This window comes from Roseateles sp. DAIF2 (genome assembly GCF_015624425.1).
GTDB lineage: Bacteria > Pseudomonadota > Gammaproteobacteria > Burkholderiales > Burkholderiaceae_C > Kinneretia.
Genome location: NZ_CP049919.1, coordinates 5,808,758 through 5,917,677, shown reverse-complemented (window position 1 = coordinate 5,917,677; position 108,920 = coordinate 5,808,758). Strand labels below are relative to the sequence as shown.

Annotated in this window: 108 protein-coding genes (2 of these 108 running past the window's edge); 50 read left to right on the top strand and 58 right to left on the bottom strand. The window is 69.8% G+C overall.

Features of this window, described 5'->3' with window-relative positions; genetic code table 11:
- Positions 1–203, bottom strand: the 5' portion of a protein-coding gene (locus tag G8A07_RS27255) for a hypothetical protein (protein ID WP_195795030.1). Its footprint begins 727 nt before the window's first position; 203 of the gene's 930 nt are visible here — the first part of the coding sequence; the start codon lies at positions 201–203; its stop codon lies beyond the left edge, outside the window.
- 441 nt (positions 204–644) lie between these two features.
- On the opposite strand from G8A07_RS27255, the gene G8A07_RS27250 reads away from it, so the two are divergent.
- Together G8A07_RS27250 and G8A07_RS27245 are read left to right on the top strand one after the other, a co-directional pair.
- Complete coding sequence (locus tag G8A07_RS27250; RefSeq protein ID WP_195795029.1) at positions 645–1,406, top strand: TSUP family transporter; 762 nt, start codon at positions 645–647, stop codon at positions 1,404–1,406.
- Positions 1,407–1,447: 41 nt separating this feature from the next.
- Positions 1,448–2,266, top strand: coding sequence for an HDOD domain-containing protein (locus G8A07_RS27245; protein WP_195795028.1), 819 nt, complete (start codon positions 1,448–1,450; stop codon positions 2,264–2,266).
- 97 nt (positions 2,267–2,363) lie between these two features.
- Here the strand turns inward: G8A07_RS27245 and G8A07_RS27240 are convergent, their stop codons facing one another.
- On the bottom strand, positions 2,364–3,386 hold the full coding sequence (locus G8A07_RS27240; RefSeq protein WP_195795027.1) for a GGDEF domain-containing protein: 1,023 nt from the start codon (positions 3,384–3,386) through the stop codon (positions 2,364–2,366).
- A 137-nt stretch (positions 3,387–3,523) separates the two neighbouring features.
- On the opposite strand from G8A07_RS27240, the gene G8A07_RS27235 reads away from it, so the two are divergent.
- From G8A07_RS27235 to soxB, 8 genes are all read left to right on the top strand, one after another.
- The gene (locus G8A07_RS27235) at positions 3,524–3,904 is read left to right on the top strand and encodes a metalloregulator ArsR/SmtB family transcription factor (RefSeq protein ID WP_195795026.1); all 381 of its coding nucleotides are present in this window, start codon (positions 3,524–3,526) and stop codon (positions 3,902–3,904) included.
- A gap of 13 nt (positions 3,905–3,917) precedes the next feature.
- Positions 3,918–5,279: a sulfite dehydrogenase gene (gene soxC, locus G8A07_RS27230; protein ID WP_195795025.1), complete on the top strand. Its 1,362-nt coding sequence runs from the start codon at positions 3,918–3,920 to the stop codon at positions 5,277–5,279.
- A complete protein-coding gene (locus G8A07_RS27225) occupies positions 5,263–6,312 on the top strand; it encodes a c-type cytochrome (RefSeq protein WP_195795024.1) in 1,050 nt (349 codons plus the stop codon). The genes soxC and G8A07_RS27225 overlap by 17 nt, the downstream gene beginning before the upstream one ends.
- Before the next feature lie 89 nt (positions 6,313–6,401).
- Positions 6,402–6,869: a thiosulfate oxidation carrier protein SoxY gene (gene soxY, locus G8A07_RS27220; RefSeq protein ID WP_195795023.1), complete on the top strand. Its 468-nt coding sequence runs from the start codon at positions 6,402–6,404 to the stop codon at positions 6,867–6,869.
- A gap of 21 nt (positions 6,870–6,890) precedes the next feature.
- Positions 6,891–7,202, top strand: coding sequence for a thiosulfate oxidation carrier complex protein SoxZ (soxZ, locus tag G8A07_RS27215; protein WP_195795022.1), 312 nt, complete (start codon positions 6,891–6,893; stop codon positions 7,200–7,202).
- A gap of 130 nt (positions 7,203–7,332) precedes the next feature.
- Positions 7,333–8,145, top strand: coding sequence for a sulfur oxidation c-type cytochrome SoxA (soxA, locus tag G8A07_RS27210; RefSeq protein ID WP_195795021.1), 813 nt, complete (start codon positions 7,333–7,335; stop codon positions 8,143–8,145).
- Between the two features lie 25 nt (positions 8,146–8,170).
- The gene (gene soxX, locus G8A07_RS27205) at positions 8,171–8,836 is read left to right on the top strand and encodes a sulfur oxidation c-type cytochrome SoxX (protein ID WP_195795020.1); all 666 of its coding nucleotides are present in this window, start codon (positions 8,171–8,173) and stop codon (positions 8,834–8,836) included.
- Positions 8,837–8,887: 51 nt separating this feature from the next.
- Entirely contained in the window at positions 8,888–10,627 is a 1,740-nt protein-coding gene (soxB, locus tag G8A07_RS27200; RefSeq protein ID WP_195795019.1) for a thiosulfohydrolase SoxB, read from the top strand.
- Positions 10,628–10,633: 6 nt separating this feature from the next.
- Here soxB and G8A07_RS27195 read toward each other — a convergent pair whose 3' ends face one another.
- The 5 genes from G8A07_RS27195 to G8A07_RS27175 are packed head-to-tail and all read right to left on the bottom strand — an operon-like array spanning position 10,634 to position 17,816.
- Entirely contained in the window at positions 10,634–13,699 is a 3,066-nt protein-coding gene (locus G8A07_RS27195) for a ligand-binding sensor domain-containing diguanylate cyclase (protein ID WP_195795018.1), read from the bottom strand.
- Between the two features lie 23 nt (positions 13,700–13,722).
- Positions 13,723–14,664: a pseudouridine synthase gene (locus G8A07_RS27190; protein ID WP_195795017.1), complete on the bottom strand. Its 942-nt coding sequence runs from the start codon at positions 14,662–14,664 to the stop codon at positions 13,723–13,725.
- Complete coding sequence (locus tag G8A07_RS27185) at positions 14,661–15,554, bottom strand: TIGR02285 family protein (RefSeq protein ID WP_195795016.1); 894 nt, start codon at positions 15,552–15,554, stop codon at positions 14,661–14,663. The genes G8A07_RS27190 and G8A07_RS27185 overlap by 4 nt, the downstream gene beginning before the upstream one ends.
- Positions 15,555–15,568: 14 nt before the next feature.
- Positions 15,569–16,489, bottom strand: coding sequence for a hypothetical protein (locus tag G8A07_RS27180; RefSeq protein WP_195795015.1), 921 nt, complete (start codon positions 16,487–16,489; stop codon positions 15,569–15,571).
- Between the two features lie 16 nt (positions 16,490–16,505).
- On the bottom strand, positions 16,506–17,816 hold the full coding sequence (locus tag G8A07_RS27175) for a UDP-N-acetylglucosamine 1-carboxyvinyltransferase (RefSeq protein ID WP_195795014.1): 1,311 nt from the start codon (positions 17,814–17,816) through the stop codon (positions 16,506–16,508).
- Between the two features lie 106 nt (positions 17,817–17,922).
- On the opposite strand from G8A07_RS27175, the gene G8A07_RS27170 reads away from it, so the two are divergent.
- Positions 17,923–18,933, top strand: coding sequence for a LysR family transcriptional regulator (locus tag G8A07_RS27170; RefSeq protein ID WP_195795013.1), 1,011 nt, complete (start codon positions 17,923–17,925; stop codon positions 18,931–18,933).
- On the opposite strand, the gene G8A07_RS27165 is transcribed toward G8A07_RS27170, so the two are convergent.
- A complete protein-coding gene (locus G8A07_RS27165) occupies positions 18,920–19,984 on the bottom strand; it encodes an aminoglycoside phosphotransferase family protein (RefSeq protein WP_195795012.1) in 1,065 nt (354 codons plus the stop codon). The two genes, G8A07_RS27170 and G8A07_RS27165, sit on opposite strands and share 14 nt — an antisense overlap.
- Positions 19,985–20,107: 123 nt before the next feature.
- Here G8A07_RS27165 and G8A07_RS27160 point away from each other — a divergent pair, with 123 nt between their 5' ends.
- From G8A07_RS27160 to rsmA, 3 genes are read left to right on the top strand one after another with little or no spacing between them, the layout of a single operon-like run.
- On the top strand, positions 20,108–22,567 hold the full coding sequence (locus tag G8A07_RS27160; protein ID WP_195795011.1) for an LPS-assembly protein LptD: 2,460 nt from the start codon (positions 20,108–20,110) through the stop codon (positions 22,565–22,567).
- Positions 22,560–23,882 carry a peptidylprolyl isomerase gene (locus G8A07_RS27155; RefSeq protein WP_195795010.1) on the top strand — a complete coding sequence of 441 codons (1,323 nt, stop codon included), beginning with the start codon at positions 22,560–22,562 and terminating at the stop codon, positions 23,880–23,882. The genes G8A07_RS27160 and G8A07_RS27155 overlap by 8 nt, the downstream gene beginning before the upstream one ends.
- A gap of 13 nt (positions 23,883–23,895) precedes the next feature.
- A complete protein-coding gene (rsmA, locus tag G8A07_RS27150) occupies positions 23,896–24,669 on the top strand; it encodes a 16S rRNA (adenine(1518)-N(6)/adenine(1519)-N(6))-dimethyltransferase RsmA (RefSeq protein WP_195795009.1) in 774 nt (257 codons plus the stop codon).
- Between the two features lie 16 nt (positions 24,670–24,685).
- Here rsmA and G8A07_RS27145 read toward each other — a convergent pair whose 3' ends face one another.
- The 5 genes from G8A07_RS27145 to G8A07_RS27130 form a co-directional block, all read right to left on the bottom strand.
- Positions 24,686–25,972 carry a solute carrier family 23 protein gene (locus tag G8A07_RS27145; RefSeq protein WP_195795008.1) on the bottom strand — a complete coding sequence of 429 codons (1,287 nt, stop codon included), beginning with the start codon at positions 25,970–25,972 and terminating at the stop codon, positions 24,686–24,688.
- 140 nt (positions 25,973–26,112) lie between these two features.
- Positions 26,113–26,238, bottom strand: a complete 126-nt coding sequence (locus G8A07_RS28140; RefSeq protein WP_256441088.1) for a hypothetical protein — start codon at positions 26,236–26,238, stop codon at positions 26,113–26,115.
- 41 nt (positions 26,239–26,279) lie between these two features.
- Complete coding sequence (locus G8A07_RS27140; RefSeq protein ID WP_195795007.1) at positions 26,280–26,675, bottom strand: barstar family protein; 396 nt, start codon at positions 26,673–26,675, stop codon at positions 26,280–26,282.
- Positions 26,676–26,731: 56 nt separating this feature from the next.
- Positions 26,732–27,085 carry a ribonuclease domain-containing protein gene (locus tag G8A07_RS27135; protein WP_195795006.1) on the bottom strand — a complete coding sequence of 118 codons (354 nt, stop codon included), beginning with the start codon at positions 27,083–27,085 and terminating at the stop codon, positions 26,732–26,734.
- 350 nt (positions 27,086–27,435) lie between these two features.
- Positions 27,436–29,730 carry an NADP-dependent malic enzyme gene (locus tag G8A07_RS27130; RefSeq protein ID WP_195795005.1) on the bottom strand — a complete coding sequence of 765 codons (2,295 nt, stop codon included), beginning with the start codon at positions 29,728–29,730 and terminating at the stop codon, positions 27,436–27,438.
- 156 nt (positions 29,731–29,886) lie between these two features.
- Between G8A07_RS27130 and G8A07_RS27125 the strand changes: the two genes are divergently transcribed.
- The 3 genes from G8A07_RS27125 to G8A07_RS27115 all read left to right on the top strand — a co-directional run bounded on the left by G8A07_RS27125 (position 29,887) and on the right by G8A07_RS27115 (position 33,754).
- Positions 29,887–32,049 (top strand): sensor histidine kinase, encoded by a 2,163-nt coding sequence (locus tag G8A07_RS27125; RefSeq protein ID WP_195795004.1) that lies wholly within the window; start codon positions 29,887–29,889, stop codon positions 32,047–32,049.
- Complete coding sequence (locus G8A07_RS27120; RefSeq protein ID WP_249937165.1) at positions 32,003–32,647, top strand: response regulator transcription factor; 645 nt, start codon at positions 32,003–32,005, stop codon at positions 32,645–32,647. Before G8A07_RS27125 ends, G8A07_RS27120 begins: the two co-directional genes overlap by 47 nt.
- 114 nt (positions 32,648–32,761) lie before the next feature.
- Entirely contained in the window at positions 32,762–33,754 is a 993-nt protein-coding gene (locus tag G8A07_RS27115) for a galactose oxidase (protein WP_195795003.1), read from the top strand.
- A gap of 88 nt (positions 33,755–33,842) precedes the next feature.
- Here the strand turns inward: G8A07_RS27115 and G8A07_RS27110 are convergent, their stop codons facing one another.
- The gene (locus G8A07_RS27110; protein WP_195795002.1) at positions 33,843–34,421 is read right to left on the bottom strand and encodes an ABC transporter; all 579 of its coding nucleotides are present in this window, start codon (positions 34,419–34,421) and stop codon (positions 33,843–33,845) included.
- A complete protein-coding gene (locus G8A07_RS27105; RefSeq protein ID WP_249937164.1) occupies positions 34,418–35,770 on the bottom strand; it encodes a pitrilysin family protein in 1,353 nt (450 codons plus the stop codon). Before G8A07_RS27105 ends, G8A07_RS27110 begins: the two co-directional genes overlap by 4 nt.
- 154 nt (positions 35,771–35,924) lie before the next feature.
- Here G8A07_RS27105 and G8A07_RS27100 point away from each other — a divergent pair, with 154 nt between their 5' ends.
- The 3 genes from G8A07_RS27100 (at position 35,925) to G8A07_RS27090 (ending at position 37,291) form a co-directional block, all read left to right on the top strand.
- On the top strand, positions 35,925–36,368 hold the full coding sequence (locus G8A07_RS27100; RefSeq protein ID WP_195795001.1) for a GNAT family N-acetyltransferase: 444 nt from the start codon (positions 35,925–35,927) through the stop codon (positions 36,366–36,368).
- A 92-nt stretch (positions 36,369–36,460) separates the two neighbouring features.
- On the top strand, positions 36,461–36,976 hold the full coding sequence (locus G8A07_RS27095) for a DUF1697 domain-containing protein (RefSeq protein ID WP_195795000.1): 516 nt from the start codon (positions 36,461–36,463) through the stop codon (positions 36,974–36,976).
- Between the two features lie 39 nt (positions 36,977–37,015).
- Positions 37,016–37,291 carry a hypothetical protein gene (locus G8A07_RS27090; RefSeq protein ID WP_195794999.1) on the top strand — a complete coding sequence of 92 codons (276 nt, stop codon included), beginning with the start codon at positions 37,016–37,018 and terminating at the stop codon, positions 37,289–37,291.
- A 392-nt stretch (positions 37,292–37,683) separates the two neighbouring features.
- On the opposite strand, the gene G8A07_RS27085 is transcribed toward G8A07_RS27090, so the two are convergent.
- Complete coding sequence (locus tag G8A07_RS27085; protein WP_195794998.1) at positions 37,684–39,063, bottom strand: nuclear transport factor 2 family protein; 1,380 nt, start codon at positions 39,061–39,063, stop codon at positions 37,684–37,686.
- A 237-nt stretch (positions 39,064–39,300) separates the two neighbouring features.
- Between G8A07_RS27085 and G8A07_RS27080 the strand changes: the two genes are divergently transcribed.
- A complete protein-coding gene (locus G8A07_RS27080) occupies positions 39,301–39,657 on the top strand; it encodes a carboxymuconolactone decarboxylase family protein (protein WP_195794997.1) in 357 nt (118 codons plus the stop codon).
- 18 nt (positions 39,658–39,675) lie between these two features.
- On the opposite strand, the gene G8A07_RS27075 is transcribed toward G8A07_RS27080, so the two are convergent.
- Positions 39,676–40,074, bottom strand: coding sequence for a GNAT family N-acetyltransferase (locus tag G8A07_RS27075; RefSeq protein WP_195794996.1), 399 nt, complete (start codon positions 40,072–40,074; stop codon positions 39,676–39,678).
- Between the two features lie 111 nt (positions 40,075–40,185).
- The gene (locus tag G8A07_RS27070) at positions 40,186–40,725 is read right to left on the bottom strand and encodes a hypothetical protein (RefSeq protein ID WP_195794995.1); all 540 of its coding nucleotides are present in this window, start codon (positions 40,723–40,725) and stop codon (positions 40,186–40,188) included.
- Between the two features lie 123 nt (positions 40,726–40,848).
- Between G8A07_RS27070 and thiL the strand changes: the two genes are divergently transcribed.
- The 4 genes from thiL (at position 40,849) to G8A07_RS27050 (ending at position 43,927) form a co-directional block, all read left to right on the top strand.
- On the top strand, positions 40,849–41,820 hold the full coding sequence (gene thiL / locus G8A07_RS27065) for a thiamine-phosphate kinase (protein ID WP_195794994.1): 972 nt from the start codon (positions 40,849–40,851) through the stop codon (positions 41,818–41,820).
- Positions 41,821–41,918: 98 nt separating this feature from the next.
- Entirely contained in the window at positions 41,919–42,410 is a 492-nt protein-coding gene (locus G8A07_RS27060) for a phosphatidylglycerophosphatase A (RefSeq protein ID WP_249937393.1), read from the top strand.
- A 4-nt stretch (positions 42,411–42,414) separates the two neighbouring features.
- Positions 42,415–42,915: a CinA family protein gene (locus G8A07_RS27055; RefSeq protein WP_195794992.1), complete on the top strand. Its 501-nt coding sequence runs from the start codon at positions 42,415–42,417 to the stop codon at positions 42,913–42,915.
- A gap of 88 nt (positions 42,916–43,003) precedes the next feature.
- Complete coding sequence (locus G8A07_RS27050) at positions 43,004–43,927, top strand: glyoxylate/hydroxypyruvate reductase A (RefSeq protein ID WP_195794991.1); 924 nt, start codon at positions 43,004–43,006, stop codon at positions 43,925–43,927.
- A gap of 13 nt (positions 43,928–43,940) precedes the next feature.
- Here the strand turns inward: G8A07_RS27050 and G8A07_RS27045 are convergent, their stop codons facing one another.
- Positions 43,941–44,924, bottom strand: coding sequence for a hypothetical protein (locus tag G8A07_RS27045; protein WP_195794990.1), 984 nt, complete (start codon positions 44,922–44,924; stop codon positions 43,941–43,943).
- 251 nt (positions 44,925–45,175) lie between these two features.
- On the opposite strand from G8A07_RS27045, the gene G8A07_RS27040 reads away from it, so the two are divergent.
- Entirely contained in the window at positions 45,176–45,559 is a 384-nt protein-coding gene (locus G8A07_RS27040; protein ID WP_195794989.1) for a hypothetical protein, read from the top strand.
- 39 nt (positions 45,560–45,598) lie between these two features.
- On the opposite strand, the gene G8A07_RS27035 is transcribed toward G8A07_RS27040, so the two are convergent.
- From G8A07_RS27035 to G8A07_RS27025, 3 genes are all read right to left on the bottom strand, one after another.
- Entirely contained in the window at positions 45,599–45,997 is a 399-nt protein-coding gene (locus G8A07_RS27035) for a VOC family protein (protein ID WP_195794988.1), read from the bottom strand.
- Positions 45,998–46,061: 64 nt separating this feature from the next.
- Positions 46,062–48,491: a bifunctional diguanylate cyclase/phosphodiesterase gene (locus tag G8A07_RS27030; RefSeq protein WP_249937162.1), complete on the bottom strand. Its 2,430-nt coding sequence runs from the start codon at positions 48,489–48,491 to the stop codon at positions 46,062–46,064.
- A 7-nt stretch (positions 48,492–48,498) separates the two neighbouring features.
- Positions 48,499–49,104 carry a methylamine utilization protein gene (locus tag G8A07_RS27025; protein ID WP_195794987.1) on the bottom strand — a complete coding sequence of 202 codons (606 nt, stop codon included), beginning with the start codon at positions 49,102–49,104 and terminating at the stop codon, positions 48,499–48,501.
- Positions 49,105–49,380: 276 nt separating this feature from the next.
- Here G8A07_RS27025 and G8A07_RS27020 point away from each other — a divergent pair, with 276 nt between their 5' ends.
- Positions 49,381–50,238: a GNAT family N-acetyltransferase gene (locus tag G8A07_RS27020; protein WP_195794986.1), complete on the top strand. Its 858-nt coding sequence runs from the start codon at positions 49,381–49,383 to the stop codon at positions 50,236–50,238.
- On the opposite strand, the gene holA is transcribed toward G8A07_RS27020, so the two are convergent.
- From holA to G8A07_RS26985, 7 genes are all read right to left on the bottom strand, one after another.
- A complete protein-coding gene (gene holA / locus G8A07_RS27015; RefSeq protein ID WP_195794985.1) occupies positions 50,235–51,308 on the bottom strand; it encodes a DNA polymerase III subunit delta in 1,074 nt (357 codons plus the stop codon). The two genes, G8A07_RS27020 and holA, sit on opposite strands and share 4 nt — an antisense overlap.
- Positions 51,309–51,312: 4 nt before the next feature.
- A complete protein-coding gene (gene lptE, locus G8A07_RS27010) occupies positions 51,313–51,807 on the bottom strand; it encodes an LPS assembly lipoprotein LptE (RefSeq protein WP_249937161.1) in 495 nt (164 codons plus the stop codon).
- Positions 51,808–51,812: 5 nt separating this feature from the next.
- Positions 51,813–54,446 (bottom strand): leucine--tRNA ligase, encoded by a 2,634-nt coding sequence (leuS, locus tag G8A07_RS27005; protein ID WP_195794984.1) that lies wholly within the window; start codon positions 54,444–54,446, stop codon positions 51,813–51,815.
- 66 nt (positions 54,447–54,512) lie between these two features.
- Complete coding sequence (locus G8A07_RS27000; protein WP_195794983.1) at positions 54,513–54,938, bottom strand: biopolymer transporter ExbD; 426 nt, start codon at positions 54,936–54,938, stop codon at positions 54,513–54,515.
- 18 nt (positions 54,939–54,956) lie between these two features.
- Positions 54,957–55,607 carry a MotA/TolQ/ExbB proton channel family protein gene (locus G8A07_RS26995; RefSeq protein WP_195794982.1) on the bottom strand — a complete coding sequence of 217 codons (651 nt, stop codon included), beginning with the start codon at positions 55,605–55,607 and terminating at the stop codon, positions 54,957–54,959.
- A gap of 4 nt (positions 55,608–55,611) precedes the next feature.
- Positions 55,612–56,427: a 4-hydroxy-tetrahydrodipicolinate reductase gene (dapB, locus tag G8A07_RS26990; RefSeq protein ID WP_256441087.1), complete on the bottom strand. Its 816-nt coding sequence runs from the start codon at positions 56,425–56,427 to the stop codon at positions 55,612–55,614.
- On the bottom strand, positions 56,424–56,975 hold the full coding sequence (locus G8A07_RS26985; protein ID WP_195794981.1) for an outer membrane protein assembly factor BamE: 552 nt from the start codon (positions 56,973–56,975) through the stop codon (positions 56,424–56,426). Before G8A07_RS26985 ends, dapB begins: the two co-directional genes overlap by 4 nt.
- Before the next feature lie 93 nt (positions 56,976–57,068).
- On the opposite strand from G8A07_RS26985, the gene fur reads away from it, so the two are divergent.
- Positions 57,069–57,494, top strand: a complete 426-nt coding sequence (gene fur, locus G8A07_RS26980; protein ID WP_195794980.1) for a ferric iron uptake transcriptional regulator — start codon at positions 57,069–57,071, stop codon at positions 57,492–57,494.
- 23 nt (positions 57,495–57,517) lie between these two features.
- On the opposite strand, the gene hprK is transcribed toward fur, so the two are convergent.
- The 3 genes from hprK to hpf form a co-directional block, all read right to left on the bottom strand.
- Positions 57,518–58,480: an HPr(Ser) kinase/phosphatase gene (gene hprK, locus G8A07_RS26975; RefSeq protein ID WP_195794979.1), complete on the bottom strand. Its 963-nt coding sequence runs from the start codon at positions 58,478–58,480 to the stop codon at positions 57,518–57,520.
- Between the two features lie 31 nt (positions 58,481–58,511).
- Positions 58,512–58,982: a PTS IIA-like nitrogen regulatory protein PtsN gene (gene ptsN / locus G8A07_RS26970; protein WP_195794978.1), complete on the bottom strand. Its 471-nt coding sequence runs from the start codon at positions 58,980–58,982 to the stop codon at positions 58,512–58,514.
- A 244-nt stretch (positions 58,983–59,226) separates the two neighbouring features.
- Positions 59,227–59,568, bottom strand: a complete 342-nt coding sequence (gene hpf, locus G8A07_RS26965; protein WP_195794977.1) for a ribosome hibernation-promoting factor, HPF/YfiA family — start codon at positions 59,566–59,568, stop codon at positions 59,227–59,229.
- A 452-nt stretch (positions 59,569–60,020) separates the two neighbouring features.
- Between hpf and corA the strand changes: the two genes are divergently transcribed.
- Positions 60,021–60,995: a magnesium/cobalt transporter CorA gene (corA, locus tag G8A07_RS26960; protein WP_195794976.1), complete on the top strand. Its 975-nt coding sequence runs from the start codon at positions 60,021–60,023 to the stop codon at positions 60,993–60,995.
- An 8-nt stretch (positions 60,996–61,003) separates the two neighbouring features.
- Here corA and G8A07_RS26955 read toward each other — a convergent pair whose 3' ends face one another.
- Positions 61,004–61,609, bottom strand: a complete 606-nt coding sequence (locus G8A07_RS26955) for a TetR/AcrR family transcriptional regulator (protein WP_195794975.1) — start codon at positions 61,607–61,609, stop codon at positions 61,004–61,006.
- 99 nt (positions 61,610–61,708) lie between these two features.
- On the opposite strand from G8A07_RS26955, the gene G8A07_RS26950 reads away from it, so the two are divergent.
- Complete coding sequence (locus G8A07_RS26950) at positions 61,709–62,131, top strand: VOC family protein (RefSeq protein ID WP_195794974.1); 423 nt, start codon at positions 61,709–61,711, stop codon at positions 62,129–62,131.
- A gap of 456 nt (positions 62,132–62,587) precedes the next feature.
- Positions 62,588–63,457 carry a ferritin-like domain-containing protein gene (locus G8A07_RS26945; RefSeq protein WP_195794973.1) on the top strand — a complete coding sequence of 290 codons (870 nt, stop codon included), beginning with the start codon at positions 62,588–62,590 and terminating at the stop codon, positions 63,455–63,457.
- Positions 63,458–63,529: 72 nt separating this feature from the next.
- Here G8A07_RS26945 and G8A07_RS26940 read toward each other — a convergent pair whose 3' ends face one another.
- The 3 genes from G8A07_RS26940 to G8A07_RS26930 are packed head-to-tail and all read right to left on the bottom strand — an operon-like array spanning position 63,530 to position 65,687.
- Positions 63,530–64,420, bottom strand: coding sequence for a hypothetical protein (locus G8A07_RS26940; RefSeq protein WP_195794972.1), 891 nt, complete (start codon positions 64,418–64,420; stop codon positions 63,530–63,532).
- A 20-nt stretch (positions 64,421–64,440) separates the two neighbouring features.
- Positions 64,441–65,328 carry an ABC transporter ATP-binding protein gene (locus G8A07_RS26935; RefSeq protein WP_195794971.1) on the bottom strand — a complete coding sequence of 296 codons (888 nt, stop codon included), beginning with the start codon at positions 65,326–65,328 and terminating at the stop codon, positions 64,441–64,443.
- A 2-nt stretch (positions 65,329–65,330) separates the two neighbouring features.
- Positions 65,331–65,687: a GntR family transcriptional regulator gene (locus G8A07_RS26930; RefSeq protein WP_195794970.1), complete on the bottom strand. Its 357-nt coding sequence runs from the start codon at positions 65,685–65,687 to the stop codon at positions 65,331–65,333.
- 128 nt (positions 65,688–65,815) lie between these two features.
- Here G8A07_RS26930 and G8A07_RS26925 point away from each other — a divergent pair, with 128 nt between their 5' ends.
- Entirely contained in the window at positions 65,816–66,718 is a 903-nt protein-coding gene (locus G8A07_RS26925; RefSeq protein WP_249937160.1) for a LysR family transcriptional regulator, read from the top strand.
- Here G8A07_RS26925 and G8A07_RS26920 read toward each other — a convergent pair.
- The gene (locus G8A07_RS26920; protein ID WP_195794968.1) at positions 66,704–67,399 is read right to left on the bottom strand and encodes a glutathione S-transferase family protein; all 696 of its coding nucleotides are present in this window, start codon (positions 67,397–67,399) and stop codon (positions 66,704–66,706) included. The genes G8A07_RS26925 and G8A07_RS26920 overlap by 15 nt on opposite strands.
- Before the next feature lie 496 nt (positions 67,400–67,895).
- On the opposite strand from G8A07_RS26920, the gene G8A07_RS26915 reads away from it, so the two are divergent.
- Positions 67,896–69,074, top strand: coding sequence for a M23 family metallopeptidase (locus tag G8A07_RS26915; RefSeq protein ID WP_195794967.1), 1,179 nt, complete (start codon positions 67,896–67,898; stop codon positions 69,072–69,074).
- 95 nt (positions 69,075–69,169) lie between these two features.
- Here G8A07_RS26915 and G8A07_RS26910 read toward each other — a convergent pair whose 3' ends face one another.
- The 6 genes from G8A07_RS26910 to G8A07_RS26885 all read right to left on the bottom strand — a co-directional run bounded on the left by G8A07_RS26910 (position 69,170) and on the right by G8A07_RS26885 (position 75,607).
- Positions 69,170–70,078 carry an alpha/beta fold hydrolase gene (locus G8A07_RS26910; RefSeq protein WP_195794966.1) on the bottom strand — a complete coding sequence of 303 codons (909 nt, stop codon included), beginning with the start codon at positions 70,076–70,078 and terminating at the stop codon, positions 69,170–69,172.
- Between the two features lie 144 nt (positions 70,079–70,222).
- On the bottom strand, positions 70,223–71,002 hold the full coding sequence (locus tag G8A07_RS26905; RefSeq protein WP_195794965.1) for a PEP-CTERM sorting domain-containing protein: 780 nt from the start codon (positions 71,000–71,002) through the stop codon (positions 70,223–70,225).
- A gap of 138 nt (positions 71,003–71,140) precedes the next feature.
- Entirely contained in the window at positions 71,141–71,920 is a 780-nt protein-coding gene (locus G8A07_RS26900; RefSeq protein ID WP_195794964.1) for a PEP-CTERM sorting domain-containing protein, read from the bottom strand.
- 151 nt (positions 71,921–72,071) lie between these two features.
- Complete coding sequence (locus G8A07_RS26895; RefSeq protein WP_195794963.1) at positions 72,072–72,752, bottom strand: glutathione S-transferase; 681 nt, start codon at positions 72,750–72,752, stop codon at positions 72,072–72,074.
- Positions 72,753–72,786: 34 nt separating this feature from the next.
- Positions 72,787–73,614 carry a rhodanese-like domain-containing protein gene (locus tag G8A07_RS26890; protein ID WP_195794962.1) on the bottom strand — a complete coding sequence of 276 codons (828 nt, stop codon included), beginning with the start codon at positions 73,612–73,614 and terminating at the stop codon, positions 72,787–72,789.
- A complete protein-coding gene (locus G8A07_RS26885) occupies positions 73,607–75,607 on the bottom strand; it encodes an aminotransferase class V-fold PLP-dependent enzyme (RefSeq protein WP_195794961.1) in 2,001 nt (666 codons plus the stop codon). The genes G8A07_RS26890 and G8A07_RS26885 overlap by 8 nt, the downstream gene beginning before the upstream one ends.
- Positions 75,608–75,716: 109 nt before the next feature.
- On the opposite strand from G8A07_RS26885, the gene asd reads away from it, so the two are divergent.
- Entirely contained in the window at positions 75,717–76,664 is a 948-nt protein-coding gene (gene asd / locus G8A07_RS26880) for an archaetidylserine decarboxylase (RefSeq protein WP_195794960.1), read from the top strand.
- On the opposite strand, the gene G8A07_RS26875 is transcribed toward asd, so the two are convergent.
- On the bottom strand, positions 76,624–78,906 hold the full coding sequence (locus G8A07_RS26875; RefSeq protein ID WP_195794959.1) for a bifunctional diguanylate cyclase/phosphodiesterase: 2,283 nt from the start codon (positions 78,904–78,906) through the stop codon (positions 76,624–76,626). The two genes, asd and G8A07_RS26875, sit on opposite strands and share 41 nt — an antisense overlap.
- Before the next feature lie 81 nt (positions 78,907–78,987).
- Between G8A07_RS26875 and G8A07_RS26870 the strand changes: the two genes are divergently transcribed.
- From G8A07_RS26870 to G8A07_RS26855, 4 genes are all read left to right on the top strand, one after another.
- Positions 78,988–80,295, top strand: a complete 1,308-nt coding sequence (locus G8A07_RS26870; RefSeq protein WP_195794958.1) for a tryptophan--tRNA ligase — start codon at positions 78,988–78,990, stop codon at positions 80,293–80,295.
- A 23-nt stretch (positions 80,296–80,318) separates the two neighbouring features.
- Positions 80,319–82,907 (top strand): serine/threonine-protein kinase, encoded by a 2,589-nt coding sequence (locus tag G8A07_RS26865; protein ID WP_195794957.1) that lies wholly within the window; start codon positions 80,319–80,321, stop codon positions 82,905–82,907.
- 143 nt (positions 82,908–83,050) lie between these two features.
- Complete coding sequence (locus G8A07_RS26860) at positions 83,051–84,769, top strand: AMP-binding protein (protein ID WP_195794956.1); 1,719 nt, start codon at positions 83,051–83,053, stop codon at positions 84,767–84,769.
- On the top strand, positions 84,769–85,176 hold the full coding sequence (locus tag G8A07_RS26855) for a YkvA family protein (RefSeq protein ID WP_195794955.1): 408 nt from the start codon (positions 84,769–84,771) through the stop codon (positions 85,174–85,176). The genes G8A07_RS26860 and G8A07_RS26855 overlap by 1 nt, the downstream gene beginning before the upstream one ends.
- Here G8A07_RS26855 and G8A07_RS26850 read toward each other — a convergent pair.
- Complete coding sequence (locus G8A07_RS26850) at positions 85,139–85,483, bottom strand: 2TM domain-containing protein (protein WP_249937159.1); 345 nt, start codon at positions 85,481–85,483, stop codon at positions 85,139–85,141. The two genes, G8A07_RS26855 and G8A07_RS26850, sit on opposite strands and share 38 nt — an antisense overlap.
- 161 nt (positions 85,484–85,644) lie before the next feature.
- Here G8A07_RS26850 and G8A07_RS26845 point away from each other — a divergent pair, with 161 nt between their 5' ends.
- Genes G8A07_RS26845 through G8A07_RS27750 form a run of 4 tightly spaced genes read left to right on the top strand, consistent with a single transcriptional unit; the run spans position 85,645 to position 87,950 of the window.
- A complete protein-coding gene (locus tag G8A07_RS26845) occupies positions 85,645–87,093 on the top strand; it encodes a M20/M25/M40 family metallo-hydrolase (RefSeq protein WP_195794954.1) in 1,449 nt (482 codons plus the stop codon).
- Positions 87,093–87,329 carry a hypothetical protein gene (locus tag G8A07_RS26840; protein WP_195794953.1) on the top strand — a complete coding sequence of 79 codons (237 nt, stop codon included), beginning with the start codon at positions 87,093–87,095 and terminating at the stop codon, positions 87,327–87,329. Before G8A07_RS26845 ends, G8A07_RS26840 begins: the two co-directional genes overlap by 1 nt.
- Positions 87,326–87,574 (top strand): hypothetical protein, encoded by a 249-nt coding sequence (locus G8A07_RS27755; protein ID WP_213086207.1) that lies wholly within the window; start codon positions 87,326–87,328, stop codon positions 87,572–87,574. The genes G8A07_RS26840 and G8A07_RS27755 overlap by 4 nt, the downstream gene beginning before the upstream one ends.
- On the top strand, positions 87,552–87,950 hold the full coding sequence (locus G8A07_RS27750; protein ID WP_213086206.1) for an NUDIX domain-containing protein: 399 nt from the start codon (positions 87,552–87,554) through the stop codon (positions 87,948–87,950). The genes G8A07_RS27755 and G8A07_RS27750 overlap by 23 nt, the downstream gene beginning before the upstream one ends.
- A 193-nt stretch (positions 87,951–88,143) precedes the next feature.
- On the opposite strand, the gene G8A07_RS26830 is transcribed toward G8A07_RS27750, so the two are convergent.
- The 6 genes from G8A07_RS26830 to G8A07_RS26805 form a co-directional block, all read right to left on the bottom strand.
- Positions 88,144–89,118, bottom strand: coding sequence for a DUF4238 domain-containing protein (locus tag G8A07_RS26830; protein WP_195794952.1), 975 nt, complete (start codon positions 89,116–89,118; stop codon positions 88,144–88,146).
- A gap of 202 nt (positions 89,119–89,320) precedes the next feature.
- Entirely contained in the window at positions 89,321–90,343 is a 1,023-nt protein-coding gene (locus tag G8A07_RS26825; RefSeq protein ID WP_195794951.1) for a hypothetical protein, read from the bottom strand.
- 21 nt (positions 90,344–90,364) lie between these two features.
- Complete coding sequence (locus G8A07_RS26820) at positions 90,365–92,761, bottom strand: hypothetical protein (protein ID WP_195794950.1); 2,397 nt, start codon at positions 92,759–92,761, stop codon at positions 90,365–90,367.
- Positions 92,762–93,129: 368 nt separating this feature from the next.
- Positions 93,130–93,804: a hypothetical protein gene (locus G8A07_RS26815; protein ID WP_195794949.1), complete on the bottom strand. Its 675-nt coding sequence runs from the start codon at positions 93,802–93,804 to the stop codon at positions 93,130–93,132.
- Positions 93,801–94,793, bottom strand: coding sequence for an MlaD family protein (locus G8A07_RS26810; protein ID WP_195794948.1), 993 nt, complete (start codon positions 94,791–94,793; stop codon positions 93,801–93,803). The genes G8A07_RS26815 and G8A07_RS26810 overlap by 4 nt, the downstream gene beginning before the upstream one ends.
- Positions 94,794–94,822: 29 nt before the next feature.
- Complete coding sequence (locus G8A07_RS26805; protein ID WP_195794947.1) at positions 94,823–95,620, bottom strand: ABC transporter permease; 798 nt, start codon at positions 95,618–95,620, stop codon at positions 94,823–94,825.
- Positions 95,621–95,664: 44 nt separating this feature from the next.
- On the opposite strand from G8A07_RS26805, the gene G8A07_RS26800 reads away from it, so the two are divergent.
- Genes G8A07_RS26800 through G8A07_RS26780 form a run of 5 tightly spaced genes read left to right on the top strand, consistent with a single transcriptional unit; the run spans position 95,665 to position 98,052 of the window.
- Positions 95,665–95,958, top strand: a complete 294-nt coding sequence (locus G8A07_RS26800) for a putative signal transducing protein (RefSeq protein WP_195794946.1) — start codon at positions 95,665–95,667, stop codon at positions 95,956–95,958.
- Between the two features lie 55 nt (positions 95,959–96,013).
- Positions 96,014–96,670, top strand: coding sequence for a LysE family translocator (locus G8A07_RS26795; protein WP_195794945.1), 657 nt, complete (start codon positions 96,014–96,016; stop codon positions 96,668–96,670).
- A 10-nt stretch (positions 96,671–96,680) separates the two neighbouring features.
- Positions 96,681–97,013, top strand: coding sequence for a DUF1992 domain-containing protein (locus G8A07_RS26790; RefSeq protein ID WP_195794944.1), 333 nt, complete (start codon positions 96,681–96,683; stop codon positions 97,011–97,013).
- 9 nt (positions 97,014–97,022) lie between these two features.
- A complete protein-coding gene (locus G8A07_RS26785; RefSeq protein WP_195794943.1) occupies positions 97,023–97,547 on the top strand; it encodes a DUF2939 domain-containing protein in 525 nt (174 codons plus the stop codon).
- 46 nt (positions 97,548–97,593) lie between these two features.
- Entirely contained in the window at positions 97,594–98,052 is a 459-nt protein-coding gene (locus tag G8A07_RS26780) for a DsrE family protein (protein ID WP_249937157.1), read from the top strand.
- A 150-nt stretch (positions 98,053–98,202) separates the two neighbouring features.
- Here G8A07_RS26780 and G8A07_RS26775 read toward each other — a convergent pair whose 3' ends face one another.
- Positions 98,203–99,129 (bottom strand): LysR family transcriptional regulator, encoded by a 927-nt coding sequence (locus tag G8A07_RS26775; RefSeq protein ID WP_195794942.1) that lies wholly within the window; start codon positions 99,127–99,129, stop codon positions 98,203–98,205.
- Positions 99,130–99,256: 127 nt separating this feature from the next.
- On the opposite strand from G8A07_RS26775, the gene G8A07_RS26770 reads away from it, so the two are divergent.
- A complete protein-coding gene (locus G8A07_RS26770) occupies positions 99,257–100,033 on the top strand; it encodes an SDR family oxidoreductase (protein ID WP_195794941.1) in 777 nt (258 codons plus the stop codon).
- A 118-nt stretch (positions 100,034–100,151) separates the two neighbouring features.
- Here the strand turns inward: G8A07_RS26770 and G8A07_RS26765 are convergent, their stop codons facing one another.
- From G8A07_RS26765 to G8A07_RS26750, 4 genes are all read right to left on the bottom strand, one after another.
- Positions 100,152–101,057, bottom strand: coding sequence for an SDR family oxidoreductase (locus tag G8A07_RS26765; protein WP_195794940.1), 906 nt, complete (start codon positions 101,055–101,057; stop codon positions 100,152–100,154).
- A gap of 64 nt (positions 101,058–101,121) precedes the next feature.
- Positions 101,122–101,892: an SDR family oxidoreductase gene (locus G8A07_RS26760; protein ID WP_195794939.1), complete on the bottom strand. Its 771-nt coding sequence runs from the start codon at positions 101,890–101,892 to the stop codon at positions 101,122–101,124.
- Between the two features lie 98 nt (positions 101,893–101,990).
- The gene (locus G8A07_RS26755) at positions 101,991–103,001 is read right to left on the bottom strand and encodes an AraC family transcriptional regulator (RefSeq protein ID WP_195794938.1); all 1,011 of its coding nucleotides are present in this window, start codon (positions 102,999–103,001) and stop codon (positions 101,991–101,993) included.
- Positions 102,994–103,926: a diguanylate cyclase domain-containing protein gene (locus G8A07_RS26750; protein ID WP_195794937.1), complete on the bottom strand. Its 933-nt coding sequence runs from the start codon at positions 103,924–103,926 to the stop codon at positions 102,994–102,996. Before G8A07_RS26750 ends, G8A07_RS26755 begins: the two co-directional genes overlap by 8 nt.
- A gap of 198 nt (positions 103,927–104,124) precedes the next feature.
- On the opposite strand from G8A07_RS26750, the gene G8A07_RS26745 reads away from it, so the two are divergent.
- Entirely contained in the window at positions 104,125–106,629 is a 2,505-nt protein-coding gene (locus tag G8A07_RS26745) for a TonB-dependent receptor (protein WP_195794936.1), read from the top strand.
- Between the two features lie 15 nt (positions 106,630–106,644).
- On the top strand, positions 106,645–108,234 hold the full coding sequence (locus G8A07_RS26740) for a phytase (RefSeq protein WP_195794935.1): 1,590 nt from the start codon (positions 106,645–106,647) through the stop codon (positions 108,232–108,234).
- Here the strand turns inward: G8A07_RS26740 and G8A07_RS26735 are convergent.
- Positions 108,231–108,620, bottom strand: a complete 390-nt coding sequence (locus G8A07_RS26735; RefSeq protein ID WP_195794934.1) for a VOC family protein — start codon at positions 108,618–108,620, stop codon at positions 108,231–108,233. The genes G8A07_RS26740 and G8A07_RS26735 overlap by 4 nt on opposite strands.
- Positions 108,617–108,920 carry the 3' portion of a Fur family transcriptional regulator gene (locus G8A07_RS26730; RefSeq protein WP_195794933.1) on the bottom strand. Its footprint extends 98 nt past the window's final position, so the window shows 304 of its 402 coding nt (coding positions 99–402); the start codon falls outside the window, past its right edge — the gene reads right to left on this strand; its stop codon occupies positions 108,617–108,619. Before G8A07_RS26730 ends, G8A07_RS26735 begins: the two co-directional genes overlap by 4 nt.

Below are 108,920 nucleotides of genomic sequence, written 5' to 3'. Positions count from 1 at the left end.
GCGCCCAGATAGTCCAGCAACGGCCCGACCATGGTCTTGTGGCTCAGCGCCGCGCCGCTGCCGAGCGAGAAGTCGGGCGTGATCCAGGTGATGCCGGCGGCCGGCGCGGGCGCCACCGGCTCCTGCGCGCGCAGCGGCGCGGCGATCAGCAGCGCCGCGAGTGCGAGCGCGCCCAGCGGCGAGCCTGTCGAGCGAATCACCATTGCGGCCTCCCATACATCCGGCACGACGCCGGACAGCATAGGCCGCCAGGCGCACGCTGATAAGCCTCTTTCTGGGGACGCCCGGCGGCCCCGCCGGTGTGGCGGGCGGGCGCCCTTTGCGCGCACAGCGCATAGCTTTCCAACAACAGTGCGTTGGCGTCGCGAACGCAAGTCATTGATTCATAAGGAGTGAAGGCCTATTTGCGCACCGGATTGGTGCCGTCACACAAGTGAAAACCCCAAGTGCGTGCATGGTCATGAGTCCCTACATTGCGAAGCACTCGATGCAGTCCTTGTGCGAACAGCGGCTGCCAGGCGGGGCTGAGGAGACAAACAAAGCTAAGCATCCAGAACCAATACGAACGAACACAGTGACACTGTCACAATTCGCGGGCACCTTGACGGTGCCCGTTTTTATTGGTGCTGCCGGAACCTGCCTGAATGCTTGAACTCGTGACCGTGGCCCTGGCCTCCCTGCTGGCCGGATTCGTTGATGCCGTTGTTGGTGGAGGGGGGCTGGTGCTGGTGCCGGCGCTGTTCAGCGTGTTCCCGAGTGCCGCCCCGGCGACCCTGTTCGGCACCAACAAGGGCGGTGCGATCTGGGGCACGGCCTGGGCCACGGTGCAGTTCGCGCGCCGTGTCACCCTGCCCTGGCATGCGCTGGCGCCGGCCGCCGGCGCGGCCCTGGCCGGCAGCTTCATCGGCGCCTGGACCGTCACCCTGATCGACCCCTCGGGCCTGCGCAAGGCCCTGCCGGTGATCCTGCTGGCGGTGCTGCTCTACACCCTGGCCAAGAAGGACCTGGGCCGCACCCATGCGCCGCGCCATCGGGGCGCGACGGAGGCCCTGCTGGCCAGCGCGATCGGCCTGGTGATCGGCTTCTACGACGGCTTCTTCGGCCCCGGCACCGGCAGCTTCTTCGTGTTCCTGTTCGTGCGCCTGCTGGGCTTCGACTTCCTGCATGCCTCGGCCAGCGCCAAGCTGCTGAACACCGCCACCAATGCGGCCGCGCTGCTGCTGTTCGCGATGAAGGGCCATGTCTGGTGGCATATCGCCGCGGTGATGGCGGTCACCAATGTGATCGGCAGCCTCTTGGGCACCCGGCTGGCGCTGAAGCATGGCGCCGGCTTCGTGCGCGGCATGTTTGTGTTGGTTGTTAGCGCCTTGATCCTCAAAACAGGCTGGGATGCCTTCGTCCGCTAGCGCTACCATTCGGCCTAAATCCAAAAACCGTTAAAAAAGTCATGCCCGTCGATCCTCAATTGCGCTCGCTCGACATCGAGATCCCCACCCAACCCGAGGTGCTGGTCAAGCTGTCCCTGCTGATGGCCGCCGAGGACGTGGACCTGCCGGCGATCTCGGCCCTGGTCGAATCGGACATGGCGCTGGCCGCGGCGGTGCTGAAGGCGGTCAACTCCTCGCTCTACGGCCTGCAGGGCCGGGTGCAGACGGTGCACCAGGCGCTGACCTATCTGGGCATGCGCGAGGTCGCCGCGATCACCTTCGAGATGGGCCTGCGCGCCGCCTTCCCGCCGGCCGCCGAGCTGGAGCCGGTCTGGGCGCGAGCCTCGCAGCGCGGCCTGCTGATGGGCCGCATGGGCCAGATGCTGGGCGTCGACCCCTGGGCCGCGCATTCGGCCGGCCTGTTCGAGGAATGCGGCAAGGCGGTGCTGTACCGCCATGCCTCGGCCCATTACCCCGCGATGCTGCGCGCCGCAACCAAGGACGCGGAGCTGGTGCAGCTGGAGCACACGGCCTTCGGCGTCAGCCATGACGCGCTGGGCGCGGCCCTGTGCGAGAGCTGGGGCCTGGCGCCGGCCGCGGTAGCCAGCGTGCGCCACCATGTGCATCTGCAGGACACCCTGATCATCCCGGACGTGGTGCAGCGCCGCAGCATCTGCGCGATCTCGGTGATGGCCTGGTCGTTGATGAACCAGCCCGAGGAGCTGGAGGAGATCGCCCGCACGATCGCGCCCCAGGCCCAGCTGGACGAGACCCTGGTGCTGCGCGCCGCGCGCCGCGTCAGCGAGCAGCTGCAGGAAGCCCAGGCCCGCGGCCGATAAGGCCCACCCCCTACGCGCTTCGCGCGCCCCCTCAAGGGGGCGGCGCCGGCTGCCCGGCAGAGCCGGATCAGCGGCGCCCGCTGGGTAATACAGCGTTTCAAGCGGCCATGCTTAAACGATCGCGGCCGGCATGCTTGGCCATATATAGCGCTTCGTCGGCCGCCTGCAGCAGGGCCTGCGAGCTCAGATAGGTCTGGCCCGGGCGGTAGGCCGCCAGGCCGATGCTGACGGTCAGCAGCGGCTCGGCCGTCGCGCTGGCCGGATGCGTGAGGCCCAGCGCGCGCAGTTCCTCGCGCAGCTGCTCCATCAGGCCCTGCGCCATGTCGCGGTCGCAGCCCGGCAGCAGCGCGCCGAACTCCTCGCCGCCCAGGCGCGCGACCAGGTCGGTGTCGCGCTTGAAGCGCTCGCCCAGCAGGCGCGCGAAGGCCTGCAGCGCCGCGTCGCCGGCCGCGCGGCCCAGCGCCTCGTTGTAGGCGCGAAAACCATCCAGATCCATCACCGCCAGCGCCAGCCGGCCATGCTGGCGCTGCGCCCGCTTGAACTCGCGGCGCAGCGCATCGTCGAACTCGCGCCGGTTCGCCAGCCCGGTCAGCGCATCGTGCCGGCTCAGGCTGGCCAGCTCGCGCTGCGCGGCCTCCAGCGCCAGCCGCGCCTGGTCCAGCGCGGCCTCGCGCTGCTCGACCTCGGCATGCAGCCGCTCGGCGCGGCTGTGCTCGCGCTGCAGCTGTGCGCCCAGGCTCTGCTGCACGCGCTCGAAGGCCTGGTTGATCTGCTGCAGCTCGCGCGGGCCCTGCTCGGCATCCTCCAGCCAGCGCTGCGGCGGCTGGGTCGGGTCGAAGGCGTGGGCCTGCTCGGCCAGGCGGCGCAGCGGCCGCAGCAGCGCGCGCTCCAGCATCAGCACGAACACCAGGCCCAGCGCCAGCACCAGCAGCAGGTCCTGCAGCGCCATGCCCAGCACATGCTCGGTCGCCAGGCGCGCCTCATGCTGCGAGCGCAGCAGGCTGGCCAGCGCGACGCCGGCCAGGCCCACCCCCAGCATCACCAGCATCGCGCGCGTCTTCAGCGACGCGCCCGCGGGCGTGGACAGGGCTTTGCGCAGCAGCTTGGGGCTCAGCTTCACGGCGTGCGGGCGAAGTTTGCACAAATTGTGCCCCGGGGCGCCTGGCGCGCAGCGGGCCGCGATCACAGGGTATGCCCGGGGCCGCGAGCCGGGGTCATGCCTTAAATTAGTATTTGCTTATATTTTGATAAGAAGCAATGGAGACAGTCCAACAAGACGCTAGGCCGGCGGCGGCCGGCGAGGCCGACCGGGTCTACGAGATCGCCGCCGAGCTGTTCGGCTTGATGTCCACGCCGCTGCGGCTGAAGATCATCAGCGCCCTGTGCCAGGGCGAGAAGACCGTCGGTCAGCTGGTGATCGAGCTGGCGACCACCCAGCCGAACATGTCGCAGCACCTGGCCCAGCTCTACCGCTCCGGCATCCTGGCCAAGCGCCGCGAGGGCGTGCAGATCTATTACCGGGTGCAGAACGAACGCGCGGTGGCCCTGTGCCGCGCGGTCTGCACCCAGATCGCGATCGAGATGGACGATCCCGGCGCGCTGGCGCCCACCGAGCGCCTGCTGGCGCCGCGCGGCTGAGGGAGCGACCACGATGAGCGATCACGACTCCCTTCATCCGGGCCGCCTGCAGCGCGCGCCCGAGAACTTCATCGACACCCGCGCGCTGGCCGAGCAGCGCTCGCCCGACGCGCGCCGGCGCTTCCTGCGCGGCGCCTTCGCGACGGCGGCCGGCGCGGCGCTGGCCGGTGGCGCGGCGCGCGCCGAGGTCGGCGCGGGCGAGAGCCAGATCCTGAGCCTGCCGCCGCATTCGCTGAGCCTCGGTCAGCCGGTGGCGCTGGAGGGCTACGGCAAGCCGTCCAAGTTCGAGGCCAATCTGCAGCGCCGCCAGAGCCCGGGCCTGACGCAGACGCGCCAGGCCTCGGTGTCCTTCGCGCCGCTGCAAGGCCTGTTCGGCATCGTCACGCCCAGCGGCCTGCATTTCGAGCGCCATCACCAGGGCTGGTGGGACATCGATCCCAGCCAGCATCGGCTGATGGTCAATGGCTCGGACGAAAAGATGCTGAAGCGGCCGATGGTGTTCACGATGGACGAGCTGATGCGCCTGCCCAGCGTCTCGCGCTTTCACTTCATCGAATGCGGCGCCAACACCGGCATGGAATGGGGCAATGTGGCGGTGCCGACCGTGCAGTACACGCATGGCATGCTGAGCTGCAGCGAGTTCACCGGCGTGCGCCTGATCGATGTGCTCGAGATGTGCGGCGTCGACCTGAAGCGCGCCCGCTTCGTGCTGGCCGAGGGCGCCGACGGCTCCTCGATGACCCGCACCCTCCCGATGGAGCTGGTGCAGCGCGGCGAGGTGCTGCTGGCCTATGGCCAGAACGGCGAGATGCTGCGGCCCGAGAACGGCTACCCGCTGCGCCTGGTGGTGCCCGGCGTGCAGGGCGTCAGCTGGGTCAAGTACCTGCGCCGCATCGAAGTGGGCGACCAGCCCTGGGCGGCCAAGGACGAGAACATCCACTACATCGACCTGATGCCCGACGGCCAGCACCGCGAGTACACCTCGACCCAGGAGGTCAAGAGCGTGGTGACGACGCCCAGCGGGGGCCAGGTTTTGCTGGACAAGGGCTTCTACAACATCAGCGGCCTGGCCTGGTCGGGCCGCGGCAAGATCGCCAAGGTCGACGTCTCGGTCGACGGCGGCCGCAACTGGCGGCCCGCGCGGCTGCAAGGGCCGGTGATGGACAAATGCCTGACCCGCTTCAACCTCGACTGGCGCTGGGACGGCAAGCCGGCCCTGGTGCTGAGCCGTGCCACCGACGAGAGCGGCCATGTGCAGCCCAACTACGGCCAGCTGCGCGCGGTGCGCGGCCGGCGCTCGATCTATCACAACAACGCGGTGCAGACCTGGCTGGTGCAGGAGAGCGGCGAGGTGAAAAATGTCCAGCTCTCCTAAGTTCCTGCTTGTCGCCGCGCTGCTGCTGGGCGCCGGCGCGGCCGCGGCCCAGGGGCAGAAGTTCGAGGGCATCGGCCGCACGGCCACGCCCGCCGAGCTGAAGGCCTGGGACATCGATGTGCGCCCCGACTTCAAGGGCCTGCCGCCCGGGCGCGGCACCGTGGCCCAGGGCCAGGATGTCTGGGAGGCCAAATGCGCCGGCTGCCATGGCGTGTTCGGCGAGTCCAACGAGGTGTTCAGCCCGCTGGTCGGCGGCACGACCAAGGAGGACATCCGGACCGGCCGCGTCGCCAGCCTGCGCGACAACAGCTTCCCGGGCCGCAGCACGATGATGAAGGTCTCGGAGATCTCCACCCTCTGGGACTACATCAACCGCGCGATGCCCTGGACCGCGCCGAAGAGCCTGCAGCCCGACGAGGTCTATGCGGTGACGGCCTATCTGCTGTCGCTGGCCGATGTGCTGCCCGGCGACGGCGAGCTGTCCGACAAGAACATCGCCCAGGTGCAGCAGCGCCTGCCGAACCGCCTGGGCAAGACCCGCAGCCATGCGATGTGGCCCGATGGCTCGCGGGTGCAGAAAAAGCCCGACGCGCAGGGGTCCTCCTGCATGACGAACTGCCAGACCGAACCGAAGATCGCCTCCTACCTGCCGGACTTCGCGCGCAATGCCCATGGCAACCTGGCCCAGCAGCAGCGCCTGGTCGGCCCGCAGCGCGGCCAGGACACCAGCGGCAAGGCCGCTCCTGTCGCCGCCGCGGTGGCCAAGCCGGCCGTGGCGGTCTCGACCCTGCTGCAGCAGCATGCCTGCCTGGCCTGCCACCAGGTGGACAGCAAGGTGGTCGGCCCCTCGCTGCGCGAGGTGGCGGCCAAGTACAAGGACCGCGCCGATGCGCGCGACTACCTGACGGGCCGGCTGAAGAACGGCAGCACCGGCGTCTGGGGCCCGATCCCGATGCCGCCCCAGGCCCACCTGCCGGAGGCCGACCTGAAGGCCATCGTGGACTGGCTGGCCGAGGGCGCCGCCAAACCATGATGCGCACAAGCCGCCGGCCGGAGATGATCCCCCGATCGACAATAGCCAGTCAGACGACGACGATGATGATGATGAAGGAGACGCTAGCCATGCAAAACCGCCGAGAGATGATTCAACACAGCGCCGTGGTGGCGGGCCTGCTGGCCGGCGCCGGGCTGCTACCCGCCGCCGCGCAGGCGCAACAGGCCGTCAACCGTGGCGCCTTTGACGCCAAGACCATGGACGAGCTGCTGAAGGCCCTGGGCCTTTCCAGCAAGCCGGTGGAGAGCAAGGAGGTCACGCTGACCGGCCCGGACATCGCCGAGAACGGCGCCGTCGTGCCGCTGGGCGTGGCGAGCAGCGCCGCGGGCGTCAAGCGCCTGCTGCTGCTGGTCGAGAAGAACCCCAACATCCTGGCCGGCGTGTTCGAGGTCAGCGATGCGGTGGAGCCGAACATGAGCACCCGCGTGAAGATGGGCCAGACCTCGAATGTCTATGCGGTGGCGATCACCGGCGACAACAAGGTGCTGTTCGCCCAGAAGGAAGTCAAGGTCACGCTTGGCGGTTGTGGCGGCTGATAAGGAAACTAGGAGATAGCAATGGCAGATCCGATGCGTATTCGCGCCCAGGCGCAAGGTGGCAACGCGGTGGTGCGCGTGCTGATGAGCCACGAGATGGAAACCGGCCAGCGCAAGGACGCGGCCGGCAAGACCATCCCGGCCTGGCATATCACCGAGGTGAACGCGGCCCTGAACGGCAAGCCGGTGCTGAGCGCCCAATGGGGCCCGGCGATCTCGAAGAACCCCTTCCTGCAGTTCACCGTCAAGGGCGCCAAGGCCGGCGACAAGATCAGCGTGACCTGGGTCGACAACAAGGGCGACAAGCGGACCGACGAAGCCACCGTGGCCTGAGGGACGGACCACCCCCTACGCGCTTCGCGCGCCCCCTCAAGGGGGCAAGCCCGTAGGCCCGGCAAAGCCGGATCCTCGGGCTTCTGCTCGGAAAAGCGGAAGAGACCCGCTGCATAAGAAGGAGACAAGCATGCTGATGAACAAGTTTGCGATCGCCTGTGCGCTGGGAAGCCTGTGCACCCTGCAGGTCCAGGCGCAGCAGAGTTCATCGTCGTCGGCCGACGCGATCGCGCAGTACCGCGCGATGCTGGCCGACGGCAATCCGGCCGAGTTGTTCGAGGCCAAGGGCGAGGAGCTGTGGAAGACCAGGCGCGGCCCGAAGAACGCCTCGCTGGAGCGCTGCGATCTCGGCAAGGGGCCGGGCGTGGTCAAGGGCGTGTTCGTCGAGCTGCCGCGCTACTTCGCCGACACCGGCCGGGTGCAGGACCTCGAATCCCGCCTGCTGAGCTGTATGGAGACCCTGCAGGGTCTGGATGCCAAGCAGATCGCCGCCACGGCCTTCGGCCGCGACGAGCAGAAGAACCTGGAAGGCCTGGTGGCCTGGATCTCGGCCGAGTCGCGCGGCCTGAAGTTCAACCTGCCGCAGTCGCACCCGCAGGAGCAGAAGATGTACGCGGTCGGCAAGCGCCTGTTCTTCTTCCGTGGCGGCCCCTACGACTTCGCCTGCGCCTCCTGCCACAGCGAGGAGGGCAAGCGCATCCGCCTGCAGGACCTGCCCAACCTGACCAAGAACCCGGGCGACGGCGTCGGCTTCGCGGCCTGGCCGGCCTACCGCGTCTCCAGCGGCGAGCTCTGGGGCATGCAGCGGCGCCTGAACGACTGCTTCCGCCAGCAGCGTTTCCCCTTCCCGGGCTATGCCTCGGACGTGACGGTGGCGCTGGCCACCTATATGGGTGTCAACAGCAAGGGCTCGGTCTCGATCGCGCCCTCCATCAAGCGTTGAGCGGGAGGCCGTGATGAAGAAGACGATGACGACGAAGCAGTCATTCAATCGCAAGAGCCTGGCCCTGATCGGCGGCTTCGGCACCCTGGCCGCGGTGCTGGTGGGCTGCGCCAGCCTGCCCAGCGACGCCGAGCTCGACGCCGAGGCCCGCGCGATGGTCAGGGCCTCGTTCCGCGAGCAGGGCATCGCCAAGCTGGACCGCATCGAGCAGGACCTGGCGCAGCAGGCCTGCTCCAGCGAGCAGCAGCCCGACGAGGCCACGACCAAGCGCATCGAGTCCGAGCAGCTGGCCACGGTCAAATGGCCGGCCAACGGCCAGTACCTGGGCGACTGGCGCGAGGGCGAGAAGCTGGCGCAGAACGGCCGCGGCATGACCTGGACCGATGCAGCGGGCAGCCCCAGCGGCGGCAACTGCTACAACTGCCACCAGATCAGCAAGGCCGAGATCAGCTTCGGCACCATCGGCCCCAGCCTCTACCAGTACGGCAAGCTGCGCGGTGTCAGCAACCCGGCCGCGCCGGAGAGCGCCGCGATCGTGCAGTACACCTGGGGCAAGATCTGGAACGCCAAGGCCTACAACGCCTGCTCCGGCATGCCGCGCTTCGGCCATGCCGGGGTGCTGAACGAGGCCCAGGTGCGCGACATCATGGCCTTGCTGCTCGATCCCAAGTCCCCCGTCAACGCTCAGTAGACCGAGCCCGAATCACCAGCGGCCCCGCGGGGCCGGCGGAGCCTTGCCCTCATGAATCTCAGCAAACGCGAATTCGTCCAGCTGCTGGGCGCCGCCTCGGTGGCCGGTTTCGGCCTCGGGCGCCAGGCCCATGCGGCCGCGGCCTCGCCCTACGAGCTGCCCGCCCCGTTCAAGGGGCCCGGCGCGGTGTCGCTGCTGCACATGACCGATTGCCATGCGCAGCTGCTGCCCATCCATTTCCGCGAGCCCAGCGTCAACCTGGGCTTCGGTGAACAGAAGGGCCAGTTGCCGCATCTGGTCGGCGAGCATTTGCTGAAGGCGGCCGGCATCCGCCCCGGCACGGCCGAGGCCCATGCCTTCAGCTATCTGGACTTCGAGCGCGCCGCGCGCCGCTACGGCAAGGTCGGCGGCTTTGCGCACCTGGCTACCCTGGTCAAGCGCCTGAAGGCCAGCCGCCCGGGCGCGCTGCTGCTGGACGGCGGCGACACCTGGCAGGGCTCGGCCACCGCGCTGTGGACCAACGCGCAGGACATGGTCGAGGCCTGCAAGCTGCTGGGCGTCGACGTGATGACCGGCCACTGGGAGTTCACCTATGGCCAGCAGCGCGTGCAGGAGATTCTCGCGGGTGACTTCAAGGGCCGGCTCGACTTCGTCGCCCACAACGTCAAGACCCAGGACTTCGGCGACGATGTGTTCGCGCCCTACAGTTTGCGCGAAATCAACGGCGTGCCGGTCGCGATCATCGGCCAGGCCTTTCCCTACACGCCGATCGCCAACCCGCGCTACATGGTGCCGGACTGGAGCTTCGGCATCCGCGAGCAGGAGCTGCAGCAGCAGATCGACGCGGTGCGGGCCAAGGGCGCGCAACTGGTCGTGCTGCTGAGCCACAACGGCATGGACGTGGACCTGAAGCTGGCCTCCAAGGTCAGCGGCCTGGACGCGATCCTCGGCGGCCACACCCATGACGGCGTGCCAGTGCCGGTGGCGGTGAAGAACCGCGGCGGCCAGACCCTGGTGACCAACGCCGGCAGCAACGGCAAGTTCCTCGGCGTGCTGGATGTGCGGGTGTTGAACGGCCGTGCGGCCGAGTTCAAGTACCGCCTGCTGCCGGTGTTTGCCAACCTGCTGCCGGCCGACGCCGAGATGCAGGCGCTGATCACCCAGCTGCGCGCACCTTATGCCGCCAAGCTGGCCGAGCCGCTGGCCGTCACCGAGGGCCTGCTGTACCGCCGCGGCAATTTCAACGGCTCCTGGGACCAGCTGCTGTGCGACGCGCTGATGCAGGTGCAGGGCGCGGAGGTCGCCTTCTCGCCCGGTTTCCGCTGGGGCACGACCCTGCTGCCGGGCCAGACCATCACGCGCGAGTTCCTGATGGACCAGACCGCGATCACCTACCCGCACACCACGCTCACCGACATGAGCGGCGAGATGATCAAAACGGTGCTGGAGGACGTGGCGGACAACCTCTTCAACCCCGACCCCTACTACCAGCAGGGCGGCGACATGGTGCGTGTCGGCGGCCTGAGCTACCGCTGCACGCCCGAGGCGAAGATGGGCGCGCGCATCGACCAGATGCGCCTGCCGAATGGCAAGCCGATCGAGGCCGGCAAGACCTATAAGGTGGCCGGCTGGGCGCCGGTCTCGGAAGAAGCCGCCAAGGCCGGCAGCAAGCCGGTCTGGGAGCTGGTCGAGAGCTGGCTGACGGCCAGCCCGGGCGGCAAGGTTGCGCCGCGCCGGCTCAACAACCCGGCGCTGGTGGGCGCGGCGGGGAATCCGGGCGCCGCGGCCTGAGGCGCGTCAGGCCGCGCTGCGCTGCAGGGTCAGGCGCGGCTCGTCCTGCCAGAGGCTCCAGTCGCGCGACAGCGCCTGCGGCGCCAGGCCGTCCACCCGCACGGCGCCCAGATAGCCGTCGCGGCCACGCGCCTTGACGGCATACATGGCCGCATCGGCCAGGCCCAGGCAGGCGGCCCAGTCCCAGGCGCGCGGCCGCTGTGGATCCAGCGGGAAGGCGACGAAGCCGATCGAGACCGTGACCTCCAGCAGCGGTCGATCCGGACTGATCTCGAAGGGCTGCTCGCGCACCGCGGCGCAGACCCGCTCGGCCAGTTCGGCGGCGCCGTCGCGGCTGGTGTCGCGCACCAGCACCAGCACCTCCTCGCCGCCCCAGCGCACCAGCGAGTCGGTCTCGCGGAACACGCGGCGCAGCCGGGCGGCCAGCTGCACCAGCACCGCGTCGCCGGCGGCATGGCCATGCGCGTCGTTGATGCGCTTGAAATGGTCCAGGTCCAGCAGCATCAGCACCAGGTCGCTGTCGGGGCCGGGCAGGCCCGGTTCCTCGGGGGTCTCGAAGCGGCGCAGGCACAGGCGCAGGTCGTCCTCCAGGCGCAGCTCCAGGTAGCGGCGGTTGCGCAGCCCGGTCAGCGCATCGGTCAGGCTGGCCTCGCGCAGCTCGGCGGTGCGCGCGTCCACCAGGGCCTGCAGCTCGGTCTCGCGCCGGCGCAGCACGCGGGTGCGCCAGCGCACCCAGCCCCAGACCGCCAGCAGGGCCAGGCCGAGCGCCGCCGCCTGCGCCCACAGGGTCTGCCACCAGGCCGGCAGCAGCTCGACCGGTAGCTCCAGCTGCGCGGTGTTGCCGGCCACGGCCTGCGGCGGTGCGGCGCGCAGCTGCAGCACGTAGCGGCCCGGCTTCAGCGGGCCGAAGCTGGGGCTGCGCGCGCTGGCGTCGGTGCTGGTCCAGTCGTTGTCCAGGCCCTGCAGCCGGTACTGGTAGCGCAGCCGCGCCGGGTCGGCATAGTCCAGCGCGGCGAATTCGACCCCCAGCGTGCGCGAACCGGCCGGCAGGCGCAGCGAGGCCTGCGGGCCCGGCGGGTAGGGCTGGCCGTTGACGCGCAACGCGCTGATGCGCAGCGGCGGCGCGGCCTCGCTCAGCGCATAGGCCTCGGGGCGGATGCGCAGCAGGCCGCGGCTGCCGCCGAACAGCAGCGCGCCGTCCGGCAGCGCGGTGCTGGCGAAGAACCAGAAGCTGCCGAAGGCGGCGCCCTCGGCCGCGCCGAAGGCCTCGGCACGGTCGCTGGCCGGGTCGTAGACATGCAGCTGGCTCCAGATGCGGCCGCGCGCGTCCTCGTGCAGATTGCCGCCAAACACGCCCTCCATGCCCAGGCGCTCGCCGATGCGGTCGAAGCGCGCACGGCCCGCGCCGTCCCAGCCGCGCAGGCGATGCAGACCGCTGGCCGGCGTGTCCACCCACAAGCTGCCGTCGCGCCCGTGCAGCAGGCCCATCACGATCGGGCTGCCCAGGGTCTCGTCCGGGGCCTGCGCCACCGCCTCCAGCCCGCCCGGGCGTTCGCGGAACAGGCCGCGCTGGCCGCCCACCCAGAGCTCGCCGCCGGGCGCCTCCAGCAGCGCATAGATGCCGCCGTGCAGCGGCGCACCGCCCGCCAGCGCGACGCGCTGCAGCGCCGCTGCCGTCGCGCCGGGCAGGCGGTACAGGCCTTCCTGCATGCCCAGCCAGACCTCGCCGTCGGCTCGCAGCAGCAGGCGCTGCGCGCGCCCGCCATCGAGCGGCCAGTCGCGCAGCAGCCGGCCGTTCGCGGCGCGGTGTTCCAGCCGGCCGGCCGCCACCATCCACAGGCTGCCGTCCGCCGCCTCGGCCAGCGATTCGACGATGCTGCGGCGCTCGCGCGGCCAGACGCCCAAGGTGCGCAGCGCGCCGTCGGGGCGGCCGTCCAGGCGCACCACGAGCCCGGTCTGGGTCGGCGCCAGCACCTCGCCGCTGCCGCGCAGGGTCAGCAGCGCGCGCACATCGGCCTCGGCCAGCGGGCCAGCCGGGTCGTCGTCGGGGCCGCGCACCGCCAGCGCCGGATGCTGCTGGTGGCGCTGCAGGCCCAGGCCGTAGCCGCTGACCCACATGGCGCCGCTGCGGTCGCGCAGCAGCGCGCTGATGTCGTTGCCGGCCAGGCCGGTCGCGTGGCGCGGGTCGTGGCGCAGCCGCGCCTCGATGCGGCCGCTGGCCGGGTCCAGCCACCACAGGCTGGTCTTGCCGCCCACCCACAGCCGCCCGTCCGCCGCCTCGGCCAGGGCCTGGATGGGGACGCCCAGCCGCTGCACCCAGCGCACGCCGTCCTGCCCGTCGGCCGCCGTCTCCACCACACCGACACGACCGTCCTGCGTGCCCAGCCACAGCCGGCCATCGCGGGTCTCGGTCAGGGCCAGCACCGGCTGCGGCGGCAGCGCGAGGCCGACCCAGCGCCCGTCGCGCCAGCGCGCCAGGCCGCGCCAATGGCCGGCCCAGACGCTGCCGTCGCGGCCCACCTGCAGGGCCAGCACGCGCGGCTCGGGTTCGCCCTGCCAGCGCAGGTCCTGGGGCTCGAAGCGGCGGGTCGACGGGTTGTAGCGCTGCAGGCCCTGGCCCATGGTGCCGAGCCAGACCCGGCCCTGCGCGTCCTCGGCGAGGGCCCGGATCGGCGCATGCGGCTCGGCGCCGCCGCGCGCGCTGCCATGGGACTCGACGCGGTCCTGCGCCGGGTCATAGGCCATCAGGCCGAGGAATTCGGTGCCGATCCACATGCGGCCGTCGCGGCCGGCGGCCAGCGCGCGCACCCAGCCGAGATTGCGCTGCGCGGCGTTGTGGCCGGCCTGCTCGATCGGGCGCAGGCGGTAGCCGTCGTAGCGGGTCAGGCCGCGGCTGGTCGCCACCCAGATGAAGCCGGCGCTGTCCTGCGCCACGGCGGGCACGGTGTTCTGCGGCACCGCGATGCTGCGGAACTGCGCCTCCAGGGTCCCGGCCGCCGGGCCGGGCGGCGCGGCGGCGGCCCCGATCGACAGAAAAAGCAGCGCGAGACCGCCGCGGGAAGGAAGGCGCATGACGAAATTGTAAGTAGCGCGGATCAGCGGTCCGGGGCCTGCGCCGCGGTTGGCGCCAGGGCCAGGCCGCTGCGAAAGCGCCGCTGCGCCCCGCTCACCGGATCGACGAAGGCGATCTCGCGCGCCAGCAGCCGCAGCGGGTTGCCGTAGTCGGGCAGCGTCTCCTCCGGCAGCAGCCGCGGATAGATCCGGTCGCCGACGATCGGGATGCCCAGCGCGCTCAGCTGCGCGCGCAGCTGGTGCTTCTGGCCGGAGGCCGGGCGCAGCTCGTAGCGGGCCAGGCCGTCGGGCAGGCGCTCCAGCAGCGCGATGCGGGTCTCGGCGTTCGGTTCGCCGCCGGGCCGCTCCTCCATCTGCATGAAGGCGTCCGCGCGCTCTTGCAGGCGGCTGCGGTAGAGCAGCGGCAGGGTCAGGTCTTGTCTGAATGGCGCGATGGCCTCGTAGACCTTCTCGACCGAGCGCTCGCGGAACAGGCGCTGGTAGGCGTCGCGGTCCTCGCGCCGCAGCGCGAACAGGCACAGGCCCGCGGTCTCGCGGTCCAGGCGGTGGATCGGGCTCAGCTCGGCCAGGCCGGTGCTCTGCTTCAGCCGCGTCAGCAGGGTCTGCTGCACATAGCGGCCCTTGGGCGTGACCGGCAGGAAATGCGGCTTGTCGGCCACCAGCAGATGTTCGTCCCGGAACAGGATGCGCTCGGCGAACGGGATCTCATGCTCCTGGGCCAGGCGGCGGTAGTAGTAGATGCGCCGGCCGCCGCCGCGGTAGGGTGCATCGGCCGGCAGTGCTTGGCCGTCGGCGTCCAGCACCTCGCCGGCGCGCAGGCGAGCGGCCCAGTCGGCGCGCTCGACCAGCGGCAAACGCTCGGCCAGGAAGTCCAGCAGCAGCGCCCAGGGCCCGGCCGGGCAGGCCAGCGCGCTGGCGCCGACGCCGTCGCGCAGCGGCAGGGCCAGCTTGGCGGGGCGGCTCATTCGACCAGCGGTCCGCCGCGGCCGCGCTCGTCGAGGTAGCGCAGCAGGCGTTGGCGCTCGCCCTCGTCGGCGGCCTCGCCGCGCCAGGCGCGGATCCAGCGCTCGCGCTGCGGGTCGGCGGCCAGCTGGCGCACCGCCTGGTCGATCGCCTCGATCTGGCGCCGGCCCTCGGGCGTGCGGCTGCAGGCGGCGGTGGCGACCTGGGTGCTGCGGCCCTCGGCCAGCGGCAGCTTGACCAGCTCCGGTGGGCCGCTCAGGCTGCGCTGGAACTCGTCGACCACGGCCGGGTACTCCAGCGTGTAGTCCATGCGCTTGGCGCGCAGCATCGCCAGCAGCTGGGTGTTGCGGCTGACCGCGATGGTGCGCGGCTGGTTCGCGGCCGGGGCCTGCTGCAGCAGCGCGTCGATGCGCGGGCCGAAGCTGCGCTCGCGCGGCAGCAGGCCGGCCAGGTCGGGGCGCTGCAGCAGCTCGGCCAGCTGCAGTGCCTGGCCGCCGGACTCGAAGCGCGCCAGGCTGTCGCGGTGCACCACCACATGGATCTGGCGCGCGGCCAGGGCCGGGTGCAGCTGGGTGAAATAGGCCCATTCCAGGCGCTCGGGGCGGCGCACATGCAGCACGCTGCACAGGGTCTGGCCCTGGCGCGACAGGGCCTCGAAGCGCGGCGTGCTGGCCTCGACGAACTCGTGCCGGTACTCGGGCATGCGCTGTATCAGCAGGCGCAGGAAGCCGTCCACCTCGCCCTGGCCCAGATCCTCGGGCCGGGTCGGCACGCGGCCGGTCGCGTAGCTGAAATGCGGCGGCATGTCCTGCACCACCCAGCGCAGCAGGGGCGGCGGCGCCGGCTCCTGCGCCCGCGCCACCGCGGCCAGGGCGGCGAGCCCCAGCAGCATGAGGAGCCGGCCCCTCATTCGATCAGCGGCCCGCCGCGGGCGCGTTCGTCGAAATACTGGTTCAGGCGCTGGCGCTCGGCCGGGCCGGGCGACTGCCAGCGCCGCAGCAGGGTGGCGCGATGCTCGGGCTGGGCCAGGCGGCGGATCGCCTGGTCGATCGCCTCGATCTGGCGCCGGCCCTCCTCGCTGCGGGTGCAGGAGGCATAGGACAGCGCGATGGTCGAGGCCTCGGCGATCGGCAGCCCGACCAGCTCGCCGGGCGCGCCGACGCTGCGCAGGTATTCATCCACCATGCCGGGAAACTCCAGCGCATAGTCCATGCGGCGCGCGCGCAGCATGGTCAGCACGCTGCTGTGCCGCACCACCACCACCGGACTCAGGTTGCCGCTGCCGGGGGCCTGGGCGCGCAGCACCCGGTCGACGCCGACGCCGAAGGAGCGGCCGGCGGTCATCATGCCGCTGAAGTCGGGGCGTTGCAGCAGCGCGGCCAGCGACAGCGGCGCCGGGCCCAGCGCCGCCGCGATGCGGGCGAGCTGGCTGCGGTGCACGATCACCTGCGCCTGCAGCTGGCCGGGCATCGGGTAGGCCGGCGTGAAGTAGCGCTCGGCCAGGCGCTCCGGCGTGTAGAGATGGATCATCGAGCACAGGGTCTTGCCCTCGCGCAGCAAGGCCTGCGCGCGCGGCACTGTGACCTCGACGAACTCGTGCCGGTACTGCGGCAGCAGCGGCAGCAGCTGGCGCATATAGCCGTCGATCAGGCCGCGGCCCAGGTCCTCCAGCCGCGTCGGCGTGTGGCCGCCGGTGTAGGCGAACAGCGGCGGCATGTCACGCACCTGCCAGCGCATCGGCGTGGCAGCCTCCTCGGCCCGCGGCAACGCCGGCCGGGCGGCCGTCAGCCCGGCCAGCAGCGCAGTACGGCGGCGCAGCAGCGGCATCGCGGCAGGGCGGCGCTCAGTCGCCCTCGACCCATTCGACCCGCACGCCCAGCTTGCCGATGTTCTCGGCGAAATGCGGGTGGGCGCGGCGGATCGGCGTGGCGTTGCGGATGATGGAGCGGCCGGGGATGCTGGCCGCCACCATCAGCAGCGCGATCGCGACGCGGATGATGTAGGGGCTCTCGACCTCGGCCGGCGACAGCGTCTTGCCGCCGAAGGTGACCATGCGGTGCGGGTCGGACAGGAAGGCATGGGCGCCGAACTTGCTGAGCTCCGAGGTCCAGCCCATTGCGCCGTCGTAGACCTTGTTCCAGAACATCATGCTGCCCTCGGCCTTGACGCCCAGGGCGACGAAGATCGGCAGCAGGTCCACCGGCAGATAGGGCCAGGGCGCGGCCTCGACCTTCTGCAGGATGTTGCGGGTGAAGGGCTCCTTGACCTTCAGCCGGCCGTCCGGCGAGACGATGCTGGCGCGCGACCAGCCATTCTCGTGATGGATCTGCACGCCGAACTTGGCGAAGGTGCGGTCGATCAGCGGGAACTGCTCGGGATGCGAGTTCTTCACCTGCACGTCGCCGCCGGTGATCGCGCCCAGCGCCAGGAAGGTGACGATCTCGTGGAAGTCCTCGGCGAAGGTGAACTCGCCGCCGCCCAGGCGCTCGACGCCGTGGATGGTCAGGCGCGAGGTGCCCAGGCCTTCCAGCCTGGCGCCCAGCAGCTGCATGAACTGGCAGAACTCCTGCACATGCGGCTCGCTGGCGGCGTTCATCAGGGTCGAGGTGCCGTCGGCCAGCGCGGCGCAGAGCACGAAGTTCTCGGTGGTGGTGACCGAGGCGTAGTCGGTCCAGTGGTCGTTGGCCCTGAGCTTGCCGTCGACATGCAGCGACAGGCCGTCCGGCAGGCGCTCGACCCGGCCGCCGAAGCGCTCGAACACCTCCACATGCGGGTCGATCTCGCGCGCGCCCAGGGTGCAGCCCTTGACGTCGTCCTCGACGCGGGCGGCGCCGAAGCGCGCCATCAGGCCCGGCACCAGCATGATGGAGCTGCGCATCTCCTCGGGCAGGCGGTCCACCGCCGCGTCGAAATGGGTGTCGCGGTGGTGCAGGTCCAGCACGCCGGTCTTGAAGTCCATCGCGACCTGGCTGCCCAGCTTGCGGAACACCTCGAGGATCTTCTTGACGTCGGTGATCTCGGGCACGCCATGCAGCCGGATCGGCTCGGCGCTCAGCAGGGTGGCGCAGAGGATGGGCAGGACGGCGTTCTTGTTGGCCGAGGGGATGATGCGGCCCTTGAGAGGGTTGCCGCCATGGACGATCAGATTGGACATGCTGCGCGGATAGCCGGAAGTGCGGGTGCGGGGCTAATTATCGGGCTTGGGCAAAGCCCTGGTCGGCCTCCCTTAGACTTGCCGGGCATTTCAGGAGTAACGAGGCATGGATCAGCTCAGAGCCCTGCGAGTTTTCGTGCGCGTGATCGACGAGGGCAGCTTCGCCTCGGCGGCGCGCGCGCTGGACCTGGCGCCGGCCGTCGTGACCCGCCTGGTGGCGGAACTGGAGGATCATCTGGGCGCGCGGCTGATCAACCGCACGACGCGCCGCCTGGCCCTGACCGATATCGGCGAGGCCTATCTGGAGCGGGCCCGGCGCATCCTGGCCGAGGTCGACGAGGCCGAGGCCCTGGCCACCAGCGCCACCACCGAGCCGCGCGGCCATCTGCGCGTGCTGGTGCCGCCGGCGATCGCGGTGCACCAGCTGGCCAAGCATCTGCCCAAGTTCCACAAGCAGTATCCGCAGGTCACGGTGGAGCTGAGCTCGCCGGGCGGCATCGACGCGGTCGACGAGTCCTACGACATCACCATCCTGCAGACCCGCCAGCCGCTGGACGGCGAGTTCGTCGCGCGGCGCCTGGCGCGCACCGAGGTGATCCTGTGCGCCGCGCCCGAATACCTGAACCGGCGCGGCCGCCCGGCGCATCCGCTGGAGCTGCGCGACCATGACACCCTGCTGCCGCCGGTCTCCGAGCTGCAGCGCGGCATCCTGTTCCAACGCGGCGCCTGGGGCGACGACGAGCCCGGCGGCGACAGCCTGACCCTGGTGCCGAAGAAGCCGGTGCTGGCCACCAGCCATGCCGACACCAACTATGCGGCGGCGCTGCATGGCCTGGGCATCGCCGGCCTGCCGTCCTTCCTGATCGAGGATGCGCTGCTGGAGCATGCGCTGGAGCGTGTGCTGCCCGAATGGCGGCTGTTCAGCTTCACGATCTGGGCCGCAATGCCGACGCGCAAATATGTGCCGGCGCGCACCCGCGCCTTCCTCGACTTCCTGCTCGATGTGTTCGGCGGCGAGGACCGCGACCCCTGGCTGGCCGCGGCCGGCTGCGAGACCAACCCCGGCGTCTGCGGCAGCGTCGACCTGACGGCCGCGGAGGCGCTCAGCGCAGACTGAAACCGGTCTGCACCAGATGGCCCTGCAGGTCTTCCAGCAAGCGGGTCAGCGGCGAGAGCTCGATGTAACGGGTGGACACCTTGATCGCATAGGCGAACATGCGCGGCAGGTCCTCGGCATAGGCGGGCTTGCCGTCGCGGTGCTTCAGGCGGCAGAACAGGCCCAGGATCTTCAGGTGCCGCTGCAGGCCTGACCATTCCAGCGCGCGCCAGAATTCGCCGAAATCCTCGCCCACCGGCAGGCCGGCCTTGCGCGCCTGCTCCCAGTAGCGGATCGCCCAGTCCAGCTCGCGCTCCTCGTCCCAGGAGATGAAGGCATCGCGCAGCAGGGAGGCCATGTCGTAGGCGATCGGGCCGCGCACCGCGTCCTGGAAGTCCAGGATGCCGGGGACGCCCTCTTCGGGCGGGCAGACCATCAGGTTGCGCACCATGTAGTCGCGGTGCATCGCGACCTGGGGCTGGGCCAGCATCGAGCGGGCCAGCGCGGCGCAGCTGTGCTCCCACCAGCCCTGCTGGGTGGCGGCCCATTGGCGGCCAAACTCGCGGACGACGCACCAGTCGACGAAGATCTGCAGCTCGCGGCGGATGAAGGCCTCGTCATAGACCGGCAGCCGGCTCGCGTCGCCGCGCAGCTGCCACTGCAGCAGCGCGGCGATCGCGGCGCGCATCAGCCGGTCGGCCTCGGCCGGCTCGGCCTGCAGCAGGGTCTGCAGATAGGGGCGCTCGCCCAGGTCGTCCAGCAGCAGCAGGCCCTGGGCCTCGTCGAAGTCGTGCACCGCGGGCACATGCAGGCCGCAGCCGCGCATCAGGCCGGCCACCTCGACAAAGGGGCGCATCGAACCGAACTGCGGCGGCGCATCCATCACGATGCGCGAGCCGCCGTCCACCCGGTCCAGGCGCAGATAGCGGCGCGTGCTGGCATCGGCATGGGCCAGACGCAAAGTCTCGGGTTTCAGACCCTGGGGGCCCGCCAGGCGCTCCAACCAGGCCTGGAATTGGGAGTGGCGGGCCGGATCGGACCAGGTGACGGGAGCGGAAGAAAGGGAATTCATGCGGGGCGGGACGGGGAGCGGGCGGCCCAGGTCGGGGCCCTCATGGATAATGAATTCTACAAACCGTCGGCCGCATGCCGAGGTTCCGATTACCCTCGTCAGAAGAAGACGTTCGCCGACGCCGTGCTGCGCCCATCTCCTCCCCCCTCGAGATTCCCCCTGCACCCCCTGCTGCTGGCGCTCGGCCTGGGCGCGGCGGGCCTGGCCCAGGCGGCCGACCCGCTGCCGCCCGCGGCTACCGGCGCGGCCGAGCCGCTGCGCCTGCGGCCCTCGCGCCTGCTGACGCCGCCGGGCACGCCCGGCCAGGAGAGCAAGCCGGCCCTGGTGCTGAGCGCGAAGAAGCTGGATTCCCAGCTCGACCAGCGCACCCAGGCCGAGGGCGAGGCGGAGCTGCGCTACGGCGACCTGCTGCTGCGCGCCGAGACGCTCAGCTACGACCATGCCAGCGACCTGGCCCAGGCCGGCGGCGGCGTCGAGGTCAGCCGTGGCGGCAATGTGGTGCGCGGCCCGAGCCTGCAGCTCTATCTGGAGCGCTTCGAGGGCGAGTTCGTCACGCCGAGCTATTTCTTCTCGCAGACCGGCGGCGGCGGCCAGGCGCAGAGCCTGCGCTTCCTGGACGCCAAGCGCATCCGCGCCGAGGCCGCCACCTACAGCAGCTGCCCGGCCGTCGAGCCGGGCGAGACCCCGGCCTGGCAGCTGACGGCCCAGACCCTGAAGATGGATTTCGAGGCCAACGAGGGCCTGGCCACCGGCGCGGTGCTGCGTTTCCACGGCGTGCCGATCCTGGCCGCGCCGGCACTGAGCTTCCCGCTCAGCAGCGAGCGCAAGTCCGGCTGGCTGCCGCCCAATGTGGGCCTGGACAACCGCAGCGGCTTCGAGCTGGGCTTGCCCTATTACTGGAACATCGCGCCGCAGCGCGATGCGACCCTGACGCCCTTCCTGATGAGCCGCCGCGGCGTGGGCCTGGACAGCGAGTTCCGCTACCTGGAGTCCGAGCACCAGGGCCAGCTGAACCTGGCCTGGCTGCCCTGGGACCGGGTGGCCGACCGCAAGCGCTGGGCCCTGAACCTGGCCAACAGCGGCGAGCTGGGCCGGGACTGGAAGTACCGGCTGAATGCCGAGCGGGTCTCGGACGATGATTACTGGAAGGACCTGCCCAAGCGCATCAGCAGCCCGACCCAGCGCCTGCTCGGCACCGATCTGCAGCTGAACCGCACGCGCAGCTTTGCCTGGGGCGAGGCCACCGCCTATGCGCGGGTGCAGCAATGGCAGGTGCTGCAGGGCACCGACCCGCTGACCCGCTTCGCCTCGCCCTACCAGCGCTCGCCGCAGATCGGCCTGCGCATGGCCAGCGCGGCCGATGAGGGCGTGCTGGCCGGCTTCATCCCCTGGGGCCGCCGCGCGCGCCTGGAGGGCTCGTTGGAGCTGGAATACAACCGCTTCGACCTGCCGACCGACCTGCTGGCCGCGCAGCGCGCCGACGGCTCTATCCGCGGCGGCTCGCGCGTGCATGCGCTGGGCCATGTGAGCCTGCCGATGGGCGGCTCGGCCTGGTGGCTGATCCCCAAGGTCTCGGTCAATGCCGCCAGTTACTCCTTCGACCGCATCGAGCAGGGCCTGCCGAGCGGGATGGTGAACCGCCATGCCTCGCGCACGATCCCGAGCTTCAGCATCGACCATGGCTGGATCTTCGAGCGCGAGACGCGGCTGTTCGGCCGCAATCTGCTGCAGACCCTGGAGCCGCGCCTGCTCTATGTCAACACCGCCTACCGCGACCAGTCGGCGCTGCCGAACTTCGATGCGGCCGCGAAGGACTTCAACTTCGACTCGATCTACACCGAGAACCAGTTCTCCGGCGTCGACCGCGTCTCCGACGCGCACCAGCTGACGGTCGGCGCGACGACGCGTTGGCTCGAGTCCGAGCGCGGCGAGGAGCTGCTGCGCCTGGGCCTGGTGCAGCGCTTCCTGTTCAGCGACCAGCGCATCACGCCCGACGGCCAGGTGCTGACGCAGAAGGTCTCGGACCTGCTGCTGCTCGGCTCGGCGCACCTGAGCCGGCGCTGGTGGCTGGACGGCAATCTGCAGTTCAACCCCGATGCCGGCCGCAGCGTGCGCTCGACCCTGCGCGCGCGCTATTCGCCGGGCCCGTTCCGCACCCTCAGCGCCGCCTACCGGCTGGCGCGCGGCCAGAGCGAGCAGCTGGAACTCGGCTGGCAATGGCCGCTGTTCGGCGCCGCGGCGGCGCGCGAGCAACTGCGCAGCGTCAACGCGAACTCCTCCGGCAGCGGCTGCAGCGGCGGCGGTGCCTGGTACAGCGCCGGGCGCCTGCAATACAGCCTGCGCGACCGGCGCTTCACCGATTCGGTGGTCGGCATGGAATACGACGCCGGCTGCTGGATCCTGCGCGTCGGTGCCGAGCGTCTGTCCACCGGCCGGGCCGAGACCAACACCCGTCTGCTGCTCCAGTTGGAGCTGGTGGGCCTGTCACGGATCGGTTCGAATGCGCTGGGGGTCCTGAGAGACAATATCCCCGGTTACCGCCAGTTGAGCGAACCCCGCTCGTCCAATCGATCCTATGACTGATCTGTCCATTCGAACCCTGGCCGGCGCATTGAGCCTGGCCCTGGCCTGCGGCGTCGCCGGGGCGCAAACTGGTAGTGCCAGCAACCTGAAGCCCGGCGATCACATCGCCGCGGTGGTGAACCAGGACGTGGTGGCGGCCAGCGAGGTGAGCCAGCGTTTCGAGCGGCTGCGCGCCGAGGCGCGCCAGCGCGGCGACACCGGCGCCGATCCTGACGCGCTGCGCAAGCAGGCGCTGGAGGCGCTGATCGAGGACCGCGTGATCGTCACCTATGCGCGCGAGAACGGTTCGCGGGTCGACGAGCCCGAGCTGGACCGCGTGGTGGGCAATGTGGCCACCCAGAACAAGCTGACCCTGGAGCAGCTGCGCGAGCGCCTGAAGGCGGAGGGCATGGACTACAAGCGCTTCCGCGACAACCTGCGCGATCAGATGATGACCGAGCGGGTGCGCGAGCGCGAGGTGCAGGGCCGCATCCGCATCACCGATGGCGAGATCGACAAGTACCTGGAAGACAAGCGCAAGCAGAACGCCGGCGGCGTGCAGCTGAACCTGGCGCAGATCCTGGTGCCGGTGGCGGAGGGGGCGGCCGAGAGCGTCGTCGCCGAGCGCCGCGCCCGCGCCGAGGCCGCGCTGAAGCGCATCCAGGGCGGCGAGGAGTTCGCCAAGGTGGCCCGCGAGGTCTCCGAGGATGGCAACAAGGCGCGCGGCGGCGAGATCGGCCTGCGCCCGGCCGATCGCCTGCCCGATGTGTTCGTCGATTTCGTGCGTGACCTGAAGAGCGGCGAGACCGCGCCGACCCTGCTGCGCTCCGGCGCCGGCTTCCACGTGCTGAAGCTGGTGCAGCGCCGCGATGGCAGCGAGGCTGCGACCCTGGTGACCCAGACCCATGCGCGCCATGTGCTGCTGCGCCCCTCGCCGCAGCTGCCGGCCGAGGTGGCCGCGAACCGCCTGATGGAATTCAAGCGCGCGATCGAGGCCGGTCGCAGCACTTTCGAACAGGTGGCGCGCGAGAACTCCGAGGACGGCAGCGCCGAGGGCGGTGGCGACCTGGGCTGGGTCTCGCCGGGCGGCTTCGTGCCTGAGTTCGAGGAAGCGATGAACGCGCTGCCGCTGGGCGGCATCTCGAATCCGGTGCCCTCGCGTTTCGGCCTGCACCTGATCAAGGTGGAGGAGCGCCGCGAGGTCGAGGTCGATCCGAAGCAGCTGCGCGAGCAGGCGCGCAATGCGCTGCGCGAGCAGAAGTACGAGGACGCCTACCAGGACTGGGTGCGCGACCTGCGCGCCCGTGCCTTCGTCGAACTGCGCGAGTGGCAGTAGTCAAAAGCGTTCGATGGCCCATATTCCCCGCAAGCGTTTCGGTCAGCATTTCCTGACCGACCGCGTCATCATCGACGGCATCGTCGATGCGATCGCCCCGGACGAGGGCGAGACCCTGGTCGAGATCGGCCCCGGCCTGGGCGCGCTGACCCTGCCGCTGCTGGCGCGCATGCCGGCCAGCAGCCGGCCGCTGACCGTGGTCGAGCTGGACCGCGACCTGGCTGCCAAGCTGCGCAAGCGCGAGCACATCGAGGTGGTCGAGTCGGACGTGCTGAAGGTCGACTTCGGCGCGCTGGCCGAGGCCAAGGGCGCCAAGTTGCGCGTCGTCGGCAACCTGCCCTACAACATCTCGACGCCGATCCTGTTCCACCTGCTGAGCTTCGTCGACCGCGTGGTCGACCAGCATTTCATGCTGCAGAAGGAGGTGGTGGACCGCATGGCCGCCGGACCGGGCGGCAAGGACTATGGCCGCCTGTCGGTGATGCTGCAGTGGCGCTACCAGGTGGAGTCCATCATGGACGTGCCACCGGAGGCCTTTGATCCGCCGCCGCGGGTCGATTCGGCGATCGTGCGCATGCTGCCCTACGAGCAGCCCGTCGTGCTGGACGAGGCGCTGCTGGGCGAGCTGGTCGCCAGCGCCTTCTCGCAGCGCCGCAAGCTGCTGCGCCACAGCCTGGGCCGCTGGCTCGAAGGCCGCGGCTACGGTGGCAGCTTCGACCTGCAGCGCCGCGCCGAGGAGGTGCCGGTGGCGGAGTTCGTCGCGCTGGCGCAGGAAGTCGGCGCCTGAGCGCCGACCTTCTTTCTTACGAACGCTTGCTGCGGCCCAGCAGGGCCCACAGGATCAGCGCGCCGAAGGTGGCGGTCCCGATGCCGCCCAGCGCGAAGCCGCCGAACTTCAGCGTGTAGTCGCCGGTGCCCAGCACCAGGGTGATCGCGGCGACGATCAGGTTGCGCTGGTCGCCGAAGTCGACCTTGTTGTCGACCCAGATCTTGGCGCCCGCCACCGCGATCAGGCCGAACACGACGATCGAGACGCCGCCCATCACCGCCAGCGGGATGGCCTGGATCAGCGCGCCGAACTTGGGGCTGAAGCCCAGCAGCAGCGCGATCAGGGCCGCGACGACGAAGGTGGCGGTCGAGTAGATGCGGGTGGCGGCCATCACGCCGATGTTCTCGGCATAGGTGGTGACGCCGGTGCCGCCGCCGGCGCCCGAGACCATGGTGGCGATGCCGTCGCCGACGAAGGCGCGGCCGATCAGCGGGTCCATATTGCGGCCGGTCATCGCGCCGACCGCCTTCAGATGGCCCAGGTTCTCGGCCATCAGCACCACGGCCACCGGCGCGATCAGCAGCATGGCTTGCGCGTCGAAGCTGGGCGCGCTGAACTTCGGCATGCCGAACCAGGGCGCGTTGACGATGCCGCTGACGTCGATCGGCTTGCCCAGGCCCAGGCCGTTGGTCAGCAGCGCGTAGACCAGGCCGGCCAGGATCAGGCCCACCAGGATCAAGAGGCGCTGCAGCATGCCGCGGGTGAACACCGCGACCAGGCCGACGCAGACGAAGGTCAGGCCCTGCATCCAGGCGTCGAAGGGTGTCGGCGCCATGTTCTTGACGGGGATGCCGGCCAGGTTCAGGCCGATCACCGCGACCACCGCGCCGGTCACGACCGGGGGCATCAGCGCGTCGATCCAGCGCGTGCCGACCGCCATCACCAGGAAGCCCATCAGCAGGTAGAGCAGGCCGCAGGCGATGATGCCGCCCAGGGCACCGGCCAGGTTGCCGTTCGGGCCCGCGCCGGCATAGCCGCTGGCCGCGATCACGACGCCGATGAAGGCGAAGCTGGAGCCCAGGTAGCTGGGCACCTTGCCGCCGGTCAGCACGAAGAAGATCAGTGTGCCGATGCCGCTCATCAGGATTGCGAGATTGGGGTCGAAGCCCATCAGGATCGGTGCCAGCACGGTGGCGCCGAACATCGCGATCACATGCTGCACGCCCATCGCGAAGGTCTGGGGCCAGGGCAGGCGCTCGTCGGGGGCGACGACCGCGCCGGGGGCGGGGCGGACTTCCCGCCAGTGGAAAAGGGAACTCATCGGGGATTCCGGGGTTTTGAAGTGCCGCGAGTGTACGAAGCCGGCCCGGCGCCGGCGTCCGGACTTCTGCTCAGGCGCGCAAAAGAAAAGGCCCCTGCGATCCGCAGGGGCCTTTGCTGGTCGTTCGTGGACTCGAACCGTCAGGCGGCGTTGAGCCACATCGAGGTATCGAAGGCGCTGCACATCATCGGCATGTTCATGCCGAAGTTGGCGTTCGCCGCTGCCTTGCTGTTTTTCGCAGCAGGCTTCTCAGCAACCGGGGCCACCTCAGCAGCCCGCTCCCATGACCCGTTTTCTTGGGAGCGGGCTACTGAAAAGAATAGAAACAGCGGAACTGGACCTTGCGGTCGGCCCAATAGTCGGCCGTGTCGCGGAACACATCGAGCAGCTGCTCGCGGGCCTCGCGGTCAAAGCGGATGTTGTCGGGCAGCTGCTCCAGCACCACGACGAAGCCGGGCTGGCTGCCGGACTTGTGGACCAGATCGGTCATGCAGTCGTGCAAGGCGTCCAGGTTCTTGCCGAAATGGGCGGGGAACAGGAAGGACTGGGCGATCAGCTCCAGCACGTCCTGCTTCGATTGGGCCTCGCTCAGATTGGCATAGAGGAAGTGATGGCCCGCCTCCTGAGCGGCGAGCATCAAGTCCTCCACGCGGTAGGCCCGGATGGCCTGCACGATATTGGGACGGACGGTCTGCAAAAGCATGGTCGCGATCCTCCTATATAGTCACAAGAACTCTGGCCGCCGCTCACTGCTCCGGTTCAAGGCGTGGTGACGCGCTTGAAGCTGTTGTAGTGATCGTCGGTGTAAAAACAAGCGTCGGGTGTGGTGGGAGGCTTGCCGCCGCAGACCAGACGACGCGCGCCGCGATTGCGGGCACCCGGCGTCTTGACGGTATATTCGCGGTAGTAGCCCCTGGCCTTGATGGGCAGCAGCCGCTCGCGATTGCCGAACACGGTGCCGTCCTTGTCGTAGGGGAAGGGCCCCCCGGCAAGAATCAGGCGATGCGTGGTCTGGGCTTCGCGCGGTAGCGCCGCCAAGGCCACCGTGTCCTGCGTCTGATCGGTCGATGGTTTGGCCTGCACCGAGGCGCCACCGACCAGCGTCGCCACCATGGTGACCGCCAGACCAAGCCTGCGCCAGGATGGCCACGCCGGTGACCGATCGAGCAAAAACACGGGTTTACCCTGAACTTTGAAAGCAAGATGGTACCGAATGAGACCGGAAATCTCAAGTCGGGACCGGGCCCTGCTGCCGGTTCAAGGGCTTTGTTAGTGTGCGCACACAGCTGCTGAAAGCCATGTAGACAGTAGCTGTCACGGGTGAGAAATGCCCTGGTGAGCTCTTACAAACTTTTGTAAAAGCCAGTGCGCCGCGGGCGCTTTATGCACGTGTTTGGTGCGTTGTTCGGGCGCCACCGCCCCGGGCGGGGCGGTGGTATACGGCCGGTTTCGGCCCTGGTCGGTCAGCGCGCGGCGTTGGCGTCGGCGACCGTCAGCGCGGTCATGTTGACGATGCGGCGCACGGTGGCCGATGGCGTCAGCACATGCACCGGCTTGGCCGCACCGAGTAGCACCGGGCCGATCGCGATGCCGCCGCCGGCCGCCGTCTTCAGCAGGTTGTAGCTGATGTTGGCGGCGTCGATGTTCGGCAGCACCAGCAGGTTGGCCTCGCCGGTCAGGGCCGAGTTGGGCATCAGCTGGGCGCGGTAGTTGGCGTCCAGCGCGGCGTCGCCGTGCATCTCGCCGTCCACCTCCAGCCAGGGCGCCTGGGCCTGGATCAGGCCCAGGGCATCGCGCATCTTGACGGCCGAGGGGCAGTTGCTGGAGCCGAAGTTGCTGTGCGACAGCAGCGCCGCCTTGGGCTTCAGACCGAAGCGCATCATCTCCTCGGCGGCCATCACGGTGATCTCGGCGATCTGCTCGGCGCTCGGGTCGTAGTTGACATGGGTGTCGACCAGCATCACCTGGCGGCCCGGCAGGATCAGGCCATTCATGCAGGCGTAGTTCTTGACGCCCGGACGCTTGCCGATCACCTGGTCGATGTACTGCAGGTGCATCGCCGTGTTGCTCCAGGTGCCGCACAGCATGCCGTCGACCTCGCCCTTGTGCAGCATCATGCAGCCGATCAGGGTCAGGCGGCGCCGCATCTCGATCTTCGCGAGCTGCTGGGTCACGCCCTTGCGCTCGGTCATGCGGTGGTAGGTCTGCCAGTAGTCGCGGTAGCGCTCGTCATGCTCGACGTTGACCGTGTCGTAGTCGCGCCCCTCCTGCAGGCGCAGGCCGAAGCGCTCGCAGCGCTGCGCGATGATGGCCGGGCGGCCGATCAGGGTGGGACGGGCCAGGCCTTCGTCGACCACCACCTGCACCGCGCGCAGCACCCGCTCCTCCTCGCCCTCGGCATAGGCGACGCGCTTGTTCTTGGCGCGCTTGGCGACATTGAAGATCGGCTTCATCGTCGTGCCGGAGGCGTAGACGAAGCTCTGCAGCTTCTCGCGGTAGGCGTCCCAGTCCTGGATCGGGCGCAGCGCGACGCCGGAATCCTCGGCCGCCTTGGCCACGGCCGGCGCGATCTTCATCATCAGGCGCGGGTCGAAGGGCTTGGGGATCAGGTACTCGGGGCCGAAGCTCAAGGTGGCGCCCGCGTAGGCCGCGGCCACCACCTCGCTCTGCTCGGCCTGGGCCAGCTCGGCGATCGCATGCACCGCCGCGATCTCCATCTCGTCATTGATGGTCGTGGCGCCGCAGTCCAGCGCGCCGCGGAAGATGTAGGGGAAGCACAGGACGTTGTTGACCTGGTTCGGGTAGTCGGTGCGGCCGGTGGCCATGATCGCGTCGTCGCGCACCGCCTTGACCTCCTCCGGCTGGATCTCCGGGTTCGGGTTGGCCAGCGCCAGGATCAGCGGCTTGGCGGCCATGGTCTTGACCATGTCGGCCTTCAGCACGCCGCCGGCCGACAGGCCCAGGAACACGTCCGCGCCGTTGATCACCTCGCGCAGGCTGCGCGCCTCGGTCTTCTGGGCGAACTGGATCTTGTCCGGATCCATCAGCTCGGTGCGGCCCTCATAGACCACGCCGGCCAGGTCGGTCACGAAGATGTTCTCGCGCGGCAGGCCCAGCTTGACCAGCAGGTTCAGGCAGGCCAGCGCGGCCGCGCCGGCGCCGGAGGTCACCAGCTTGACCTTCTTGATGTCCTTGCCCTGCACCTTCAGGCCGTTCAGCAGTGCCGCGCCGACCACGATGGCCGTGCCATGCTGGTCGTCGTGGAAGACCGGGATCTTCATGCGCTTGCGCAGCTCGCGCTCCACGTAGAAGCAGTCCGGCGCCTTGATGTCCTCGAGGTTGATGCCGCCGAAGGTCGGCTCCAGCGCGGCGATCGCGTCGACCAGCTTGTCCAGGTCGTTCTGCTGCAGCTCGAGGTCGAACACATCGATGCCGGCGAACTTCTTGAACAGCACGCCCTTGCCTTCCATCACCGGCTTGCTGGCCAGCGGGCCGATGTCGCCCAGGCCCAGCACCGCGGTGCCGTTGGTGATCACCGCCACCAGGTTGCCGCGCGAGGTGTAGCGGAAGGCATTGGCCGGGTCCGCGACGATCTCCTCGCAGGCCGCCGCCACGCCGGGCGAGTAGGCCAGGGCCAGGTCGCGCTGGTTGATCAGCTGCTTGGTCGGCGCGATCGCCACCTTGCCCGGGGTCGGGAACTCGTGATATTCGAGAGCGGCTTGACGGAGCTGGGCGCGTTTTTCTTCGGACGTGGACATAGGCTTGATCGATGGTCAGGGCCGCCCAGGGGCGGACCGCGATTGTAGGGAGCCGTGGCTGCAGGCCGCACAGTGTGAACCGGGAATCGCCTCGCGGGATACGCGAAACTGCGCATCCGGGGGGCGCCAGCCCACAGGATACTGCGCCCAGCATGGATGCCCCGCTCGACGATTCCCCCGCCCCCCCCCGCCGCCTGCCGCGCCCCCGCCCCGCAGGGCTGGCGGCGCTGGCGCCGCGCGCTGCTGTGGGGCGCGCTGGTGTCGCTGCTGCTGGTGGCTCAGACCCTCCTGGTGCTGCTGACGCTCAGCTACGAGGCCTCCAAGGCCCAGGAGCAGGTGGAGCTGGCCGCCGCCGAGGTGGCGGCGCGCGCCAAGCAGCTGGCCGGCCGCGACCTGCAGGGCCTGCAGGGCCTGCTGTGGCAGAGCGCCCAGGACCCGCGCTGGCGCGACGACGCCATCGAATTGCTGCGCCGCACCAGGCCGCTGCTGCGCCTGGAGCTGCGCGACGAGCACCGTGAGGTGCGCGAGGCCGTCAACTCGCGCTACACCGCGCCGCTGTTCACCCAGATCGGCCGCGAGCAGCTGCAGCTGGAGACCGAGCTGGCCTGCGCCGCCGCGCTGCGCCATGGCTCGCAGCTCTATTCGCGCAGCTACTTCGTGCCGATGCCCGGCGGCGAGGGCCTGGAGGTGATCGACCTGTGCCTGCCGCAGCTGCGCGCCGGCGAGGTCTCCGCCTTCCTGGTTGCCACCGTGGGCCTGCGCCAGTTGCTGGAGGAATCGGTCACGCCCGAGCTGGCGCGCAGCAACGAGATGTCCTTCGTCGAGGGCGACGGCACCCGGCTGGCGCGCACCGGCCTGACGCGCGGCGCCGGCTTCTACATTGCCGAGCGCGTCGTCGACTTGCCGGGCCTGACCCTGCAGCTGCGCGTCGACAGCGCCGCCGGCCAGCCCAAGCTGATCCCGAACCTGGCCACCGCGCTGGTGATGGGCCTGTCGCTGGCGCTGTTCGCGGTGGTGCTGCTGCTGGCGCGCGACGGGCGCCGGCGTGCCTTCGCCGAGCATGCGCTGGCCGAGTCGCTGAGCTTTCGCCAGGCGATGGAGAACTCGCTGATCACCGGCCTGCGCGCGCGCGACATGGACGGGCGCATCACCTATGTGAACCCGGCCTTCTGCAACCTGGTCGGCTTCGACCGCGAGGAGCTGCTGGGCCGCGGCGCGCCGCCGCAGACGCCGCCCTACTGGCCGCCCGAGTTCGTCGACGAGTACTGGCGCCGCCATCGCGGCCGCAGCGCACGCTGGGAGGCCGGCCAGGAGCGCCAGGGCTTCGAGACCGTGTTCATGCGCAAGAGCGGCGAGCGCTTCCCGGTGATGATCTTCGAGGCCCCGCTGAAGAACTCCCTGGGCCAGCAGGCCGGCTGGATGAGCGCGGTGCTGGACGTCAGCGCGCAGCGCAAGATGGAGGAGCTGTCGCGCCAGCAGCAGGAGCGCCTGCAGGCCACCGCGCGCCTGGCCACGGTCGGCGAGATGGCCTCGCTGCTGAGCCATGAGCTGAACCAGCCGCTGGCCGCGATCGCCAGCTACGCCACCGCCTCGCTGAACCTGATGACCCGCGAGGCCGACGACCCGCAGACCCCGACCATGGTGCGCCAGGCCGTCACCCGCATCGCCGAGCAGGCCGAGCGGGCCGGCCGCGTGATCAAGAGCGTGCACGACTTCGTGCGCCGGCGCGAGCAGGCGCGCGAGGTGATCGGCGCCGACCAGCTGCTGGACGCGGTGCTGCCGCTGGTGCGGCTGCAGGCGCGCAAGAGCGGCGCGCGCATCGACCTGGACCTGGAGCAGCCGGCGCCGCGCCTGCGCTGCGACCGCACGATGGTCGAGCAGGTGCTGCTGAACCTGACCCGCAATGGCATCCAGGCGATGGACCCGGCCACCTCGCTGGCCGAGCGCGTGCTGCTGCTGCGGGTGCGCCGCAACGGGCCGCGCTGGGTCGGCTTCTCGATCATCGACCAGGGCCCGGGCATCCCGCCGGGCGTCGCCAAGCAGCTGTTCACGCCCTTCTTCACGACGCGCAGCGAGGGCATGGGCCTGGGCCTGAGCCTGTGTCGCACCGTGATCGAGCAGCATGGCGGCGCGATGGATTTCATCAGCCCGGTGGCCGAGGGCCGCGGCACCGAGTTCCGTTTCACCCTGCCGGCCGATAATCCGCAGCAAGGTGGCGGGCCGCTGGCGGCGGTTCCGCAGGCTCCCCCGCAGGTCCAGGAGACAGATCCCGATGCAACAGACGACGGCCAAGCTGCCGATGGTGTACCTCGTCGATGACGAGGAGGTGGTGCGCGACGCCCTGGCCTGGCTGCTGCGCTCGCGCCGCCTGCTCTCCGAGGGCTTCCCCAGCGCCGAGGCCTTCGAGGCCATGCTGGACCAGCGCCCCGGCCAGGGCGCCGGCTGGCCCGACGCGCCCAGCTGCCTGCTGCTGGACGTGCGCATGCCCGGCATGAGCGGGCTGGCGCTGTTCGAGCGCCTGATCGAGCGCGGCGTCGGCGCGGCGTTGCCGGTGATCTTCCTGACCGGTCATGGCGATGTGCCGACCGCGGTGGCCGCGGTCAAGCGCGGCGCCTACGACTTCGTCGAGAAGCCCTTCTCCGACAACGCGCTGGTGGACCGCGTCGAGCAGGCGCTGGTGCTCAGCGCCCAGGCCATCGCGGCCCGCCAGTCGGAGGGCCAGCTGGCGCAACGCATGGCCGACCTGACCGAGCGCGAGCGCGAGGTGATGGCCCTGGTCGTGCAGGGCCTGCCGAACAAGCTGATCGCCGACCAGCTGCACATCAGCGTGCGTACCGTCGAGGTCCACCGCGCGCGCGTGTTCGAGAAGATGAACGTCAAGTCGGCGGTCGAGCTGTCCAATCTGCTGCGCGATTGAAATCGGCAGATGAAGGGCGCATGAAAGCCCTGCGCGAAAAGGGTCCCGGGCGCGCTTAGGCTTCGAGTCTCGCCAACGCTTGATGGACCCCGCCCGATGCGCCTGCTCCGTTTCATGACGTCCCTCCTGTGCCTGGGCGCCGTCCTGTCGGCGGCCCGGGCCGATGCGCCGCCGCCGGCCTGGTCGCGCGCGCCCGACCTGCCGCTGGCGGTGCAGGAAATCTATCCGGCCGTGCATCGCGGGCGCATCTATGTGGCCGGCGGCGTCAGCAGCGAGTTGCCGGCCGCGCAGGGCCATGTCAGTGCCGCGGTGCAGGTGTTCGACCCGCAGCGCGAGCGCTGGAGCGCGGGGCCGGACCTGCCCGAGCCGCGCCACCATGCCCAGCTGCTCAGCCTGGGCGAGTCGCTCTATCTGTTCGGCGGCTTCGTGCGCTGCGCTGGCGGTGACTGGTGCGCCAGCGACCGCGTGCTGCGCCTGGACGAGGCGGCCGGGCGCTGGTCCGAGGCGGGCCGCCTGCCGCGGCCGCTGACCGAGTCCAGCGCCTTCGCGGTGGGGCCACTGGTGCATCTGGTGGGCGGCCGCAGCCCGCGCGGCGCGGCCAATGCGCAATGGGGCGACCATGAGGACCGCGCCGACCATCTGGTGTTCGATACCCGCAGCGGCCGGACCACCTGGCTGCCGGACCTGCCGGAGCGCAAGAGCAGCACCGCCGCGGCCACCCTGCCGGACGGCCGGATCTACCTGGCCGGCGGCCGCGCGGCGCGCGGCGCCAATGTGGACAGCCTGCATGCCTTCGACCCGCGGGCGGCCGGCTGGCAGGCGCTGCCGGCGATGCCGCGGCCCCAGGCCGCCCATGCCAGCGTGGCGCTGGGCGCGCAGCTCTGCAGCTTCGGCGGTGAATATGCCGACGACAAGGGCGGCGGCGTGCTGGACCTGGTGCAGTGCTACGACAGCGCGGCGCGCGTCTGGCGCGCGCCGACGCGCATGCCCGAGGCCCGCCATGGCCTGGGCGCGGTGGTGCTGGGGCCCTGGGTCTATGTGATCGGCGGGGCCGCGCGGCCGGGCCTGGCGGCCACCAGTGCGCGGGTGGACCGGCTGCGGTATTGAGCGCCCCCAGGGCCGGGCTGCGCCCCGCCCGCCCCCCGAGGGGGTCAAGCAAACTTGGGGCGGCCCTGCGTTCGCTTGTGACGCAGGGCTAGTCGCCCAGCTCGATCGTCGCCGCCAGCGGCACGCCGGCCAGCGCGGCCGGCAGCTCGTAGTCGGCCAGCACCCAGGCGCGCTCGCGCCCCTCGGCCGCCTCGGCCAGCAGCTCGCCGAGCAGGCGCGCCGAGCGGCCGTCCAGCGCCGCAAAGGGCTGGTCCAGCAGGGTGATCGCGGCGCCGCTGGCCGCGGCGGCGACCAGGCCCAGCTTGCGCCGGCTGCCGGCCGACAGCATGAACAGGGCCTTATCCAGATGCTCGTCCAGCGCGAAGGCCGTGCCCAGGGCCGCGGCGATGTCGGCGCGCCAGCCGGCCGCTTGTTGCTCTCTCAACGCGGCCAGCCAGGCGCGCGCCGGGGTCGGGTCTTGCGCGGGATCCAGCGGGTCGGCCAGGAAGCAGCCGAGGCCCCGTGCCGCGGCCGCCGCGGCGATCAGGCGCAGCAGGCTGCTCTTGCCGCGCTGCTCGCCGCCGCGCACCAGGCTCAGGCCGGGGCGCAGCGCGAAGCTCAGCGGGCCGCTGCTGCAGCCGGGGCAGTCCAGCCGTTCCAGGCTCAGCAGGGCCGCCGGCATCGTCATGCCGCCGCGTCGACGAACAGCGCCGCGGCGCGCTCGCGCACCTTGGCCGGCACGCTGCCGGCCAGCGCCAGCGCGGCCGGCTGGCCGCCGTCCGCCCCACCGCCTTGATGCATGCGCGCGAACACCGCGCGCACCTCGGCGGCGCTGACCGCCTGCAGCCGGTCCAGCCAGGCCTGCGGCTCGCGCAGGTGGCCGAAGCTGAACAGGTCCAGCGCCGCGTTCTCCATGCGCCGCGCCGGCTGCTCCAGGGCCCGCAGCGCGCGCATCGTCAGCTGGCGGCGCGCGCGCTCCAGCGCGGTGGCGTCGAGCGCCGGCGCCTCGGCCAGCTGGCGCAGCAGCGCATGTACCGCCTCCAGCAGCTCCACCGCCTGCTCGGGCGCGGTGGCCGCGTCGATCACGAACTGGCCGCTGTGCGGCAGGATGTCGGCCGCGCAGCCGGCGTGATAGGCCAGGCCGCGGCGCTCGCGGATCTCGTCCAGCAGCGGCGAGCTCATGCCCTCGCCCAGCAGCGCGGCGGCCAGCACATGGGGCAGATGCGCATCGTCCGCCGCCAGCGCCGGCGCGGCATAGCCCAGCACCAGCTGGCATTGGCCGCTGCCGGCCATGCGGCGGGTCTTCATGCCGCCCAGCCAGGCGGGCGGCTCGATCAGGTTCGGCGTGCCCGGCGGCATCGCGCCGAAGGCGGCCGCGACGCGTGGCACGAAGCCGGTGTCGAATTCGGCCGCGCCGAGCGGCCCGGCGACGGCCACCACCACATTGCAGGCGGTGTACTGGCGCTGCACATAGTCCAGCAGCTCCTCGCGCGCGAAGCGCTTGATGTTGGCGCGCGTGCCGATGATCGGTCGCCCGGCCGGATGCAGGGTGCCGAAGCAGGCGCGGTCGAACAGCTGGAAGGCCTGCGAGACCGGGTCCTCGTCGTACTCGCTGAACTCCTGCTCGATCACGCCGCGCTCGCGCTCCAGCTCCTCGGCCGGGAAGCTCGGGTTCAGCACCAGATCGGCCAGCATCTCGACAAAGGCCGGCAGGTCCTGCGGCAGCCCCTCGATATGGAAGGCGGTGTGGTCCTTGTCGGTATGCGCATTGACCTCGGCGCCGAGCCGCTCGGCATCCAGATTGATGCGCTGGCAGTCGCGCGTTGCCGTGCCCTTGAAGGCCATGTGCTCGACCACATGGCTGATGCCGTTCAGCCGCGCCGGCGTCTCGTGCAGGCTGCCGGTGCGGATGAATACGCTCAGCGACACCGTGGCGCGCCAGGGCATCGGGATGGCGACGACGCGCAGCCCGTTGGGCAGGGTGGCGAGCAGGGGCGGCGCGGTGGCCGGAGAGCGGGCGATGCGGTTCTTGTCCAAGGCTGAGGCGAAGGTGCTGGAAGGGGGATTGTCGGTGCAGTGGATGAAAGGCTGTGAACCGGGGCCGGGGCGATCCGGCGCCTGCGATGCTAGATTCCCGGCCTAGGCTACAGCACCCTGCCACCCCATCCATTGGAAACCCTGGCGTCGCCGCATGGAAATCCTTGTTCGCCGATTGGGCGCCGAAGACGCGGCGCTTGCGCAAGGCCTTTTTGCGCTGATGTCCGCCGTGTTCGGCGAGCCGCAACGGCCCTTGGATCGCCGCTATCTTGAAGGGCTGCTGGCCTCCCAGGGCTTCTGGGCCATGGCGGCCTTCTCCGGCGGCGAGTTGCTGGGCGGCCTCACGGCGCACAGCCTGCCGATGACCCGGGTCGAGGCGGCGGAAGTCTTCGTCTATGACCTCGCGGTGCAGGAGCGGCACCAAGGGCAGGGCGTCGGTCGAGCCTTGGTGGCGGCACTGCGCGAACATTGCGGGGCGCAGGGCATCCATGTCGTCTTTGTGCCCGCGGACGATGAAGATGTCCATGCGCTGGAGTTCTACAAGGCCATCGGCGGCAGGCCGTCACCCGTGACCTTCTTTACCTTCGGCGAAGGTTGAGCGAGCACTTGGAGCCCAGTGCTGTCAAGATCTGACCCCGCCTGGCCGTCGCTCGATGGCCGCTGCACCTCACTCGCTCTATCAAGCAACCCATGCCCCGTTACGTCGCCTTCCTCCGCGGAGTCGGTCCGGTGAATGCCAAGATGCCGGCGCTGCAGGCCTGCTTCGAGTCGGCCGGTTTCTCGAATGTCCGGACCCTACGCACCAGCGGGAATGTCGTGTTCGATGCCCGCTCGTCACCTATGGCCGCACTCGAGCGGCGCGCCGAGAAGGCGATGCAGGCCGGGCTCGGCCACAGCTTCGACACGTACGTGCGGCCGGCCATATACCTGCAGAAGCTGATCGCGGCGGACCCTTTCGCCGAGTTCTCGATCGCACCGCAGGAAAAGCGGGTGCTGATCTTTCTGCGCCGGCCCGTCGAATCGGCGGCCGAACTGCCGATCGAGCGCGAGTTCGGCCGCATCCTGAAGCTCTCCGGCACCGAGGCCTTCTCGGCCTATGTGCCCGGCCCCAAGGGCTCCGCGTTCATGGCCTTGATCGAGCGGACCTTCGGGGCGGACATCACCACGCGCACCATCGATACGGTGAGCAAATGCGCGTGGGCCTAGTCGAGGGTTTGGAACAGACAGGACAAGGGAGAAGATCAGATGAAACTCTGGCGTGGTCAGCCCGATCATGAACATTGGCGACGCTCGCCCAGCCGCAAGGAAGTCGCGTCCTGTTGGCTCGGGCTGGGCTCGGTCTGCTTGCTGCTGGGCGTGGTCCAGTGGCTGGAACCGAGCCACCCGCCATTCACCGGCAGATGGAGCTGGTTTACCGGCATGGCATATCAGGCCATCGGCTTGCACGGGCCGGCGATCGTGACCTCGGTCCTGGGTCTGCTCGTGTTGACCGTGGGGCTGGCCTCATGGCCCAGGAAATGAGGGCCACCGTCCAAAGCTAAGGCTCTTTGTTCATTGGCTTGTGATACTCCCGGCGTGGTCTTGATGGGCCCTACGCAGAGCCGGGTGGCGCCGGGACGCGGGCATGCGCAATTGCTCCGTGTCCCCCGGGCCGCTTTGAGCGGCCCTCCTCCTTGACCTGCGCAATTGCGCACACCCGCATCCCGGCTTCCCCACCGCAAGTTGTTCGCGGAGAAAGCCAGACGCAACGCCAAGCAGGAGGGTGGGCGGGCCTGATGCGGAGGTTAAGGAGGAGGGCGCGAAGCGGCCGGGGGAACACGTAGCAGCAGGTCTGCCCGCCCTCCTGCGCCCAGACCTTCGCCATCACAGCATCATCAATCAACGCGCAAACAGCCAAAGTTAAGCCTGAGGGCTCACGGCAAACAGCTCCCCTCCGCCGCCAACGGCTCCCCCGGCAGATCCAGCGCGAAGTGCAGCGACAGCAGCTGCCAGCCCTGCGGGCCCAGCTGCCATTGCATGCTGTTGACGCCGGTGTAGGACGGCTCGCCCGGTTCGCCGTCGGTGCGCACGCGGCTGTAGACCCAGGCCAGCGCGCCGTAGCGCCGCTGCTCGCGTGCGAGTTCGCATTCCTGCACGCGGCGCGGGCTGGGCTGGCCCCAGCGCTCCAGCGCCGCGGCGAAGGAATGCTGCTGCTGCGCCGAGGTCAGCACGAGCTGGCGCTCGCGCTGCTGCGCGATGCTGCCCCACAGGCGCGCCTGTGGGTGCAGCAGGGCGGCCATGGTGGCGACGTCGGCGCCGCGGCCCGGCGGATGCGAGAAGGCGCGCCAGAAGCGGCTCACCGCCGCGTCCAGTTCGGCCTGGCTGTGCGCCTGGGCCGCCGGGCCGAGGGCCTGCAGCACGGCCGGCCAGGCGCTGCGGTAGATGCGGGACAGGCCTGCCGAGGCGCCGCTGTCGGCGCGGGTGGAGGCGAAGTACAGCCAGGCGCCGTCGGCGCTGATCCAGGGCGTGAACTCGAAGCCCTCATCGCTGTTGATCGGTGCCGGCAGGCGCAGCGCGGGGCCGAAGCCCGCGCCCACCCGCTCGGCCAGGTAGAGGTCGCCGCGGCCGCTGCGGCCGCTCCACCACAGCAGGTAGCGTCCGTCCGGGCTCAGGGTCGGATCGCTGTCATTGCCGCCCGGCGCGTTGACCGGCGCGGGCAGCGCCTCGGCCGGGCCGGCCTCGCCGGCCGCGCGGTAGATCGACAGCTTGCCCGGGCCGCCTGGGCGCTGCGAGCCGAACCAGAGCTGGCCGCCATGCAGCTCCGGCCCCAGCTCGTAGGCGGGGCTCTGCAGGCCCTCGGCCAGACGCTGCGGTGCGCTCCACCCGCCAGCGTCGGTGCTGCGGTGACTCTCGAACAGGTCCAGCTGGCCGGCGGCCGGAGCACCCGGTTCCGCCGGCCGGTCCGAGATGAAGATCAGGCGCTTGCCGTCGGCCGTCAAGAAGGGATCGGAGTCGCGGTAGCGCGGGTCCGAGAAGGGGGCCGGCCGTGGCGCGGACCAGGTGCCCTGGCTGCTGCCGCTTCGTTGCTGCAGCCAGATGCGGGAATCCTTGAAGCCGGCGGCCGAGCGTGCCCACAGGCGCCAGTCGCCTTGCTCCTGGAAGTTGTAGGTCTGCTGATCGGCCGGTTCGTCCAGCGGCACCCGCTCGATCGTCGGCGTCGCTGCGTGGACGCTGGCGGCGGCAGCGACGCATAGCAGTGCGCCTGCCAGCAGTCGTGACGAATGACGATGGTGGCGAGTTGCGGTTGGGCGCATGGGTGGTGCTAGATCGGATGACGCGACGAGCGGCATGCTAGGCATGGCGCCAAAGGGCGGGGCGACGAAAGGGATGGAAGCCGTCCATGGCGGACGAAATGCCTTGCCGAAGGTGCGAGGCCGGGATCGCTGGAGCTGGCACTCCGAAAAAAAACTTGCCGGGCGCGAATCCAAACGGCGTTTCGGCCCCTCTTGGCTTGCGGGACCGTTCCCAAGCCTTTGTTGTCCAACACCACCATGGCTTCCCGCTACCAAGACCCCTCCGACCTGCAATACGCGCCCGCCTTGCTGCAGCAGGCCCCCGTCGAGGGCCGCGCCTTCCTCGGCCTGAAGGCGGCGGCCGAGAGGGTGGATGGCCGGATCCCGGAGAAGTACCGCGAGCTGATCTCGGTGGCCGTGGCGCTCAGTACCCAATGCGCTTACTGCATCGAGGTCCACACCCGCAACGCATCCCAGGCCGGCGCCTCGCGCGAGGAGATCGCCGAGGTCGTCTTTATCGCGGCGGCCCTGAAGGCGGGTGCCGCGGTCGGGCATGGGCTGCTGGCGCTGCGGCTGTTCGATGCGGTGGGGCAAGCCCAAGCCGCACAGCCCTGAGCGAGGTCAGGCTTGCGGTCAGCCCCGATGACTGCGCTTCTTTTCCATAGCAACCTCCGACGCTTTGAAGCCCAGCGCCTGATAGAACCTTGAAACTCCGGGGCGGTCCGCGCGAAGTACCCAGGTGACGTCGGGGTTCGTGCCCGTTGCGGCCGCCACCAGGGCGCTACCTATGCCTCGCCCACGGTACTCCTCGTCGACGGCCAGCATCGAGAGATAGCCGTTGAAAGTTCCGTCGGTGATGGCCCGCAGGAAACCCACGATCCGCCCCTCGATCTCGGCGACGAGAGCGATCTGCGAGTTGCGGATCGCCTGGCCGAATATCGCGGGATCCTCGACCTTGCGGGTCCAGCCGCAGCGCGAGAGCAGCTTCCGGGCGTCTTCGTACTCGGTGGATTGGATGGGGCGAATCTTCATGCGAGTTGATGTGCGCGGCTCATTCAATCGTCAATGAACTCCCAGGTGTCGGCCTCGTCGAAGCGGCGTACGCGGACCGCGGCGATCAGCATGGGATCGAGTCGGCTTCAGCTAGCGACTCGCCGAACCTCTCGCCTTGAACCGACTTGCCGCGCTCAAGATTTGCTCCGAGGACCAGTTTCGCGTGATCCAGATCGTGAGTGCTGCGCCGGAGAGATGCCACCAGAACATGCCCCGATAGCGCCGATGCTCTAGCAAATGCGTGGAGGCGACCTGCCACGAAATCAGCACACCCGGATCTTGCGGCGCTGTGCTGGCCACATACGGGAGGAATGAGTACGGGTTGAGTTTTGGGATGAAGGGATCCCCCTGTCCACGTACCCCACTCCAAATGGCTGCTTGCTGCTCGGCAGTTGCCATCGTCGCTGGGGGCGACGGCATTGTCTTGACTGCCTCAAGTCCGATCCAGTAGAGGGCCAGAGGTCCGGTCATTGCAAGCAACGCTGTTGTCGCAAGCAGGCCGAGAGCTAGGCGGACAAGCAGTTTCGCCATGTTGGTGGACTTGGGGAGGATCAGTACTGTTTGAGCTTGATTCGCTGATCTCGTTGCATCAATGGCTGAACATTTATCGATCGAGGTTGCAGCCATCATGTCAGTCAGTTGGCATCGCAAGTCGCGATTGGAAGCAAGCCCGTCCCTCCCGTCAATCGCACCTGGTCGGGAACATCGCCAGTGCCCCCTCCTGCCCACCACCCAGGCTGAGACAATCCCCCCATGGGTGAATTCGAGCTGATCCAGCGTTTCTTTCAGGACCGCAGCCGGCCGCCGGCCGACGAGGTGCCGGTGGGCATCGGGGACGACTGCGCGGTCATTAAGCCGACGCCGGGCGCGCAGTGGCTGGTGTCCAGCGACATGCTGGTCGAGGGCCGGCATTTCCTCTCGACCGTCGCGCCCGAGCGCCTGGGCCACAAGGCGCTGGCGGTGAACCTGTCGGACCTGGCGGCCTGCGGCGCGACGCCGCGCGCCTTCACCCTGGCGCTGGCGCTGCCGCGCGCCGATGCGGCCTGGCTGGAAGGCTTTGCGCATGGGCTGTTCGCGCTGGCCGATGCGCATGGCATCGCGCTGGTGGGCGGCGACACGACGGCCGGGCCGCTGAACATCTGCATCACGGTGATGGGCGAGGCGCCGGCCGGCCAGGCCCTGCTGCGCAGCGGCGCGCGCGCCGGCGACGATCTCTATGTCTCCGGCAGCCTGGGCGACGCGCGCCTGGCGCTGGAGGTGTTTCGCGGCACGGTGGCGCTGGAGCGGGGCGCGGACTTCCAGCAGGCGCGCCGCGCGATGGAATGCCCGACGCCGCGCGTCGCGCTGGGCCAGGCGCTGCGCGGCGTCGCAAGCAGCGCGATCGATGTGTCCGACGGCCTGCTGGGCGATCTGGGCCATGTGCTGGAGCGCTCGGGCGGCCTCGGCGCCACCCTGCTGGTCGATGCGCTGCCGCGCAGCGAGCTGCTCGCCAGCCTGCCGCTGCCGCTGCAGCGCCTGTGCACCCTGACCGGCGGCGACGATTACGAACTGGTGTTCACCGCGCCACCCGAGGCGCGCGACGCGGTGCGCGCGGCCGCCGCGGCCAGCGCCACGCCGGTGACCCTGATCGGCCGGATGGAGGCCCTGCCGGGGCGGCGCCTGCTCGATGCGCAAGGCCGGCTGCTGGAATGGCACGAGGCCTCGTTCGACCATTTCAAATCCTGAGCACGATGGACGACCAGAACGACAAGGACAACGACAGCAGCGGCAGCGGCGCGGCCTCTGCGCAAGACCTGGCCCCGCGCCGCGCCACGGCCGGCTTCATGCTGCGTCATCCGGCGCATTGGATCGCTCTGGGCTTCGGCAGCGGGCTGTCGCCGAAGGCGCCGGGCACGGTCGGCACCCTGTGGGCCTGGATGGCCTTCCTGGTGCTGGATCTGTGGCTCGGCGACGTGCAATGGGCCTGGCTGATCGGCGGCGGCACCCTGGTGGGCTGGTGGGCCTGCACCGTCACCGCGCGCAACCTGCGCACGCCGGATCCGGGCTCCATCGTCTGGGACGAGGTGTTGGCCTTCTGGCTGGTGCTGTGGCTGGTGACGCCCGCGGGCCTGCTGGGCCAGGCCGTCGCCTTCGGCCTGTTCCGCTTCTTCGATGCGGCCAAGCCCGGCCCGGTGCGCTGGGCCGATGGCCTGTTCAAGGGCGAGCGCGGCCGGCCGGTCGGCTGGGCCCAGGGCTTCGGCATCCTGTTCGACGATTTCGTCGCCGCCGGATGTACGCTCCTGGTCATCGCGCTGTGGCGAAGTCTGATGGGGTGATGCCATGCTGTTTCCCGAAGAGCACGAGTTGATCGACCGCATCGCGGTCGCGCTGATCCAGCGCCGCGAGCGCATGGGCACGGCCGAGAGCTGCACCGGCGGCCTGATCGCCGCGGCCTGCACCAGCCTCTCGGGTTCCAGCCAATGGTTCGAGCGCGGCGTGGTCAGCTACAGCAACGAGGCCAAGACCGAGCTGCTGGGCGTGCCGGCGGCGCTGATCGGCCTGCATGGCGCGGTCAGCGGCGAGGTGGCGCTGCACATGGCCCGCGGCCTCTTGGCCCACGCGCCGATCGACTGGGCCCTGGCCGTCACCGGCATCGCGGGCCCCACCGGCGGCAGCGCCGAGAAGCCGGTCGGTACGGTCTGGCTGGCCCTGGTGCATGGGCAGCGCGCGCCCAAGGTCTGGCAGGAGCATTTCCCCGGCGACCGCCATGCGGTGCGCATCGGCACCCTGCGTTCGGGCCTGATGGCGCTGTGCGAGGCATTGGAAGACAAGGACTCCTGATGGCTGGCCGAGCGACGGGCCGTCCCAAGCCGGCCAGCATCCCCTTGGGGGATCGACGGGCGTACTCACCAGGCGAGGGGCTGCAGTCATGAGCATCCTGCTGAGCGGCCGCTGGGAGGCGGCGGAGCGCGACCAATGGCTGGCGCTGCTGCGGGCGGCGCTGCCCGAGGAGTCCTGGGTGCTGGAGCCCGGTCCCGAGGTGGAGGCCGCGGTGGTGGCGAACCCGCCGCCGGGCGCGCTGCAGGGCCTGCCGCGGCTGGGCTTCATCCAGTCGCTGTGGGCCGGGGTCGAGAAGCTGCTGGCCGACGACACCCTGCCGGCCGGCGTGCCGATCGCGCGCATGGTCGACCCGGCGATGAACGAGGCGATGCCGCAGACCGCGCTCTGGGCCGTGCTGGGCCTGCACCGCGGCTTCTTCGAGATCCAGGCGCAGCAGCGCCGCGCCGAGTGGCGCCAGCTCGCGCAGCCGCGCGCCGGCGAATGGCGCGTGCTGGTGCTGGGCCTGGGCGAGCTGGGCGGGCGGGTCGCGCAGCTGCTGGCGGCGCAGGGCTATGCGGTCAGCGGCTACAGCCGCCGCCCGGCCGAGCTGCCCGGCGTGCGCTGCCTGCATGGCGAGGCGGCGCTGGCCGCGGCGCTGGGCGAGGCCGACACGGTGATCAACCTGATGCCGCTGACCGAGGCGACGCGCGGTTTCTTCGATGCGGCGCGGCTGGCGCAGTTCAAGCGCGGCGCCGGCTTCATCAACCTGGCGCGCGGCGCCCATGTGGTGGAGGCGGACCTGCTGGCCGCGCTGGACGCCGGCCGCATCGGCCGCGCGGTGCTGGACGTGTTCCAGGTCGAGCCGCTGCCGGCGGCCCATCCCTTCTGGTCGCATGAGCGCGTCACCGTGCTGCCGCACACCGCGGCGCAGACCGATGCACGCAGCGCCGCCGCGCTGGTGGCGGCCAATCTGCGCGCCTGGCGCGCGGGCCGGGAGCCGGCGCATCGGGTGGAGCGCGACAGGGGCTACTGAGCGTCCGGCCTCGTCACGCCAGGGGCAGCGCCAGCTCATTCGCCCGCGCCTCGCGGTCATGCAGTTCGATGACCCGGCCGAGCTCCGGATGTACCCGCTCGGAGCCGACAGAGTTCAGGAAATGGCAGGCCGCAAAGGCGGCGGCGGCCTGCTCATACGCGGCGATCCATTGGCTGCGGACCGGCATCCGGTCCGGATGAACCGGCCAGACGCCGGGCCGGGGGCGCATATGCGCGCCAATGCCGATGCGCCAGGGCTTGGCGGAGAGCCGGGCACGAAAGCATTGCTGGTTCTGGCACATGCGGACGTAAAGCGGGTCGGCGCCGACCGCCGAGAAGAACTCGGCGACCTCCGGGGACGAGGCCTCGAACAAGGCATGCGTGGCCAGCAGGCGCAGGCCGCCGGGCGTCCGATAGACCCGCAGGCCCCAGGCGGGATTCCTGGCCAGGAAGCCATGGATCCGCCGATGTGCCATGTCCTCATGCCCGCCCTGGGCGCGCAGGACCAGTCGATGGAACAAGGCAGCGGAGCCCCTGATCAAAAAGAGTGAGAGCATCCACAGGCCAAAGCCGAGCGCCCAGCTGTGGAAGATGGCGCCGACCAGGACGCTCGTTGCCGTGAACAGCGCGAACACGCCGAGGGTATGCCGGGCGCGTGGTGCGATGGAGAAATCGATGTCGGCAAAGAGAGCCGACGGTGTGTTGAGGCAGCGGGCGCCGTAGGAGTTGCGGGTGATGACCTCCTCGCCATGCCTGGCAAGCACCTCCTCGCGGATCGGCACACCCGTCGCGCCGTTGTAGGCGGTCTTGCTCTCGCGCTGCGCCAGCGTCTTGTCGCCCGCGAGAATCTGCCGCAGCGCCTCCTCGGCGCGACGTTCGGCCATGGCCTGCGCCTCGGCCTCGCTGCTGCTGGACCATCCGAACCGGCGCACCGTGAGCTGCCGGTCCTTGCTGCGGTGCTGCTTGCGGGCCTCGGCCCAGTAGTCGGGAACGATCATGCGCTGGGCTCGGGAAAGGGTGGATGTCAGGCCTTGGCGATTCCCCACCAAGCCGGAGGGGCAGGTCTTGCCGGGCCGGAGTGGCCACGGCGCGAGCGCGGGAGCAAGATATCACCGCCGGTCGGCTGCCGAATGAACTGGCCCAGCAAGTCGGGCCGCGCCCCGGTTGCCGCGCCGCCTCATGTGCGCAATACTGGCTCGCCGCGGGAGTTGCCCGCCACTCCGCCGGCCCCCGGGAACTGGAGGAAGACATGGTCAAGCGCTCTGTGGTTGTTTCGCTGATCGCATGCTTCGCCTGCACGGCCAGCTTCGCCCAGGAGCCTTCGTCATTGAACGGCAACTGGGTCGCGAAGTTTCCTTCGGCCTCGGGGCAGCCTCGCGAGGCCAAGCTGGTGATCTCCAACGGGGCCGGGACCTACCAGCTCTTGGCCAAGAGCCGAGATGACCCCTGCGTCGGCCGCGAAGCGCCGATCGTGATCTCGAACGAGTCCAGCGAAGGCTTTGAGCTCGGCATCCTCGCGTCCAAGGCGCTCACCGGTTGCCGGGACAGCCAATGGCAGGCCAAGCGCGTCGACGACAGGACCTACGAAGGCGTGTTTGGTGACGGGCGCAAGTTCATGCTGATGCGCCAGTGAAGCGCGGCTGCCACCAGAAGAGAGAGAAAAAAGAGAAACTCAGGCCGCCGTGGTGATCACGGCTTCGATTCGAAAGCCCTCGGGGTCGACGACATAGGCGGCGTAGTAATGCGGTCCGTAGTCGGGCCGCAGCCCTGGGGCTCCGTTGTCCTGGCCCCCGTGGCGGAGCGCGGCCTGGTGGAATTTATCGACGGCCTCCCGGCTGGGTGCCGAGAAGGCGAGGTGGAAGCCCGGGCCGGGTGCCACGGCGACGTTCGGATGCTGCTTCAGCGCGAGCTTGTCGCCGCCGCCGGGTTCTCCATAGCCGACGGCCTGCGTGTTTTCATCGCCTTCGAAGTCGGTCCACACGCGCACATAGCCTAGCGGCTCGAGGACCGCGTCATAGAAGTCGGCCGCCCGCCGCAGGTTGTTGACGCCGAAGGAGAGGTGGTGGAGCATGCGCATGGCTTCGATAGGAGCTGTATGAATTTACAGTTTATCGAAGCCGCTGCCGCCGCAGCGCTCAATTCAGGCCCGCCATCACCGTGTCCAGCGACTCGTTGCTGAGGTCCGGCGCGCGCCAGCCGGGCAGCCAGTCCAGCAGCTGCTGGGCCGGCACCGGGCGGCCGATGAAGTAGCCCTGGCCCTCGTCGCAGCCCAGCTCGGCCAGCAGCTTCCAGGCCTTGCCGGTCTCGACGCCCTCGGCCACGACGCTGAGGCCCAGGTTGTGCGCCAGCTCGATGGTCGAGCGCACGATGCGCGCGTCGTCCAGGTCGCGCTCCATCGCCATCACGAAGCTGCGGTCGATCTTCAGCTCGTTGACCGGCAGGCGCTTCAGGTAGGCCAGCGAGGAATAGCCGGTGCCGAAGTCGTCGATCGACAGCTTGAAGCCCATCTCCGACAGGCGCTCCAGCGTGTGCAGCGCGCGCTGCGGGTCGTCCATGATCGCGCTCTCGGTGATCTCCAGGCATTGCATCGACGGGTCGGCGCCATGCCGGCTCAGCAGGGCCTCGATCTTGGCGGGCAGGTCCTGGTCCAGCAGGTCGCGGGTGCTGAGGTTGACGCTGATGCGCAGCGGCAGGCCGAGCCGCTGCGCCTCGCGCGCGACCTTGGCCGATTCCTCGATCACCCAGGCGGTCAGCTGGCGGATGAAGCCAGTCTGCTCGGCGAAGGGGATGAACTGCATCGGCGGCACCAGGCCGCGCGTCGGATGCTCCCAGCGCACCAGGGCCTCGGCGCTGTGTACCAGACCGCTCTTCAGGTCGACCTTGGGCTGCAGGAACAGGCGCAGCTCCTGCAGCTCGATCGCGCGGCGCAGCTCGCTCAGCAGGGACAGCGCTTCCTGGCTGCCGGCGTCCAGCGCGCTCTCGTAGACCATGCTGCCGCTCTGGCGGCGCTTGGCCGCATACATCGCCAGCTCGGCGCGCGCCAGCAGCTGGCTGACCTCGCGGCCCTGCTCCGGCGCCAGCACGATGCCGATGCCGGCGCCCAGGTCGACGGTCTGGTCGTCGATGCACAGCGGGGTCTCGAAATCGTGGTGGATGCGCGCGGCCAAGGCCAGCGCGGCGTTCGCGTCGGCGCCGTCCAGCAGCAGCACGAACTCGTCGCCGCCCAGGCGCGCCAGCAGATGGCCGGCGGCGCCGCCCTGCAGGGCCTGCAGCCGCGCCGCCACGCTGCACAGCAGGCGGTCGCCGAAGGCATGGCCCAGCACGTCGTTGACATGCTTGAAGCGGTCCAGGTCCAGCATCAGCACCGCGCAGGCTTGGCCGGCCGCCAGGCGTTCGCCCAGATGCTGGGCGAACTGCTCGCGGTTCGGCAGCCCGGTCAGCGGATCCCAGAAGGCCAGGCGGTGCACCTGTTCCTCGCGTTCGCGGATGTCGGTGCGCATGGTCTCGACCGCGGTGGCCAGCTCGCGCACCTCGGCCACCTCGTGGCGCACCGGTGGCGGGATCGGCGTGTCGTAGTCGCCCTGGCCCAAGCGACGTGCCGAACGCGCCAGCTGCTGCAGCGGGCGGCTGATGCGGCGCGCCATCAGCACGCTGCCCAGCGCGAAGGCGACGACGCCGACGATCGTGAAGCCCAGCAGGGTCAGCTGCAGCTGGCGGTAGGGCGCAATGGCCTCGTCGAAGGAGCGCAGCAGCACCGCGCCCAGCTGCTCCTGCGGGCCCTTGTGCAGCAGCGGCACGAAGCGGCCGCGCAGCTGCTCGTCGGCGACGCTGACGGCGAACATGCGCGCTTCGCCGCCGGCCGGGATCTGCTGCGCCAGCCGGCCCGCGGTCGCGTCCGGCAGGGTGCCGACCAGCGGGCGCCAGCCCCGCGCGCCATCGCGCACCACCAGCAGGCTGCGCAGCTCGGACAGGCTCTGCAGGTCGCGCAGCGGCGCGGCGTCGAGCGCGAAGCCCATCAGGATCCAGCCCACCGGCGCCGGCGTGCGCACCGGCACGGCCACCACCTGGTAAGCCTCGCCGCCGTCCAGCAGGGCCAGCTGCGGCGCTGCTGACTGCTGAGCCGCGCCATTGCCGCTGCTGCGACTCAGCGTCTGCAGCAGGCCCATGAAGCGCTCGGCGTCCGCGCGCGTCGCGGCGACCAGGTGCAGCTCGTTGTCGGCATAGGCGACCACGCTGGCGCCGATGCGCTCGCCCTGGTTCATCAGCGCATCGCGGATGGTCTCGACCGTGCCGGCCTCGGCCAGCGGCAGGCCGATCGCCTGCTTGAAGCCGTAGTCCTTGGCCAGCAGCTCGGCGGCGTCGCGGCGCTTGTCGGCCTCCTGCGCCAGCAGGCGCTGCAGCACGCGCTCGCCGGTCTTCAGCTCGGCGGCGATCGCGCCGTCGGCATTGCGGCCGATGCTGCTGCGGGTCAGTGCGAAGCCGGCCAGCTGCACCACCAGCAGCAAGGCCAGGAACAGCGCGACGATGCGGCCCTCGAGCCGGCGCAGGTTCAGGAAGGCGGGCATGCGCCGGTCACTCCAGGGTCAGGGTGGTGCTGCCGCCGCCCGCGCCGCCGGCCGGCACGCTCAGGCGCTGGCTCTGCAGCTGCGGCCGGGCCTGGCGCGGGTGCCAGGCGCGCAGCCAATGCTCGCCGGGCGGCAGGTCCAGCCGCACCTGGCCCTGGGCATCGGTCTTGGCGAAGACGGGCGTGTCGACGACGACGATATGCGCGCCCATCTTGTCGTGGATATTGCAGCCCAGGGCCGCGATGCCGGACTTGTCGAACAGCACCGGCTCGGCCGGCGTGCCGGTGTAGAGCTTGAGGTCGAAGGTCTTCACCGGCGAGAAGGAATAGACATGGTGGCGCACCGTGTCGAAGTTCGGGAAGTTCACCGCGGTGCCGGTCTGCACCACCAGCACGAAGGGCTGGAACTGGCGCTCGCGCTGTGCCATCTCGGCCCGGGTGCCGGCCGGCGCGCGGCTGGCCTGGCCGCGCAGCTCCACCGCCACCGCCGCATCGGCCAGCGGCGCGCCGTCCGGGCCGCGCACCTGCACCAGCCAGGGCAGGGCCTGGGCCGCACCGATGCAGCCCAGCAGGCAGGCCGCCAGCAGCGCATGCGAGGAGGCGCATCGGTTCATCGTGGTGTGGCAGCCTTTTCTTTTGTGCAGAAGACAACGCGCCCCGACAGTGATCACCGGCCTGGGGTTCTTCGCTCGTGCCAGCGACTCTATCGTCAGCGCCGGCGCCGGGCTTGAGGACCCGGCCCGCAAGAGGCCCGGTGCCGTGCAGTATCGCGCGTCCGCCGCCGGCTTTTTGCGTTCCGAGCGGCGGATCCTGCAATCCGTCCCAAGGCCGTGGACCCGCGCCGGCGGCGTTCGAACAATGCGCAGCATCCGCTGTTGTTTCTCCTCCCGATGATGCCCACCCCTCCCGACGCGCTGCACTGCCTCGAACCCGCCGCCTACCCCCTGCTCGCCCCGCTGCTGCATGAACATGCGGCGGCGCGCGCCGAGGTGCCGCTGAACGCGGTGCTGCGCGGCGGCGCCCGGGGCGGCGTCTGGGTGGACGACCCGCTGCGCCCGCGCGCGGCCCTGATCAGCGCCACCGGCAGCAGCAGCTATCTGCTGGGCGATGCCCGGCTGCCGGGCCTGGACGCGCGGCTGGCGGTCAGCATCGAGACCCAGCTGCGCGAGGACTGCGAGGCGATCGGTGGCAGCTGCTTTGTCGCGACCCTGTTCGACATGGACTGGGAATGGACCCTGCTGCGCGCGATCGCGCACCGCGGCCCCGAGGCCGATCAATGGCAGTACCACCGCTTCGACGCGACGCGCTTCGAGCTCTGGCGGCCCGGCTACCGCCTGCTGGCGCCGGGGCTGACGCTGGCGCGTATCGACCGCGCGCTGGCCGAGCGGTTGTGGGAGGGCGAGCTGGACGAGTTCTGGCCCTCGGTCGAGGCCTTCCTGGCCCAGGGCTTCGGCTATGTGGTGCAGGCGGCCGACGGCCAGCTGCTGAGCCACTGCTTCTCCTGCTATGTCAGCGGCACCCGCCACGAGATCGCGGTGCGCACCCATGACGAGGGCTTCTACAAGCGCGGCCTGGCCACCCAGGCCTGTGCGGCCTATCTGCAGGAAGCCTGGCGGCGCGGGCTGGAGCCGCAATGGACCGCGATGGTCAGCCACCCGGCCTCGCTGGCGCTGGCGTTGAAGCTGGGCTTCGCGCCGGACTACCGGCTGCGTTCCTGGGAGTTCTGCTATCCCGGCCTGGCCGACTAAGGCCGCAGCGCCAGCTTCGGCGCGCGCGGCGCGGCGGCCACCTCGATCAGCATCAGGGCCAGGCGCTTCAGCGCGTCCCAGGGCTCCTGCGGCCAGCCGGGGTGGCGCAGGCCCTTGACGATGCCGTCGCAGATCTGCGCGGCCTCGACCAGCGGGACCAGCTGCTGGGTCTTCAGGCCCGGCACGATGCGCTCGAACAGCTTTTCCTTCGCGCCCCAGACGCGCGCCTCGCGCAGCGCCATCGGCAGCGGCTTGCCGGCGTCCACCGCCTCGCGCACGCGCTTCAGCGCGCGGGCATCCTCGGCCAGGGTCCAGTGCACCAGCACCGCGGCCTCGCCCTCGGCCTGCAGGCCGTCCAGCATGCGCAGCACGCGGGTCAGCTGGCCGGCCAGCACGGCCTCGCTGAGCTTGAACACGTCGTAGCGCGCGACGTTCAGCACCGCCTGCTCGATCTGCTCGAAGGCCAGCGGCCCCTGCGGGTGCAGCAGCGCGAGCTTCTGCAGCTCCTGGTGCGCGGCCAGCAGATTGCCCTCGACGCGGTCGGCGAAGAAGGCCAGCGCGCGCTGCCCCTCCTCGCCCTCGGCGACCGGCTGGCCCTGGGCCGCCAGGCGCTGCGCGATCCATTGCGGCAGCATGCGGCGCTCGACCGGGTCGACCCGCACCGTGACGCCATGGCCGTCCAGCGCGCTGAACCAGGCGCCGTTCATCTGCGTCTTGTCCAGGCGCGGCAGGCTGACCAGCGTCACCACGTCCTCGGGCAGGCGCTCGCAATAGCGCTGCAGCGCCTCGGAGCCGTCCTTGCCGGGCTTGCCGTTGGGGATGCGGATCTCGATGAACTGGCGCTCGGCGAACAGGCTCAGCGCCTGCGCCGCACCCAGCACCGGGCCCCAGTCGAAATAGGCGCCGCTGACGGTGAAGACCTTGCGCTCGCCATAGCCCTGCGCGCGCGCCGCGCTTCGGATCGCGTCGCAGGCCTCCTGGGCCAGCAGCGGCTCGTCGCCATAGACCGTGTAGAGCGGCTTCAGGCCCTTGGCCAGCTGCGCGGCGAGCGCGTCGGGGCGGATCTGCAAGGCGTCAGCTCGGTAACTTGACGGCGGCCAGGCGGCGCATGATCTGCGCCACCGCGTCGGACTGCATCGCGCGGAACAGCTGCGCCTCCTCCTGCTCCTTGGCCAGCGCGTCGGACTCGGTGTAGTTCATTTCGCGGGTCAGGCGCAGCTCGGTCAGCGGCAGCAGGATCTCGCCGGCCGCGGTGCGCAGCAGGTAGTCCACGCGCAGGCGCAGCTCCCATTCGCGCACCTGGCCGGCGCTGGTCGACACGACCACGGTCTTGTCGCGCTCGTCGCGCTTGGCCTCCAGCACCACCTCGGCCTTGTTGAAGTCCTCGACCAGCTGCACCGGCGTGCGGCCGAGCTGGCGCTTCAGCTCGACGGCCAGCGGCGAGCCGGGCCGAAAACCCTGCAGGCCCAGGCTGCGGAAATGCAGCTCGGGCTCGCGGCGCGGCGCGAAGCCGCAGCCGGCGAGCACGGCGGCCGAGAGGCTGGAGAGCAGCAGGCGGCGGTCCATCATGCTGCTCAGACGACGATGTTGACCAGGCGGCCGGGCACGATCACGACCTTCTTCGGCGCCTTGCCCTCGCTGAACTCGGCGAACTTCTCGTTGGCCAGCGCGGCGGCCTCGATCGCGGCCTTGTCGGCGGCGGCCGGCACCTTGATGGCACCGCGCAGCTTGCCGTTGACCTGCAGCATCAGCTCGATCTCGTCCTGCACCAGCGCGGCCTCGTCGACCGCGGGCCAGGGCGCGTCCAGCAGGTCGCCCAGCTCGGCGGCGAAGCCGAGATCGACCCACAGCGTGTGCGCGATATGCGGGCAGGCCGGGTAGAGCACGCGCAGCAGCACCGAGAAGCCTTCGCGCACGGCGGCGTCCTGGCCGGCGGCCTTGAAGCCCTCCAGCGCGTTCAAGAGCTTCATGCCGCCCGAGACCACGGTGTTGTACTGCATGCGCTCGTAGTCGTACGAGACCTGCTTCAGCACCAGATGCACCTCGCGGCGCAGCGCCTTGCCCTCGCCGGACAGTGCGGCGAAATCAGCGCCGCCGGCCTTGATGCCGGCCGCGTTCTTGGCGCCGAAGCCCCAGACGCGCTTCAGGAAGCGGTGCGCGCCATCGACGCCAGCGTCGTTCCACTCCAGGGTCTGCTCCGGCGGCGACGCGAACATCACGAACAGGCGTGCGGTGTCGGCGCCGTACTGGTCGATCAGCTGCTGCGGGTCGACGCCGTTGTTCTTCGACTTCGACATGGTGGTCATCTCGTAGTCGAGCGGCGTGCCGTCCTTCTTCAGGGTGCCGCCGATGACCTGGCCATGCTCGTTGAGCTGGACGTCGACCTCATGCTCCCAGTAGTAGTTCTTGCCCGCGTCGGCCGGCTTGTGCGAGAAGGCGCCCTTCAGCACCATGCCCTGGGTCAGCAGCTTGGTGAAGGGCTCGTCCACCTTGACCAGGCCCAGGTCGCGCATCACCTTGGTCCAGAAGCGCGCGTACAGCAGGTGCAGGATCGCGTGCTCGATGCCGCCGATGTACTGATCCATCGGCATCCAATATTGCGTGCCCTCGCCGACCATGGCCTGGTCATTCTTGGCGTCGCAATAGCGCATGAAGTACCACGAGCTGTCCACGAAGGTGTCCATCGTGTCGGTCTCGCGCTTGGCCGGCTTGCCGCACTTGGGGCAGCTGCAGTTCAGGAAGGCGGCATGCTTGTTCAGCGGGTTGCCGCTGCCGTCCGGGATGCATTCCTCGGGCAGCACGACCGGCAGGTCCTGGGCCGGCACCGGCACCGCGCCGCAGTTCTCGCAATGGATGATCGGGATCGGCGTGCCCCAGTAGCGCTGGCGGCTGATGCCCCAGTCGCGCAGGCGCCAGGTGGTCTTCTTCGCGCCGAGGTTCTGCTCGCCGACCAGCTCGGCGACCTTGTCGACGGCGGCCTTGTAGGAGAGGCCGTTCAGCACGCCGGACTCGATGCAGACGCCCTTTTGCTTGTCGCCGTACCACTCGGCCCAGGCGGCGGTGCTGTAGCTCTCGCCCTCGACCGCGACCACCTGCTTGATGGCCAGGCCGTATTTCTTGGCGAACTCGAAGTCGCGCTCGTCATGCGCCGGCACGCCCATCACGGCGCCGTCGCCATAGCTCATCAGCACATAGTTGCCGACCCAGACCTCGACCTGCGCGCCGGTCAGCGGATGGGTGACGAACAGGCCGGTGGCCATGCCCTTCTTTTCCTGCGTGGCCAGCTCGGCCTCGGTGGTGCCGCCCTGCTTGCATTCCTCGATGAAGGCGGCCAGTTTGGCATTGCCCGCGCTAGCATGGGCGGCCAGCGGATGCTCCGGCGCCACGGCGCAGAAGGTCACGCCCATGATGGTGTCGGCGCGGGTCGTGAACACAAACAGCTTGCCGTCCTGGATCAAGGTGCCGGCGGCGTCCTTGATCTGGTGCGGGAAGGCGAAGCGCACGCCCTCGCTCTTGCCGATCCAGTTCTCCTGCATCAGGCGCACGCGCTCGGGCCAGCCATGCAGATAGCTCTTGTCGCTGGGGTCGGCGACGGCGGCCAGCAGCTCGTCGGCGTACTTGACGATGTTCAGGTAGTAGCCCGGGATCTCGCGCTTCTCGACCACGGCGCCCGAGCGCCAGCCCTTGCCATCCACCACCTGCTCGTTGGCCAGCACGGTCTGGTCCACCGGGTCCCAGTTGACGACCTGGGTGCGGCGCTCGGCGATGCCGGCCTCCAGCATCTTCAGGAACAGCCACTGGTTCCACTTGTAGTAGTCGGGCTTGCAGGTGGCGATCTCGCGCGACCAGTCGATCGCCAGGCCCATCGCCTGCATCTGGCCCTTCATGTAGGCGATGTTCTCGTAGGTCCACTTCGCGGGCGGCACCTTGTTCTTCATCGCCGCGTTTTCCGCCGGCAGGCCGAAGGCGTCCCAGCCCATCGGCATCAGCACGTTGAGGCCCTTCATGCGCAGCTGACGCGTCAGCATGTCGTTGATCGTGTAGTTGCGCACATGGCCCATGTGCAGCTTGCCGCTGGGGTAGGGCAGCATCGAGCAGGCGTAGAACTTCGGCTTGCTCTGGTCTTCGCTGACCTTGTAGGCGTCACGCGAGTTCCAGTACTCGCGGGCGGCGGCTTCGATCTCGTTCGGGGCGTACTTGTCGTTCATGATGGGGCACGGGGCGCTGAAGGCGCCGATTGTAGGAGGCGTGGCCGCCGGAGCCGGCGGCACGGCTCAGGGCTTGGCCGGAAGGGCCTCGGCGACGAAGGCGATGCGGTTCAGGCCGGCGGCCTGCACCCAGCCGATCAGCTCGGCGACGCTGCCATAGGGCACGGCCTTGTCGGCGCGCAGCTGTACCTCCATGTCGGGCCGGCCCTTGGCCAGCAGGCCGACCCGCTCGCGGAAGGCGGCCGGCTCCAGCTTCTCCTCGCCGAGGTAGAGGCTGCCGTCGGGCTGCAGCGCCACCGCGATGAAGGCCGGCGCCTCGCTGGGCGTGGCGGCCTCGCTCTCGGGCAGGTTCAGGCGCAGGGAGCTGCTCATCAGCGGCGCGGTGATCATGAAGATGACCAGTAGCACCAGCATGACGTCGATCAGCGGCGTCATGTTGATCTCGCCCATCGGCTTGGGCGCGTCGCGGCGTTCCAGGCGTCCAAAGGCCATCGCGCGGGCTCTTCCTTCTCAGTGCGGCGGCTGTTCCAGCAGCTCGCGCAGATCGTGGGCGAAGCCTTCCAGGTCGGCCTCGCAGCCGCCGACGAACTTGCCGAACACGTTGTAGGCCAGCACCGCGGGGATCGCCACGGCCAGGCCGGCGGCGGTCATGATCAGGGCCTCGCCGACCGGGCCGGAGACCTTCTCGATCGAGATATTGCCGGCCGCCGAGATGCTGACCAGCGCGTGGTAGATGCCCCAGACAGTGCCGAACAGGCCGACGAAGGGCGCGGTGGCGCCGATCGAGGCCAGCAGCACCTGGCCGAACTGCAGCCGGGCCAGCACGCCGTGCAGTGCGTCGCGCAGGCGGCGCGTCAGCTGCGACTCTCGCTTGCCGGCGGCCTCCAGCGTGTTGCTGTTGGCGGCGGCACGGCCGGCGTCCAGCAGCGGCAGCAGGATCTCCTCGCGGTCGAAGTTCACCAGCGCCTGGCGGCCGCCGTCCAGGTCGGCCGCGGCCCAGAAGGCCGGCACCGCGCGGCCCAGGTCGCGACGCGCGCGGTTCAGGGTCCAGGCCTTCCAGAAGATCAGCACCCAGGCGCTGACCGACATCAGCAGCAGCAGCAGGGCCACGCCCCGCGAGACCGCATCGCCCTGGTGCCAGAACTGGTTGAAGCCGACCATGGGCTCAGCTCAGGCCGAGGACATCGTCCATGCCGTACAGGCCCGGACCGTTGGCGGCCAGGAAGCGCGCGGCGCGCAGGCTGCCCTCGGCATAGGTGACGCGGCTGCTGGACTTGTGAGTGATCTCGATGCGCTCGCCGATGCCGGCGAACAGCACGGTGTGGTCGCCGACGATGTCGCCGCCGCGCACGGTGGCGAAGCCGATCGTGGAGGGATCGCGCTCGCCGGTGACGCCTTCGCGGCCGTAGACCGCGCAGTCCTTCAGGTCGCGGCCCAGGGCCTGGGCGACCACCTCGCCCATCGCCAGCGCGGTGCCGCTGGGGGCGTCGACCTTGTGGCGGTGGTGGGCCTCGATGACCTCGATGTCGTAGCCGGTGGCGAGCGAGCGCGCGGCCAGGTCCAGCAGCTTCAGCACGACATTGACGCCGACGCTCATGTTCGGCGCCATCATGATGCCGATCTGCTGGCCATGGGCGGCGATCTCGGCCTTCTGCGCCGGCGTGAAGCCGGTGGTGCCGATCACGGCCTTGACGCCCAACTCGCGGCAGACGGCCAGATGGGCCAGGGTGCCCTCGGGGCGGGTGAAGTCGATCAGCACATCGGCGCCGGTCAGGCCCTGGCGCAGGTCGGCGGTGATCGCGACGCCGCTGGTCTGGCCCAGCCAGGCGCTGGCGTCCAGGCCCAGGGCGGGGCTGCCCTCGCGGTCCAGCGCGCCGGAGAGCTTGCAGTCGGGCGCGTTGACGACGGCCTCGATCAGCATCCGGCCCATGCGCCCGGAGGCGCCGGCAATGGCGATGTTCAGCGGGCGGCCGGCGCTCACGAGCGCGGCTCCAGCGGCGGATAGGCGCGCACCGGGCCGACCGGCTCGGCGGCGGCGGCCTCCGGCTTGGCCGGCACCGGCAGGGCCTTGCGCTCAGCCTCGCTCAGTTCCAGCTTGGGCTGGTTGCGCGGCTTGAAGGTGTTGATCGAGGCGATGAATTCGTTTTCGCTGGGCAGGTCGCCCGGCAGATCCAGCGACTTCAGCTGGTCGCCCTCGAACCAGGCGATCACATGGCGGGCCTGCGGCGTCGCGCCCTGGCGGCGGATCGAGAAGGCGTAGTCCCAGCGGTTGTCATGGAAGATGTCGGTCAGCAGCGGCGAACCCAGCAGGTCGCGCACCTGGGCGCGGCTCATGCCGGGCTTGACCCGGGCCACCTGCTCCTTGGTCAGCACATTGCCCTGCACCACCTCGACCCGGTAGGGGGTCACCAGGCCCAGCACCTTGTCGCCGGCCACCGAGGGCAGGCTGTCCAGCGAGGGCAGCGAGGAACAGCCGGCAAGGCCCAGCAGGGCCAGCGTGGAGGTCAGGAGCGGGATGATGGGGCGCATATCTTCGGGGCCGGGGGGCGCAGCACGCCCATTGCTGGCTATGATTGGCCCATTCTAGCGGCAGGCCCATGGGGGTCGGCCCAGCTTGACACCATGGACCGGACCGAAGAAATCAAGAACAGCGGCCTGAAGGCCACGTTGCCCCGCATCAAGATTCTGGAGATCTTCCAGAAGACGGCGCAGCGCCACATGACCGCTGAAGACGTATACAAAGCCCTGCTGAACGAGGGGGCCGACATCGGTCTGGCCACGGTCTACCGCGTGCTGACCCAGTTCGAGCAGGCCGGCCTGCTGTCGCGCAACCATTTCGAGTCCGGCAAGGCGGTGTTCGAGCTCAACGAGGGCCACCACCACGATCACCTGGTCTGCCTGACCTGCGGCCGTGTCGAGGAGTTCTTCGACCCGCAGATCGAGGAGCGCCAGCACTCGATCGCCAAGGAGCGCGGCTTCTCGCTGCAGGAGCATTCGCTGGCGCTCTACGCGACCTGCACCAAGAAGAACTGCGAACACCGCGGCTGATCTGGAAGCCGCCGGCGGCGGCTTCAGTCGTCGCCGAGCTGACCCTGCTCGATCGCCCGCTGGTGGCGCTCGACGAACTCGCGATAGGTGTCGATGCCGCGCAGCTGCAGGATGGTGTTGCGGACTGCGGCCTCCACCAGCACCGCCAGGTTACGGCCGGCGTCCACCGCGATCACCACCTTGCGCACCGGCATGCCCAGCACGTCCTCGTAGAGGGGCTCATAGGGCAGACGCTCGAAATCGCGCTCCATCGTCTCCTTGCGGACCAGGTGCACGATCAGCTTGAGCCGCATCTTGCGGCGCACCGCGGTCTCGCCAAAGATGGCCTTGATGTCCAAGAGGCCGATGCCGCGCACCTCCAGCAGGTTCATCAGCAGCTCGGGGCAGCGGCCCTCGATTGCGGTCTGGGCGATGCGGAAGAAATCCACCGCGTCGTCGGCCACCAGGCCATGGCCGCGCGAGATCAGCTCCAGGCCCAGTTCGCTCTTGCCCAGGCCCGATTCGCCGGTCAGTAGCACGCCCAGGCCCAGGATGTCCATGAACACGCCGTGGCGCGTCGTGCGGTTGGCGCAGACATGGGCCAGGTAGGCGCGCACCAGGTCGATCACATGGCCGGCGGATTCGGCGGTGACGAACAGCGGGATCTCGGCACGGTCGCACATCGCGACCAGGCGGTCCGGCGGCGGCTGGTCGTCGGCCACGATGATGACCGGCGGCTCCAGGGTGACGATGCGCGCGATGCGACGGTCCAGCACCTCGCCGGAGGCCTGGCTCAGGTAGGCCACCTCGCGGCGGCCAACGATCTGCACCCGGTAGGGGTGGATGTAGTTCAGATAGCCGACCAGGTCGGCGGCCGATTGCGCGTCGCGCAGGGCGGCTTCGTCGAAGCGGCGCTCCGGATGGGCATGGCCGGCGATCCATTCCCAGCGCAGCGCCTCGCGATGCTCTTCGAAGAGCCGGTCGGCGCTGATCGAGGTGACTTTCACTCGGGGGTGGCTTTGCTTGGCGGAAAGGGTGTCAGGCGACCGACTTCAGCGGCTCCCAGGCCGAGATCAGGCGGTGCAGGTCGGCGGCCTCGGCCTCGGTCTTCAGGCGCTCGCGCAGTTCACGGTCGGACAGCATCTCAGCGATCTCGGACAGGATCTCCAGATGGCGCTGGGTCGCGGCCTCGGGCACCAGCAGGAAGATCAGCAGGCTGACCGGTTCGTCGTCCGGCGCGTCGAAGCCGATCGGCTGCTGCACGCGCAGCACGGCGGCCAACGGGTTCTTCAGGCCCTTGATGCGGCCATGCGGGATGGCCACGCCATGGCCCAGGCCGGTGGAACCCAGGCGCTCGCGGGCGAACAGGTTGTCCGTCACCGAGGCGCGGGAGATGGTGTGGTTGTTCTCGAACAGCAGGCCGGCCTGCTCGAAGACTCGCTTTTTGCTGGAGGCGTCCACATTCACCAGCACATTGCTGGCGGGCAGGATGGCGGCAAGACGGTTCATCGGGTCGCAGCGCCGATTACGGCTTGGTGAGCCTTGGGCGGGACGCTTGTTCGGTAGCTAGAAATTGGATTATAGAAAGGCCGTCAAGCCGATGGGTCCCGCGGCCGTGGTGGCCCGGCAGGATTGCGCATCTTTGCGGCGGCGCAGCAACAACGTTTGTTCGCATGTCGCCCGTCTGCTGGCCGGGCAGCAAAAAGCGGCCCGAAGGGCCGCTTGAGACGGAATGAAACCAGAAAGAGGCGGTTTACTGGGCGCCCAGTTCCAGGCGCTTGGCCGAGGCGTGGTGGTGGTCCTGCACACGGTCCTTGTGGCGGCAGACCTGGCGGTCCAGCTTGTCCATCAGCTGATCAATCGCGGCGTATAGATCCTCATGAGATTGCTCGACAAAGATGTCACGTCCCTTGACGTGCACGGTCACTTCGGCCCTTTGACGGCGGTCCTTTTCCTTTTGCTTCTCCACAGTGAGCAAGACGTTGATATCGACGACCTGGTCAAAGTGGCGGGTTACTCGGTCTAGCTTCGTGAGTACGTACTCACGCAGTGCCGGGGTCACTTCGAGATGATGGCCGCTGATTGTCAGGTTCATAAAGCCTCCTTTCACAGGGGTGGACGGAACAACGAAAACAGGGGGAATCGGGGGAGGGAGGATGCGGGTAGCAGAGGGTGGGTAGCGGCAGGGAGTGGAGGGGTCTCGGTCGAAACCAGTGTGCGCCCGGCCCTGGCATGTGACAAGCGTTTGACAGCAAAGTCCGAGCCTTTCGGAGTGTTGCCGCGCCGGTGGGCGGCAAGCTGTGCTTCAATGCGCTGTTGGCCTTTGCGCCAAGCCCCGGGCCGATGTGATAATCCGCCCGCCCCATCTCTGGAGTCTTTCTTGGACAGCGATCACCCGCGGTGACCGTCCACTCCAGTGCCTGCAGCCGGCTTTCCCCTGCGAATGCCGCCAGTCCGGAGTGAGACGGTACCCCCTACCTACCCCCAATCCGGACGGATCACGCCCCGTCCCCTCATGACGGCGCAAGGGCGCTGGAGACTTTACGCATGCTGAATGTGTTCACGCTGGACAATGGCCGCCTGAAGGGCGGGCTGTTCCAGGAGGAAATCGAGAGCCCCGAGGCCCTGGCCCAGTCGCGCCCGGTGTGGGTGGACCTGGAAGACCCGAGTGCCGAGGAGAAGGGCTGGATCCGCGATCGCTTCGGCCTGGTGATCCCCGAGAACATCGTCGACGACGATCTGGAGGAGTCGGCCCGTTTCTACGAGGAAGACAACGGCGAGCTGCACATTCGTTCCGACTTCCTGATCGATGACGACAGTTCGCCGCGCAATGTGCGCGTCGCCTTCATCCTCTACAACAATGTGCTGTTCTCGGTGCACAAGGAGGACCTGCCGGTCTTCCGCCTGCTGCGCCTGCGCGCGCGCCGCATCCCGGCCCTGATCGAGGACGCCAAGGATGTGCTGCTGAAGCTCTACGACGCCGACGCCGAGTATTCGGCCGATGTCCTGGAGGGCATCTACGACTCGCTGGAGAAAGTCAGCTCGCGGGTGCTGAAGAGCGAGGTGAACGACACCGAGGCCGCCGAGGTGCTGGCCGCGATCGCGCGCGAGGAGGACTTGAACGGCCGCATCCGCCGCAATGTGATGGACACGCGCCGCGCGGTCAGCTTCATGATGCGCAGCCGGATGCTGAATGCCGAGCAGTTCGAGGAGTCGCGTCAGATCTTGCGCGATATCGACTCGCTGGACTCGCACACCGCCTTCCTGTTCGACAAGATCAACTTCCTGATGGATGCGACCGTCGGTTTCATCAACATCAACCAGAACAAGATCATCAAGATCTTCTCGGTGGCCAGCGTCGCGCTGCTGCCGCCGACCCTGATCGCCAGCGTCTACGGCATGAACTTCAAGTTCATGCCCGAGCTGGACTGGAGCTGGGGCTACCCCTATGCCCTGCTGCTGATGGCGGCCTCGGTGGCCGCGCCGCTGATCTACTTCCGCCGCAAGGGCTGGATGCGCTGATCGATTGCTCAGGCCGGCGGTAGTGCGGCGTCGAGCAGGGCGTCGATGGCCGCCTCCGCCGCGGCCGCGGCATCGGGCCTGCGCTCCTCGGCGCACCAGCGCGCCAGCTGGTTCATCGCGCCGTTGAGTGCGGCGGCCAGGGCGTCCGCCTGCAGTTCTTCGCCGGCATCCCGGGCACCGCGCAGGGCGCGCACCGCCATGCGCAGCGCGCCATAACCATGGGCGGCATCCTGCGCCGCCCATTCCTCGCTGCTCAGCACCGCCGGCGCGTCCAGCAGCAGCACCCGGCAACGCCCCGGCTCCGCGACGGCCCGCAGCCAGGCATGCGAGCCCAGGCGCAGCGCCCGCGCCGGCTCCTCGATGCCGGCCGTGGCCACCTCGATCGCCGCGCCCAGCTCGCCATGCATCTGCGCACAGACGGCCGCGAACAGGTCCTTCTTGTCGCGGAAGTGGTGGTACAGCGCGCCGCGCGTCAGGCCGGTGGCGGACAGCAGGGCCTCGGTCGAGGTCTGCGCATAGCCCTGGGCCTGGAACAGCGCACGCGCCTCGCCGATCAGGCGCGCCTTCGAATCGGCGGCCTGCTGGGCCTTTTTCCCGAGGGGGGCATCGGTCATGGTGCGATGGTGATTGTTGACATACAGGCAGTATGTATTTTAAATTCCATTTCACATACAAGCTGTATGCATCAAGAAAGCAAGAAAGGAATCACGACGATGAAGCTGCTGGATCACTACCCCCTGGTCACCACCGCGCGCCCGCATGAGTGCCGCGACTTTTACACCCGCTTCTTCGGCTTCGAGACGGTGTTCGAGTCGAGCTGGTTCGTGATGCTGCAGCGGCCCGGCGATGAGGGCGAGCGGCCCGTCACCCTGGCCTTCATGACGCCCGACCACCCCTCGATGCCGCCCGGCCCCGAGGCCTTCAATGGCCTGGGCGTCCTCTACACCTTCCAGGTCGAGGATGCGCGGGCCTGCGAGGCCGAGCTGCGCGAAGCTGGCGTGACGATCAGCTATCCGGTGCGGCGCGAGCCCTGGGGCCAGATCCGCTTCCAATGCGTGGACCCGAGCGGGCTGGCGCTGGACATCTGCGAGCAGGTCGAGCCGGATCCCGGCTTCTGGGATCCCTACATGGGCTGAGCCCCCCGCGGCAGGCAAAGAAAAGGGCTTCCGCTGTGTGCGGAAGCCCCGGGCATAAAAGAGGCCGCAAGACGCCCCGAAGCCAACGAGGGAGGGAGGGAGGAGGAGGAGAAGGGCTTCGGGATTTCAGCCTCCTCGCGGAGGCGGTCTTGCGACTAAAATCTTGTTTTGACTTTAGCCGTTTGGCAGTCAATAGAGAACCGTTGTTTTGCAGTCTCCCTCAGACCTGCTGTGGCGACGGTTTCACGATGTGCCTTATGTAACCTGTGTTTTGATTCGATGAATCAAGTTCCGGGCCCCTGTCCCCCATAGTGGGTACAGCAAAACAGGGGGTCTGCAACATGCCTGCAACTGTGGTCCCGAGGCCGGTTTTTCAAGGGGCTTCGGGCATGCCGACAGCAATCCCACGGCGCACGAGGCGAGGCATAGAATTTCCGCTCCCAACAAGGACGGACCATGCTCTATCCCGAACTTTTCAAGCAGCTCGAAGCGGTGCGCTGGAACATGGACACCGACATCCCCTGGGACAAGTTCGACGCCGGCCGGCTGAGCGAGGACCAGGCGCGCACGATCAAGATGAACGCGATCACCGAATGGTCCGCGCTGCCGGCCACCGAGATGTTCCTGCGCGACAACCGGGACGACAGCGACTTCTCCGCCTTCGTGAGCGTCTGGTTCTTCGAGGAGCAGAAGCATTCGCTGGTGCTTATGGAATACCTGCGCCGCTTCCGGCCCGACCTCGTGCCCACCGAGCAGGAGCTGCACGAGGTGCGCTTCGAGTTCGACCCCGCGCCGGCGCTGGAAACGCTGATGCTGCATTTCTGCGGCGAGATCCGCCTGAACCATTGGTACCGCCGCGCCGCCGAATGGCATACCGAGCCGGTCATCAAGGCGATCTACGAGACGCTCTCGCGCGACGAGGCCCGCCATGGCGGTGCTTACCTGCGTTACATGAAGCGCGCGATGCAGAAGTTTGGTGACGAGGCCAAGGCCGCCTTCGCCAAGGTCGGCGTCTTGATGGCCAGCGCGCGCCGCACCGCCCAGGCGCTGCACCCGACCAATCTGCATGTCAACGCCAAGCTGTTCCCGCGCGACACCATCCAGAGCCGCCTGCCGGACCCGGAATGGCTGGAGCGTTGGCTGGACAAGCAGATCCAGTTCGACGCGGTCTGGGAGACCAAGGTGGTCGAGCGCATCCTGCACAACATGAGCCTGCTGATGGAGCGCAGCTTCGCCAGCGTGCAGGAGCTGAACCGCTTCCGCAAGGAGATGGCCGCCCGGGTCGCGGCCGCCGGCGGGGTGGGCGGGCCGCTGCCGGCGGTCTGAAGCGCAGCGCCTGATTCGCTCATAAAAAGAAGGCCCGCGGTTGCGGGCCTTCTTTCATTGTGCGGGGCGCACTTACTGCGCCCGGCTGCGCCGCAGCACGATCAGCCAGAAGCAGCCCGCGGCGACCAGCAGCCCGCCGAGCAGGTGCGGCGAGGCCAGGCCGCGCAGCGCGGCCAGCGAGTCGTGCAGGGCCCAGCGCGCCACGCCGCCGGCGAAGCTGACCAGGTCGCCGGTCTCGTGGCGCAGCGCGTCGAGTTCACCCTGGTGGTTGGTCAGCGCCAGCGCCGCGCCGTGGGCCTGGGCCTCCAGCAGATCCCAGACGATCGGGTTGCCGTAGACCCGCGACAGCACATTGCCGCCGACCACCACCGCGGCGATCACCACCGGCACGCCCCAGCGCTTGAGCCAGGCCGAGGCCGCCATCGGGATCATGAACAGCGGCGCCAGCCACAGGGTCAGCAGCAGCATGCCCAGCAGCAGCCGCGCCAGCCCGGCCAGGCCGACGGCCAGCAAGGTGGTCCACTGCACCTCGGCCAGCGCGGCCAAACCGCCCAGCTTGAGCGTCACCGCCGCGGCGACCAGTACCCCGACGCCGGCACCGACCACCAGGGCCAGCAACGGCACCAGCAGCGCATGGGTCAGCACGGTCGCGCCGATGCTCTCGCTGTGGCTGGCCGGCAGCGAGAGCCAGAACTCGATCGAGCGGTCCTGCTGGTCGCGCCGCGCCAGCCCGGGCAGCTGCAGCATCGCGGCGCCCCAGCTGATGCCGGCGATGACGACCGCGCTCATCGCCATCGCCATCGAGGCCAGCACCATCGGCGTGACCTTGTCCGTCTCGACATCGATCTGGCCGATGGGAAGCACCAGCAGGAAGATCAGCGGCGGCGTCAACATCACCAGCAGCCAGCCCTTGTGATGCTGCATCCATTCGCGCAGCAGCAGGGTCTTGAAACGGGTCCACATGGTCTTGCTCCTCGTCTTCTTCAGCCTTGGCTGGATTGCATCTCGGGCTTGCGCGTCAGCGCCATGAACAGGTCCACCAGGCTGGGCCTGAAGCGCTGACCCAGGGCCTCGATCGGCTGCGGCGGCGCGCCGTCGAACAGCGCCACCGGACGGCCCTGCGCGCGGTAACGCAGCAGCGGGTGGGCCGAGGCCACCGCCTCGGCCGCCGAGGGGTCGTGGCTCAGCGCGACGAAGCGCGAGTCCATCTCCTCCAGGCTGATGTTCAGCACCAGGCGGCCTTCGTCCAGCATCATCACGTCGGAGAGCAGGGTCTCGATCTCCTCCACCTGGTGGGTGGAGATCAGCACGCTGCGCTCGCCGTCGCACCATTCGTCGATCAGCATCTCGTAGAAGCTCTTGCGCGAGATCACGTCCAGGCCCAGGGTCGGCTCGTCCAGGATCATCAGCTTGGTGTCGATCGCGGCGATCAGCGCCAGGTGCAGCTGCGTCACCATGCCCTTGGACAGGGCCTTGACCTTGTCGTTCGGGCCGACGCTGGTGCGCTTGAGCAGCGCCCGCGCCCGCTCCGGCGAGAACCTGGGCTGCAGCCCGCTCATCAAGGTGATCAGCTCCGAGACCCGGGCCCAGCGCGGCAGCACCGCGACGTCCGGGATGTAGCTGAGCGACTGCAGCAGCTGCTCGCGCTGGCGGTGCGGATCCAGCCCCAGCACGCTCAGGCGGCCCTGCGCCGGCAGCAGCCCGACCAGGGCCTTCATCAGCGAGGTCTTGCCGGCTCCGTTGTGGCCCAGCAGGCCGACGACGCGGCCCTTCGGGATCGTGAAGCTGATGTCGTCGACCGCGGTCTTGCGGCCGTAATGCAGGCTCAGGCCCTGGGCTTCGACCAGGGCTTCCGCTTGGCTTGTCGTCATCGTCATTGCACTTCCTCCCAGTTCAGGTCTTGGGCGCTCAGGCCCAGGCGGCGCAGCTTGGCGCGCAGAACCGGCCATTCTTCCTGCAAAAACTGCTCGCGCTCGCTGCGCAGCAGGCGCGAGCGTGCACCCGGTCGCACATACATGCCCAGACCGCGGCGCGCCTCGACCAGGCCGTTGTCGACCAGGGCCTGCAGCGCGCGGCTGACGGTCAGCGGATTGATCAGGTACTGGCTGGCCAGGCTGCGCACCGAAGGCAGGGCCTCTCCCTCGGACGGTTGCCCCTCCAGCAGCTGCCCTGCCAGGCGGTCGGCGAGCTGTTGATAGATGGGACTTGTGTCATTCCAGCGTTCTTGCATGGCGGATGACCCGGTGTGTTGCTGATGTAGCACACCATAACAAGCCCGGGCGGGGGCGGCCTAGCGGCGGACGACAGACTGCAGGGATCGGGGGATGAGCTGCATTGCGCGCGGCGACAATGTCAGCCATGAGTCGCACCTCCGCTTTCGACTGGGATGATCTGCGCATTGCACTCGTCATCATGGAGAACGGTACCTTGTCCGGCGCTGCAGCCACGTTGCATGTAAGCCATCCAACCCTGTCGCGCCGTCTGCAGCTGATAGAGCGGCGCCTCGGAACGCGCTTGTTCGAACGCATCCCGGGTGGCCTTCGGCCGACGGAGGCGGGAGAAGAGGTCAGGGCACTGGCGCTTCGCTTTCGAGACGAGATCGCCGACCTGGAGCGCCGCGTCTGCGGGCGCGACGATGGCCATGACGGACCCGTGCGCATCACGGCACCTGATGCCGTCTCCGAGTACCTGCTGCCCGGCGTGCTAGCCGCCGTATGCCGAGCGCATGTCGGGCTGCAGCTCGAGCTTCACGTATCCAATGATGTGGTTTCGCTGGCGCGGCGCGAGGCCGACATCGCACTTCGGGTGACGCGGATGCCACAGGAGACCTTGCGTGGGCGTGAGGTCGGCACGGTCGCGATGGCGGTCTATGCACCGCGCCGGTTAACCGATGCGACGAAGTCGCTGGCTCCGTCTACCCGCCTGCCATGGGTCGGCTTCGATGCTACGCTGGCCTGCAGTGCTCCGGGTAGCTGGCTGGCGCGCAACGTCGCTGCCGACGACATACGGTTGCGTGCGAACACCTTGTTGGGCGCTGCGCAGGCCGCACGTGCGGGGATCGGCTGTGCCGTCCTGCCTTGCTTCGTCGGTGGTTCGATTCCAGAACTCGTTCGCCTCGGTCCGCCGCTGGACGAACTGGCGCAGCCACTGTGGCTGTTGATGCATGAGGATGTTGCGCGCGTGCCGCGCATGCGCCGCGCAAGCGCGGCGCTGTCCGAGGAGATCGCGAGATCGTATCGACTGATGTCAGGCCTCGACTGAGGTCATTTCGGCGGCCGCGGCGAGTCGAGCCATGTGGGAGCCACGCCCGGCCAGATAGCGCAGGAAAACTTGCCCGTACTCGGGCACTACGGCTGCACGCACGCTCGGGCGGGCCGCCAGACTGAGGCGATAGTTGGCTGTTGCCGGAAGCCCTTGCAGGAGGCGGAAATCCTCCAACTGGTCGAAGGTTTCCAGCAGCCGGAAGATCGGTGCGAACGCGGCATCTACCAGGCCGAATCGTTCGCCGGCGAAGTACGGACCTGCTCCCGCCAGTTGGCTCTCAAGTCGAGCGAAGCGTTCTGCAAGATCAAGCCGTTTGCGCTCGAACAATACCTCGTCGGGTGCCATGTAGAAGCCGAACACGTCTCCGATCACGGTTGAGGCAAACTCCGCCCACGCGCGGTGGCGAGCGCGGTCCAACGGGTGCGCTGGCCACATTGGTGTCCGGTCGACAATCGCCTCCTCGATGTATTCGCAGATGACGGCGGTCTCGAATATGGCAGCGTCGCCCACACGCAGCACCGGCACCTTGCCCAGCGGTGATAACTGGATGAACCAGTCTGGCTTGTCGGCAAGGTCGATGTAGGTTCGCCGGGCTTCCAGGCCCTTCTCGGCGAGCTGGATCGCAGCCCGCTGGGTGTACGGGCAAAGGATATTGCTGATTAGTTCAAAGTTGTGCATGCCAGTCCTTGTGGAAGAGTGCACGACGTTAAGCATGGGCAGCGCACGGCGCCATTGAATGCTTGTGCAGGCTGCTGTGCGGAAACTTGCAGGTGCTGGGGTGGGCTCACCTGGGGCGTCTGGAGAAGGTGCCCGGCCATTCATCCCTGAGCGCGGCGGGAGGCTGCATGCGCAGGGCGAGCCGCGATGCGGTGAGTCACCATCGGCTTTGCAGCCAGGCTGTGTGAACCTCCGCTGGTCGCTGCATGTGCCGCCGTTTCCAGCGCGGGTTTGGAGCTGTCATCGACGCTGGGTACTAACACGGCCGTCGCGGCGCCACAAGCTACCAACCTCCATAGAAGACGCCTGGATTCCGGCTGCCTAGAGTGAATTCGCCGGCCGAGTTCGCGAGCCGACGCTGATGCCGTCGAGCCTGTAGTTGGTAGCCCGCGGCAGCCCGCGCGGCGGATCGGCGGCCGGTCCTTGTCCTTCAAAACCTCTGCGAAAGCTCATCCACATGAAACTCTCGACATCTGCCTTGCTGCTCGTGCTGGCCGGCGCGGCCGCGTTTCCGGGTCTGGCTGCGGAGACGAACGCCGCCAAGCCGAGGCTGCCGGCGCCCAACTCGCTGGTCTACAGCCATGCGGAAATGTTCAATTTCGACGTTGAGAGCTACCTGCTGGCCACGGCCCCGGAGCTGGCCCAGTACGCCGAATCGATTTCGCATTGGGCTGGCTACAGCAGCATCAGCCCGCGGGTCCTGCTGACCCTGATCGAGCAGCAGAGCGGCCTGCTCAGCCGGTCCGCCGCCAGCAAGCGCGGTGGCGGTGCCGCGGTGGCCCGCCCGATGGGCGCCCTGTCCAAGCAGCAGGGCTTCAATGCGCAGGTGCGGGATGTGGCCGATCAGCTGGCGCGGCGCGTGTATGAGCCGGCGCCCGCCGCGGGCGCCGCCGAGTTCGGCGCGGAGGCCGCGAAGCCGACACCGCTGCGCGCGCTGCTGGCGAGTTCGGACGGGGCGGAGGAGGAATTCGCCGCCACCTACCAGCGCCTGTTCGGGCTGAGCTTCGACACCGGCGCCGCCCGCGCCCTGCAGGACCAGACCGCGGCGACCGACGATGCGGCGGAGGCGACGACGAACAGCGCGAACGCCGCCTCGCTCCTGGCCGGCCCGCCCGTCGGCTTCCTCCAGTTCCCCTTCCCGCTCGGCGATTCCTGGCATGTCGGCGGCGCGCATACCAACACCGGCAGCGGCAACTACCCGATGTCCTCGCTGGACATGAGCAAGGGCGGCGGCTGGGGCAGCAACCAGACCGGCGTCCGCGTCTCGGCCTCGGCGGCCGGCACCTTCAAGCGCCATTCCAGCTGTTTCGCGGAGGTCGTGCACAGCGGCGGCTGGTCGACCACTTACTACCACCTCGACCGGCTGCAGTACAACACCGGCGCGGCCGTGGCCAAGAACGCCTTCATCGGCAACCCGGCCAACAACCGGGCGCAGGCGCTGTGCAATGGCGGCTCCTCGACCGGCCCACACCAGCATTGGAGCCTGAAGCTGAACGGCGCCTGGCAGCACCTGAACACCGTCAACCTGGCGGGTTGGCAGATCACCGCTACCGGCAGCAGCTACGACACCAACTGCAACCGCTTCTACCTGACCAAGAATGGCGTCAAGCGCTGCTCGGGCTACTTCAGCCAGTGATGAGTGAGCCTGTGATCTGACTGACTGACTGATGATGACGCCGCCCGGCGCTGCGCCGGCGGCGTTCTTTCTTCATGCGCCCGCTCGTCCCTCGGTCAGGCCGCGCGGGCTTTCTCCCGTACGAGTTCCAGCACGGCCGCCGCGAAGACCTCCGGGCATTCCTGCGGGAAGTTGTGCCCCACGCCCTCGACGCCTTGATGCCGGACCAGGTGCTCGAACTGTTGGGCCAGCACCTTGGGGTCCGAGGCGGCCACGACGCCGTCCGCCAACCCGTCCAGCACGATGGTCGGCGGCCGGATGACGGGACGCGCGAGCAGCTGCGCCTCCAGCGCCAGGAAGCGCGGATCGCCCGCGGCCAGGCCATAGCGATGGCGATAGGAATGCACGACCACCTCGACGAAATCGGGGTTGTCGAAGGCGGCCGCGCTGCGCAGGAACTCCGCGTCGCTGAACGGCCATGAGGGCGACCAGGTCTGCCACAGCAGCCGCGTGAACTCGGCACGGGAGCGCTCCAGGCCACGTCGCCCGCGCTCGCCATGCAGATAGAACTGGTACCAGTAGCGCGCCTCGTGCAGCGGGCTGGCGGGCTCCAGCGCGGAGGGCGGATGCAGCAGGTTGTAGCCATTGCAGGACACGAGGCCGGCGCAGCGCTCGGGCCACAGCGCCGCAACGACGCAGGCCGCCCGGCCGCCCCAGTCGTAGCCCGCCAGCACGGCCGACTCGAGGTCCAGCGCATCCATCAGCGCGCGCAGGTCCCATCCGAGCGCCACCTGCTCCCCCGAGCGCGGTAGCTCGTCCCGCAGAAAGCGGGTCGTGCCATAGCCGCGCAGGAAGGGCACGATCACCCGGCAGCCCTGCCGCGCCAGCAGGCGCTGGACCTCGGCATAGGCGTGGATGTCATAGGGGAAGCCGTGCAGCAGGATGACGGCCGGCCCCTCGCGCGGCCCGTCCTCGGACACGCCCACGCTGAGATCGCCGGCTTCGACTTGGGTTACGGGTTGCACGCCGCCTCCTTGGCTGATTCTTGCCCGGTTGCTCGGAGCGACAGGGGCCGACCTGGGCCGTCCTGCCGGATGTACTTTCTGAAGCCAATCCTTCTATGGGTGTTCTCGCTAACCCAGGTGCCTGCACCGGTTGAAGCGAGGGATTCAGCCCTGCCGAAGACGTCGGCGGTGCGCTGCCGCACCGATCAGCACCAGGCCAGCACTCATCAGACCCAGCGTTGCAGGCTCAGGAACGGCGGTGACGGTACGGGTGAAAGACGGGGCGCAGTCGGAACCGAAATCCATGCTGCAGATGGCGGCGAGTTGAACGCTGGCGTACAGGTCATTGCCGTTGGTATCCCAGCCCTTGACCGCCAGCCGGAAGGTGGCGCGAGTGAGGTAGTACTCGCCGGGCGTCGTTTCCCTGCCTGGCACGAAGCTGAAGCGAAGATAGTCAATGTGCTGGCCTGGCGAGAGATGCATTGACGGAAGATCCAACACGCCCAGTCGATGGGCCTCCCCTTTGCCGCCCCAATGCCACTCCATGGCATAGGCCCCCGAGGTCGGCGCATCGTCGTCGTTGACCAGGCAGGACGGGCTGCTCTCCCAGCCGCAAAATGTTGTGCCGCCGTATTGGGTGCCTTCCCAATCGATACTGGAGAACTGGCGCTTGGTGCTGTCGTCAGGGTGGCTGCCCAGTGGCAAGTCCGCCAGCGTCAAGAAGCTGCGCGGGTCCAGCGAGACTGCTGCCTGGCCTGGGGCCAGGGACAGGCGCAATGGTGCATCGATGGTGTCGCGCGTCGTGACAGTGCCGGTGGGCTGGGCCCATTCCAGCTGAAAGCGAGGCAGTGCAGCATGTGCCTGTGTGCCCAGCCCGGCGAGCAGCAGCAGCGCCGCGATGACGCTCGGGCGTGGCAATGCCCGGCTCTTGATTTGCCTGATCATGTCTTGTGTCCTCCCTGATGCGCCGGGTCGTAGCGTCTGTGAATGGCGCTGACCGGCGCGAGGGAGTGTAGAGGTCAGGTCTTCGCCAGAGTGCCCCTCCGTCGAGGGAGGGGTTAACCCGGCGCGTGCGCGCTGGCCTCAGCGGCCCAGACGACGGCGGCTCACCAGCCCCACCACGCCCAGCCCCGCCAGCAGCAGCGCATAGCTGCCGGGTTCGGGCACCGGGGCCAGGGTGGCGTTCAGGCTGAAGTTGTCGACGGCCAGGCCGTCGTCGGCGCCGCTGGCGTTGAAGTCGTTCCAGCGCAGCCACAGGGTCGCGCCCTGGGCCAGGTTCAGGCCGTTCAGGCTGCTGTTGAGCGAGCGGCTGTTGGCGGCGAGATTGCCGTCCAGCGCGCGGGCGCTGCCGGTGCTGATCGGGGAGACGAAGTCCAGCGCGTCCACATCGGTCCAGGTGCCGGTGCTCAGCGAGCTGGCATTGGTGCTGTACTGGAAGTTCAGGCGGTCGTTGCGGCCGCTGGCGCCCAGGCGCCATTGCTCGCCGACATAGGCGATCGCGACGCTGGCCACGCTGCGGCTGGCCTGGTTGGTGAAGGAGGCGCCGAACACCGACAGCAGATTGCCCGACTGCAGGCCGCCCAGCGCGCGCTCGCTGCTGCCGGCGCTGCCGAAGCTGTAGGTGTTGCCGGCGTTGTCGCTGCCGGTACCGGCGGCGTAGCTGGTGTTGGCGTTGCCCAGGGTCTCCAGGAAGGACCAGCCGGCCGGCAGGCTGCTGCTGGTGCCGCTCTTGGCCAGGCTGTCAAAGTTCTGCTGGTAGGCCAGCGCGCCGTCGGTCAGGGTGATGGCGGCGGCTTGAGCCTGGCCGGCCAGGCCGGCGGCACCCAGGGCGAGGGCGATGATGCGAAGGGTGGTGGAGGACATGCGAAGACTTCCTTGAAGGATGGATGGTGAGATCGACGGCCGCCAGGCAGCGGCATCGACAGGTCGCCCATCCTTGGGTCCGCGCGTGAATCCTGCGTGTCACCGGACCGGTCGGTCCGGCCCGCCCCCCGTGAAACGGGGGGATGCCCGCTCAGCCGCCGCGTGCAGTGGCGGCAGCGGCGGCGCGCTCCTGGTCGGCCTTGCGTTCGGCAGTGACGCGCTGGGCCGCCGGGCGTTCGCCAATGAAGCGCACATAGGGCTTCCAGTCCACCCCGCCGGCCGCCAGCAGGTCCTCGCCCAGCACCGCCTTGCTTGCCATCGCGACCAGCGGCAGGCTGACCCAGGCCGCGCAATCGGCCAGGGTGAACTGCTCGCCGGCCAGATAGGGCGAGAAGCGGGCCAGGCGCTTGAAGCCAGCGACGTTCTTGATCAGCTGCCGGCGTACGCGGTTTTGCGTGCCCTCGCTGACCTGGCCGCCGAAGAAGGCCTGCGCATACAGCTCGCGCGCCACCAGCTCCAGATGCAGCTCGACGAAGGTGCAGAGCTCGCGCACCTTGGCCGCGGCATAGGGATCGGCGGGCAGTAGGCGCGGCTCGGGCTGCAGCGCCTCCAGGTATTCGGCGATCACCTGGCTTTCGCACAGCGCGCCCTGCGGCGTGCGGATGAAGGGGATCTTGGCCAGCGGCGAGCAGCTCAGCACCGCCTCGCTGTCGCTATGGGTCTTGATCAGCTCCTCCTCGAAGGGGATGCCCTTCTCCAGCAGGATCAGCTTGACCTTGTTGTGATAGTTGGACAGCGAGAAGCCACACAGCGTGATCGGGGGTGTCGTCATCGTGGTGTCTCCTTCGTTCTTTTTGGATGTCGTTTCAGCCGCCCGGGTCCAGCCGCCTGGCGCGCGCCAGCCGCCAGGGCGGCTCCTCGGCGTAGACCTGCTCGGCGCTGGTGGCGGTCTCCTGCAGATGGGTGTCGATCGCGATGCGCTTGTCGAACACGAAGCACTCGCCCTGCCAGTCCCGCTCGGCATCGGGCAGGGCCTGGAAGAAGTTCAGGATGCCGCCGTCCAGCTGGTAGACGGTCAGGCCCTGGTCCTGCATCCAGGCCGAGGTCTTCTCGCAGCGGATGCCGCCGGTGCAATACATCGCGATCTTCTTGCCCTCGCGCTGCCAGTCCGCGGCATGGGCCTGGACATAGGCCGGGAAGTCGCGGAAATGCGTGACCCGCGGGTCGATGGCGCCGCGGAAGCGCCCGAGCCGGTACTCGAAGCTGTTGCGGTTGTCGATCACCAGCACGTCCGGATCGTCCAGCAGCTCGCGCCAGCGCGCCGGCGCCACATGGCTGTCGGGCCGGCCGGCCTCGAGCAGGCCGCTGACGCCGGGCACGCCGAAGGCGACGATCTCCGGCTTCACATGCACCTTCAGCAGGGTGAAGGGCGCGGTGGCGCAGGCGCTGCGCTTGAAGGCCATGCCCTCGAAGGCGCCGGCGAACACCGCGTCCTCGCGCAGCGCGGCCTCGAAGGCGGCCAGCTCGCCGAGCGGGCCGCCGACCGCGCCGCTGATGCCCTCGGCCGCGAACAGCACATTGCCGCCGACACCGGGCAGCGCCGCGCCGAGCTCGCGCAGGCGCTGCGCCGCCGCGGCCGGATCGGCCAGCGCGACGAAGCGGTAGAAGGAGCTGTGCGACTGCAGGTCAGACATAAAGCGCGGGATCGGCGGGCGTGGCCGCGGCACTGTTCTTGCCGTTCGGCAGCAGGGCCAGGCCGCCGGCCAGGGTCCAGGTCTGGGCATGGCCCAGGCGCGCCAGCGCCTGCGCGGCCTGGCGGCTGCGGTTGCCGCTGCGGCAGAAGAACAGCAGCGGGCGCTGCTCGGCCAGCCAGGCCGGCACCGCGTTCAGCAGGCGCGAGATCGGCACCGCCTGCCATTGCGCGCCGGCCAGCTCGGGCGTGCGGCTCAGGAACTGCTCATAGGGCTCGCGCACGTCGACCAGCAGCGCATCCGGATGCGCGCTGACGAACTCCTGCAGCCGCGCGCCATCCAGCTGCGCGACCGGCGGCTCGGCCGCCAGCGGCGCGGCGAGGCGCACGATGGCCTGCTCGTCGTCGAAGGCCGGCGCGACGAAGCTCGCTTCGGCATCGGTGCTGGCGCCGAAGGCGATGCTGCCGTCCAGCAGCAGGGCCGCGCCGCGGCGCGTCAGGCGGTGCGCGCCCAGCTCGATCGCGGCGGCGCCGGCCGGCCAGCCATCGGCCTCGACGGCGGCGGCGGGATGCAGGGCCGGGTCCAGCTCGGCCAGCAGCAGGGCGCGGGCCTGCTCATGCTCGGGCGCGCCGCTGCTGCTCAGCAGCGCGGCCAGCGGGTAGCCCTGGCAGGCCAGCACCTGGGCCAGGCGCGAGACCTGGCCGGGCAGCGCATCGATCAGCAGGCAGCGCCGGCTCGCGGCATCGGCGATCAGGTAGCAGCAGGCGCCGTCCAGCACGAAACGGGTGATGCCGTCGCCCGGCGTCGGCGCGTTGTCCTGCGGGCTCAGACAGTTCTGGCGCAGCGATTCGCCGCAGGCGCGGATGCGCGCGCAGGCCTCGGCGATGAAGTTGGCATCGGCCGCCGGGCCGATCGACAGGCGCACCGCGCCGGCCGCCTGCCAGTCCGGCAGGCCCATCGCCTGCAGCACGAAGCTGGGCTGGGCCTTGGCCGCGCTGCAGGCCGAGCCGCCGGAGACGCGCACATCGGCCGCGTCGAACAGGTCCTGCAGCAGGCGCGAGGACAGGCCCGGCACCGCGAAGTTCAGGGTGGTCGGCAGGCTGGTCTCGAGCGGCACATTGAACACCAGGCCCGGGAAGGCTTCGCGCAGCGCCTCGGCCAGCGCGGCACGGAAGCGCTCCAGCATCGCGCCGTCGCGGAAATGCAGGCTGCCCTCCTCCAGCGCCGCCAGCACCGCGCCCAGCGCGGCGATGCCCGACATGTTCTCGGTGCCCGAGCGCAGCGCGCCCTCCTGGCCGCCGCCGGCCATCAGCGGCGTGAAGGGTGTGCCCTCGCGCACATAGAGCATGCCGATGCCCTTGGGCGCGTAGAGCTTGTGGCCCGAGAAGGGCGCGTAGTCGATACGGCGCTCGATCAGGCGCAGGCTCAGCTTGCCCAGCGCCTGCACCCCGTCCACCAGCCAGAACGGCCGCTGCGGGCCGGCCTCGTCCAGCACCGCGGCGATGCCGTCCAGGTCGCTGACCACACCGGTCTCGTTGTTGGCGGCCATGGTGCAGACCAGGCCGGCGCGCGGCGCATGCGCGCGCAGCCAGTCCAGGTCGTGGCGCCCGTCGCGGCCGACGGGAATCGCCAGCACCTGCAGGTCCAGCCCCAGCAGCGCGTTCCAATGCTTCAGCGCCTCCGGCACCGCCTTGTGCTCGGTGGCGCCGTACAGCAGGTAGTCGACGCCCAGGCGGCCGCGCAGCGCATGCAGGGCCGACAGCACGGCGGTCTGGATGCCCTCGGTGGCGCCGCTGAGGAACAGCAGCCGGCCCTCGGGCGCGTCCAGCACGCGGCGCGCGCGCTCGCGCACCGCGTCCATCAGCGCGCGGGCCTTGAGCCCGGTGCTGTGCACGCTGCTGGGGTTGCCGAAGTCCTCGGCCATCGCGGCCAGCGCGGCGGCGCGGGCCTGTTCCAGCACCGGGGTGGTGGCATTGGCGTCGAGATAGATTTCCATGGCACTGCTCTTCTGGAAGCGGCGCCGCGCGGGCGCCGATTGGGCGGGGAAACGCCTATGGTAGCGACCTCTACAATCCCGCCCTCGCCAACTTCTCTCGGGGCCTGCCTTGTCCGACCGCCTTGCCGTGCTGCCGCAATACCTGCTGCCCAAGCAGGCCCTGACCGCATTGGCCGGGTGCTTCGCCTCGGCGCGTCTGGGTGGCGTGACCACCTGGGCGATCCGGCGCTTCATCGAGCGCTACGGCGTGAACATGGCCGAGGCCGCCAATCCCGACCCGGCCGCCTACCCGAGCTTCAACGAGTTCTTCACCCGCGCGCTGAAGCCCGGCGCGCGGCCGCTGGCCCCGGGCGCCGAGCTGATCTGCCCGGTGGACGGCGCGATCAGCCAGTTCGGCGCGGTGGCGGGCGACCAGGTGTTCCAGGCCAAGGGCCATGCCTACTCGACCACCGCCCTGGTCGGCGGCGATGCGCAGCTGGCCGCGCGCTTCCAGGACGGCCATTTCGCGACCCTGTACCTCAGCCCGCGCGACTACCACCGCATCCACATGCCCTGCGACGGGCGCCTCTTGCGCATGATCCATGTGCCGGGCGATCTGTTCTCGGTCAACCCGACCACCGCGCGCGGCGTGCCGGGCCTGTTCGCGCGCAACGAGCGCGTGGTCTGCGTGTTCGAGAACGCGCAGGGCCCCTGGGTGCTGGTGCTGGTCGGCGCCACCATCGTCGGCAGCATGGCGACCACCTGGCATGGCGTCGTGAACCCGCCCCGCCCCGGCCATCTGCGCGACTGGATCTACGTGAGCCCCCAGGACGCCTCGCGGCGTCCGCCCCCCGAGGGAGTATCGTCGGCTTGGGGCGGCCCGGCGCCGACGATCGTCGACCAGGACATCCGCCTCAAGCAGGGCGACGAGATGGGCCGCTTCCTGCTCGGCTCCACCGTCGTGATGCTGTTCCCGAAGCGGGACCTGGCCTTCAGCCAGAGCTGGCAGCCCGGCGGCGCGATCCGCCTGGGCGAGTTCATGGCGGGGCCGGCTGCCACAGCTCCAGATAGGACCTGAGCGTCTCGCCGGCCCGCTCGGCCGGCTGCGGCCGGCTGATGAAATAGCCCTGCAGCTGGCTGCAGCCCAGGGCCTCGACCGCGAGCGCCTGCTCCTCGGTCTCCACCCCCTCGGCCACGATCTCCAGCCGCAGCGACTGGCCCAGCGCGCAGGTCGCCTGCACCACCGCACTGGCGTCCGGATCGGGCAGGGGCTCGATCATGCTGCGGTCCAGCTTCATCGCATGGATGGGCAGCTGGCGCAGCATCGTCAGCGAGGACTGGCCGGTGCCGAAATCGTCCAGCGAGCACAGCACGCCGGCCGCGCGCAAGCGCTCGAGCTGCGGCAGCACGCGCTCGACATGGCCGATCGCCGCGGTCTCGGTGATCTCGATCTGCAGCAGCTCATGCGGCAGCTCGCGGTCGTCCAGCGCGTCGAGCAGGCGGCCGACGAAGCCTGCGTCCTCGAACTGCAGCGGCGAGACATTGATCGCGACCGGCAGCGCCCGGCCGTAGCGGTCCAGCCAGTCGCGCAGCTGCTGGGTCGCGATCGCGACGATGCGGTCGCCCAGCGCCTTGATCAGCCCGGTGCGCTCGGCCGCCGGCACGAACTCGGCCGGGCTGACCGGCCCGATGCCGGGCCGCTGCCAGCGCACCAGGGCCTCGAAGCCGCAGAGCCGGCGCGACACCGCCTCCACCTTGGGCTGGTATTCCAGGAAGAACTCGCCCTGCTCCAGCGCGCGCGACAGCGCCTGCTCGGCCACCAGGCGGGCCTGGGCGGCGCTGTTCATCGCCGCGTCGAAGAAGGCATAGGTGGCGCCGGCGCGGGTCTTGGCGCGGTGCATCGCGGCATCGGCGGCGCGCAGCAGGCTGGGGCCGTCGCTGCCGTCCTGCGGGAACAGCGCGACGCCCACCGACATGTGCACGAACAGCTCGGCGCCGTCGAGCGCGAAGGGCCGCTCCATCAGCGCCAGCAGGCGCTCCGCGAAGATCAGCGCCTCGGCCCGGCCGCTGGCGCCCTCCACCAGCATCACGAACTGGTCCTCGCCCAGCCGCGCCACCGTGGCCTGCGGCGGCAGCTGGCTGCACAGGCGCTGCGCGACCGCCTGCAGCAGCGCGTCGCCCATCTCCGGGCCCAGGGTCTCGTTGACCAGCTGGAAGCGGTCCAGGTCGGCCGACACCAGGGTGAAGGCCGGCGCGCCCAGGCCGGTCAGCTGGCGCAGGCGCTCGACCGCGAAGTTGCGGTTCGGCAGCCCGGTCAGCTCGTCGCGCAGGGCCTGGCGGCGCAGCGCCTCCAGCGCCGCATGGCGTTCGGTCTCGTCCACCATCACCAGCAGCTCGGCCGGCTGGCCATCCCATTCCAGATGGCTGGACAGGCCGCGTACATGCAGCGGCCGGCCGTCGTAATCCAGGCGCGGCTCCTCCCATTCGATGCGCGCCTGCGGGTCGGCCAGCACCTGCGCATGGCGCTGGCGCACCGTCTCGTGCAGCTCCGGCAGCACCAGGGCCTGCAGCAGGTCGCCCTGCGGGCGCTCGCCGCGGCCGAACATGGCCCGCGCGGCCGGGTTGGCATAGAGGATCTGGCCCTCGCGCATCACGACCTGGCCCTGCAGCGAATGCTCGGCCAGCCGGGTGAAGCGCTCGGCCTGGCGCTGCGCCTCGCCATGGGCGCGCGCCACCGAGATCAGGATCAGGCTCAGGCTCAGCGCGGTCTGCACGAACAGGCCCAGCGTGTGCGTGATCGGCGAGGCGCCCTGGGCGTCGAGGAAGGGGCTGCTGGCATGCACCAGGGCCGACAGCAGGAAGCAGCCGGCCACCCAGCGCTCCGCCGCCGAGCCGCCGCGCCACAGCCAGGCCGCGCACAGCAGGTTGCCGGTCACCAGGAAGGCGGTGGCGGCGATCACCGCCAGGCGGTGCTCGGTCTTGGCCAGCGCCATCAGCACCGCCATCATCAGCGCCAGGGACGGCAGCCACATCGCGCGCTGCCAGCGCAGCCCGCGGTAGCGCCGCGCGCCGCCGATCTGCAGGAACAGCGAGCCCATCAGCGCGGCCGAGGCGCCCAGTGCCTGCAGGTCGTGCCACAGGCCGGCAGCGCCCGGCAGCCCGGCCAGCGCGACGCCCAGGGTCAGGCCCAGGGCCAGCAGGATCGCGCTCCAGCCCCACAGCCGCACATGCGTATGACTGCGGTCCTGCCGCCATAGCAGCAGCAGGGCGACGCCCATCAGGGCGTCCAGACAGGAACTGATCAGCAGCAGGGGATTCATGGCAAGGGGAGGCTCGCGAAATCCTAGCCCTCTTGCTGGGACAATAGGCGCAACGCAATCGTCCGCTTGCACCAATAAATCATGACTCAGCGCGTTTTGACCGGCATCACCACCACCGGTACCCTGCATCTCGGCAACTATGTCGGCGCCGTGCGCCGTGCGATCGCGGCCAGCCGCGCGCCCGGCGCGGAGAGCTTCTTCTTCATGGCCGACTACCACGCGCTGATCAAGTGCGACGAGCCGGACCGCATCGAGGCCTCGCGCCTGCAGATCGCCGCCACCTGGCTGGCCGCCGGCCTGGACACCGGCCGCGTGACCTTCTACCGCCAGAGCGACATCCCCGAGATCCCCGAGCTGACCTGGCTGCTGACCTGCGTCACCTCCAAGGGCCAGATGAACCGCGCCCATGCCTACAAGGCCTCGGTCGACGCCAACCTGGCGGCCGGCGAGGATGCCGACGCCGGCGTCACGATGGGCCTGTACAGCTACCCGATCCTGATGGCGGCCGACATCCTGATGTTCAACGCCCACCGCGTGCCGGTCGGCAAGGACCAGGCCCAGCACATCGAGATGGCGCGCGACGTGGCCCAGCGCTTCAACCATATGTTCGGCCGCGGCGAGGATTTCTTCGTGCTGCCCGAGGCCAGCATCGACGAGGAGATGGAGCTGCTGCCGGGCCTGGACGGTCGCAAGATGTCCAAGAGTTACGACAACGTGATCCCGCTGTTCGAGGGCGGGGCCAAGGCGCTGAAGGAGGCGATCGCCCGCATCGTCACCGACTCGCGCCTGCCCGGCGAACCCAAGGACCCGGAGGGTTCGCATCTGGTGCAGATCTACGACGCCTTCGCGACCCCCGCGCAGCGCGAGGCCTTCCGCGCCGCGCTGCGCGCCGGCCTGGCCTGGGGCGAGGCCAAGCAGCAGCTGTACGAGCTGATCGAGGCCGAGATCGGCCCGATGCGCGAGCGCTACGACGCGCTGATGGCCAATCCCGAGCGCATCGAGGCCATCCTGATGGAGGGCGCGGCGAAGGCGCGCGCGCTGGCCGCGCCGCTGCTGCAGCGCCTGCGCGAGGCGGTCGGCCTGCGCCGCTTCCAGCCGCTGGTGGCCAAGACCGAGGTCGCGGCCAAGCCGAAATCCGCGCTGCCGCTGTTCAAGCAGTACCGCGAGGCCGATGGCCTGTTCTATTTCAAGCTCAACGCCGCCGACGGCACCCTGCTGCTGCAGAGCCAGGGCCTGCCGCAGGGCCGCGAGGCCGGCCAATGGGTGGCGCGCCTGAAGAAGGAGGGCGCGGCCGCGCTGGCCGAGGCCCCGGTGGCCCGCGGCGAACAGGCCAGCGAGCAGCAGCTGGCCGAGGCGCTGGCGGCGCTGCAGGCGGCCGAGAACGCTTAAGCCGGCGGCGGCGCGCGCGGCGCATGGACCCGACCCTCGATCCCACCGTCACGGACGGGGTCGGCACTACGCAAGACCCGACCCCCGCGGCCGCGCCGAAGGCCGGCCTGCGCCTGGGCGCCTGGGTGCTGATCGAGCGCATCGGCAGCGGCGGCATGGGCGAGGTCTGGTTGGCGCAGCGCTGCGACGGGCTCTACGAGGCGCGCGCCGCGGTCAAGCTGCTGCGCGCCGACATCACCGGCCCCGGCCTGGGCGCCCGTTTCGCGCGCGAGCGCGCGCTGCTGGGCCGGCTCGACCATGCCGGCATCGCCCGGCTGCTGGACGCCGGGCTGGCGGGCGAGACCGCCTACCTGGTGCTGGAGCATGTGCCGGGGCTGACCCTGTCCCAGCATGTGGCGCGTCGGCGCGCGAGCGTGGCGGAGCGCGTGCGCCTGCTGATCGGCGTGGCGCGCGCGGTCGAATACGCCCATGCCCAGCTGATCGTGCACCGCGACCTGAAGCCCGGCAATGTGATGGTGACGCCGGCCGGCGCGCCCAAGCTGCTGGACTTCGGCATCGCCGCGCTGCTGGACGACGCGACCGGCGCGCCGCGCGACAGCGCCCTGACCCGCCTGGCCGGGCGCCGCCATACGCCGGCCTATGCGGCGCCGGAGCAGCTGCTGGGCGAGGTGGTCGGCACGGCGGCCGACCAGTACGCGCTGGGCGTGATGCTGTTCGAGCTGCTCAGCGGCGAGCTGCCCTATGCCGACCGCGCGGCCAGCCCGCAGGCGATGGAGCATGCGGTGCTGCATACCGAGCCGATGCGGCTCTCGCGCACCCGCGCGGGCGCCGCCCGCGCCGAGGGGCCGGGCCTGCCGCCGGACCACCGGCTGGCGCGCGGCGACCTGGAGGCCGTCGCCGCCAAAGCCCTGCGCAAGCGCCCGGCCGAGCGCTATGCCAGCGTACGTGCCTTCATCGACGACCTGGAGGCCTGGCTGGCGCACCGCCCGGTCAGCGTGCGCGGCGAGGACTGGCGCCATCGCGGCCGCCTCTGGCTGCGCCGCAACGCGGGGCTGGCCGGCGCCGGCGCGCTGGTGCTGGCCTCGCTGGGGGCGGGCCTGGGCCTGAGCCTGTGGCAATGGCAGCGCGCCGATCATGCGGCGCGCGTCAGCCAGCGGGCCCTGACCTATCTGGGCGACCTGCTGGCGAACGCCGACCCCAAGGAGCATGGCGGCCGGCCGCCCACCGTCGAGGACCTGCTGGAGCGCAGCCGCCGCGAGCTGGATCAGCGCTTCGACGACGAGCCCGAGCTGCGCGCCGAGCTGCAGGGCGTGCTGGTCCATGTCTATCACGCGCAGGGGCGTTTCGACCGCGCGATCGAGCTGGGCGAGCGCCAGCTGAGCCAGCTGCGCGCGCTGCATGCCGCCGACGCCATCCAGGTCGTCGAGGCCCAGGACAAGCTGGCCCGGGTCTACAACGCCGCCGGGCTGGTGGACCGCACGCTGGAGCTGGCCACCCCGCTGCTGCAGCCGACCCGCCGGCTGATGGGCGAGGATTCGACCGAATACAGCGCCCTGCTGCAGATGCTGGTGGTCGGCTATACCAAGACCGGCCGTTTCGCCGAGGCCGAGGCCCTGGTGCCGGAGATGCTGGCGGTCAACGAGCGCGCCACCGCGCCGGGCAGCATGCCGCGCATGGCAACCCTGACCAAGCTGGCCGTGTTGCGCTATGCCCAGGGCCGCTTCACCGAGGCCGCGGCCACCTTGGAGCAGGCCCGCCCGGCCTGGGTCGAGGGCATCCGGACCGACCCGGTCGAGGTGCTGGCCCAGCAGCGCGGCCTGCTGACGATGCAGATGCGCCGCCTGCTGCCGCGCGACTTCGAGCGCGAGGTGCGCGAGCTGACGGCCGAGATGGATCGCCTGCTGGGCCCCGACACCGAGACCGCGCTGGGCCTGCGCAACGAGCTGGCCAACTGGTGGCAGGACCGCGGCGAGCATGCCGCGGCGCAGCGCGAGCGCGAAGCCGTCAAGGCCGCCGGCGCGGCGCGCGGCGTGACGATGGGCGCCCTGCTGCTGCCGCGCGAGACCCAGCTGCTGCTGAGCCGCACCCTGGCCGGTAGCGCCGAGCCGGCACAGCTGGCGCGCGAGGCCCGGGCGCTGGCCGCGGCGCTGCCGGCCGAGCCGCGCCTGACCGGGCCGAACCTGGCCGACCCGCTGCTGCACCTGGCCCGCGCCGCGCTGCGCCTGGATCCGCCGTTGGCGGCCGAGCTGGCGCGGCAGATCGAGCGGCTGCCGATCCTGGCCACCAGCGCGCCGCTGCGCGGCCGGCTGCAGCAGCTGCAGGGCGCGCTGGCGCGCCGGGGCGGCGATCTGGCCGCCAGCCGCCGCCTGCTGGAGCAGCGCGTCGCGGCGCTGGACGCGATCAACGAGCCCGACCAGGCGCCGCGCTGGCGCGCCCAGCTGGACCTGGCCACCACGCTCATGCTGCAGCGCGACATGCCGGCGGCCAATGCGGCGCTGGCCCGCGCCGATGCGCTGCGCCCGCGGCATCTGCCGCGCCCGCATCCGCTGGACGCCTGGCGCGAATCCCTGGGCCGCGGCGAGGCGAACGCGCCGCCGGACGCGGCCTTTTGAACACCAGACCGGGCCTGGAGCGGCGGCTCTAGACCGCAGCGGTCTGCGCACAAACCCGCTCCCGGCCCTGCCCACCCCGGGTTAGCCTGGGACCGCGGGCCGGCAAGGCCCGGCACCGAGCACAACATCGAGGAGACAAGAACATGGCCGCAAGCACCCCCTCCGGCACCCTGCCCGCGGACAGCCTGGCGCTACAGCGCTTCTACCATTGGGAACGCGAGGCGCCGACGCGCCTGACCTTCACCCAGCCGATGGGTGGCGGCGTGGTCAAGGAGCTGCGCTGGAGCGAGGTGGCCGACCAGGTGCGCCGCATGGCCGCGCATCTGCAGGCCATGGGCCGCGAGCGCGGCTGGGAGCCCGGCGCCAAGGTGGCGATCCTGTCGAAGAACTGCGCCTGGTGGCTGATGAGCGACCTGGCGATCTGGCTGGCCGGCTATGTCTCGGTGCCGCTGTATCCGACCCTGGCCAGCGAGACCATCACCCAGATCCTGAACCACAGCGAATCGCGCGCGCTGTTCGTCGGCAAGCTGGACGGCTGGGAGGGCATGAAGCCCGGCGTGCCGGCCGGCATGCCCTGCATCAGCTACCCGCTCTCGCCGGAGGACGCCAAGCGGGCCTACGAGGGCTGGGACGCGATCTGCGCGCGCAGCGCGCCGCTGCAGGGCGAGCCGCTGCGCGGCGCCGACGAGCTGTGCACCCTGATCTACACCTCCGGCACCACCGGCAACCCGAAGGGCGTGATGCACAGCTTCGGCGCCTTCGCCTGGGCCATCCAGACCGGGCTGGAGCGCTTCCATCTGACCGGCGAGGACCGCATGCTGTCCTACCTGCCGCTGGCCCATGTGGTGGAGCGCATGTTGGTCGAGCATGGCTGGCTGCGCACCGGCATGCACATCTTCTTCGCCGAGAGCCTGGACACCTTCACCAGCGACCTGCAGCGCGCCCGGCCGACCGTGTTCTTCTCGGTGCCGCGGCTGTGGGTCAAGTTCCAGCAGGGCATCTTCGCGAAGATGCCGCCGGCCAAGCTGAACCGGCTGCTGGGTCTGCCGCTGATCGGCGGCCTGGTGCGGCGCAAGATCCAGAAGGCCCTGGGCCTGGACCAATGCCGCTTCGCCGCCGGCGGCGCCGCGCCGATGCCGCCGGCCCTGCTGGAGTGGTACGCCAAGCTGGGCATCCCGATCAACGAGGGCTACGGCATGACCGAGAACCTGGCGGTCTCGCACATCACCCTGCCGGGCAAGAACCAGCGCGGCACCGTCGGCCCGGCCTATCCGGGCGTCGAGACCCGCATCGACCCGACCAGCGGCGAGCTGCAGATGCGCAGCCCGGCGGTGATGCTGGGTTACTACAAGGAGCCGGGCCTGAGCCGGGAGGCCTTCACCGAGGACGGCTGGCTGCGCACCGGCGACAAGGCGCAGATCGACCCCCAGGGCTGCCTGCGCATCACCGGCCGCGTCAAGGATCTGTTCAAGACCAGCAAGGGCAAGTATGTCGCGCCGGCGCCGATCGAGGACCGGCTGGTGATGCACCCGGCGGTCGAGGCCTGCATGGTCACCGGCGCCAACCTGGGCCAGCCGCTGGGCATCGTGATGCTCTCGCCCGACGCGGCCCAGCGCAGCGGCAGCGAGGCGGACCGCCAGCAGCTGATGGCCCAGCTGAACCAGCATCTGGACGATGTCAACGCGCGCCTGGACCCGCATGAGCAGCTGGACTGCCTGGTCGTGATGAAGTCACCGTGGACGGTTGACAATGGCTTCATCACCCCCACCTTCAAGGTCAAGCGCAACCGCGTCGAGGAGGTCTACGGATCTCACTACGAGGAGTGGGTGGAGCGCCGCAAGAAAATTGTTTTCGGAGATTGATGGGCAAACGTCGTGGACTGCTGAGGGCCTGGGCCCTGGCGCTGAAGGGTGAGGTGCTGGCCGTGTACTTCGCGGCGCGGGACCGCGAGGCGCCCTGGGGCCTGCGCCTGCTGGCGCTGGCGGTCGCGGCCTATGCGCTGAGCCCGATCGACCTGATCCCGGACTTCATCCCGCTGCTGGGCTATCTGGACGACCTGATCATCGTGCCGCTGGGTCTGTGGCTGGTCGTGCGCCTGATGCCGCCGCCGGTGCTGGCGCGCGCCCGGCTGAAGGCCCAGCAGCTGCTGCAGCGCCCGCGCAGCTGGGCCGCGGCGGCGGTGTTCGTGCTGCTGTGGCTGGTCGCGGGCGGCCTGCTGACCTGGGGCCTGATCAGCTGGCTGGGGACCGGCGCTGCTGCTGCTGCTTGAGCCGGCCCAGCTCGGCGGCCAGCATGCGCTGGCGCAGGCCACCGCCGCTGCCCAAGGCCAGCAGCACCACCAGGCCGTGAATCGCTAGCCCCAGGCCCCAGCCCCAGAGCGGGAACAGGTGCCAGGCGCGCCCGCCGGTCACCAGGCCGTTGAGCAGGAACAGGCCGGTGTTGACCAGCACGAACACCAACGCATGGGTCAGCCAGCCGAGCTTCATGTCGACGCGGCGGCGCGCTTGGCGCTGCAGCGTCTTCATGGCGCCCGGGTCGTCGTGGGGCTGCTCATGCGTCATGGTCGTCGTCGTCATCGCGGGCTCCTGAAGAAAACTGAATGATTGAATGGCCGCGATGGTGGCGCCGCCGCGCCGGATGCGCGAGCGCGCCGCGACCACTGGTCGGCCACCGGCGCGAATCGACCGCAGCGCGGCGCCAACGGCTATGCTCGCGCCCCAAGGGAGGATGACAGGCGATGAGTAGGCGTGCGACAAACACCACCACCGTGCGGCTGAACCGACTGGCCGGCATGCTGCTGCTGGCCCTGGCCGGCGCGTCGGCCCAGGCCTTCGAGCCCGCCGAGCTGAAGGCGGCCGAGGCGCTGCGCGAGGCCGGGCTCAGGAGCGGCCTGGCCTATGAGCTGGTCGACAGCCTGGTGACCGAAGTCGGCGCGCGCCCGGCCGGCTCGCTGAACGACCAGCGCGCGGTCGACTGGGCGCTGGCGCGGCTCAAGGGCCTGGGCTTTGCGAACGTGCGCGCCGAGCCGGTGCCGCTGCGCGCCTGGAAGCGCGGCGAGGCTCATGCCCATGTCACCGCGCCCTTTGCTCATCCGCTGGTGATGACCGCCCTGGGCAACAGCGTGTCCACGCCCAAGGAGGGCCTGCATGCCGAGATCGCCTACTACCCCGACCTGGACGCGCTGAAAGCCGACACCAGCGAGCGCGCGAATGGCCGCATCGTCTTCATCGACCAGAAGACCGAGCGCACCCGCGACGCCCGCGGCTATGGCCGCGCGGTGGCGGCGCGCGCCCAGGCGCCGGCCGAGGCCGCCAAGCGCGGCGCGGTGGCGGTGGCGATCCGCTCGATCGGCACCGACCGCGACCGCCTGGCCCATACCGGCGCGACCCGCTATCCCGAGGGCATCACCAGGATCCCGGCGCTGGCCGTCTCGGTGCCCGACGCCGACCTGATCGCGCGCCTGACCCGCTACGAGCAGCCGACCAAGATGCACCTGGTGCTGCGCAGCGAGGCCGGCATCGCCGCCACCTCGCACAACGTGATCGCCGAGATCCCGGGCCGCGAGCTGCCCGACGAGGTGGTGCTGATCGGCGCCCACCTGGACAGCTGGGACCTGGGCCCCGGCGCGCTGGACGACGGCGCCGGCGTCGGCATCGTCACCGCCGCGGCGAAGCTGATGCTGGAGCAAGGGCTGAAGCCGCGCCGCACCGTGCGCATCGTGCTGTTCGCCAACGAGGAGAACGGCTTCGACGGCGCGCTGGCCTATGCCGAGAAGTACAAGAGCCAGGTGCACCAGCTGGTCGGCGAAAGCGACCTGGGGGCAGGTCTTGTCTACCGGCTGCAGAGCCGCGTGCGGCCCGAGGCGCTGCCGGTCGTCGAGCGCATCGCCGCGGCGCTGGCGCCGCTGGGCATCGCGCGCGGCAGCGCCACCGAGGCCTCGCCCGGCCCCGATGCGGCCCTCCTGATGCGGCGCCTGAACTGGCCGGCGCTGGAGCTGAGCCAGGACGGCAGCGACTATTTCGACTGGCACCACACGCCCAACGACACCCTGGACAAGATCGACCCGGCCAAGCTGCGCCAGAACGTCGCGGCCTGGGCCGTGATGGCCTGGCTGGCCGCGCAGAGCCCGCTGGCCTTCGGCCCGATGCCGGCGCCGGAGGCGCCGCCGGCGACGGCCAAGCCCTGATGGCTCGTCTACCCGAGCAGCCGCTGGGTTTCAGCTGCGCCCCGCGCAACAAGAAAAGCGGCGAGCTGCAGATCCTGCGCGACGGCAAGCCCGTCACCCTGCTGGGCGCCGCCCAGGCCGAGCGGCTGCTGGCGGCGCTGGCGCGTTGCGAGGATGGGGACGTGGGGGAGGCGCAGCGGCAGCGGCTGCTGGCGAGGGCGACCGGGAACTACAAGCGAGGGAATGAGAGGCGATGACGACGATGGTTGCTACTGATCCGACGGATGTCGTCACCACCACCATCAGCATCACCGAAGCGGCTCAGCGCGCCCTGGTGCGCGCCGAGCTGCTGTCGATCCGGCCCTGGGACGCGCTGGAGCGGGAGCAGATCGCGCAGACCCTGGCCTGGGTGGATGACAGCGGTGGCGCGCCGCTGTGCCGCATCGCTAAGCAAGCCGGCGACGCCGCCCCGGCATCTGGTGTCCTACTTCGCGCTCGTTGACGACGGGCACATCCTGCTGGTCGACCATCGCAACGCCCGCCTGTGGCTGCCCAGCGGCGGCCATGTCGAGCTGGGCGAGTCGCCGCGCCGCACGGTGGTGCGCGAGCTGCAGGAGGAGCTGGGTCTGATCATCGACGAGGCTCAAGTTGGCCCGCCGCGCTTTCTCACCTGCACCACCACGGTCGGCCTGACCGCCGGGCATCAGGATGTGTCGCTGTGGTACCTGCTGCGAGGCGACCGCCATGCGCCGCTATCGCGCTTCGATGCGGGTGAGTTCGAGTCGGTGCGGTGGTTTGCGTTCGATGAGGTGCCGCTGACGCGGAGTGATCCGCATATGGGGCGGTTTTTGGGGAAGCTAAGGGCGAGCATCGACTGATGGTGGGGCGGTGGCAATGCAGCGGTTGCGGCCGTTCACGGTCGACCTGTGAACTCACGCAGCCGACCCGTTGCCGTCGTCGCTCAGCCTAAAAAGAGAGCTCAGAAAGCTGTCCTCGACGGGCGAGCGCCGCCCGGTAAGGCAAACGGTGCGGGGGCGAGAGCGGGGGAGTGAGCTTTACAGCGGCGATACGCTACGCCGTAGCTGGTCTCGGCCCCTTTTTGAGGCTTGGATGCTTGCTAAGCATGGTTTGCGCGAGCTGAAAGTCATTGGCGCTTGAGAAAATGTATCGCTCACTCCAGATGATCTGGAGCGAGTTGAAGTTCTCGACGTTTTCCGGCGAGTACAGGACGGGATCGCCATTGAGCAACGCGTCGCTCATTCTGATGATGCCGTTGGGATCGTGCACCGTCGCTGTGGAGCCGTTGCGACTCATAAGAGTCAGAGCTCCACGATGAACTGTCTCTGTAAGGGTAGGGCACCACATCGCCAAAGCACGAGTAGGTGACAGGGGGAAGTAGATCTCGATACCTGGGAGCGCCAACCCGAGATTCCCTCTGCCGGGTCGATCGACCATGTTCTGGCGTGTCAGCGGGTTATCGCTAAGCAAGAACGGAGCCTTGCGCGTCGTAGCTGCAAGTACCCAGTCCTTGTTGAGGAACTGCGAAGCGTAAGTCTCTGGGGCCTTGTAGATGACTCTCGCGGCCTGCTCCTTGAGATCGTTTGGCGGAATGTCCCGTATCAACTCTTCTGCCTGGGAACCCGCTGCAACTTGATCACCGTTGCGCTGTAAGTGCTCGCGTAGCAGCCTTGGGAGGGCATCCCATTGTTCGCGGAACGTCTTAGTTCTGGTCAGTTGGACTGCCAAGAATGCCGCCAGGATTTGCCTCTGCTCATTAGTCAGCGTGGCCAGCGAGTCCGCCTCAAGAATGGACCGGATCACCGATTGCGCGTTGCCTTCTAGCTGACTAAGCCATGGCTCGAGTGAAATAGTTTGACCTTGATACTCGAAATCGTAGAAGCGGCTCTCGCTAGCAACGTTCTTCGTATTTGACGGAAACGCCCGCGCAGACGACTTGTCGTAAACCCACACTTGATCCTTCTTGCCGTTGCCAAAGTTCCTGAGTAGGAACTGCGGTACGTAGTGTTGGACTTTCGCTATGGCCACAAGTTCACCGGTAAGGGGTTAAGGCTTGAGTGTTGCCCGCACAGCCAGTGCATTAGCCATATTTGGCTGCGACAGGACAGACATCCGCATGCGCACCCCAAAACAGACCTTCTTCGTCGACTACACGTCAACTCCATCCACCATGCAATTGATCATTTGGACAGGTGTTGAACCGATCTACACCTGATTCGCGGGCCCCTGATCAAGCCAAAGTGCTGAGTGCATCCGCCGCACGCTTACACGACCGAGACAAGTCCTTTGCGTAGCTGATCGTTAGCGCAGCCGGGAAGTTGGGATAGTCGCCGGCGTGATGAACGGCGTTCGTGAATTGAATCGCATGGGCCAAGCTGACGATCGCATTGCGAGCGAGCGTCACGCCGGGCGGGGTTTCCGCGAGCTTCGGTCTTACGGTGCGTGTCAGCAGCGATGCCAAGGAATGCTGCGCCTCGACTTTTGAGCCCGTGTGGATATCCAGCGCTTCTGCTATGTCGACGGCAAGCCTGTGAAGGTCTTTGTGGCTGCACTCCCACCACTGGCTGAACAGTCGCGATACAAGATACTCACCACTTGCGCTACCTCCCGGCCGGAAGTCGGCAGGCGCGACACTGCGTCTCTTCTCCTCTGACTGGGAGATCAGTTGTATCAAGTCGACGGGGCCCTTGCTTCCACCAAGGCGTGCACGCAAACTCGCAGCGGCTGTCGGGGCGCGCCGCAAGACAGAGTCAAGCCTAGCGCATAGAGCAGATTCGAGCGCATGCAACGAAGCGTTGATAGAAGCGACAGGGATATCCGCCGATGCGAATGAAATGTCGATAGCGTCCGTGACGCTCTTGATCGTGACCGTCAACAGCTCGCCGGGCCATTGCGGAAACCAGTCCGGCAAAGTAACCGGTGAAGAGAGCTGGGGTACGTCAAGTGCCCGCTTTGACACCAGGACCAGCGAGAACTTCTCATCTCGCGTAATGGCTGTTCGCTTCTCCTCGCCGAACCACTCGGCGTTGTCCGAAATGGTCTTCGCGAGGTCATCGATGATCCCATTCGGATCATCGAAGGCTCCTTTCGGGACCGCGGCAATGAGGACGGGTAGGTCCGACAGCAGAGCCGAGAGCTGGGACACGAGTTCTGAGCGCGATGCTGCCTCCTCAAGCCAATACGCGGCTACGGCAACGTCGCGCTGCACGTGAAGGTTCCTCAGGTAGTCTGCGATAACTTGAACGTTCATCATGATTCGTTGCCCCTGGCTGCGTCACCTGCGAGTCGCTGAAGCGATCCTGGCCAAGATGGGAATCTTGGCAGCGACCTGATCGTCCTCGACCTCCACAAAGTTGCTTCGAGCCGCACTGGCGATGAAGGACTCGCATGTGAAGCTCGACAATCCAGTTCGCTCCAATGTGGTGGTAAGCGATGCCTCGATGTCGGCTCGATCCGCAGCCAGCTTCCCGCCTGAGCCGGAGGTGCCGAGCAAAGTCAAGAGGTGATAAGCAGTATGGACCCAGGGCGTCTCCTGGGCGCCGTCCTCAGAAAGTGCCTCGGCGGCGGCTGACCTGAAGTACTCGAAGTGCTTGCTGAGCGCAATCGACTTGGGATCGAGTCGCTCACTCATAAACTCGTCGAACACTGCCTTGGTCAGCATGACGTCGCTCGGAACGACGCTCTTGCTGATCAGCCAGTCCACCAGCTCTCGCAAAAGGTTCACCGTCAAAAACGGGTGCCCGCCGGTCTCCTCGAAGGCCACATTCGCGAACGATGCGTCGTACTTCAGTGTGTTCGAAAATACCTTCTCCAGTAGACCCCAGAACTCGCCCTGGGTCGCATCTTTCGAATGAGAGAAGAGCGGATAGGACTCCTGCTGCACGTATGCGCTCAACTGGTTCTGATCCATGAAGATGAAATGCGCGTTCGGCTGCTGACCGAGAAAGATCAACAAGTTCTCAGTGGCGAACTCCACGAACTGGTCGAGAAGTGGCTGCACAACCAAGTGGCGTGCATCCTCGTTCCGCCGCCCAGCGGCACGAAGAAGGCCAAACAGCCGGTCGTACTCATCGAGGATCAGAATAGAACCTTGGCTCGGAGCAACTCCCATTGGAGCGGCCTGGGCGACGAGCTTGCGTACGAAGTCCTTCGGAAGCGGGGTCAGTTCAGAGAGCGCATCGCGCACAGCCTCAAAGAGAACGCGACTCCCCATGTCCAGGCCGGTCATCTCGCACCGCTGAAAGACTGCGCTCTTCTCCTGGATAGCGTTTGCCAGTTCGCTGACACCCGTGGTCTTTCCACTGCGCCTGACGCTGCACCAAAGCAGAACGCCAGTCCGGTTGGAAATGGTCGCTTCGAGGGCACGGATGCTCTGACGCTGGACACGGAAGAAGGTGAGAAGGGTTGGGTTCTCTAGAGGGAAGCGCTCTGCGACGTTGGTACGCAGTGGAGCGCCCCTCGGTATCACGACCTTGGTTTCGTGGAACCGCTGCCGCAATCGTGTAAGCAGAAAACCACTGTCGGCTTCTGCAAACGGCACGACAAGCTCTGAGATGGTTCCGGGCACAAACTTTCCGCCCCAATAGTCCCGCGCGGGCTTGTTCGTTAAGCACGCAATGTAGCCATGCTTGGCCCGTTGCTCGATTTGCGAACGGGCGGCGATGCCATCTCCACCAATGACCGCCACTTCGAGTGGCTTCGTATCGCTGGAATCTGCCGGTGGACGAAGCGTCACGTCTAGGACTCGATCGTCCAAGTTCATCGAGGTGAACAGCACCACTATCGGATCGACACTGCTCATCTGGGATGCTTCATCTAGAGCCCTTGTCAAGCGATGCAACGGTTCGCCGAGAATGGGCGATAGCGAATCGAGCCCGAGGCGCTGATCGACAGCCTTGAGATCCTGCCCCTCCAGGAGTGGCAGGACATGCGCCCAGGACTTGACCGTCCGTCGCAGCATGTCAATCGAGGAACTGGATCCCAAAGTGGCTTCAGTAAAGCCAAGCAAGATTGCCGACAGCAGGCGAGAGGTTGCGCGCCTCAGGACTCTGCAGTCTTGCGGTGCACTAAGTCGGGCGGACTGGTCGGCATACAGTTCAACGGGCAAGACGAGAAAGGATCGGAGCCCGCCGAGCGCCTTCCCTTCAGCCGAGTCCGCGACGGCCCAGGGCTGGGACATGACGAAGTTATAGCCCTTCGTGAAGATCTCTCTGGCGTGTTTCCGCGCGTGGTCGCGCAGAAGATCAAATGCGGCATCCGCGGCCTTGTCGGCTCGGATCAGATCAACAACGTCGGCCAGGATGCCGCGCAGTTCATCCCGGTAATACGTTGACCATTGGAAAATGTGCCAGCGGCTCAGCTCATCGAAGCGCTCACTGACCGTCGCCTCAAACTCCTTGATGCCTCCTTGTGCGCACTTCCTCGTCGCTATCGGGACGGCGTCGCGCGTATCGCTCGTGCCAAGGCGTTGTTCCAGCGCTTGGCCGAGGTCGCGCTTCCGTTTCGGGAGAAAGCGCCCAATGATTTCGCCCAGCGACGGTTGGAGGCGCTGGATGTCTGCCTTGCTTCCATGCTGGATGAGTGCGAGGAGCGTGTCGAACGCTCGACTAACCTCATTGCGTGAGATCAGATCCTCGCACTCCGCCAGAATGGCTTCGATTGGTTTACTCATAGAAGCGCACTAAACACGTAGTGATGATGCTCGCTGAATCTTGACCCAGTACTCCGCCGGGGTCTGCGCGCCGAATTCTGACCCACATTTGCGGCGGACTACAGCGGACATCCACAAGCTATCGGCCGAACGTCCGCTCTCGTATATAGCGACGGACCGCTTCGGGTCGACATGAGTCTGTCGCAGCGCGCTGAAGCTGCTGTTCGAGCCTTTGCATGGCTTGCCCCGCGATCGAGCGACCGGTTCTCGGGGTGAAGCAGCCGGTCGTGGCCAACGGCGCCCAATGACCGGTTTTCGTGGATGCTGCCGCTCAGGCGTAGGCATGCGAATGGCTCAGATCAGCCTCAAGCCGCCGCTCACCCCGCCCCCTACCTCCCCGACACCACCGCAGCTCGCCTCCCCAACCTCTCCGCCTCCTTCTCATCCCCTGCCGCCTCCGCCTGCCTGATCCCGATATGCAGCCACGCCAGCAGCGGCCTTCGCCAGCCTTGCGCCGAGGCGGTGTCGATCGCCAGCAGTGCCACGCCACGGTCCAGCCGGCGATCTCCCTCGCGCCTCAAGGCCGTGCCCGCCGCCACCAGCCGCGCCAGCGGATCGTCGGCCTTGATCGTGGCGGCCAGCCGCTCCGCGGTGACCGCCCCCGTTGCCAATCCCCGCTGTGCCTCCGGCAGCAGCTCCACCCGCGCCGGCACCTTGCCGGCCAGGTACTCGGCATAGGCGTTCTCGGCCGCGCCCGCATCCTGCGCCAGCACCTCGAAAGCGGGGCAACCGTTGTTGTCAAACTCCAGCGCCGCCACGCGCGCCGCGCACAACAGCAGCTCGGCACGCGCCAGCAGCTCGGGCCGGCCGGTGCGCGACAGTTCGGCGCGGGCGCGCGCGGCATCGACCTCGACTACGCGGGTGTTGTTGCCGGCCAGCCAGGCCGTGGTGGCGCGGTCCAGCGCGCTCCTGGATTCCAGCTGCCAGTCCGGCTGCGGCGTGCCGGCGCAGCCGATGATCAGCAGGACCAGGATCGAGGTCGGGGCGAGTGCTTTGCTCCTCATGGCAACTTGATCTCCGTCTCGCGCTTATTGAACGGCCAGCGCCGGTTCACCTCGGTCAGCATCTGCTCGACCTTGCGCAGGCTGGCCTCGACCTCGGCGCGCAGCTGGCCCAGATCGGTGCTCGCCTCGCGCGCATTGCCGGCGATGGCCTGGGCCTCGACCAGCAGCGCGTCGACCTTCTTGAGGCTCTGGCGCGCTTCGCCCAGCAGGCCGTTGAGCTGCTGCACGCTGCCCTGCGTGTCGCGCAGCAGGCCGCGCTCCCCGAAGACCTGCGTGTCGGCCTTCTGCGCCAGGCCGTCCAGCCGCGCCAGCAGCTGGTTGGTGCGCTCCAGCGTCGCGATCAGCCGGCGCCCGCCGTCCTCGCCCAGCACCGCGCCGAGCGCGCCGCCGGGGCCGTTCAGCTTCTCGGTGGTGGCCTGCAGATTGCGCAAGGTGCCGGCCAGCGCGGCGTCGTCGGCGCTCAGCGCGGTCAGGTTGGCCAAGAGGCTGCGCACATCGGCCACCAGGCGCGGGATCTCGGCGGTGGCGTCGCCGATCAGCACCGGGCGTTCGGCGCCGTCGGGCAGCGGCGGGTCGGTCAGGATGCCGCTGTAGGCGCGCAGGCGCGGCGCGCCGACCAGGCTGCTCTCCATCGTGAACACGCTGCTGACGCGCAGCCAGCGCGCGTCCTTCTGCGCCACGGCGACGACGATGCGCGCCTTGCCGTCGTCGCCCAGCTCGATGCGGCTGACGCGCCCGATCGGAAAGCCGGCGAAGCTCAAATCCATGCCGACCGCGGTGCCCTCGGCATGGTCGGCGATCAGCACCAGGCGCTGCGTGCGCTCGAAGGCGCCGCGCGCGTACATCACATAGGCCGCCGCGCCGGCCAGCAGCAGCGCCACCACGAGCAGCAGCAGCCGCGCCTTCAGGTCCAGGTGCGCGACCGGCGCGGCATCCGATGGCGGCGGCGGCTCAGGGGTCAGGTCTTGCGGAATGGGCTGGTCGCTCATGATGAGGGTGACTGGCTTAGATCGATCAATCAATAGTAGTTGCCGACCAGGGACAGCAGCTCGACCGCCAGCACCACCGCCAGCAGCCGCGCCAGCCGGCCGATGTCGCCGCTGCCCAGCGGCGCGTCCTGCAGCTCGCGCGGCGTCGGCAGCATCGGGATGATGGCCACCGCCAGGCTCAGCAGCAGGGTCTTGAGCCCGAAGATCAGCACGATCACCGGCGTGAAGATCTGGCCCACGCTGCGCGTGAAGCCCGGTAGGCCCCAGCTGCCGAAGCCGTAGACCGACAGGTAAGTCAGCAGCAGGGCCAGCAGGCCGGACAGCGCGGTCAGCGTGACGGCCGCGAACATGCCGGCCAGGGCCTGCGGCAGCACCTGGTCGCGCAGCGGGTCCAGCCCGCGCGCGAACTGGGCCTTGAACAGGCCCTGCTGGCGCAGGCCGCGCAGCCGCGCGCCGGCCGGCATGGTCGCGCGCACCGCGGTGAACAGCACGGCCGACAGCGGGATCAGCTCCAGCACCAGGGTGCGGATCAGCACGTCCAGCGCATAGCGCGATAGGCCGTAGCTGGCGGCCGTCGCCAGCACGATGCGGATGATGATCTGCGCGGCGATCGCCGAGATCAGCCCGAAGGGCAGCAGCAGCGGCACGGTGGCGCGGTAGCAGGCCTGCCGCAGCAGCGGCCGCTGCGCGCGCCGGTAGCTGGAGGGCGAGAGCGCCAGCGCCGCCAGCCGCGCGCCCAGCTCGATCAGCTGCCACCAGCCCAGCAGCCAGCCGAGCAGGGCCTGGTGCGGGGCGCGTGGCGGGCGGCGGGGTAAATGGTCGGGCATGGTCGTCCCATTGTGCAACCGCCATCGGCGTATGCTGTCACCACATGAATCCCCGCCTCACCCTGCGCACGCTCGACAACCCGATCGAGGCCAACCTGCTGCTGGGCCTCCTGCAGCAGCAGGGGCTGCGGGTCTGGCTGCTGGGCGAGCAGCTGCTGGGCGCGGTGGGCGAGCTGCCGGCCGCAGGGCTGCTGCGCCTGGTGGTGGACGCCGAGGACGAGGCCGTCGCGCGCCAGGTGCTGGCCGACTGGGACGCGGCGACGCCGCTGCCCGAGCCGGGCCTGCGAGAAGCCGACGACGGCAGCGAGGACGGCGCCGCGACGCTACGGCCGGTCTGAACATCGCCCCGTGACCGGCGGCAGGCCGGCGTGCCTGCGGTTATGCTGGGCCACCATGCTGCACCTGGGCATCCACGATCTCCCGCTGTTCGTCGTCTCCGGCCTGCTGCTGAACATCGCGCCGGGGCCGGATTCCATCCTGATCATGACGCGCAGCGCCACCCAGGGCTGGCGCGCCGGCTCGGCCGCGGCCCTGGGCATCGGCGCCGGCACCTGCGTGCATGTGCTGGCCGCGGCGCTGGGCCTGTCGGCCCTGCTGGCGGCCTCGAGCTGGGCCTTCACGATCGTCAAATGGGTGGGCGCGGCCTACCTGGTGTGGATCGGCCTGCAGATGCTCTGGGCGCGCCGGCGCTCCGAGGTGGCGACCGACGCGGCGCCCGGCGCCGGCCTGCCGGCGCTGCTGCCCTGGCGCAAGATCTTCGCCCAGGGCTTCCTGACCAATGTGCTGAACCCCAAGGTGGCGCTGTTCTTCCTGGCCTTCGTGCCGCAGTTCATCGCGCCGGACGCGCCGCACAAGGCCCTGGCCTTCATCGTGCTGGGCGCGATCTTCAATTTCAACGGCATGCTGTGGTGCCATTTCCTGGCCGTCTCCACCGCGCTGGCCAGCTCGCGCCTGCGCGTCGGCGGCGCGCTGGCCCAATGGCTGAACCGCGCGATCGGCGCGCTGTTCCTGAGCTTCGGCATCAAGCTGGCGCTGTCCTCCGAGCGCTGAAAGGCAAGACATGACCCTGGACGAGGAGATCGCCCGCAAGCTGCGCGAGGCCCAGGCCTCCGGCGAGCTGGCCACGGCCAAGCATTACGGCAAGCCGCTGCCCGAGGAGGACGAGGGCTGGAGCGCGACGCCCGATGCGCTGCGCATGCCCTTCAAGATCCTGAAGGACGCCGGCTACGCGCCGCCCGAGCTGGCGCTGTTCCATGAACGCGCGCGCCTGCGTGCCGCGCTGGAGGCCTGCGCCGACGAGGGCGAGCGCCCCAAGCTGCAGCGCCAACTCTCCGAGCTGGAACAGTCGCTGGCGCTGCGCCTCGAATCCCTGCGCATCAATGCTTCTCTCTAGACCCGGTTGATGAAATTCAAGTCCCTGCTGATCGCTCTGGTGGCGCTGGCCGCCGCCGGCCTGTATGCCACGCCCTATCTGACCGTGCAGCAGATGCGCGCCGCGGCCAAGGAGCGTGATGGCGAGCGCCTGGCTTCTTACGTCGATTTCCCGGCGGTGCGCGCCAGCCTGAAGACCGAGGTGCAGGCCAAGCTGGCCGGCCTGGACCGCAACGAGCGCGGCGACCCGACCCCCGCCGCGGCGATGGGCGCGGCGGTGGCCGGGGCGCTGCTGGGGCCGATGGTCGACGCGCTGATCACGCCCGAGGCGCTGGGCCGCATCCTGCAGGGCCAGCAGCCGGTCTCGGCGATGACCCGGGTCGGCGAGCGCCCGGCCGAGGCGCCCGAGCGGCTCGAGACCGCGATGGGCTACGAGAGCCCCAGCCGCTTCGTCTTCAGCGTGCGCCGCCAGGGCGCCGGCGAGGAGCCGGTGGACCTGGTGCTGCGGCGCGAGGGCCTGCTGCAGTGGAAGCTGGCCGAACTCCGCCTGCCCTAGCCGACCCATCGATTGATCGATCACCCAGAAGAACGGAGCCTCACCCATGAACAAGCCGAACCGCCGCACGATCACCACCACCCTGATGCTCGGCGCCCTGCTGGGCCTGACGGCCACTGCGAGCCAGGCCCAGACGCCGGCCGGTGGCGACAAGGTGGTCTATCACATCGACAACACCGAGGCCCAGGCCACCAAGGGCCTGCGCAATATCCGCAACCACCTGGACGTCGCGCCGGACACCAAGATCGTCGTCGTGACCCATGCCGACGGCGTGGACTTCCTGCTGGAAGGCGCGAAGGACAAGAAGAACCCCGACATCGACTACGGCGCGCTGGTCTCGGCCCTGGTGGCGCGCGGCGTGCGCTTCGAGGTCTGCGAGATCACGCTGCGCAACCGCAAGATCGACAAGGCGCAGTTCCAGATGGAGGCGCAGTTCACCCCCTCCGGTGTGGTGCGCGTCGCGCGGCTGCAGCAGCGTGAGGGCTATGCCTACCTGAAGCCCTGAAGCGCGTAGGACGGTTCGGCTGAGAGTTTTTCGTAGCGAGCCGGCGTCAGGCTAGGCGGACGGAGCGCAGGGACCGGAACGTACTTCCTGTACGTGAGGATCCCGAGCATCCGGCCAACGACGCATGGCGGCGGCGCAGTAGAAAAACTCTCAGCGCCCTTCCAGGCGTGCGAGCAGCTCCGGTGCGCGGAAGGCCTCGACGACAAAGTCGATGAAGGCACGGGTCTTGGGCGGCAGCAGCTTCTTGTTCGGGTAGTACAGCGACAGCGGGCTCAGCTCGACCCACCAGTCCGGCAGCAGGCGTTGCAGCGCGCCGCTGGCCAGCCAGCGCGAGGCATGCGGCGTCGGCAGCAGCGCGATGCCCAGGCCCTGCAGGGTGGCGTGCAGCAGCGCATCGGGGTCGTCGAAGATCATCCGGGTGCGGCAGTCGGCCGGCGCCTCCTCGCCGGCCGCATTGCGCAAAATCCAGCTGCGCTCGCGCCCGGTCGCGGCGGAGCGGCGCGAGATGCCGTCCAGCCCGGCCAGTTCGGCCGGATGGCGCGGCAGCGGCCGGCCCGCCAGATAGGCCGGCGCCGCGGCCACCACCAGCCGGGTGCGCGCCAGCACCCGCGCCACCACGCCCGGCGTCAGCTCGACGCCGCCGGCGATCGCCGCATCGAAGCCCTCGGCCACCAGGTCCACCGGCCGGTTGTCGAAGCGCCAGTCCGGCACGATGGCCGGATAGCGGCGCAGGAACTCGGGCAGCAGCGGCACCAGATAGTCGCGCCCCAGCGCCGGCGCCAGCGCCACCTTCAGCAGGCCGGCCGGCTGGCCCTGGGCGTTGGTGGCGATGCCGGCGAAGGCGTCCTGCAGGCTGGCATGCGGGCCGGAGACCTGGGCCAGGAACTGCTCACCGCCGGCGGTCAGGGTCAGGCGCCGGGTGCTGCGTTGCAGCAGGCGCAGGCCCAGCCGTTCCTCCAGCCGCGCCACGTTCTTGCTGACCGCCGCCGGCGTCAGCCCCAGGCGCCGCGCCGCCGCCGAGAAGCCGCCGGTCTCGGCGCTGACGATGAAGGATTCCAGCAGATTGAGCGCGTCCATGGCCAGGAGTCTCGCTCAATCCGCTACCGATGGTTGAAGCTGATGTTCCCGAATCCCATCTTCTGGAATTGCAATCGGCTTCCCATACTGAGTCCATCGACACCCCGATCAACGATGGAGTTTTCAGATGAGCAACAGCATCAGCAGCATTAGCAACAACACCCAAGCACTTGCCGGCCGGATCGCCTTCGTCTCCGGCGGCTCGCGCGGCATCGGCGCCGCGATCGTGCGCCGCCTGGTGCGCGACGGCGCCGCGGTGGCCTTCAGCTACCAGGCCTCGGAAGCCCCGGCGCTGGCGCTGGCGGCGGAGATCGAGGCCGCCGGCGGCCACGCCCTGGCCCTGCGCGCCGATGCGGCCGACCCGGCGGCGCTGCGCGCGGCGATCGACACGGCCGCGCAGCGCCTCGGCGGCCATGTCGACATCCTGGTCAACAACGCCGGCGTGCTTCGGCTGGGCCCGGTGGACCAGTTCGCGCTGGCGGACTTCGACGAGACCATCGCGGTCAATGTGCGCGCGGTGTTCGCCGCCACCCAGGCGGTGTTGCCGCATATGGGCGCGGGTGGCCGCATCGTCAACATCGGCAGCATCAACGCCGAGCGCATGCCCTTTGGCGGCGGCAGCGTCTATGCGATGAGCAAGTCGGCGCTGAAGGGCCTGGTGCAGGGCCTGGCGCGCGACCTCGGCCCCAGGGGCATCACGATCAACAATGTGCAGCCCGGCCCGGTCGACACCGACATGAACCCCGAGCAGACGGAATTCGGTGCCTCGCTGCACGACCTGATGGCGCTGCGCCGCCATGGCCGCCCGGAGGAGATCGCCGCGATGGTGGCCTACCTGGCCGGCCCGGAGGCGGGTTTCGTTACCGGCGCCAGCCTGAACATCGACGGTGGCTTTGGCGCCTGAACGGACCACCCCCTACCGGCTGCGCCGGCCCCTCAAGGGGGCAGCGCCGACCGCCCGGCAAAGCCGGATCGGCGCCGCTCGCTTGGTAATGCAGGCGGTGCGGTAGATGCGGGGATGTTCAGTCCAATTCGAAGGCCGGCGGCTGCCGGCCGTCGAGGTCCCGGAAGCCGTATTCGCGCGCCAGGTCGGCGACGCGCAGCACCCGGCCGCTCTTCCCGGCCAGCGCCGCCGGGTCGTCGGCCGCCAGCGCGGCGATCGCGCGGCCCAGGTAATGCGGCGATTCGGTGCGCGCCAGCGCCGGGCGTTCCCGCCAATGGGCCTCGTCGGTCTGGTGGCCCTGCAGGACCAGCTCGGTGCGCATCCAGCCCGGCGAGACGGCCAGCGAGGCCACGCCATGTGGGCGCAGCTCCTCGGCGATGCCGAAGGCCAGACGCGTGATCGCGGCCTTGGCCAGGTCGTAGAACAGATGGCCGCGCAGGTAGCGGTCGCGGTCCCAGAAGGTGGTCGCGACGACCAGGCCGCGGCCGCGTTCGATCATCAGCGGCGCGGCCGCCCGCGCGGCCAGCAGGTGCAGGCGAACACCATGTTCGAACATCGCGTCCCAATGCCGCATCGGCCGCTCCCAGAACGGCGCGTCGAACACGCCGTCGAAGCTCTCGTGCCCGCCCCAGGCGTTGTTGACCAGCAGGTCCAGCGCGCCGCCATGCTCGGCGCGGATGCGCGCGAATAGCGCGGCCACCTGGGCCTCGTCGCCATGGTCGCAACGCAGCGCGATCGCGTGCCCGCCGGCGCGCTCGACCTGCTCGGCCGTGTCCTCGATCGAGCCGGGCATGCGATCGCTGCCGGCCAGCGCCAGCAGGCTCTCATAGCCGGCGGCGGGCGCGGCGCGCGTGCTGCGCCCGGTCACGATCACGGTGGCGCCGGCCGCCCCCAGCTCGATCGCGATCGCACGGCCCGCGCCGCGGCTGGCACCGGTGACCAGGGCCAGGCGGCCCTGCAGGGGAGGTTGAGGCGAGGATGGCATCGTTGAGCTCCTGCTGCTTGGCAAGCGCCCAACGATAGACCGGTGGCGGTGGCGCAGCAGGAAATCAGGTTTTTTGGATGGAGACGCCGCCATCGACCAGCAATGCAGTGCCGGTGACGAAGGAGGCGGCCGGCGAGGCCAGGAACAGCGCCGCCTCGGCGATCTCCTCGGGCCGGGCCAGGCGCCGCAGCGCATGCAGGCGCGCGACCTGGGCCAGGGCCTCGGGTGTGCCATTCATCTGATGCGCCATCGGCGTGTCGGTGCCGCCGGGCAGCAGCGCGTTGACGCGCAGGCCCTGCGGGCCGAACTCGGCGGCCAGGGCCTGGGTCAGGCCGATCAGCCCGGACTTGCTGGCCGCATAGGCCGCGGCGCCGGGGAAGCCGGCGGTATGGCCGACAAAGGTGGAGGTGAAGATCAAACTGCTGCCGGCACTGGCCTCCAGCAGGGCCGGGATCTGGTGCTTGGCGCCGAGGAATGCACCGGTCAGGTTGACCTCCAGCGCCTGGCGCCAGTCGGCCGCGCTCTGCTCGACGGTCGGGCCCAGCGGGCCCATCGTGCCGGCGTTGTTGAGCGCGATGTCGAGCCGGCCGAAGCGCTGCAGCGCCTCGCGCACCAGCGCCGCACCATAGGCCTCGTCGCTGACATCGCCGGCCAGCGCTGCCGCCCGCCCGCCCTCGGCCTCGATCTCACGCACCAGGGTCTCGAGTTCGGCCGCGCGCCGCGCGCCGGCCAGCACCGCCGCGCCCTCGCGGGCAAACAGGCGCGCCGCGGTCCGGCCGATGCCCGAGCTCGCGCCGGTGATGATCGCGACCTTGCCGCTCAGTCTTGCTGTCATGGGATGAATGTCCGGTGAGTTGAAGAAAACAGGGCGCAGCCTAGGGCGCCCCGCCGGCGCGGACGCGCCGGAACCGGACATGCAAATCGGCTCGCGGCTCAGCGCCCCAGCGCGCTCGGCCGCAGGCCGGTCCAGCGCTTGAAGAAGCGCCGGAAGTTCGCGCCGTCGAAGAAACCCAGCGCCTCGGCGACCGCCTCGTTGGGCTGGCCGCGCAGGCGCAGCAGGTAGAGCGCGACCAGCGCGCGCAGCTGGTCCAGCTCGGCCTGGTAATGCGTGCCATGCTGGGCCAGGCGGCGCTTCAGCGTCGCCGGGCTCATGCCGAAGCCGGCTGCCAGCTCGTCCAGGGTCGGCGCCTGGTCCAGGCGCGGCAGCAGGCGGTCGTGCAGCGCGGCGAGCAAGCCGCGGCGCCCGGCCTGCGGATCGGCACCGCGGGCCAGTGCCGCGGCGGCGCGTCCGCCGGCGCGCGTCGGCCAGGGCCGGCGGGCCCAGGCCAGGTCCAGGCGCATCGCATCGGCCTGGCAGCCGAAGGCGAGCGATTCGCCCAGATGCACCGCATGCTGGGCCAGGTCGCGCGGCGCGGTGCGGTTGAAGCTGAAGCGCCAGGGCAGGCGCTGCCCGCCCAGCCAGTCCGCCAGGCCGGCGACCGCGCTCATGTGCAGGTCGACCAGGAAGCCGCGCTGGCCCGGCGGCAGGCCGCAGGCCTCGGTCCAGACCAGGATCAGCTCGCGCTCGTCGAGCAGCAGGCGCGGCGTCAGCAGCGGCGTCAGGCGCCCGGCCAGCGCGCACAGCAGGCGCAGCACCTCGACCAGGTCCGGCGCCTCCTGCAGCGCCTGGCTGGCCAGGCCGTAATGGCCGGGCAGCCAATGCCGGCCGATCACGAAGGCGGCATCCGGCCCGCCCCGTTCCTGCAGCGGCGCCAGCAGGGCCAGCAGCCGACGCGGGCTGATCAGCGGCGGCGTCTCGGCCGGCAGCGCCTCGGCCAGGCCGCGGCTGCGCGCGAACTCGGCCAGCAGCACCGCCTGGTCGGCATAGGCCAGGCAGGGCTGGTCCAGCTCGTAATGAGGAGCGGCCGGCCCGGGCGGCAGCGCGGCCCAGGGCAGCTCAGTCATGGCCGTCGTCGCAGCTGCGCAGGTGTGCGGCCAGCCGGCGCAGCAGGGCCTCGGGTTCGGCCGGGTCCGCGGTGCCGGCGCGCGCCAGCAGCACCGGCAGGGCCGGGCCCTGCGGCCAGCCCAGCAGCGCCTGGCGCAGCTGCTCGGCCTGCGCGCAGGCCTCGGCCGCGCCGGCGCCGGGCAGCAGCACGACGAAGCGGTCGCCGGCATAGCGGCACAGCAGCACATCGGGCCGCAGCTGCAGGGCCAGCAGCAGGCCGGCGGACTGCAGCAGCCGGTCGGTCTCGGCCAGGCCCAGGCGGCGCGCCAGCGCGGCGTCGAAATCGCGCCAGCCCAGCATCAGCAGCTGGCCCGGGCGGCCGGCCTGGCGCTCCAGCGCGATCTGCGCGGCCATGTAGGCGGCGTCGCCGAGCTGGGTCAGCGCGTCGATGCGGCGGTGGTCGCGGAACAGGCGCTCGCGCGGGCCGAGCTGGCGCGCCAGCGCCAGCTGCTCCTGGCGCCACAGATGCAGGCCCCAGGTCAGCAGGGCCATGCCCAGCGGCGTCAGCAGCGATTCCAGCCAGTTGTCCCACAGCATCGATTTGGGCAGCAGCCAGAACTCGTCCAGCAGGTCCACATAGGCGCCCAGCAGCATGCCGGCCATGCCCAGGCACAGGCGGTCGGTCACCGGCCCGGCCGGCCGGCTGGCGCGCAGATAGGCCAGCCAGACCGCCACCAGCGCCGCCATGCCGCCCTCGCCCAGCACGTCCATCCAGCGCCAGTCGGCCAGCGGGCGCGGCGCGCCCAGCAGCGCATAGGGCAGCAGCAGCAGCGCCGCGGCCAGCAGCAGGCCATGGCCGAAATGGCGCAGGCCCAGCACCGGCGCCATGGCCGGCAGCGCGGCGCCGCGGTGGCGCGCGAGCAGGGAGGAGAAGGGGATCCGCATGATGGGTCGCGATGCTAGGCCGGCTCGATGACAGTGCTGTCATGCAAGCGCGGCAGCATCGCGGGGGAGTCCGAACAGCTCAGCGCGCGGCCGCGTTTGCGCCGCCCGGCCCCGCGGGGCGGTGCTGTCACGCAAGCGCCATCGCCGCCGACCAGCATGCGCAGCCATTCCGACCACTGCGCATCCCGTAGCACCACCATGAACCGACCGCCCCTGCGCCTCAGCCTGCTGAGCCTGACCCTCGCGCTGGCCTGGACCGCCCAGGCCCAGACCGCCCCAGCCCCCGAAAAACTTGACACCGTCCAGGTCACCGGCCAGGGTGCCAGCCTGCGTGGCGCGCTGGACAAGCAGCGTGCCGCCCTGGGCGTGCTCAGCGTCGTGCATGCCGACGCGATCGGCCAACTGCCCGACAACAATGCGGCCGAGGCGCTGGCGCGCCTGCCGGGCGTCTCGGTCGAGCGCGACCAGGGCGAGGGCCGCTTCATCCGCGTGCGCGGCCTGGGCCCGGACTACAACCAGGTGACGATCAACGGCGCCACCGTGCCGGCCTCCGAGGCCGAGCGCCGCGCGCCGGGCCTGGACGTGGTGCCGGCCGGGCTGATCCGCTCGCTGGAGGTCACGAAGACCCTGACGCCGGAGCAGGACGCCAACTCGATCGGCGGCAGCGTCGCGGTCAACACCCTGTCGGCCTTCGACCTGCCCGGACGGCTGTTCAGCGTCGAGCTGGGCGCGAACCACGACGCCAATGCCGGCAAGACCCGACCCCGCGGCGCGCTGACCTTTGCCGACCGCTTCGCCGGCGGCACGCTGGGCCTGGCCTTCTCGCTGTCGGCCGACCAGCGCCGCTTCGCCAGCGACAACGTCGAGACCGGCGGCGCCTGGGACGGCGCCAAGCTGGAGAAGTTCGAGCTGCGGCGCTACGAGATCAGCCGCGAGCGCCTGGGCGGCGCGCTGAACCTCGACTACAAGCCCGCGGCCGGCCGGCACTACTACCTGCGCGGCTTCGCCAGCCGCTTCAGCGACAAGGAAAGCCGCCAGTCGCAGGCGATCGCCTTTGCCGCTGCGCAGCCGGCCGGTGCGCTCGGCGCCGCCGAGGCCGCGCGCGGCCTGAAGAGCCGCACCGAGACCGCCAAGACCGCCTCGCTGGCGCTGGGCGCGGACTGGCGCCTGGGCAGCGACTGGCGGGTCGCCGCCGAGGCGGGCTTGGGCCGCGCCAGCGAGGCCACGCCGGATGCGCTGGCCTCCTCGGCCTTCAAGGCCAAGTTCGACGGCGTCGGCTTTGTCGACGGCAAGCGGCCGCAGCTGCAGGGCCCGGCCGGCCTGGCCCAGGCCACCGGCTATGCGCTGGACAAGTTCAAGCTGGAGGACACGCTGGCACGCGACCGGGTGCGCCATGCGCGGCTGGACCTGCAGCGCGAGCTGGCGCTGGACGGCGGCGCCGAGCTGGAGATCAAGGGCGGGCTCAAGGCCACGCGCCGCCACAAGAGCAGCGCGCAGGAGACCTGGAGCTACAGCGCCAAGGCGCTGGCCAAGGCCGGCGTCGCGAAGGACCGGCTGGCGCTGGGCCGGTTCCTGCAGGAGGGCGAGGCGCCGGCCTATGCCTGGGGCGGTTTCGGCCCGGCGCTGAGCGCCGCGAAGCTGCGCGCGCTGGCCGCAGGCCTGGACGCGGCGGCCTTCCGCCATGCGGTCGATTCGGCCAGCAACGACTACACGATGGACGAGGATGTCGACGCCGCCTATCTGCAGCTGAAGTACGAGCAGGGCGGCACCCAGCTGCTGGGCGGCCTGCGCCATGAGCGCCTGAGCTTCCGCGCCGCGGGCACCGCGGCCGTCGATGACCAGCTCTCGCCCAGCCGCGCCGAGACCGGTAGCCGCCACTGGCTGCCGGCCCTGCTGCTGCGGCAAGACCTGGCCCCGGGGCTGCAGCTGCGCGCCGCGCTGACCCATTCGGTGCTGCGCCCGAGCTTCGGCCAGCTCTCGCCCGGCCGGGTGGTTGAGGGCGAGAAGGAGGCCGAGCTCGGCAACCCCCTGCTCAAGCCGCTGCGCTCGCGCAATCTGGACCTGGGCCTGGAGCAGGCGCTGGGCCGCGACGGCAGCGTCTCGGTCTACGCCTTCCACAAGAACATCCGTGACTTCGTGTTCCAGACCGACCTGGCCGGCAGCCCCGGCTGGGAGCGGTTCGAGCATGTGGCCAGCCATGCCAACGGCGGCAAGGCCAGCGTGCGCGGCCTGGAGCTGGCCTACAACCAGGCGCTGCGCCAGCTGCCGGCGCCCTGGAACGGCCTGGTGCTGGGCGCCAACGCGACCTTCGTCGATTCGACCGCGCGCATCGGCGGCTATCAGGACGGCCAATGGCGCGGCCGCGAGATCGCGCTGCCCAGCCAGTCCGACCGCACCCTGAACCTGAGCCTGGGCTGGGAGGGCCAGGGCCTCAGCACGCGCCTGGCGCTGAACCACAAGTCGCCCTACCTGCTGGAGGTCGGCGATGTGCTCGACGCGGACAAGGACCTGAAGGTCGACAGCCAGAACCAGCTCGACTTCGCGCTGCGCTACCAGCTGCGCCCGGGCCTGGAGCTGAGCTTCGAGGCGCTGAACCTCGCCAACGCGCGCTACTACGTCTACCAGGCGGAGCGCGCGCGCAATGCGCAGTACGAGCAATATGGCCGCAGCTACAAGCTGGGCCTGAAACTGGCGGTGTACTGAGCGATGGCGCGAACGATGAAGCATTGGACGAGGGCGCTGTGCTGCGCGCTGGGCCTGCTGCTGGCCGGCACGGCGGTGCGGGCGGAGCAGCAGCCGCAGCTGAGCCTGGACAAGGGCCGCGGCCTGCTGCTGCAGGATGCCCAGGGGCGCGAGCTGGACCGGCTGGCGCTGCGCGCCAAGCGCTGGGACCGGCGCGGCGATCTGGCCCTGCTGCAGGATGCCGACAGCGGCGAGCTGCGCCTGCTGCGCGCGGCCGGCGGGCGGCTGCGGCCCGAGGGGCGCTGGGCGGGGCCGGGCTTCGCCGTCGAGCAGCTGTGCCTGTTCCGCGACGGGCAGGACCTGCTGCATGTCTTCCTGCTCGGCGAGGACGGGCGCTCCGAGCAATGGCTGCTGCATGAGGGTCGGGCGCGGCCCGAGCGCCTGCTGGCCACGCCGCCGGAGCCCGGCGCCTGCCGGGTGCGCGACGGCGAGGCGCGGCTCTACATCGCCGAGCCCGGCGTCGGCCTGTGGGCCTACGAGGCCGATGCCGAGCGCGAGGGCCGGCGGCTGATCGCCCATGCGCCGCAGGTCGATGCGGCCGCGCTGGTCCGGCGTCTGGACGACTGGCTGGCCGCGCATCCCGCGCCGGCCGCGGCGCCGGCTCTACCGCTGCTGGCGCCCAGCGCCCAGACCCGGCCGATGCGCAGCCAGGGCGATGCGGCCGACGACCCGGCGATCTGGGTGCATGGGCGCCGGCCGGCGGCCAGCTTGATCCTCGGCACCGACAAGAAGCGCGGCCTGGCGGTCTACGACCTGCAGGGCCGCGAGCGCCAGTTCCTGCCGGTCGGCCGGGTCAACAACGTGGATCTGCGCCAGGGCCTGCGCTACGGCGGCGCGCGCCGCCTGGACCTGGCGGTGGCCAGTCAGCGCGACGAGGCCGGGCTGGTGCTGTTCGGCATCGGCGCCGAGGGGCGTGTGACCGAGCTGGCGCGCCTGCCGACCGGCCTGGACGAGATCTACGGCCTGTGCGTCGGCCGCAACGAGGTGGGCGGGCTGGACATCTTCCCGAACGACAAGGACGGCCGCGTGCTGCAGCTGCGCCTGCGCCGCATGGGCGCGGTCTGGCGCACCGAGCGGCTGCGCGAGATCCGCCTGGCCAGCCAGCCGGAGGGCTGCGTGGTCGACGAGGCGCAGGGCCTGCTCTTCGTCGGCGAGGAAAAGCGCGGCGTCTGGCGCCTGGCGCTGGGCGACCCGCGCGCCGAGCCGGCGCTCGCGGTGCCGCTGGGGCCGACCCTGGCCGCCGATGTCGAGGGCCTGGCGATCTATGCCGGCCGGCAGGGGCGCTATCTGCTGGTGTCCTCGCAGGGCAGCGACAGCTATGCGTTGTTCGACGCCGCCCCGCCGCATGCGCCGCGCGGCGCCTTCCGCATCGGCATCCATGCGCGGCTGGGCATCGACGGCGCCTCGGAGACCGACGGGCTGGAGCTGACAGCCGCCAACCTCGGCGGCGTCTACGCGCGCGGCCTCTTGGTGGTGCAGGACGGCCGCAAGCGCCTGCCGCAGGGGCCGCAGAACTTCAAGCTCCTGCCCTGGCGCGCGGTGGCCGAGGCGCTGGACCTGCCTTAAGCGATGTCGCCGTAGCGCCCCGCGACCACGACCACATAGCCGTCCGGGTCGCGCAGCCAGAACTCGCGGTGCTGGGCCAGCGGGTTGAGCTTCAGCGGCTCCAGCACCGTCGCGCCGGCGCGCTGCGCGCGCTCGAAGGCGGCGGCCACCGCGTCATGCTGGAACCACAGCAGCATGCCGTTGCCGCGCGCGGCCAGGGCCGGGTCGCCCAGGTGCGCATGCTCATGCGCGTCCCAGTGGTGCAGCTGCAGCACCATCGCGCCGGCGGCGTCGAGCAGCTGCTCGTACTCGGCGCCGCCATGGCCGCTCGCCAGACCCAGCGCGGCCTGGTACCAGCGGCTGCTGGCCGGCACGTCGCGCACCGCGATCATCGGCTGTGGGGTCATGTCTTGCCTCCGCCGCTTCGTTTGCGCGGCGCCGCGCATTGGTCGCAGCGGCCGTACAGGGTCAGTTCATGGTGGTCGACGGTGAAGCCGCGCGGCGCCAGCGCGGCCAGGTCGCCGGGGCAGGCGTGCACATCGAACACGCGCTTGCATTCGGTGCACTGGAAGTGATGGTGGTGGCCGGTCTGATGGGCCTCGTAGCGCGGGCTCTCGCCGGGCAGGGTGACCGGCACGATCTCGCCGGCATCGACCAGCAGCTTCAGGTTGCGATACACCGTCGCGATCGCGAGGCCCGGCACCTCG

Bases quoted from the DNA above. Each gene is read 5' to 3' on its own strand.
- G8A07_RS27250 (WP_195795029.1), top strand. From the start codon at position 645: ATGCTTGAACTCGTGACCGTGGCCCTGGCCTCCCTGCTGGCCGGATTC.
- G8A07_RS27245 (WP_195795028.1), top strand. From the start codon at position 1,448: ATGCCCGTCGATCCTCAATTGCGCTCGCTCGACATCGAGATCCCCACC.
- G8A07_RS27235 (WP_195795026.1), top strand. From the start codon at position 3,524: ATGGAGACAGTCCAACAAGACGCTAGGCCGGCGGCGGCCGGCGAGGCC.
- soxC (WP_195795025.1), top strand. From the start codon at position 3,918: ATGAGCGATCACGACTCCCTTCATCCGGGCCGCCTGCAGCGCGCGCCC.
- G8A07_RS27225 (WP_195795024.1), top strand. From the start codon at position 5,263: ATGTCCAGCTCTCCTAAGTTCCTGCTTGTCGCCGCGCTGCTGCTGGGC.
- soxY (WP_195795023.1), top strand. From the start codon at position 6,402: ATGCAAAACCGCCGAGAGATGATTCAACACAGCGCCGTGGTGGCGGGC.
- soxZ (WP_195795022.1), top strand. From the start codon at position 6,891: ATGGCAGATCCGATGCGTATTCGCGCCCAGGCGCAAGGTGGCAACGCG.
- soxA (WP_195795021.1), top strand. From the start codon at position 7,333: ATGCTGATGAACAAGTTTGCGATCGCCTGTGCGCTGGGAAGCCTGTGC.
- soxX (WP_195795020.1), top strand. From the start codon at position 8,171: ATGACGACGAAGCAGTCATTCAATCGCAAGAGCCTGGCCCTGATCGGC.
- soxB (WP_195795019.1), top strand. From the start codon at position 8,888: ATGAATCTCAGCAAACGCGAATTCGTCCAGCTGCTGGGCGCCGCCTCG.
- G8A07_RS27195 (WP_195795018.1), bottom strand. From the start codon at position 13,699: ATGCGCCTTCCTTCCCGCGGCGGTCTCGCGCTGCTTTTTCTGTCGATC.
- G8A07_RS27190 (WP_195795017.1), bottom strand. From the start codon at position 14,664: ATGAGCCGCCCCGCCAAGCTGGCCCTGCCGCTGCGCGACGGCGTCGGC.
- G8A07_RS27185 (WP_195795016.1), bottom strand. From the start codon at position 15,554: ATGCTGCTGGGGCTCGCCGCCCTGGCCGCGGTGGCGCGGGCGCAGGAG.
- G8A07_RS27180 (WP_195795015.1), bottom strand. From the start codon at position 16,489: ATGCCGCTGCTGCGCCGCCGTACTGCGCTGCTGGCCGGGCTGACGGCC.
- G8A07_RS27175 (WP_195795014.1), bottom strand. From the start codon at position 17,816: ATGTCCAATCTGATCGTCCATGGCGGCAACCCTCTCAAGGGCCGCATC.
- G8A07_RS27170 (WP_195795013.1), top strand. From the start codon at position 17,923: ATGGATCAGCTCAGAGCCCTGCGAGTTTTCGTGCGCGTGATCGACGAG.
- G8A07_RS27165 (WP_195795012.1), bottom strand. From the start codon at position 19,984: ATGAATTCCCTTTCTTCCGCTCCCGTCACCTGGTCCGATCCGGCCCGC.
- G8A07_RS27155 (WP_195795010.1), top strand. From the start codon at position 22,560: ATGACTGATCTGTCCATTCGAACCCTGGCCGGCGCATTGAGCCTGGCC.
- rsmA (WP_195795009.1), top strand. From the start codon at position 23,896: ATGGCCCATATTCCCCGCAAGCGTTTCGGTCAGCATTTCCTGACCGAC.
- G8A07_RS27145 (WP_195795008.1), bottom strand. From the start codon at position 25,972: ATGAGTTCCCTTTTCCACTGGCGGGAAGTCCGCCCCGCCCCCGGCGCG.
- G8A07_RS27140 (WP_195795007.1), bottom strand. From the start codon at position 26,675: ATGCTTTTGCAGACCGTCCGTCCCAATATCGTGCAGGCCATCCGGGCC.
- G8A07_RS27135 (WP_195795006.1), bottom strand. From the start codon at position 27,085: ATGGTGGCGACGCTGGTCGGTGGCGCCTCGGTGCAGGCCAAACCATCG.
- G8A07_RS27130 (WP_195795005.1), bottom strand. From the start codon at position 29,730: ATGTCCACGTCCGAAGAAAAACGCGCCCAGCTCCGTCAAGCCGCTCTC.
- G8A07_RS27125 (WP_195795004.1), top strand. From the start codon at position 29,887: ATGCCCCGCTCGACGATTCCCCCGCCCCCCCCCGCCGCCTGCCGCGCC.
- G8A07_RS27120 (WP_249937165.1), top strand. From the start codon at position 32,003: ATGCAACAGACGACGGCCAAGCTGCCGATGGTGTACCTCGTCGATGAC.
- G8A07_RS27115 (WP_195795003.1), top strand. From the start codon at position 32,762: ATGACGTCCCTCCTGTGCCTGGGCGCCGTCCTGTCGGCGGCCCGGGCC.
- G8A07_RS27110 (WP_195795002.1), bottom strand. From the start codon at position 34,421: ATGACGATGCCGGCGGCCCTGCTGAGCCTGGAACGGCTGGACTGCCCC.
- G8A07_RS27100 (WP_195795001.1), top strand. From the start codon at position 35,925: ATGGAAATCCTTGTTCGCCGATTGGGCGCCGAAGACGCGGCGCTTGCG.
- G8A07_RS27095 (WP_195795000.1), top strand. From the start codon at position 36,461: ATGCCCCGTTACGTCGCCTTCCTCCGCGGAGTCGGTCCGGTGAATGCC.
- G8A07_RS27090 (WP_195794999.1), top strand. From the start codon at position 37,016: ATGAAACTCTGGCGTGGTCAGCCCGATCATGAACATTGGCGACGCTCG.
- G8A07_RS27085 (WP_195794998.1), bottom strand. From the start codon at position 39,063: ATGCGCCCAACCGCAACTCGCCACCATCGTCATTCGTCACGACTGCTG.
- G8A07_RS27080 (WP_195794997.1), top strand. From the start codon at position 39,301: ATGGCTTCCCGCTACCAAGACCCCTCCGACCTGCAATACGCGCCCGCC.
- G8A07_RS27075 (WP_195794996.1), bottom strand. From the start codon at position 40,074: ATGAAGATTCGCCCCATCCAATCCACCGAGTACGAAGACGCCCGGAAG.
- G8A07_RS27070 (WP_195794995.1), bottom strand. From the start codon at position 40,725: ATGATGGCTGCAACCTCGATCGATAAATGTTCAGCCATTGATGCAACG.
- thiL (WP_195794994.1), top strand. From the start codon at position 40,849: ATGGGTGAATTCGAGCTGATCCAGCGTTTCTTTCAGGACCGCAGCCGG.
- G8A07_RS27060 (WP_249937393.1), top strand. From the start codon at position 41,919: ATGCTGCGTCATCCGGCGCATTGGATCGCTCTGGGCTTCGGCAGCGGG.
- G8A07_RS27055 (WP_195794992.1), top strand. From the start codon at position 42,415: ATGCTGTTTCCCGAAGAGCACGAGTTGATCGACCGCATCGCGGTCGCG.
- G8A07_RS27050 (WP_195794991.1), top strand. From the start codon at position 43,004: ATGAGCATCCTGCTGAGCGGCCGCTGGGAGGCGGCGGAGCGCGACCAA.
- G8A07_RS27045 (WP_195794990.1), bottom strand. From the start codon at position 44,924: ATGATCGTTCCCGACTACTGGGCCGAGGCCCGCAAGCAGCACCGCAGC.
- G8A07_RS27040 (WP_195794989.1), top strand. From the start codon at position 45,176: ATGGTCAAGCGCTCTGTGGTTGTTTCGCTGATCGCATGCTTCGCCTGC.
- G8A07_RS27035 (WP_195794988.1), bottom strand. From the start codon at position 45,997: ATGCTCCACCACCTCTCCTTCGGCGTCAACAACCTGCGGCGGGCGGCC.
- G8A07_RS27030 (WP_249937162.1), bottom strand. From the start codon at position 48,491: ATGCCCGCCTTCCTGAACCTGCGCCGGCTCGAGGGCCGCATCGTCGCG.
- G8A07_RS27025 (WP_195794987.1), bottom strand. From the start codon at position 49,104: ATGAACCGATGCGCCTCCTCGCATGCGCTGCTGGCGGCCTGCCTGCTG.
- G8A07_RS27020 (WP_195794986.1), top strand. From the start codon at position 49,381: ATGATGCCCACCCCTCCCGACGCGCTGCACTGCCTCGAACCCGCCGCC.
- lptE (WP_249937161.1), bottom strand. From the start codon at position 51,807: ATGATGGACCGCCGCCTGCTGCTCTCCAGCCTCTCGGCCGCCGTGCTC.
- leuS (WP_195794984.1), bottom strand. From the start codon at position 54,446: ATGAACGACAAGTACGCCCCGAACGAGATCGAAGCCGCCGCCCGCGAG.
- G8A07_RS27000 (WP_195794983.1), bottom strand. From the start codon at position 54,938: ATGGCCTTTGGACGCCTGGAACGCCGCGACGCGCCCAAGCCGATGGGC.
- G8A07_RS26995 (WP_195794982.1), bottom strand. From the start codon at position 55,607: ATGGTCGGCTTCAACCAGTTCTGGCACCAGGGCGATGCGGTCTCGCGG.
- G8A07_RS26985 (WP_195794981.1), bottom strand. From the start codon at position 56,975: ATGCGCCCCATCATCCCGCTCCTGACCTCCACGCTGGCCCTGCTGGGC.
- fur (WP_195794980.1), top strand. From the start codon at position 57,069: ATGGACCGGACCGAAGAAATCAAGAACAGCGGCCTGAAGGCCACGTTG.
- ptsN (WP_195794978.1), bottom strand. From the start codon at position 58,982: ATGAACCGTCTTGCCGCCATCCTGCCCGCCAGCAATGTGCTGGTGAAT.
- hpf (WP_195794977.1), bottom strand. From the start codon at position 59,568: ATGAACCTGACAATCAGCGGCCATCATCTCGAAGTGACCCCGGCACTG.
- corA (WP_195794976.1), top strand. From the start codon at position 60,021: ATGCTGAATGTGTTCACGCTGGACAATGGCCGCCTGAAGGGCGGGCTG.
- G8A07_RS26955 (WP_195794975.1), bottom strand. From the start codon at position 61,609: ATGACCGATGCCCCCCTCGGGAAAAAGGCCCAGCAGGCCGCCGATTCG.
- G8A07_RS26950 (WP_195794974.1), top strand. From the start codon at position 61,709: ATGAAGCTGCTGGATCACTACCCCCTGGTCACCACCGCGCGCCCGCAT.
- G8A07_RS26945 (WP_195794973.1), top strand. From the start codon at position 62,588: ATGCTCTATCCCGAACTTTTCAAGCAGCTCGAAGCGGTGCGCTGGAAC.
- G8A07_RS26940 (WP_195794972.1), bottom strand. From the start codon at position 64,420: ATGTGGACCCGTTTCAAGACCCTGCTGCTGCGCGAATGGATGCAGCAT.
- G8A07_RS26935 (WP_195794971.1), bottom strand. From the start codon at position 65,328: ATGACGACAAGCCAAGCGGAAGCCCTGGTCGAAGCCCAGGGCCTGAGC.
- G8A07_RS26930 (WP_195794970.1), bottom strand. From the start codon at position 65,687: ATGCAAGAACGCTGGAATGACACAAGTCCCATCTATCAACAGCTCGCC.
- G8A07_RS26925 (WP_249937160.1), top strand. From the start codon at position 65,816: ATGAGTCGCACCTCCGCTTTCGACTGGGATGATCTGCGCATTGCACTC.
- G8A07_RS26920 (WP_195794968.1), bottom strand. From the start codon at position 67,399: ATGCACAACTTTGAACTAATCAGCAATATCCTTTGCCCGTACACCCAG.
- G8A07_RS26915 (WP_195794967.1), top strand. From the start codon at position 67,896: ATGAAACTCTCGACATCTGCCTTGCTGCTCGTGCTGGCCGGCGCGGCC.
- G8A07_RS26905 (WP_195794965.1), bottom strand. From the start codon at position 71,002: ATGATCAGGCAAATCAAGAGCCGGGCATTGCCACGCCCGAGCGTCATC.
- G8A07_RS26900 (WP_195794964.1), bottom strand. From the start codon at position 71,920: ATGTCCTCCACCACCCTTCGCATCATCGCCCTCGCCCTGGGTGCCGCC.
- G8A07_RS26895 (WP_195794963.1), bottom strand. From the start codon at position 72,752: ATGACGACACCCCCGATCACGCTGTGTGGCTTCTCGCTGTCCAACTAT.
- G8A07_RS26890 (WP_195794962.1), bottom strand. From the start codon at position 73,614: ATGTCTGACCTGCAGTCGCACAGCTCCTTCTACCGCTTCGTCGCGCTG.
- G8A07_RS26885 (WP_195794961.1), bottom strand. From the start codon at position 75,607: ATGGAAATCTATCTCGACGCCAATGCCACCACCCCGGTGCTGGAACAG.
- G8A07_RS26875 (WP_195794959.1), bottom strand. From the start codon at position 78,906: ATGAATCCCCTGCTGCTGATCAGTTCCTGTCTGGACGCCCTGATGGGC.
- G8A07_RS26870 (WP_195794958.1), top strand. From the start codon at position 78,988: ATGACTCAGCGCGTTTTGACCGGCATCACCACCACCGGTACCCTGCAT.
- G8A07_RS26865 (WP_195794957.1), top strand. From the start codon at position 80,319: ATGGACCCGACCCTCGATCCCACCGTCACGGACGGGGTCGGCACTACG.
- G8A07_RS26860 (WP_195794956.1), top strand. From the start codon at position 83,051: ATGGCCGCAAGCACCCCCTCCGGCACCCTGCCCGCGGACAGCCTGGCG.
- G8A07_RS26855 (WP_195794955.1), top strand. From the start codon at position 84,769: ATGGGCAAACGTCGTGGACTGCTGAGGGCCTGGGCCCTGGCGCTGAAG.
- G8A07_RS26850 (WP_249937159.1), bottom strand. From the start codon at position 85,483: ATGACGACGACGACCATGACGCATGAGCAGCCCCACGACGACCCGGGC.
- G8A07_RS26845 (WP_195794954.1), top strand. From the start codon at position 85,645: ATGAGTAGGCGTGCGACAAACACCACCACCGTGCGGCTGAACCGACTG.
- G8A07_RS26840 (WP_195794953.1), top strand. From the start codon at position 87,093: ATGGCTCGTCTACCCGAGCAGCCGCTGGGTTTCAGCTGCGCCCCGCGC.
- G8A07_RS27755 (WP_213086207.1), top strand. From the start codon at position 87,326: ATGACGACGATGGTTGCTACTGATCCGACGGATGTCGTCACCACCACC.
- G8A07_RS26825 (WP_195794951.1), bottom strand. From the start codon at position 90,343: ATGATGAACGTTCAAGTTATCGCAGACTACCTGAGGAACCTTCACGTG.
- G8A07_RS26820 (WP_195794950.1), bottom strand. From the start codon at position 92,761: ATGAGTAAACCAATCGAAGCCATTCTGGCGGAGTGCGAGGATCTGATC.
- G8A07_RS26815 (WP_195794949.1), bottom strand. From the start codon at position 93,804: ATGAGGAGCAAAGCACTCGCCCCGACCTCGATCCTGGTCCTGCTGATC.
- G8A07_RS26810 (WP_195794948.1), bottom strand. From the start codon at position 94,793: ATGAGCGACCAGCCCATTCCGCAAGACCTGACCCCTGAGCCGCCGCCG.
- G8A07_RS26805 (WP_195794947.1), bottom strand. From the start codon at position 95,620: ATGCCCGACCATTTACCCCGCCGCCCGCCACGCGCCCCGCACCAGGCC.
- G8A07_RS26800 (WP_195794946.1), top strand. From the start codon at position 95,665: ATGAATCCCCGCCTCACCCTGCGCACGCTCGACAACCCGATCGAGGCC.
- G8A07_RS26795 (WP_195794945.1), top strand. From the start codon at position 96,014: ATGCTGCACCTGGGCATCCACGATCTCCCGCTGTTCGTCGTCTCCGGC.
- G8A07_RS26790 (WP_195794944.1), top strand. From the start codon at position 96,681: ATGACCCTGGACGAGGAGATCGCCCGCAAGCTGCGCGAGGCCCAGGCC.
- G8A07_RS26785 (WP_195794943.1), top strand. From the start codon at position 97,023: ATGAAATTCAAGTCCCTGCTGATCGCTCTGGTGGCGCTGGCCGCCGCC.
- G8A07_RS26780 (WP_249937157.1), top strand. From the start codon at position 97,594: ATGAACAAGCCGAACCGCCGCACGATCACCACCACCCTGATGCTCGGC.
- G8A07_RS26775 (WP_195794942.1), bottom strand. From the start codon at position 99,129: ATGGACGCGCTCAATCTGCTGGAATCCTTCATCGTCAGCGCCGAGACC.
- G8A07_RS26770 (WP_195794941.1), top strand. From the start codon at position 99,257: ATGAGCAACAGCATCAGCAGCATTAGCAACAACACCCAAGCACTTGCC.
- G8A07_RS26765 (WP_195794940.1), bottom strand. From the start codon at position 101,057: ATGCCATCCTCGCCTCAACCTCCCCTGCAGGGCCGCCTGGCCCTGGTC.
- G8A07_RS26760 (WP_195794939.1), bottom strand. From the start codon at position 101,892: ATGACAGCAAGACTGAGCGGCAAGGTCGCGATCATCACCGGCGCGAGC.
- G8A07_RS26755 (WP_195794938.1), bottom strand. From the start codon at position 103,001: ATGACTGAGCTGCCCTGGGCCGCGCTGCCGCCCGGGCCGGCCGCTCCT.
- G8A07_RS26750 (WP_195794937.1), bottom strand. From the start codon at position 103,926: ATGCGGATCCCCTTCTCCTCCCTGCTCGCGCGCCACCGCGGCGCCGCG.
- G8A07_RS26745 (WP_195794936.1), top strand. From the start codon at position 104,125: ATGAACCGACCGCCCCTGCGCCTCAGCCTGCTGAGCCTGACCCTCGCG.
- G8A07_RS26740 (WP_195794935.1), top strand. From the start codon at position 106,645: ATGAAGCATTGGACGAGGGCGCTGTGCTGCGCGCTGGGCCTGCTGCTG.
- G8A07_RS26735 (WP_195794934.1), bottom strand. From the start codon at position 108,620: ATGACCCCACAGCCGATGATCGCGGTGCGCGACGTGCCGGCCAGCAGC.